The organism is Pseudomonas sp. P8_229, assembly GCF_034008635.1.
GTDB lineage: Bacteria > Pseudomonadota > Gammaproteobacteria > Pseudomonadales > Pseudomonadaceae > Aquipseudomonas.
The window spans coordinates 2,120,453-2,233,288 of sequence record NZ_CP125378.1 but is presented as its reverse complement, the minus strand read 5'-3'; the positions used below and the strand labels follow the sequence as shown (position 1 = coordinate 2,233,288).

Sequence of the window (112,836 nt, the reverse complement as noted above, 5' to 3'; positions counted from 1 at the left end):
TGCTCGAATGCCGTCTGGACAACGTTGTATACCGTATGGGCTTTGGTTCGACTCGTGCCGAATCCCGTCAGCTGGTATCGCACAAGTCGATCAGCGTTAACGGTCAGACCGTAAACGTTCCGTCGTATCAGGTTCGTGCTGGTGACGTGGTTGCAGTTCGCGAGAAAGCAAAAAACCAACTTCGCATTGTCCAAGCTCTCGATCTGTGTGCCCAACGTGGCCGCGTAGAATGGGTAGAAGTAGACACTGAGAAGAAGTCGGGCGTTTTCAAGAACGTTCCTGCTCGCAGTGATCTGTCCGCCGACATCAACGAAAGCCTGATTGTCGAGCTCTACTCCAAGTAAGGGCTAGAAAATAGGTGCATCCATGCAGATTTCGGTAAATGAGTTCCTGACACCCCGCCATATTGATGTGCAGGTTGTCAGTCCAACCCGCGCCAAGATCACTCTCGAGCCTCTCGAGCGTGGTTTTGGCCACACCCTGGGCAACGCGCTGCGCCGCATCCTGTTGTCCTCAATGCCCGGCTGCGCAGTAGTCGAGGCCGAGATTGACGGTGTGCTCCACGAGTACAGCGCCATCGAAGGTGTACAGGAAGACGTAATTGAAATCCTGTTGAACCTTAAAGGTCTGGCCATCAAGCTGCACGGTCGTGACGAAGTTACGCTGACCTTGTCGAAGAAGGGTTCGGGGGTGGTTACCGCTGCCGATATTCAGCTGGATCATGATGTCGAGATCGTTAATCCCGATCACGTAATCGCTAACCTGGCGTCTAACGGCGCCCTGAACATGAAGCTCACCGTAGCTCGTGGTCGTGGTTATGAACCAGCCGACTCGCGTCAGAGCGATGAAGACGAAAGCCGCAGCATTGGTCGCTTGCAGCTCGACTCTTCGTTCAGCCCGGTTCGCCGTATCGCATACGTGGTGGAAAACGCCCGTGTCGAGCAGCGCACCAACCTGGACAAGCTGGTTATTGATCTGGAAACCAACGGTACCCTGGATCCTGAAGAGGCTATCCGCCGCGCTGCAACCATCCTGCAACAGCAGTTGGCTGCGTTCGTCGACCTCAAAGGTGACAGTGAGCCAGTGGTTGTCGAGCAGGAAGACGAGATCGATCCGATCCTGCTTCGCCCGGTTGACGATCTGGAACTGACTGTACGTTCGGCTAACTGCCTTAAGGCGGAAAACATCTACTACATCGGTGACCTGATTCAGCGTACCGAAGTAGAGCTGTTGAAGACTCCGAACCTGGGCAAGAAATCCTTGACTGAAATCAAGGACGTTCTGGCCTCCCGCGGTCTGTCCCTCGGCATGCGCCTCGACAACTGGCCGCCTGCAAGTCTTAAGAAGGACGACAAGGCGACTGCCTGATCGTCGTAATCACCGAACGTAGTGTTTGGTAAGGAATGAACCATGCGTCATCGTAAAAGTGGGCGTCACCTGAGCCGCACCAGCTCGCACCGCAAGGCCATGTTCCAGAACATGGCGGTGTCGCTGTTCGAGCACGAGCTGATCAAGACTACTCTGCCAAAAGCCAAAGAACTGCGCCGCGTTGCCGAGCCGCTGATCACTCTGGCCAAGACAGACAGCCTGGCTAACCGCCGTCTGGCTTTCGACCGTACTCGTTCGAAAGCTATCGTTGGTAAGCTCTTCAACGACCTGGGCAAGCGTTACGCTACCCGTGAGGGTGGCTACCTGCGCATCCTCAAGTGCGGTTTCCGCGCTGGCGACAACGCGCCTATGGCGTACGTCGAGTTGGTTGATCGTGCTACTGCTGGCGAAGCTGTATCCGCCGAGTAAGACGTCAGTCTGAAACGAAAAACCGGGCCTAGTGCCCGGTTTTTTGTGCCCGTAAGAAAACGCGCTGTTCGTACAAGCTTCTGACATTGTTCTGTTGTCACTATGTGCCGGGAAACATAATTAGTAATTATCTATCGATGACTACAAGTTAATGAATTTGTAGGTGTCACATTGATGATCAATACTTCTCAGCAAGCCGATTAGCCGGCAGTTTCAAGACTGACAGAGGAAGAAGACCGTATGAGCCAGATCAAAACGCTTACGACCGCCAGTGGCGCACCTGTCGCGGATAACCAGAATTCTCGCTCCGCCGGCCCTCGTGGCCCGCTGCTGCTCGACGATTTTCATCTGATCGAGAAGCTTGCCCACTTCAACCGTGAAAACATTCCTGAGCGTCGTGTGCACGCCAAGGGTTCGGGTGCTTACGGTACGTTCACCGTGACTCGCGACATCACCGAGTACACCAGCGCCAAATTGTTCGAGTCTGTCGGCAAGCAAACCCCGACGTTCCTGCGGTTCTCCACCGTTGGTGGCGAGCGTGGTTCGGCCGACACCGAGCGCGATCCGCGCGGCTTCGCCCTGAAGTTCTACACCGAGGAAGGCAACTGGGACATCGTTGGTAACAACACCCCAGTGTTCTTCATTCGTGATCCACTGAAGTTTCCCGACTTTATCCACACCCAGAAACGTCTGCCGCAGAGCAACCTGAAAAGCGCCCAGATGATGTGGGACTTCTGGTCGCATTCGCCGGAAGCGCTGCACCAGGTGACCATTCTGTTTTCCGATCGCGGCATTCCCGACGGCTACCGTCACATGCACGGCTTCGGCAGCCACACCTATAGCCTGATCAATGCCAAAGGTGAGCGCCACTGGGTGAAGTGGCACTACAAAACCAAACAGGGCATCAAGAACCTGGCGCCGGCCGATGCTGCGCGTCTGGCGGGCACCGATCCGGATTACGCCCAGCGTGACCTGTTCGAGGCCATCGAGCGTGGTGACTTCCCGAAATGGCGTGTGTGCATTCAGATCATGACCGAGGCACAGGCTGCAGCTCACTACGAGAACCCGTTCGACGTGACCAAGACCTGGTCGCAGAAAGAGTTCCCGTTGATCGAAGTCGGTGAGTTGGAGTTGAACCGCAACCCGATGAATTACTTCGCTGAAGTTGAGCAGGCTGCATTTGGCCCGAGCAACATGGTGCCGGGTGTTGGTCTGTCGCCGGATCGCATGCTGCAAGGCCGCGTCTTCGCCTATGCGGATGCGCACCGCTACCGTGTCGGCACCAACCACCAGCAATTGCCGGTGAATGCCCCACGTAGCGCGGTGAACACCTATCAGCGTGATGGCTCGATGGCTTTCGGCAGCAATGGTGGCGCTGCACCAAACTACGAGCCGAACAGCTACATCGAATCGCCAAAGCAAGCGCCGCACTACGCTGAGCCTGCATTGGCCTTGAGCGGTGCTGCTGACCGTTACGATCATCGCGAAGACACCGATTACTACAGTCACGCTGGTGCTCTGTTCCGTCTGATGAGCGATGAGCAGAAAGCCTTGCTGGTCAGCAATATTGCCGGCGCCATGAGCGGTGTTTCGCCGGATGTGGTTGACCGTCAGTTGCAGCATTTCTACAAAGCCGATCCGGCGTATGGAGAAGCAATCGCAAAGCTGCTCAACGTACAGCTTAACGAAGTCTAAACGAGAAGCAGAACCGCCCTCATTAGGGCGGTTTTTGCGTTATTTAGGCCGCTTTTCTCAGAATATCTTCGATTTTATTGCGCAAAACGGGGTGACCTTCGGGTCAGCTTGGTTCAAACTACAGACTTTCAAGCAGGGAGATGTAGGGCGATGCAGGGCCACCCAGACATTATCGATTACCTCAACACGTTGCTGACCGGCGAACTGGCCGCGCGTGACCAATATTTTGTGCACTCGCGGATGTATGAGGACTGGGGTTTCACCAAGCTCTACGAACGAATCAACCACGAGATGGAAGAAGAGGCCGGCCACGCCGATGCGCTGATGCGTCGGATCCTGATGCTCGAAGGCACGCCGCGCATGCGTCCGGACGATCTGGACGTCGGCACCACCGTACCGGAGATGCTCGAAGCCGATCTGCGTCTCGAGTACAAAGTCCGCGCCGCACTGTGCAAAGGCATTGAGCTGTGCGAGCAGCACAAGGATTATGTCAGTCGCGAGATCCTGCGCATTCAACTCAACGACACCGAAGAAGATCACACCTACTGGCTGGAAAAGCAGTTGGGCCTGATCAAACTCATCGGTCTCGAGAATTACCTGCAATCCCACACCTGATTGCCAGATACAAAAAAGCCCCTGTCACGGTTGAAGTGACAGGGGCTTTTTCATGCCCGGCGATCAGGCTCGATCGCGAATCAACAGCGGCTTGAGGTAATGGCCGGTGTGAGACTGCTTCATCTCGGCCACTTCCTCCGGGGTGCCGGTGGCGATGATCTGCCCACCCTTGGAGCCGCCCTCCGGCCCCAGGTCGACCAGCCAGTCGGCAGTCTTGATCACGTCCAGGTTGTGTTCGATCACTACCACGGTGTTGCCGTGGTCGCGCAAGCGGTGCAGCACATCGAGCAATTGCTGGATATCCGCGAAGTGCAGGCCAGTGGTCGGCTCATCGAGGATGTACAGGGTCTTGCCGGTGTCACGCTTGGACAGCTCGCGCGACAGCTTGACCCGCTGCGCCTCGCCGCCAGACAGCGTGGTCGCCGATTGCCCGAGCTTGATGTACGACAGGCCTACGTCCATCAACGTCTGCAGCTTGCGCGCCAGCGCCGGCACCGCGTCGAAGAACTCCCGGGCTTCCTCGATGGTCATCTCGAGGGTTTCGTGGATGCTCTTGCCCTTGTATTTGATCTCAAGGGTTTCGCGGTTGTAGCGCTTGCTCTTGCACACGTCGCACGGCACGTAGATGTCCGGCAGGAAGTGCATTTCGACTTTGATCAAACCGTCGCCCTGACACGCCTCGCAGCGACCGCCCTTGACGTTGAACGAGAAGCGTCCCGGGCCGTAACCACGGGAGCGCGACTCAGGCACGCCAGCGAACAGTTCGCGGATCGGGGTGAACAGCCCGGTGTAAGTCGCCGGGTTGGAGCGCGGAGTACGGCCGATAGGGCTCTGGTCGATATCGACGACTTTGTCGAGATGCTCCAGGCCCTTGATGCTGTCGTGCGCGGCCGCTTCCAGCGTGGTCGCTCCATTGAGGGCGGTAGCGCTCAACGGGAATAGCGTGTTGTTGATCAGCGTCGATTTGCCCGAGCCGGAAACGCCGGTCACGCAGGTCAGCAGACCGATCGGAATTTCCAGATCGACATTGCGCAAGTTGTTGCCGCGTGCGCCCTTGAGCGACAGCGTCAGCTTTTTGTTGCGCGGTGTGCGTTTGGCCGGCACTTCGATCTTGACCCGGCCCGACAGGTATTTGCCGGTCAGGGAATCCGGGTGCGCCATGACTTCTGCAGGCGTGCCTTCGGCAACGATCTGCCCGCCATGCACACCGGCCCCTGGGCCGATATCGACCACATAGTCAGCCAGACGAATCGCGTCTTCGTCGTGTTCGACCACGATCACGGTGTTGCCGATATCGCGCAGGTGCTTGAGGGTGCCGAGCAGCCGGTCGTTATCGCGCTGGTGCAGACCGATGGACGGTTCGTCGAGGATGTACAGTACCCCGACCAGACCGGCGCCGATCTGGCTGGCCAGACGAATCCGCTGCGCCTCACCGCCGGACAGAGTGTCAGCGCTGCGATCGAGCGACAGATAGTCGAGGCCGACGTTGACCAGGAACTGCAGGCGTTCGCGGATTTCCTTGAGGATCTTGTCGGCGATCTCGCCACGTCGCCCGGTCATCTTCAGCTCGCCGAAGTACTCGCAGGCATCGCCGATCGGCAGGTTGGTCACCGCCGGCAGGGTTTTCTCGCCTACCCACACGTGCCGCGCTTCACGACGCAGGCGGGTGCCACGGCAGTCCGGGCAGGCCTGGGTGCTGAGGAACTTGGCCAGCTCTTCACGCACGCTGGCCGATTCGGTTTCGCGGTAGCGGCGTTCCAGATTCGGCACGATGCCTTCGAACGGGTGCGAACGTTTGACGATGTCGCCACGGTCGTTCAGATACTTGAAGTCGACGTTCTGCGAGCCGCTGCCGTGAAGGATGTATTTCTGTTGATCGGCCGGCAGTTCGTTGAACGGCTTCTCCAGGCTGAAGCCGTAGTGCGCGGCCAGTGAGCCGAGCATCTGGAAGTAATAGACGTTGCGCCTGTCCCAGCCGCGAATCGCGCCTTCGGCCAAGGTCAGTTCACCGTTGACCAGGCGCTTGATGTCGAAAAACTGCTTCACGCCCAGGCCATCGCAGGTCGGGCAGGCGCCGGCCGGGTTATTGAAGGAGAACAGCTTGGGTTCCAGCTCGCTGATGGCGTGGCCGCAGATCGGGCAGGCGAAGCGCGCGGAGAAGATCATCTCCTCGCCCGGCTCATCGTCCATCGGCGCGACCAGGGCGATGCCGTCCGCCAGTTTCAGTGCGGTCTCGAACGACTCGGCCAGGCGCTGCTGCAGGTCGGCGCGGACCTTGAAGCGGTCGACGATCACATCGATCGAGTGCTTCTTCTGCTTGTCCAGTTTCGGCAGTTCGTCGAGCTCGCAAATGCGACCGTTGACCCGCGCACGGACGAAACCCTGGGCGCGCAGCTCTTCGAACACTGACAAGTGTTCGCCTTTACGCTCGCGGATCACCGGCGCCAGCAGCATCAGTTTGCTGCCCTCCGGCTGAGCCAGCACCAGGTCGACCATCTGGCTGACGGTTTGCGCTTCCAGCGGAATATCGTGATCCGGGCAGCGCGGCGTACCCACGCGTGCATAAAGCAGGCGCAGGTAGTCGTAGATTTCGGTGATGGTGCCAACCGTGGATCGCGGGTTGTGCGAGGTCGATTTCTGTTCGATGGAGATCGCCGGCGACAAACCTTCGATGGTGTCGACGTCGGGTTTTTCCATCATCGACAGGAACTGTCGGGCATAGGCCGACAGCGATTCGACATAGCGGCGTTGACCTTCGGCGTACAGTGTGTCGAAGGCCAGGGACGATTTGCCGGATCCGGAGAGGCCGGTGATGACGATCAGTTTGTCCCGTGGCAGGGTCAGGTCGATGTTCTTCAGGTTGTGGGTACGGGCCCCACGTATCAGGATCTTGTCCAAAGTGGCCTCGCTCGGCGGGCGTCGAAAACGTAGGAGTATACGGCCAAATACTGGATGGATGCACACTATCAAACGAAGGGTTTTTTACCTTGGATGAAGAGAGTTTCATCTATACGCGTCATAGCGTCGCGATATACCCCGTCTTTCGATGGGACTGGTAGAATCGCCGCCGGTTCACACGAGGTTTTTCCATGCACGATCCCCACAGCGAACGCATGAGTGGCAGCGAGACCCGCGCGGCAAGCGGTCTGGCCCTGGTGTTCGCCTTCCGTATGCTTGGCATGTTCATGGTGTTGCCGGTACTGGCGACCTACGGCATGGATCTGGCGGGAGCGACTCCGGCCCTGATCGGCCTGGCCATCGGTGCCTATGGCCTGACCCAGGCGATTTTTCAGATTCCGTTCGGGATCATTTCCGACCGCATCGGCCGTCGTCCGGTGATTTATATCGGCTTGATCGTGTTTGCCCTCGGCAGTGTGCTGGCCTCTCAGGCCGATTCGATCTGGGGCGTGATCGCCGGTCGTATCCTGCAGGGCGCCGGGGCGATTTCCGCCGCGGTCATGGCGTTGCTCTCCGACCTGACCCGCGAACAGCATCGCACCAAGGCCATGGCCATGATCGGCATGACCATCGGGCTGTCGTTCGCCGTGGCGATGGTCGTCGGTCCGCTGTTGACCCGCGCATTCGGTTTGTCCGGACTGTTTCTTGCCACAGGCGGCATGGCGCTGGTAGGCATCCTGATCATCATGTTCATGGTGCCGAAGTCCACCGGACCGTTGCAGCATCGTGAGTCCGGCGTGGCGCGTCAGGCCTTGATGCCGACGCTCAAGCATCCGGATCTGCTGCGCCTGGACTTGGGCATCTTTGTGTTACATGCCATGTTGATGTCGAGCTTCGTTGCCTTGCCGCTGGCTCTGGTGGAAAAAGCCGGGCTGCCCAAGGAGCAACACTGGTGGGTCTACCTGACGGCGCTGCTGATTTCCTTCTTCGCCATGATCCCGTTCATTATCTACGGCGAGAAGAAACGCAAAATGAAACGAATTTTGCTCGGCGCCGTCCTGACGTTGATGCTCACTGAGCTATTCTTCTGGCAGTTCGGTGACAGCTTGCGGGCGCTGGTGATCGGCACGGTGGTGTTTTTCACCGCGTTCAATCTGCTGGAAGCTTCGTTGCCGTCGTTGATCAGCAAGGTTTCACCGGCAGGCGGGAAGGGCACGGCGATGGGCGTGTATTCCACCAGCCAGTTCCTCGGTTCGGCACTCGGCGGGATACTCGGCGGCTGGCTGTTTCAGCATGGCGGTCTGTCGGTTGTGTTCCTCGGATGTGCCGGTCTGGCTGCCATCTGGCTGGCCTTTGCTGTTACCATGCGCGAACCTCCCTACGTGACGAGCCTGCGCTTGCCGTTGTCGCCCGAGGCGATCCGCGAAGCGGGTCTGGTCGAGCGCCTCAAGGCCCTCGTAGGGGTAACAGATGCAGTGATAGTCGCTGATGAAGCGGCTGTTTACATCAAACTGGACAAAGAATTAGTGGATCGCGACACCCTCGAACGCCTGGTGAACAACCCGGCCGAGGCTGCTTGCGAAGCCTAGGAGAACGTTATGGCCCGTGGGGTTAACAAAGTCATATTGGTCGGCACTTGCGGCCAGGATCCCGAAGTTCGCTACCTGCCTAACGGTAACGCCGTGACCAACCTGAGTCTGGCAACCAGCGAACAGTGGACCGACAAGCAAACCGGTCAGAAGGTCGAGAAGACCGAATGGCACCGTGTTTCGATGTTCGGCAAGGTTGCCGAAATCGCCGGCGAATACCTGCGTAAAGGTTCGCAGGTGTACATCGAAGGCAAGCTGCAGACCCGCGAGTGGGAAAAAGACGGTATCAAGCGTTACACCACCGAAATCGTGGTCGACATGCAAGGCACCATGCAACTGCTCGGCGGCCGTCCACAACAGGGCGACCAACAAGGCGGTGGCAACAACTACCAGCAGCAGGCTCCACGTCAGCAGGCTCCACGCCCGCAGCAGTCGGCTCCGCAACAGCGCCCGGCCCCGGCTCCACAGCAAGCCGCGCCGCAACCGGCTCCGGATTTCGACAGCTTCGATGACGATATTCCGTTCTGATTCGCTGCTGCATCCGCGCTGAATAAAAAAGGCCCGTCGCTGAACACGACGGGCCTTTTTTGTGGACGCTGGTTTTTCAATCAAGGATCAGGTGCGGCAGAAACCGGCTCGAATCCTTGGTGATCAGACTGTTGTCCTCCCGCACGCCAATCCCCGCCGCCTGATCGCCGATCACCCATGAGCCGATCAGCGTGTAGCTGTCGTCGAATTTCGGTAATGGTGCAAATTCCTGCAGGATGAATGGCGCATCGGTGTAGGGCCCGTCCTCTTTGACGATCAGACCTTGCGCCGTTTGCAGCTCGATGTTGGCGCCTTCGCGGGAGAAGTACGGTTTGCGTACCCAGCCCTTGGGCACGGCACTGCCCGGATTCGGATCAAGGTGCGCCGCGAGCAGGTTCGGGTGTCCCTTGTGCAGCTCCCACAGCAGCGGCAGTGCGCCTTTGTTCGACAGGATCGACTTCCACGCCGGTTCAAAAAACTGCGTATCGCACTCGGCAATCGCCGCGCCGAACGGTTCGTGGAAGATGAACTCCCAGGCATGCAGCTTGAACAAATGCGGGATCCAGCGATCCTCGAGGTCGACGAAGCGACCCTCGGCGGTCAGGCCGATGTCTTCGATGTCGATGTGCCGGGATTCGATGCCGACTTTTTCCGCGATCAGCCGCAGGTAATCAGTGGTGCCCTTGTCTTCGACCGAGTCTTTCATCGAGGCAAAGTAGAACGGCCGCTTGAGCTGCAATTCGGCAAACGCCTGATGCAGCTTGGTATCGATGCTGTTGAACTGGTCGGCATGGCGCGGCAGCATGCCGCGCTCGATGCATTGTTCCAGCCAGCCCCACTGAAACGCGGAGGCCTCATAGAGACTGGTCGGCGTGTCGTAGTTGAGCTCCAGCAGTTTGGCCGGGCCGTTGCCGTTGTAGGAAAAGTCCATGCGCCCGTACAGATGCGGATGACCTTCCATCCAGGACGTTCGGATCATGTCGTAGTACGGCGAGGGGATGCTCAGGCGATCGAGCAGTTCCTCGCTGTGCACCACGCGATCGACCAGGTCCATGCACATCTCGTGCAGTTCCGTGGTCGGATCCTCCAGATCATTTTCGATCTGCGCGAGCGTGAACTGGTAGTAGGCGCTTTCGTCCCAGTACGGCTCGTCGTCGATGGTGTGGAACAGAAAGCCGAGGCCTTCGGCAGTCTGTTTCCAGTCGGGGCGCTCGGCGCAATGGATCTTCTTCATGGTCAGCTGCTTGAACTGCCCCAGCCGCCCCAACCGCTGCGAGCGGAAGACTGGCTGCCGAAACCGCCACGGGACGTCGACGAAGCAACGTTGACCGGTTTGCTTCGAGAGCTATCGTAGCTGCTGTCGGTGCGGGTAGACGGCGCCGATTCGATTTTGCGGTACTGCGTCGAGGTGTTGTAGGTCTGACGCGTATCACGGTCGCGGTAAACCGTGCGGTTGTCGTTGTTGCTCATCGCATTGCCGATCAGCCAGCCCGAGAGCCAACCGTTGCCTCCGCCGCCGCCACCGGAGGAATGGGAAGTACTTTGCACGTTCTGCGTGGCGGCGGTTTCACCGGCAGGCATCTGCGCGTTGGCGAGCGCATTCAGATCCTGTGGCGCCTCGCCGTTCTGCGGCACTTTGAAACCGCCGAGTTTCGGCACGAAGCGGCCGTCGGAGTTTTTCTGGCACCAGTCGGCAGCAAAGTCTGCGTCGCACTTGGCCTTGTCGTCGTAGGCCGGCGCAATGCGTCGGTGCTCGGTCAATGCCGCGACGTAGGCGTTGGAACAGACATCGGCGGACACTTCGGCGCCGACGCACTGCTCGACCGTTTGAAAACGTTGCTGATCCTGCGCGGCAACCTCGCCGGAAATCGCCAGCGCCACCGACGCGGCGAGGGACAGTTGAACGTACTTGCTGCGTTTCATTGAAGGCTTCCTGCCGATCAGTTGGACGGGGTCATGCACGCGGCGTTGAGCATGCCGACGCTGATGGCCACTGCGGCCACGTAGATACCCGAGGCGATTTCACCGTTGGCGATGCGTCTGGATGTGCCCTTGAGTACCAGGCCGGTGGCGAGGAACGCCAGCAGTTGCACGACGGCGGCGATCACCGCCCACAGCACGAAATCGAGGACATTGACCGAAAACGCGATCACATTGCTGGCCGGAATCGCAAAGCCGATGATCGCGCCGGACAGGGCGATGGCGGCGGCGATGTTGCCGGAACGGATCAGCTCGAACTCTTTGTGTGGCGTGATGCGGGTGTAGACGAACTGAAACAGCATGAACAGCAGCACGGCGCCGATCAGGTAGACGACGAAACCGACCAGCGCGGTCTTGTTCAGGGAAACGGCCAGCACTTCCAGCATGGAAAACTTCCTTTTTAAATGGTGCTCAGATCAGTCGTGTACAGCGAAATGCCCAGCGAGGTGCTCAGGCTGACGGTGCCTTCCTCGTCCTGTTCGACGGAGAACAGCAGCAATTCGCGGCGATCGGTCAGGCCGGTCTCGCGCGCGTAAAGCATGGAGTGGTGTTCGATGGTGTAGCTCTCGTCCGGGTTGACCACATGCTCGGTCAGCGGCACCAGTTCGGTCTGGCCCAGCTCGGTGCCCCATTCGCGGCTGTACTGGACGCCGTCGTGGCTGTAGGTCGGCAGGCCGATCAGGCTGTCAGGGCCGGCCAGGCGCTGCAGTTCGGCGTCACTGTTGACGGTCACGTAGCTGAGGTAGTTGAACAGAGTGACCGACTCGATCTGGTCGTCACCGGTGACGTGGATCTGCAGCCAGAAGTCCTCGTTGTTGAGGTAGTAGCGATGCAGTTTGTTGGATTGGCCGAGGTCGATCCAGCCGGCGCTCCAGATCGCCTCTGCCGCTGGAACCTGCACCGAGGTGCTGCCATCGAGCAGTAATGCCAGGGTCGAATCGAACCGCACGCCTTTGCCTTGCGCCATCCCGAGTGGGCCACTGGCAACGGTCGGCGTTGGCGCAGCGGTCTGCCAGTTGCTGGTGCCCAGCAAGTCTTTAAACCATCCCATGGGTACGTTCCTTGAGGCGGGTGGAGGTGTTCGTCATAAAATGCGCCGCTAGTGTACCGGGCCGGGCGACGAACTAGCAGAGTCATTTGCACAGCACAAACCATGTGGGAGCGGGCTTGCTCGCGAATACGGTGTGTCAGTGGGCAAATTATTCGCTGACACACCGTATTCGCGAGCAAGCCCGCTCCCACAGGTTTTTTATCGTGCTGTTACTGAGCGGACTTTTGCTTCAGACGCTCAAGAATCGCATTGGCGCTGCCTGTGTTCGGCGTGATGCCGGCGTCACGCAGTTTGCGCTCCAGGTCGTTGCCGGTCGAAGCGTCAGCCAGCTCATCGGCGGCGCTCAGTTCGGCGGCGCGTTGCTGCTGCTTGGCCTGCAGACGGTTCAGGGTACCGACGGCCGTTTCCAGTTTGCCGTTGGCGCCGCCGCTGGCGATGGACGCGCTGACCTGCGCCTTCTGCACGCTGTCACGGGCCTTGGCCATGTCCACCTGCTGGCGCAGGCTCTTGATCCGCGACTCGGCCTTGCTGATGTCTTTGCGCATGTTTTCGGCGTAGGTGCCGAACTCGTCGCTCTGGGCCTTTTCAGCGGTCAGGTCGTTGGTCAGGGTCGAAATCGCTTCCGCCACTTCCATTGCCAGGTCTTCGCGGCCGGCGTTCAGTGCGGAAACAGCCTTGGCTTCCAGGTCTTTGATCTTGGCGTCGTACTCGCTCACGCGGTCGGCGGCCAGCTTGTGCTTGGCCATGATGGTGACCAGTTCGCGCCGGGCGTTGGACAGCGCGGTGTCGGCATCGCGGATTTCCTGGTCGAGGATGCGCAGGGCCTGTTGGTCGACGATCGCTTCGCCGACTTCATTGGCGCCGCCGCGCAGTGCGGTGAACAACTTGCTCCAGATGGACTGAGTCATTGGATATTCCCTGTTGATTACTTGAAGAAGTGTTCGAAGGCTTCACTCGCGCGCTGTACGTTGTCGACCAGGGTTTTCACCTCGGTGACGACGTTGGTCAGGCTCGAGTCGGCGCTGAGGGCGCCAAACATGTTGTAAACGGTCTGGCCGTTGGGCATCGACTCGATACCGATCGACGACAGCGGGAACATTTCCCGGCTACGCAGCACGGCGTCATTGAAGGCGCGCACGTCAGTGATCGAATCGATGTCCACCAGCACGGTGTCGACGATGATCTGTGCACCGGCCAGGGCGATGTGAATCGGCAGACCGCCAAATTCGTTCATTTCCAGCTTGATGCTGGGTTCGGAGCTCTGGATCAGAGACAGTGTAATCTCGTGCGAAGCCACCTCATCCAGTGCCTTGAGGGCGTTGAAGAGGCTATCGATGTTCCAGTTGTTGCCTGCGCTCATGTAATTCTCCGACATGAATGAGCCAGCCAGAATCGGTTGGCGTAGCTGTTGCTCCATTTGCTTGAGCAAGCTTCGGTTTTCCGGAAGCACCCAAGTTTCGTGTTTCACATAACCGGCGGCAGCCAGGCCCGCACGCATCTGCTTCATGTAGAAGCTCGACGGCTTTTTCGCGGACGGTTTCGAGCGCTCTCCCTTTGGGCTCTCTGACGCGACTGTGGGGGAGCGGCTTTTCATGGCAATGACTCCGTTATGAATATCTCACGCGTGAGCCACACTACAACCAATTCAAAGTGCCATCAATGGCTCACGCGTGAGATTTTCATGACGGGCGAAAAAACGCCCGCGATGGGGCGGGCGCATGTTTTGCCAAGTGTGTCGTGATGGATCAGTGCCCTAGAAACTCCTCGGCCGAGACCACGCTGGCATAGGCGAAACCCAGCGCCGACATGAACGCGGCGTGAACCTGGGCGGCCGGTACGGTGACGCCGTTGAACTCGAGATCGCGGCTGGCGCAGGCGTCGTGAATCACCGTGACGCCGTAGCCCAGATCCGCTGCGGCGCGGGTGATGCCGTCGATGCACATGTGGCTCATGCTGCCGACGATCACCAGGTCCTTGATGCCTTGTTCGTCGAGGATCGATTGCAACTCGGTCTCACGGAACGAATTGACGAAATGCTTGAGCACCACCGCCTCGTCCGGGCGATTGAGTACTTTGGAGTGCAATTTTGCGCCGTCCGAGCCCGGGGTGAAAAACGGTGCATCCGCCGAGGTGAATTCGTGGCGAATGTGCACCACCGGATCGCCTGCCTCGCGGAACGCGGCAAGCAGCCGCGTGGCTTTGTCGGCGGCGGCTTCAGCCCCCACCAGCGGCCACTTGCCTTGAGGGAAGTAGTCGTTCTGGATATCGACTACGATGAGCGCTTGTCTGGTCATGGGTGTGTCCTCGATGCATGGGCTGGAAGTGGATTCAGTATTGGCGCTGGCCGGCGTTTCGAGGATTGGCCGTACCGACAATAAGCAGGGGAAAACTGACATGGGCGTTGAAAGAGCCGCCACGGTGGAACTGGGCGTACTGATTTACCCGGGCGCGCAGCTGGCAGCGGTGCATGGTCTGACCGATCTGTTTGCGGTCGCCAACCGGATAGCTGCCGAGCATCAGGCGGCGCAGTTGCCCGTGCTGCGCGTGAGCCACTGGCAAGCCGACGCCGAGCTGGCGCCGCAGCGGATCCACGATAGTCATCCGGGCAGCGACTGTGGTTTACAGGCGGTGCTGATTCCACCGTCCCTCGGCGGCTTTTCTGCGGCCAGCGTTTCAGCAGCGCTGCTGCAATGGCTGCGGGATCAGCATGCCCGTGGCGCAACCCTCGGCGGTGTCTGTGTGGGGTCATTGCTGCTGGCCGAAAGCGGTTTGCTCGATGGTCGCAGCGCCACCACGCACTGGACCTCGACCAAGGCGTTTGCCGAGCGTTATCCGAACATCCGGCTCAAGGCGGATACGCCGATTGTCGATGACGGCGACCTGATCACCACGGCCGGGCTGATGGCTTGGTCGGAGCTGGGTTTGCGTCTGGTCGATCGCCTGCTCGGGCCGAGCATCGCCAGCGGTACCGCGCGGTTTCTGGTGATGGAACACAGCGACAGCGCCAGTGCCTGCGGCAGCAATTTTGCGCCGATCCTGGGTCATGGCGATGCGCCGATTCTCAAGGTTCAGCATTGGCTGCAAAGCACCGGCGCGACCGACGTTTCGCTGACTTCGATGGCCGAGCGGGCGGGGCTGGAAGAACGCACGTTTCTGCGTCGCTTCCGTGCTGCGACCGGGTTGAAGCCGACCGAATACTGCCAACATCTGCGGGTCGGCAAGGCGCGAGAGTTGCTGGAATACACCAACGGCACCATCGACCACATTGCCTGGACAGTGGGCTATCAGGACCCGGGAGCGTTTCGCGCGATCTTCAAGAAAATCACCGGGCTGGCGCCGAGTGATTATCGGGCGCGGTTTGGTGTCACGGGATAGTCCCGACACGACATACCCTGTGGGAGCGGGCTTGCTCGCGATGAGGCAGGGGCCGTCAACATTGATGTCGACTGATACACCGCCTTCGGGAGCAGGCCCCTCCCACATTGGATTGTTGTGCTGCGGAAATCGTGCAAATTACCGGGGGGAGACGCCCGGTCGTGCAGATTGAAACAGGCCTGATGCCAGCACGTTTTCGCCAAGTTTTTGATTAGTCGAATATTTCGCTAGCGCCACCGTTGGCCTGATCTCTGCACCGTTCATCACTACATCCACCGAACCGCTGCAAGGGGGACGCATGACCCCGACACCGAGCAGCAAAATGGTCGTCGCGTACTCGGTGCGCGCTGGCGCGCCGCAACATGAGGTGCAGACCAACAAGGCGCTGGCCCGCTGGCTGGCGCACATTCTCGGGCTCAATTTTGGGGGCAGCTACGACCCGGAAAAACACCGCGGTCGTGACCTTTACTGGCTGCCGACGCAAACCCTTGTCGGTGCCAGACAGGCACAGGCCTTGGGCATCAAAAGCGCGGACGACTTGTGGGGTGGATTCGTCGAACACGATTTCATCTGCACCAAAGCCATCAGCCATGGCTTGCGCAGCCATCTGGCCTACGCGCCTCAAGGCTGGGCGCCGCTGTTCTCCGAACGTGTGCGCGACGTGGTGCTCGATGGCCTGACCGTGTTCGCCCTGGAAGACGCGCGGCCTGCTGCCGAGCATTTGCTGTACAGCGGGCCGATCCGTCTGAAGCCGATTCACGCCTGTGCCGGTCGCGGCCAGGAAGTTATCAACAGCCTCGACGCGTTCGATGAAGTGCTCGCCCGTACGGAGGCAGCCCGGTTGTTTCGCGACGGTGTAGTGCTGGAGCAGGACTTGAGCAAGGTCTTCACCCACAGCGTCGGCCAGTCATTCATCGGCGGCAAGGTGTTGAGCTACTGCGGTGATCAATACTTGACCAAGGACGCTCACGGCGAAGACGTCTACGGCGGCTCGAATCTGCTGGTGGTGCAGGGCGGTTACGCAGAGCTGCTGGCGCTGGAGTTGCCGGACGAAGTCCGTCTGGCCATCGAGCAGGCGCAGATTTTCGACCGGGCGGCAGATGAGGCCTATCCGGATTTCTACGCCTCACGGCGCAACTACGACATTGCCCAGGGCCTGGACAGCAATGGCAAACCCCGCAGCGGTGTGCTCGAGCAATCCTGGCGCATGGGCGGTGCCAGCAGCGCGGAACTCGCGGCGCTGCAAAGCTTCGTCAACGATCCGCAGATGCCGGCGATCCGTGTGTCGACGGTGGAAACCTACAGCGATCAAAGTCTGCCGGCAGATGCCATCGAAATCTACCGCGGGCCGGCCGAGAACAGTGACTTTCTCCTCAAATACGTAACGGTCAAATCCTATGACGGCTAGAAGCGAAAGCATTCAGATCGACATTGATGACGAACAGATGAGCGGGACGTTTCTCAGTCCCAAGTCGAAAGTCCCGGGGGTGTTGTTTGTCCACGGTTGGGGCGGTAGCCAGGAGCGTGATCTTGAGCGCGCCAAGGGCATCGCCGGGCTTGGCTGCGTATGCCTGACCTTCGACCTGCGCGGCCATACCGGCGGCACCGGCATTCCGCTGACCCGGGTGACGCGCGAAGACAACCTGCGCGACCTCCTCGCGGCCTATGATCGTCTGCTCGCGCACCCGGCGCTCGATACTTCGGCGATTGCGGTGGTCGGCACCAGTTATGGCGGTTATCTCGCCTCGATCCTTACTTCATTGCGCCCGGTGCGCTGGTTGGCGCTGCGGGTGCCGGCGCTGTATCGCGACGAGCAATGGCACACGCCCAAGCGTGATCTGGACAAGGCGGATCTGCGTGATTATCGGAGCACGCTGGTGCGTGCCGATACCAATCGTGCGCTGCATGCCTGCTCACAATTCACGGGGGATGTATTGCTGGTGGAATCGGAAATCGATGATTACGTGCCTCACGCGGCGATCATGAGTTACCGCGCGGCGTGTCAGCAGACGCATTCGCTGACGCACCGGATCATCGACGGCGCCGACCATGCGTTGAGCGAGCCGGTTTCGCAGCAGGCCTACACTTCGATTCTGGTGGACTGGATAACCGAGATGGTGGTCGGTGAGCGCTTGAGCATTATTCAGTCCTCATGAACGGTGGTGTCCTCTCGGGCGCCTTCGCGAGCAAGCCCGCTCCCACAGGTTGTACGTATTCCAAATGTGGGAGCGGGCTTGCTCGCGAAGAGGCCGGCAGCCTCACAGCAAATTCAGGAAGGTTTCCTCTCGATCCGCAACGCCTTGGCCTTCGCCTCTACCAGCAGATACATCACCACCGTGATCAACAACGGCAGCAGAAAATAAATCGCCCGGTACGCCAGCAACCCCGCCACCAGACTCCCGCGTGAAACCTCGTGTTGCAGCAGCGCGACGAACACCGCTTCCAGCACCCCGAGCCCTGCGGGAATGTGCGTGATAACCCCGGCAATTGCACTGATCAACAGCACGCCAAGCACCAGCGGGTAGTCCAGCTTGCCTGGCAGCAGAGTGAATATCACCGCCGCCATCAGCGACCAGTTCAACGCGCCGAGCAGCAATTGCAGGACGGCCATGCGCAGTGACGGCAGGTTGATTTCCACCCCGCGAACCGACCATTCGCGACGCCTCGAGAACCGGCACGCGACGAGATAACCGGCACTCAACAGCAACAACAGCATGCCGATGCCCTGCAACGCATCGCTGCTGACTTTCCAGCCCGGCGGCATGCTCACCAGGCCACTGCTGAACACCGCGCCGGCAATCGTCATGTAGCCGAACCAGTTGGTCGCCAGGCTCAGGCCGAGGATTTTGGCGATGTTGCCTTTGCTCACACCCAGGCGCGAATACAGCCGATAGCGCATGGCAATACCGCCGACCCAGGCGCTGAGATTGAGGTTGAAGGCATAGCTGATGATCCCCACCGGGAGGATCTGTTTCCAGGTCAGGTCCTGGCGAATGTAGGTGCGTCCGATCAGGTCGAAACTGGCGTACACCAGAAAGCTCAGCAAGGTCAGGCTGGCGGCGATGAACAGCGTGCGCACCTTGAACTCGGTCAAGGTCTGCAGCACTTCCGCCCATTCGATGCGCGTGGCGAACAGCGTCAACAGAGCGATCAACGCGATGAAGAACAGCAAGGTCAGCGGGCGTTTCCAGCGATGCCATCGCGAGTGCGTGGCCGGCGCCGATTGCGCATGGGAATGGCTCATGGCGTGCCACCTCGAAACGGCTTGAGCCGCGGTTTATGTGCCGGCAACCAACCAGCCATCGCCGGGAAATGCCGCAGGAAGTGGAACACCAGAAACCCCACGGTCATGTGCCAGATCCGCCCGCGCGGGGACATGCCCGGGTCCATGGTTTTGCAGTGGTTCCGGCTCAGGTCTTCGAGGCGCTGGAACAAATGCTGATTGAACGCCCGATCGCGGATCAGCACGTTGGCTTCCAGGTTCAGCGACAGGCTCAGCGGGTCGAGATTGCTCGAGCCGACCGTGCTCCATTCCTCGTCCACCAGCGCGACTTTGCCGTGCAGCGGACGCTGGCAATATTCGTGAATCTGCACGCCGGCCTTGAGCAGGTAGTCGTAGGTCATGCGCGCCGCCAGTTTCGCCACCAGCATGTCCGGCTGGCCTTGCAGGATCAGCCGCACCTCGACGCCACGGCGTGCGGCATTGCGGATCTCGCGCAGCAGGCGGTAGCCGGGGAAGAAGTAGGCGTTGGCGATCACCACCCGGCGTTTGGCCCGGCGCAGTACCTGCAAGTACACATCTTCGATATCGGTGTGATGCTGATCATTGTCGCGAAACACCAGACGCACCTGACCGTCGTGGTCGCTGAAGGCCATTTCTGCGCGACGCTGGCGCCGACGCTGCCACCAGAACCGTGCGCGTCCCGGACGACCGCTTTGCAGCAGCGCGAAATGATGGATGTCAGCGACTGCCGGCCCCTGAACCTGCACCGCATAATCCTGTTTCGCCTCGGGGCCGAAATCGGCCAGGTGATCGCCGGAAAAATTGATCCCGCCAATGAATGCGATCAGTCCGTCGACCACCACGATCTTGCGGTGCAGGCGGCGGAACCAGTTGGTGCGAAAGCCCAGATGTTTGGGCGCCGGATCAAACATCTGCAGGTGTACACCGGCGTCGCTCAATGCCGCGAGATAACCGGTGCTCAACTCGCCACAACCGAAGCCGTCGAGGCTGACGGTGGTGCGCACGCCGCGTCGGGCGGCGTCGATCAGAATTTGCTGCAGTTCCTCGCCGACCTTGTCCTCGAAAACGATGAAGGTCTCCAGCAGGATTTCACTCTTCGCCGCACGCAGGGCATCGAACACCCGGGGGAAATATTCCTCGCCGTTTTCCAGCAACTCGACGCGGTTGTTACCTTGCCAGCTGTACTCGACATCGACATGGCCGGGTTCGCGTATCGGCGGGTTGATGCTGATCGGTTCCACGGTGGATTTCTCCAGCGGCGCGCTGCTCATAACTCGATCTCCACCGACAGCGGTGCATGGTCGGAAAGGTGGGACCAGGGCCGGTTTGCCAGAACTGTCGGCTGGCGGGTCTTGAGGTTGCGCACGTAAATGCGGTCCAGGCGCAGGGTTGGCAGGCGCGCCGGAAAGCTGCGCGCCGGTTTGCCGTGATGCTCGGCGAACACCTCGCGCAGACCGCAGGGTTTGAGCAACGCATCGGCGCGCTGGCGCCAGTCGTTGAAGTCACCGGCGACGATCACCGGCGCATCATCCGGCAGTTCCGCCAGACGCTGACCGAGCAACTTCAGTTGCGCATTGCGATGGCTTTCGCGCAGGCCCAGATGCACGCAGATCGCATGCACCTCGACACCATCGCCGGGCAGGCGCAACACGCAATGCAAGAGGCCGCGGTTTTCATGGCCGCTGATCGAGACGTCGAGGTTGTCGTGGCGGATGATCTGGAATTTTGACAGCAGCGCATTGCCGTGATCGCCCTCCGGGTACACCGCGTTGCGCCCGTAGGCGAATTGCGGCCAGAGGCTGTCGGCGAGGAACTCGTACTGCGGCATCGTCGGCCAGTTGCTGTAGTGCTTGGGATGGTGCTCGTGGGTGCCGTGGACTTCCTGCAGAAACACCACGTCGGCGGCCACGCTGCGCACCGCTTCGCGCAACTCCGGGAGGATGAAGCGTCGATTGAGGGCGGTGAAGCCCTTGTGCGTGTTGACCGTCAGTACGGTGAAACTGCGCACTGACGGTGCGATCACCGAGCCTTCATCGGTGAAGCCCACCGGCTCTGGAATACTCATGTCAGCACCCCTTCGCCAGCGGGTTCGCCGGGGGTGGTCGCGAGGTGTTTGTCTAGGTCGAAACGCTGCAGCAGATGGCGGGCGTCGTAAGGGGCGCGGACTTTGATGTCATTGTCGAAATAGCAGAACACTTCGCGGGATTTACGCGCCCGAGGCTTGAGGCGCGGGGCGATCAGGTGCGCATCGCCCGGCTGTCGACCGTGATGCCAGGCATCGATGCGTTCAGCCCAGTCGTTCAGCGCGGAGTCGGTGTAGCCGCTGGCATAAAGTTCTTCGGCCCCGTGCAGGCGCAGGTAGACGAAATCGCTGGTGAGGTCTTCGCGGTACGGCCACTTGCCGGCGGTGTCGGCGATCACCAGGGCGGTGTTGTAGCGTTTCAACAACCGAATGAAGTCGGGATCGATGAAGGTGTCATTGCGCACTTCCACGGCATGGCGCAGCGGCTTTTTGCGCCAGGCTTTGAGGCTGGCATGACCATGCAGGTGGGCGTCGTGCTGACGGGCGAGGGCGGCTGCGGCCTCAGTGTCGTGGGGCAACAATGACAAGAAGTGTTCGAAACGCTCGGGGTCGAATTTGAAGTTTGGCGGAAACTGCCAGAGGATCGGCCCGAGCTTTTCCTTGAGCTCCAGCACCCCGGAGGCGAAGAAATTCGCCAGCGGTTTTTCGATCTCGCGCAAGCGCCGGATGTGCGTGATGAAACGCGGCGCCTTGACGCTGAACACGAAGTCGTCGGGCGTTTCGGCGTACCACTGGGCGTAACGTTCGGGCCGTTGCAGGGCGTAGAACGATCCATTGATTTCGATGCTGTTGACCGCCCGTGAAGCGAACTGCAATTCGCGTTTCTGGGTCAGTCCTTTCGGGTAGAAATCCCCGCGCCACGGAGCGTAGCGCCAGCCGGAAATACCGATGTGAATCGTTGCCATGCCGCCCTCCCGTTGTCAGTCCTCGTGTTGCCTGTGTCTTTTGATGACTGTGGGCGGTTCGGGAAAGTTTCGATGGCGTTACGGACGGTACACATTCTGCAAAAAGCACGGATCGCAATGTGGGAGGGGGCTTGCTCCCGAAAGCGGTGGTTCAGTCGCCATCGATGCTGACTGACCCTCCGCTTTCGGGAGCAAGCCCCCTCCCACAGGGTTACTCAGTGACCCGTGAATACTCGGCCTTGAGCCGGTTCGGCATAGGTCGGGCCGAGGCGATCCAGGCGACCGCTCCAAGCAGTCAGTGCCAACGCCACCAACACCACCAGTCCACCAATCCACGCCGTATGAATCAGGCCAACGTGCTCGACGATCAGGCCGCCGCCCCACGCGCCGCCAGCAATCCCCAGGTTGAACGCCGCGATGTTCAGTCCCGATGCCACGTCCACCGCCTGCGGTGTGTGATGTTCAGCCTGACGCACCACATACACCTGCAGCCCCGGCACGTTGCCGAACGCCACTGCGCCCCACACCAGCACCGTGGCTAGCGCCAGCCATGGATTGGCGGCGGTGAAGGTCAGCACGAACAGCACAGCGGCGAGCAGGGCGAAGATGATTTTCAGGGCGCTGATCGGTCCGCGTTTGTCCGCCAGTTTGCCGCCCCAGAGGTTGCCGACCGCCACCGACACGCCGTACACCAGCAACACCAGGCTGACGGTGCCGGCGCTGAAGCCGGAGATGTCTTGAAGGATTGGCGCGAGGAAGGTGAAGGCGATGAACGAGCCGCCGTAACCGATGGCGGTCATGGCATACACCAGCAACAGGCGCGGTTGTTTCAGCACTTGCAGTTGTTGCAGCAGGGACGCCGGTTGGCTGTGGGCGATGTTGTTCGGCACATACAGCAGGCTGCCGATAAAGGCGATTACACCCAGCGCCGAGACGGCGAGGAAGGTTTCACGCCAGCCGAAATGCTGACCGATGAACGTGCCCAGCGGCACGCCAGTGACCAGGGCCACGGTGAGGCCGGTGAACATGATCGCAATCGCGCTGGCGGCTTTTTCCTTGGGCACCAGGCTGGTGGCGATGGTCGAGCCGATGGAGAAGAACACCCCATGCGCCAGGCCGGTGACGATCCGTGCCAGCACCAGCGATTCATAACTCGGCGCCATCCACGCCAGCAGGTTGCCGAGGGTGAACAACACCATCAGCGATAGCAGCAACAGTTTGCGCGGGACCTTGCCGGTGAGGGCGGTCAGCACCGGCGCGCCAATGGCAACGCCCAGCGCATACAGACTGACCAACAGCCCGGCGGACGGCAGGCTGACACCGAGATCGGCGCCGATGGTGGGTAACAGGCCAACGATGACGAACTCGGTCGTCCCGATGGCGAATGCGCTGAGCGTCAGCGCGAGCAAGGCAATGGGCATGACAGCACTCCGGTAGAGGTTTGAATGGAGCGCAGTGTCGGGGTTTGGGTTGTGCGGAAAAATACGGGGTTGGGCATTTGATATTTGCTGCTGGCGCAAATATCCAGCTACTGCCGTGAACCCTGTGGTGAGGGGATTCATCCCCGATGGGTTGCGAAGCAACCCTAAACCGGTCTCCCGATGTCCAGAGGGTGTGAAAGTCGAGCGTTTACGACTGCTGCGCAGCCGATCGGGGATGAATCCCCTCGCCACAGGGGAAGGGTTAATCAGGCAAAAACCGAACTTGTCCGCCATTCACCGATCAGTTCCTTACAGGTTCAGCCAAGAGGGATCGGAGTTTTGATCAAGTTCAGGATCGCCATTTTGCTGGGAGCGCTGCTGTTTCTCGGCGCCAGCGAACTCGAAGCCGCCACGCTGCCGGGTGTTCCGGCCGCTGCTGAAGAACCGGCCAAACCCGAGCCGATTGTGCAGGGCGGTCTGCTCGGCGCGATCAGTTCGAGCATCGACGAGGTGCAGGACAAACTCGATCTCAACGAACACCTGGTCGACGCCTGGCGTCTGCGTGCCGACCGTGCGGCGGACGAGGTCGACAAGTTGGTCAACCAGCCGTCGGACCGCTCGGGCTGGAGCATCGCCGGGGATTTCCTAATGTTGTCCGGGGTGTGGCTTGGCGCCTTTGCGCTGCTCACGGTACTCGGCAGCCTGCTGGCCAAACGCCTGCGCGAAGGTCGTTGGCTGCGCACCCGCCAGCGCAGCCAGGACCTGCTCGGCTATCTGCTGCCGTACACGCTGCCGGCGCTGATCTGTCTGCCGTTGACGCTGTACGTCAGCCACTTTCTGCAAGCCTCGGTGGGGCGGGCGCTGGCGCTGTGTCTGGCGTATGCCACCAGCAGCGGCATTTTCTCCACCTCGATGTTGTTGTGCGTGGTGGTGATGTTCAACGTCGGCCACAAACGGCCCGCCGCGCGGATCATCCGCGACTACTGCCCGAAACCGCTGTTCCTGATCGGCTTCCTCGCCGCCCTCAGTGACGCGTTGACCAGCCCGCAGATCGCCCGCCAACTGGGCGGCAACATCACCAGCAGCATCGCCGTGTTCACCGGGCTGATCGCCTCGATCATTTTCGGCCTGCTGGTGATCCGCCTGCGCCGTCCGGTGGCGCACCTGATCCGTAACCGACCGCTGACGCAGCGCCTGAAACAACCGTCGCTGCAGGAGTCGCTGCGGATTTTTTCCGGGCTCTGGTACTGGCCGATCGTGCTGATGGTGCTGATCTCGGCGGTCAATCTGATCGGTATCGGCGAGGACAATCAGAAAGCCTTGCGCTGTGCGTTGTTCACCACGGTGTTGCTGATCGGCACAGTGTTTCTCAGCACCATCCTCCAGCACGTGTTCAAGTCGCGAAAGGCCGAAGCGATCCAGCGCAGCAGCGCCTACAAGGAACGTTTTCTCAGCCTGTTGCACGCCTTGCTGCGGATCGTCATTGCGATTGCCTTCATCGATGTTCTCGGGCGGATCTGGGGCGTTTCGCTGCTCGATTTCGCCCAGAGCAGCGCGGTCGGCCGGGCGATCAGCAACGCGCTGAGCAGCATTGGCTTGATCTTCCTCGTCACGTGGCTGTTGTGGGTGGTGCTCGACACGGCGATTCAGGAAGCGCTGAAACCACCGGTCAGTAAACGCTCGTCACGTCAGCCCAGCACCCGGGTGAAAACCATCCTGCCGCTGCTGCGCAACGCGATCAAAATCATCCTGGTGGTGATCTGCGCGATCACCACCATGGCCAACCTGGGGATCAACGTCGCGCCGTTGCTGGCCGGCGCCGGGGTGGTCGGTCTGGCGATCGGTTTCGGTTCACAGCAACTGGTACAGGACGTGATCACCGGGCTGTTCATCATTATCGAAGACACCCTGTCGATCGGCGACTGGGTGGTACTCGATTCCGGGCACGCCGGCACGGTCGAGGGCCTGACCATTCGCACCCTGCGCCTGCGCGACGGCAAGGGCTTCGTGCACTCGGTGCCGTTCGGTCAGATCAAGGCGGTCACCAACCAGTCACGGCAGTTTGCCTACGCGTTTTTCTCGGTGCAGTTCACTTACGACACCGATGTCGACAAGGCCATCGAACTGATCCGCGAGACCGGCGATTCGATCCGCGAAGACCCGTTCCTCAAGTACAACCTGCAAGGGCCGCTGGACGTCTTCGGCGTGGACAGGATGGACTTGAACGGCGTGGTGCTGACGGCGCAGTTTCGTACCGTGTCGGGTGGGCAATATGCGGTGAGCCGGGCGTTCAACCAGCGTTTGAAAAAGCTTGTGGATAACAGCCCTGTGGTGCATTTCGCGCAGACTTATCCACAGCAGGTTTTGTTGCCCAAGCGGCAGGGTGAAGGGGAGCTGGTGGCGAGCGAGGTGCCGCAACGGTCGAGTACCTGACTGCTGGATTTTGTGGCGCGATTTGCCGGCCTCTTCGCGGGCAAGCCCGCTCCCACAAGGTTCTGGGTGATGCGGAAATAGGAGGCACACCAAAAATCACTGTGGGAGCGGGCTTGCCCGCGAAGAGGCCAGACCTGTGGACATCAATGCCGGATCAGCTTGCTGCGCACCTGTTCCATGGCAAGCTGATCCAGCTCTGTCCAGAAAACCTGCTTGCCGGCAATCTCCGCCGCCGCCGGCAGACCATCGCGATACACCAGCCGATTGCTCGCCAGCGCCGGCACTTTCGCCCCCGGCAACAGCGTCCCGGCCAGATTCAGCGGATCTACCCCGCACACCGCGATCAAACTGCCGTCATGCGGCTGTCGCCGTACTTCACGCAGCAGCGGAATCGCCTCCGGCAAGGCAAATTGCTCACCCGCAAGACCACTGACAAACCGTCCGCCGCGAATCTCGCCGCGGGCCTCCAGTCGATGGAATGTGCGCAGCAATTCGCGCCAGCTCGGTAGCCAGTCCGCTTCGCGTTCCAGCAGGCGCCAGAACACCACGCCGTAGCGCCGCAGCAAGGTCATGGCAACGTGCTCAAGGGTTTCCGGCGAAGGCGTCGGGCTGTTCTCCACCAGTGGCCCTCGGCGCAACAATGCCCAGCGCCCGGCATCGTCCATACCACCGACAAACGCCCCGCGCCCGCGACGACTGCTGCGTTGCTGGCGCTTGCTCGCCGGGGTGATCAGCGCGCGCAGGCCGGCGAAGCTGTCGGCGTTCACCAGACCGGCGCCCACCAGGTCCTGCAGGGCGATTTCCAGCTCGGTGCGCAGCAGGTGCGCCTCATGGATCAACTCATCGAAAAACAGCGCGCCGTGCTGACTCAGCGCCTCGTAGACCTTTTGAGTTTTCGGTGACAGTTCGCTGATGGGCGTCTGCTCGGCCAGCGCGCTCCACATCCCGACCTGACTGCGTGGCAGCAGCACAATCGGCGTACTGCGCAGGGCCGTGCCACTGACTTTCTGCCGGGCGCTGAGCCGCGTCCACACCAGTTTGCCGTTGCGGCACAGGTCATCCAGCCAGCTCGGTGAATAGTCCTTGAGTCGCGTCGGGAGAAGGTCGCTGTCCCACGCCGAGGCTGCCGCCGGGTAGCCTTCGAACTGGCTGACAATCGCTGGCAACACCGCGCTGCCCTGGCCGCGCGTGGCGCTGGACAGGTGCTGCCAGTCGAACAGAAAGCGCATGAAATCCTGCAACGCCACCGGTTCGATTTCCCGGCGCAAACGCTTGACCGTGTAACGATGGATGCGCGCGAGCAGATGCCGTTCGCACCATTCTTCAACCGCCACGCCCGGGGTGAAATGACCGCGTAGCACATAGCCTTCGCGCTCCAGCTGCGCGAGGGCTTGCGTGACTTGCGCAGTGGGCAGCGCCAGCGGTTCGGCAATCGCGGGGAGCGGCAGCGGGCCAAACGCGCCGAGCCGTGCGCGGATCACTTCGACCAGTGCGTCATCGAACGTCCATGGGTCGTTGAAACCGGGCAAGGCCTCCTGCTGCGGTTGCAGCGTGGCCTGTGGATGAAGCGCCAGCAGACAGGTCAGGCGTTCTCGCGCCAGCCACAAGCTACGTTGTGGGTCGATCATCAGGCGACAGGCGCGGCCACTGTCGGTCAGCGTGTTCAGCCATTCGCGCCACGGCTCATTGGCCTGCACTTCGGCCTCGCTGACGCACGCCAGGCTCATCAGCGCCTCGTGCATTTCATCGATGTTGGCCGGTGTCGGCCACGCCTCTTCACGCACGGCGCTGATGGCGTCGGCATCCAGCGCGCCGAGATCATCGGTGGATTGCGGATCGCTCCAGCGCCGATTGATTACCGCTTGGGTGCGACGTTCTTCCAGCGGTGCGTCGTCGAGAAAGGTGTACGGTCGCGCGCTGAGAATTTCTGCGGCCAGCGGTGACGGCGCCGGCAGATCGCGGCTGAGCAAACGCACCTCGCCACGCTCCATGCGCCGCAGCAGCGCCAGCCAGCCTTCGCTGTCCATGGCCTCGTGCAGGCAATCGTCGAGGGTTTGTTCTACCAGCGGATGGTCAGGGATTTCCCGCTCGCCGGCGAGGTTTTCCAGGCAGGCGATCTGATCCGGAAACACGCTGGCGATCAGGTCTTCGCTCTTCATCCGCTGCAACTGTGGGGCGACTTTACGACCGCCGGTAAAACGCGGCAACGCCAGCGCCACCCCGGCATTCCAGCGCCAGCGCACACCGAACAACGGTGCGTCGAGAATCGCTTGAATCAGAATGTGCTCGGCGCTGTTGCTGTGCAGGTAACGCCAGACGTCATCGAGTTCGAAACTGTGGCTGGTGGACAGCGACAGGACGATCGCGTCTTCACTGGCGGCAGCCTGCAACTCGAAATTGAAGGTGCGACAGAAACGCTTGCGCAGGGCCAGGCCCCAGGCGCGGTTGATGCGGCTGCCGAACGGCGAATGGATGATCAACTGGGTGCCGCCGGACTCGTCGAAAAACCGCTCCATCAGCAGCGTGTCCTGTGAGGGCAGGGCGCCGAGGGTCAGGCGTGCGCGGGCGAGATAGTCCACCAGTTGTTCGGCGCTGGCGCGGTTCAGGCCGAGGGTTTCGGTCAGCCAGTCTAGTGCCGGTTGCAGATTGCCGGGGCGGGCGCCGAGTAACTCGTCGAGGGTCGCTTGCAGGCGCGCCACCGCCGAGGACAATTCATCGCTGCGCCCCGGTGCTTCGCCGAGCCAGAACGGAATGGTCGGCGGCTGACCCTGGGCATCCTCGACCCGCACCTTGCCGGTTTCCACCCGCAGGATTCGGTAGGAGGTATTGCCGAGCTGGAACACATCGCCAGCGATGCTTTCCACGGCAAAGTCTTCGTTGACGCTGCCGATGTTCAGGCCTTGTGGTTCCAGCAGCACGCTGTAGTCGGCGTTGTCCGGGATGGTGCCGCCGCTGGTCACGGCGGTCAGTTGTGCGCCGCGGCGGCCACGCAGGGTGGCGCTGACGGCGTCGCGATGCAGATAGGCGCTACGGATACCCTGACGGCCGTTGTAGCCTTCGGCGAGCATCGTCAGTAGCGCCTGATAGTGTTTTTCGTCGAGGTGGCGATAGGGCGAGGCTTTGCGCAATAGCGCCAGCAGCGCGTCTTCCGCCCATTCCTGGCAACTGACTTCGGCGATGATCTGCTGCGCCAGTACATCCAGCGGCGCTTCGGGAATGTGCAGGATGTCGAGTTCGCCACGGCGCACGCAGTCGAGCAGGGCAGCACATTCGATCAGGTCGTCACGGGTGGTGGCGAACAACCGGCCTTTGGGCGTGCCGCCGACCTGGTGCCCGGAGCGCCCCACTCTTTGCAGAAACCCGGCAATCGAACGCGGCGAGGCGATCTGACAGACCAGGTCGACTTCGCCGATATCGATGCCCAGTTCCAGCGAGGCGGTGGCGATCAGCACTTGCAGCTCGCCGCGCTTGAGCCGCTGTTCAGCGTCGAGGCGGAACTCCTTGGCCAGACTGCCGTGGTGCGCCGCTACCGCGTGTTTGCCCAGACGCTCGCTGAGGTGTCGGCTCAAGCGCTCGGCCAGCCGCCGGGTGTTGACGAAAATCAGCGTGGTGCGGTGCTCGTGGGCCAACTCGGCGAGGCGGTCGTAAACCAATTCCCAAACATCGTTGGCCATCACTGCCGACAATGGCACCGGCGGCACTTCAATGCCCAGGTCCCGAGGGCGGGCATGGCCGATGTCGATGATCTCGCAGGGGCGATCATGGCCGACGAGAAATTGCGCCACGGCTTCGACCGGTTTCTGTGTGGCGGACAGGCCGATGCGAGTCAGTGGTTCGGCGCACAGCGCTTGCAGTCGCTCAAGGCTCAGGGCCAGGTGACTGCCGCGCTTGCCGGCGGCCATGGCGTGGATTTCGTCGACGATCACCGTGCGCGTGGTGCCGAGCATTTTGCGCCCGGATTCGGAGCCGAGCAGCACGTACAGCGATTCCGGGGTGGTCACCAGAATGTGTGGTGCGCTTTTGCGCATGGCGGCGCGTTCTTTTTGCGGGGTGTCGCCGGTGCGTACCGCCGTGGTGATCTGCAGTTCCGGCAGGCCCATCTGACGCAACTGATCGGTGATCCCCGCCAGCGGGTTCTGCAGATTGATGCGGATATCGTTGGACAACGCCTTGAGCGGCGAAACGTAGACCACCAGGGTTTCGTCCGGCAGCCCGTCGGGGTTTTCGAGGCCACGGTGGACGAGGTCGTCGAGCACCGCGAGAAACGCGGTGAGGGTTTTACCGGAGCCGGTGGGCGCGGCGATCAGCGTCGAGCGGCGCAGACGGATCAACGGCCATGCGCGGGCCTGAGCGGCGGTGACCGTCGGGAAGGTGCTGCTGAACCAGGCGCTGACGGCGGGGTGAAAGCCTGCCAGGGCCGCGTCCGTGGGGATGGGCAGATTCATGCTTAAGTTATGCGGGTGGGGGCGGGAAGATGCAAGTACCGCTGGGGATCTCCAGTGGTTGGCAGGGCTTCATCGCGAGCAGGCTCACGCCTACAGCTGATCGCATTTCCCTGTAGGAGTGAGCCTGCTCGTGGTGGGGACAGTTGATTCAGCACAATTCCCGGCGATCTACACTTTACGGGTGACGGTTGCGCACTAAACCCGCAAAATGCAACGATTCCGGCAATTATCGACGACGCTGTCACAAACACCGTCGTTAAAGCCATCGTTCCAATCAGACTGGGCCTGCTGACTCTATGCGAATGCGCCTTATGTTACTGGGCGGCGGAAATGCCCTTGGGCAGGCGCTGATTCGCCTCGGTGCGGAGGAAGACATCGGTTTCCTCGCCCCCCGCCCGCCAGAAGACGGCTGGGATGCCGCGAGCCTGACGCAACTGCTCGACGACACCCGTCCGGATGCGTTGATCAACCTCGCCTACTATTTCGACTGGTTTCAGGCCGAAACCGTCAGCGAAAGCCGTCTGGCCGGCCAGGAACGCGCGATCGAGCGGTTGGCCGAACTGTGCCAGCACCACAACATCATCCTCGTGCAGCCGTCCAGTTACCGGGTGTTCGACGGTTCGCGGGCGACCGCCTACAGCGAAAAAGACGAGCCGGTGCCCTTGGGCCTGCGCGGTCAGGCGTTGTGGCGCATCGAACAAAGCGTTCGTGCTACTTGCCCGCAACACGTACTGTTGCGCTTCGGCTGGCTGCTCGATGACAGCCCTGAGGGCACCCTCGGGCGCTTCCTCGCCCGCGCCGAACAACCGGATGAATTGCTGATGGCCGATGATCGCCGCGGTAATCCGACCCCGGTGGATGACGCGGCACGGGTGATCATTTCGGTGCTCAAGCAACTCGATTGCGCGGCGCCGCTGTGGGGCACTTACCATTACGCCGGCCATGAGGCGACCACACCGCTGGCGTTGGGGCAGGCGATTCTGACCGAAGCTCGCAATTTGCATCAGCTGGCGATCGAAGCCCCGACCGCCCAGGCACATGCCGCGCGGCCGGACGCCGCTGAGGAGCCGCAACACGCGGTGCTTGCCTGTAAAAAAATTCTGCACACTTTCGGGATCAAGCCTCGCGCCTGGCGCGCGGCGCTCCCGGCTTTACTGGATAGGTTTTATCGTCATGGCTGAAGGCCCTGTTTTAATCACCGGCGGCGCCGGTTTCATCGGCTCGCACCTGACGGATGCGTTGCTCGCCGCGGGCCATTCGGTGCGGATTCTCGATGATCTGTCGACCGGCAAACGTACCAACCTGCCACTGGCGAACCCGAAGGTAGAGCTGATCGTCGGTGACGTCGCCGATGCCGCGCTGGTCGCGCAGGCCATGCAAGGTTGCAGCGCGGTGGCGCATCTGGCGGCGGTGGCCTCGGTCCAGGCTTCGGTGGACGACCCGGTGAAGACTCACCAGAGCAATTTCATCGGCACCCTGAATGTCTGCGAAGCCATGCGCCAGGCCGGGGTGAAGCGTGTGCTGTTCGCTTCCAGCGCTGCCGTTTACGGCAACAACGGTGAAGGCGAGTCGATCGACGAGGACACGCCGAAAGCCCCGCTGACCCCGTATGCCTCGGACAAACTGGCCGGCGAACATTACTTCGATTTCTACCGCCGCCAGCACGCTCTGGAGCCGGTGATCTTCCGCTTCTTCAACATCTTCGGCCCACGCCAGGATCCGTCCTCGCCGTATTCCGGGGTCATCAGCATTTTCAGTGAGCGGGCGCAGAAAGGCTTGCCGATCACAGTGTTCGGCGATGGTGAGCAGACACGTGATTTTCTCTACGTCGAGGATCTGGTGGACCTGCTGGTGCAGGCCATCGACAAGCCTGAGGTGGAAGTCGGCGCGGTGAACGTGGGCTGGAATCAGGCGACCAATCTCAAGCAGATGCTGGCCGAACTGGAAAAGGTCGTCGGCGAACTTCCGCCGATCAGCTACGGCCCGGCACGTTCCGGCGACATCCGCCATTCTCGGGCGAACAACCGCCGTTTGCTCGAACGCTTCGAGCTGCCGGCGCAGACACCGATGAGCGTCGGACTGGCGCGGTTGCTGGGCAAATAGGTTTATTGCAGACATGAAAAAGGCGCCTTTTTACAGGCGCCTTTTTCACGGCCGGAATATGTCGTTATCCCTGTGGCGAGGGGATTTATCCCCGATCGATCACATGATCGTCGTCAGTTCTAAGCCTGCTCACCCAAAGCCTCATTCACCACCACGTGAACGTTCTTTGTCGATCTGCCTTAGAACTTGTAGCCCAGACCCACCATGTACACAAATGGATCGACATCAACATTGACCTTGGCACGCGTGCCCGGCGCTACGGCGTTGTTCTCGACGGTGGCGCGGGTGTCGATGTCGATGTAGCGCACCTGGGCGTTGAGCATGATGTTGTCGGTCAGCATGTAGTCGGCGCCGACCTGCCAGGCCAGACCCCAGGAGTTTTTCGCCTTGAAGTTGCTGAAGCCGTTGGACTGGGCTTCGCTGCCGACGTGCTCGTCGTAGATCCAGGTGTAGTTGATGCCGCCGCCGATGTACGGCTGGAACGGCGACTTCGCATCCAGCGGGTAGTACACGACGCTGAGGGTTGGCGGCAGGTGTTTCAGGGTGCCGAGTTTGCCGTTGGCGGCTGGCAGCGCGGTGCCTTTGAGTTTGACGTCATGCTCGAATGGCGAGGCAGCCAGCAACTCGATACCGATGTTGTTGGTCAGCATGTACGCGAAGTTCAGACCCAGTTGGGTGTCGCTGCTCATGGTCGCTTTGCCGCCCAGGTTTGCACCGCTCAACGGACCCTGATCGACCTTGACGCTGGAGCTGTCGGCCTTCGGGTTGACGGTGATCGCACCCGCGCGAACGATGATGTCGCCGGCTTCGTGGGCGTGGGCGAGCGGGGCTGCGAGCGCGAATGCAAACAGCGAAGCGCTGAGCAAGGACTTGTTCATGGGAGCTCCAAAAGGACGTTTAAAATGTCTGATGTCCTATGGTACGAAGCCAACTGATACGGTCTTTTGACTCAGCTCAATGAAACAGTGATGCCCCGTTTTTTTGTGGAACCTTTGTGGGCCTCATCGCGAGCAGGCTCACTCCTGCATTTGGAATGCGTTCCCCTGTAGGAGTGAGCCTGCTCGCGATAGCCATTGATCCGGCAACTCAAAACCTCCGGGTATTACTCCGGCAGCTCATACACATAAATCTTGTCTGCCGCCATCTGATACCCGGCATCGGCCAGCTCGCTGGTGGACGCCTTGACCTGCAGCGGTCCCTCGACCCAGTACGGCTGATACAGCTCGTCGAGCTTTACGCCGACTTCGCTTTTCACGTGAACGATCTGGTTCGACGGCGGTGGCGGCACGTGGATGCAGGCGCCGAAGTACGGCACCAGCAGGAAGTCCGTGGTGCGCCCCTCTTCGTTGACCTCCAGCGGCACGATGTAGCCCGGCAGGCGGATGTTCTGCCCGTCGAGGCTCTGCACCACTGGCGCATTGGGCAGATCCTGCTTGGCCGCTGGCGCGGATTCGGCCGAGAGCACGTCACTCATCTTCGACATGTCGTGCAGAGGCGTCATGTTCGGCACTTCCGGCGCGGCGTCGGGCGGGATCATTTCCGACCAGGTCAGGTCTTTCGGCGCCGCTGCCCACACGGGCAGGGCAACCAGCAACAGCAGCGCAAGTACAGCGCGGGGCATGGTGAACATCCTCATAAACGGATCGACAGGCCATCAGCCAGGGATTGGCGATATGCACGCCAGGCCGGCACGCTGCCCATCAGCAGCGCGGCTGCCAGAATGCCACCGAGCAGCGTCCATTCATACTCGCTCGGCCACGCCAGCGGCAGATACAGCCCGTAATTGGCCTGCACGTAACCCTGCGCAGCGGCGATGCTGATGTACAGCAGCGCCACTCCGGCGATGACCCCGGTCAGCGCCAGGGCGAAGGCTTCCAGCACCAGCAGGCTTGCGATGTGCCACGGCCGCGCACCGACCGAACGCAGAATCGCCATCTCGCGGCGACGCTCGTTGAGGCTGGTGAGAATCGCCGTGAGCATGCCGATCAACCCGGTCAGCACCACGAACAGCGAGACCACGAACAGTGCTTTTTCAGCGGTGCTCATCAGGCTCCACAACTCCTGCAAAGCCACGCCCGGCAGGATCGCCAGCATCGGCTCACCTCGGTATTCATTGATCTCGCGTTGCAGGGCGAACGTGGAAATCTTGCTGTTGAGGCCGAGCATGAACGCGGTGATTGCCTGTGGCGTCAGGTCCATGTTGCGCGCCTGATCGGCACTGATCCGCCCGTTGCCCCGGGCCGGCACGCCGTTGTGCCAGTCGATGTGGATCGCCTCCATGCCGCCGAGGCTGATGTGCAGCGTGCGGTCCACCGGGGTGCCGGTGCGTTTGAGAATGCCGACCACGGTGAATGGTTTGTCGTCATGTTTGACCAGACTGATCGCCGCCACACCGTGGGCCAGCACCAGTTGGTCGCCGAGCTTGTAATGCAGCGCCTCGGCCACTTCGGCGCCGAGCACCACTTCGAACGGGTCGGTGGCAAACGCCCGGCCATCAGCCAGCTCCAGATGCTGCTGGCGGCCGTACTGGTAATGCTCGAAATACGCCTCGGTGGTGCCCATCACCCGGTAGCCACGATGTGAGTCGCCGAGGGACATCGGGATCGCCCACTTCACTTTCGGGTTGCTGGCGAAGTGTTCGAAGCTGTCCCAACGAATGTTGTTGGTCGCGTTGCCGATGCGGAACACCGAGTACAGCAGCAGGTTCACCGAGCCGGAGCGGGCGCCGACGATCAGGTCGGTGCCGCTGATGGTGCTGGCGAAACTGGCTTTGGCTTCGGTGCGCACGCGCTCGACGGCGAGCAGCAGACACACCGACAAGGCAATGGCGAACGCGGTGAGCAGGGCGGTGAAACGGCGGTTGGCCAGGCTGGCCATGGCCAGACGAAACAGATACATCTCAGACCTCGGCAGATGTGGCGGCGCGATTGAGCTCGGCCAGGGACAGGTGACGATCGAACAGCGGCGCCAGACTTTGATCGTGGCTGACGAACAACAGGCTGGAACCGGCCTCGCGACATTCGGCGAACAACAAACGGATGAAGTTTTCCCGGGCGTCGTAATCGAGGGCCGAGGTCGGTTCGTCGGCGATCACCAGTTCCGGTTGGCCGATCAAGGCGCGCGCGGCGGCGACCCGTTGCTGCTGACCGATCGACAGCGAGTCGGCGCGTCGACCGAGGATGCTTTCATCCTTCAGACCCAAGTGGGCGAGCAGGGTGGCCGCCGCCTGATCAACACTGCCGTGGCGTTGTTTCGCCCGTTCGGCACGCAGTTTCGAGAAGTGGCAGGGCAGCTCGACGTTCTCGCGCACCGAGAGAAACGGCAGCAGGTTGAACTGCTGGAAGATGTAGCCAGTGTGATCGACACGAAAGCGGTCGCGGGCGCCGGCACCGAGTTCGGTCAGCTCCTGGCCGAGCAGGCGAATGCTGCCGCGCCCGGGTTTCTGCACCCCGCCGAGGAGGCCGAGCAGGGTGGTCTTGCCACTGCCGCTGGGGCCTTTGAGGAACAGGGTTTCGCCCGGCTCCAGGCGGAACGCCGGGATGTCCAGCAGCGGCGGGTGACCGGGCCAGTTGAAGCCCAGGTCGGACAGTTCGATGAGTGCTTGGGTCATTTGAAACCGGTCGGATAGTTGAGTGGCCCTTGTGTAGGAGTGAGCCTGCTCGCGATGGCGGTGGGGCAGTCAGGATTTATTCGACTGACAGTCCGCTATCGCGAGCAGGCTCACTCCTACAGGGGATTTCCATAGGATTCAGAATTTCAGGGCAGCCGCCTTGGCCGTCACTTCCGTCCCTTGCTGGCCGCTCGGGCCGATCAGTTGTACCTGAATTTTCTGGGTCGCCGGGAAGGTATTGAAGATGTTCGCCAGATCCAGCGACTTCAGAGCACCCGGGGTCGCGCAGCTGAATTGATAGTGCGCGTGGATTTCGCTGTGATCGTGGTGATGCGCTTCACCGCCCTTGGCAGCTTCGTCGTGGTCATCATCGTCATGGTCGTCGGCATCCGGCTTGTCGCCGAACAGCGGGCTTTGCAGTTCCTGGCTGGTGACTTTGCAACCGGCGGCGGCTGGCAGGTTGAACAATGCCAGCGGGTTTTCCAGTTTGCTGCGGGCGGCAGCGACCTTGGCCTTGTCGGCGTCGGTGGTGGCGGCGTGTTCGAAGCCGACCAGGTTCATCGCCGGGCTTTCCAGTTCCAGCTCCAGGGTCTGGCCGTCGAGCGCAGCGTTCAGCCGGCCGACGCCATGTTCATGGGCGCCGAGGCTGCCGTGCTCGTGGTCATGATCGTGCTCATCGGCGGCGTGGGCGATGGCCAGCGGCAACAGGGCAAACGGCAAAGCGAGCAGCAGACGGCGCATGGCGATCTCCGGAAAGTAAAGTGAAGAGTTTGTTATGTAATCTTATAACGAAAGTGCGCAGAGTTTGCCCGTGCGCTCCGTTTTGCGCAAGGCATGACTGAGCACCGCCCGGGACAGATTCCGGGGCGGTGCGTCGATTGGAGGTCACGCTTTTAGAGTCAGAAGCCTGCGCCGGGATAGTCGAACCAGTAGCGTCCCGAGAGCACATGATTGATCAGATTTGCATCGAGTACGCTCGGGGCATCGCGAGTGAAACGCTGGCGCCAGGCCGGCAGCCACCAGTAATTGATGGCCGTCCCGCGCGGCAGAACCACCAGCTTCATCACCTCCCGATCAATGCTGTCCTTTGCGTAGAGTTGATGGCTGCGATCCATAAAACCCATGTACTGACTGATCGGCAACTGGAACATCAACGCCGTGGTGAAGATTTTCTCACTCTGACTGAACGCCGGACTTTGCAGGATCTGCAATGCTTCGCAAACATACGCCTGTGGTCGGCCGGCAATTTTCTGGCCTTCGGGAGTGGAGAGAACGTCGAAACGATCATCCATGTCCCGCCAGTCGGTGCGAGCGTTGCGATCGAAGTAGTCACGAATGAATACGCTGAGCGGCCCTTGTGCAGCGGCATTGTTCGCGCAGGATGAAAGGTCTACAGGCAAGCAGAGACGCCATGCCACGATCAGCAGAAGTGGGATTGCAAAAAGTATCCATAAAAGTCGTTTCATCGTGGCGTGCTGTGCTTGTACCGTCGGAAAATGGTGAAGTCATGGTCATCGGGTACCGCATTGCCCGAGGCATTTCGAAAACCGGCGTCATTGACTTCGATTTTGTCCCAGCCTGCGGAAATACAGACGCCATTAGTGAGTACGAAGCCGACGTGACCGCTGGCGTTAGAGTAGGTGACAGCATACGCACCGATATCGCCGGGTAAAGGTGAACTCTCCACTTTCCAGCTGGCGAGAAGGCGTTCGTTGTCCGCCCATTCACCTGCCAGTGGTGGGCTGACTTTTATCATCCAGGGCAGGAATTTTGCCTTGCCGTGTTCAATCCACGCGACATTGATACCTATCGAGGTCAGTACGTCATAGACGAACAGGTTGCATTTGTTCGTTTCGGCGGGGAATTCCACCGTTTCCTTGAGGGTCGGGTGTGGCAACGATTTTTTGCTGATGCCACCGGCCCATACGGTGGAACCCCGGTGTGAAAGCGCCTCCATCAGTATCCGGCGCGGCATATCCTGGATAACCACCTTAACGGTGCGCGTCTGGTTTCTGCGCTTGACCCCGTATTCCACCTCGTAAAAAGTGTCATTGGAAACAGCGCCGCTGGTGGACAAGGGCACTTTCACCCAGGGTGAGACGGCGACGATCGACAGCGATTTACCTTCGGTCAATGTGGTCGTGTGCATCGCCTTTGTCGCCCCGGATGCACCGACGATTTGAACAGTAACATCATGGCTGTCGCGGGTTTTTACCGACGGTAATTTCTTTGTGCCCGAGAGAGTGATTTCGGTCTGCCCCTTGGCAGATATGAGTGAGTAAATTCGGGGTTTGTCATCGTTCTGGATGATGTTGTCGTCAATGACCAGTCCATCCACCAGCAACTGAAACTTGACGCCCTTGGGTGGCGTTTTCGTTCCCCTCAAGAACCACGCCGCCCGTTGAGGTCTGGCCTCCCTTTGACACCAGTTTTCGTCCTGAAGACATGGGCATCCTTCCCATGGAAAAAGAGAATGTAGTGGATACTCCGGGTTCTGCCAGTCACCGACACTTGGCGTTGCACAAGTCCCGTGGGAGCATGCAGGTCAGAAATGTGCAGGAGCGAAGCAGATGTTGCGGATACGCGGAACCGTCGGCGCGATGCCGGTGGATTTGACGGTAGAGCTGGATGACAGCGATTGGGCGAAGCTGGGCGCAGCGCTTGGGGCGCACACACAGAGCGAGCAGCCGCAGGCGGCAGAGCTGACCCCGGCAGCGAAACCGCTGAACCAGGACGATGCGTTGTGGCAAGTCGCGCAGGACCTGTTGCGCAAGGCCGGTCAACTCAATGGGCCGGACCTGCTGGATCAGCTTGAGGGCCTGACCGGCAGCGCGGCGGCGGGCAAACGACTGCTGGTGCGCTTGCGCCACAGTGCTGGGGTGAAGGTGGCGAGCGGCGGGGATACGCCGCTCTACAGCTGGATCGAGTGAGCGCTTAGTACAGCGCGGCAAACATCTTGCGCCGGTAAGCGGTCACCAGCGGGTGATCGTTGCCCAGCAGTTCGAACACTTGCAGCAGGGTCTTGTGCGGCAACCCTTCGCCGTAGCTGCGGTTGCGGATGAACAACTTGAGCAAGGCTTCCAGCGCCGCCTCGTATTGCTGGCGCGCCAGTTGCTGGATCGCCAGTTGATACACCGCTTCGTCGTCCTGCGGATTCTGCGCAAGACGCGCCTTGAGGTCAGCGGCATCCGGCAGGTCGCGAGCCAGGCCGAGGAACTTGATCTGCGCCTTGGCCCCGGCCAGTGCAGCCTTGTGCTCATCACTCTTGACCGCGTCGAGCACGGTTTGCGCTTCGCCCAGTTCGCCGCGTTCGGTCAGGCAGCGGGCGTAGAGGATCAGCGCCTTGGCGTTGCTGTTGTCTTCGGTGAGCATCACCACCAGTGCCGCTTCGGCATCGGCGTAACGCCCTTCATCGAACAGCGCCTGAGCCTGCTCGAACGGATCGGCAGCGGTTGGCGCCGGCATCTGCACATGCGGTTCGAGCAGGGCGCGCACCGCGGATTCCGGTTGCGCACCGGCAAAACCGTCCACCGGTTGGCCGTCCTTGAACAGCACCACGGTCGGCAGGCTGCGGATACCGAAGCGGGCGACGATGTCCTGCTCGATGTCGCAGTTGACCTTGGCCAGCAGCAGTTCGCCCTGATAGCTCTCGGCGATACCTTGCAGCATCGGCATCAGCGCCTTGCACGGCGCACACCATTCGGCCCAGAAATCCACCAGCACCGGTTTGTTGAAGGAAGCTTCGATCACCGACTGGTCGAAATCGGCAGTCGTGGCGTCGAAGATGTACGGCGTTTGCTGACTCATGGGGGATCTCGTAAAAGCGTGGATGGGGCAACTATACGGCTTGGCGGGGTGTGGCCGGAAGCGGGGCGGGTTTTAGAGGTGTGTTGCATGGGCGGATGCCTTCGCGAGCAAGCTCGCTCCCACATTGGATCTCCCACATTGGATCTGTGTCGTTCACAAAACCCCTGTGGGAGCCAGCCTGCTGGCGATGCTTTTAGCTAGCGCCGCGCATGGTAAAGGCTTACATGTCTGAATTCTTCAGGCTCGGCCAGATCCGGCAGGGTCATGGCTTCGAGCATTTCGATGCGCTCATACAGCGGATGGTGAAAATCCCGAACCCGCGAATCCGCCACCAGCGCCTCACGCCCACGGCTGAGAAACGCATCGAGCAGCGGCAGGTTTTCGCGGTCGTACAACACGTCCGCCACCAGAATCAGATCGAAGCGATCGGCCTCGGCGAAGAAGTCCGTCGAGTAACTCATCTGCACATCGTTGAGTGCGGCATTCGCCCGGCATGCAGCAATCGCCAGCGGATCGAGGTCACAGGCCACCACTTCCAGCGCGCCGGCCTTCACGGCGGCAATCCCGGCAATCCCGGAACCAGCGCCGAAATCCAGTACCCGCTTGCCGCGTACCCACTCGGGAAACGCCGCCAGATAACGCGCCACCGCCAGACCACTGGCCCAGCAGAAGCTCCAATACGGTGGCTCGTGGAGGATACGGCGGGTTTCGTCGGGGCTGAATTCGCGGTGCATGTTGTCGCCGTCGATCAGCCATAGCTGCAAGTCAGTGCCCGGCAATGCACAGGCCTCGAGCCTGGCATCGCCGAGCAATTCACCTAACGCCTGTTGCAGGTCGAGCGGTGCCGTCATGGTGCTTTGACAAATTGCAGTTGGCCCAGCGCCTGAGTGGTCGGCTGGGTGATGGTTTGCGACGGCAGATGCAGGATCAACTGGCCGGACTGCGTGGCCCGACCGCGCAGTTCAACCCGTGCGCCTGCCGGAAAAGCTTCCGGATTGAAGCGCAGGCGGAACGGCAGGATCTGGTTGTTGCCAATCAGGCTGGAACTGGCGAGCAGTTGCTGCGGGCGCGACTTCTCGTCGATCACCAGTAACGCCAGTTCGACTTCGGCACCGGCCGGCACGCCTTGCAAAGTGCCGCTCAGCTCACGTTGATAGGCCGGCAGCGGACCGAGGTCGGCGGCCTCTTTGGCTTTTTTCTGCGCCTGTTGCGGCGCCGGGCCGGGTGTTGGCGGCTGCGGCTTGGGCTTATCGCTGCCGCAGGCCACCAGCAGGGCGAAAAGACTGAGCAAAACGAGCGGTCGTAGCGGCATTGGCAGCTCCAGAAAATGAAATCCGTGGATCAAACGATCATGGCAGTCTGTATACCGCAAACCCTATGGCTTGTCTTGCCACCGGGATGCGCTACCATGGCCCTCCCTTTTTTTGTTGCCAGCCACCATGCACTGTCCCTTCTGCGGTGCCAACGACACCAAGGTCATCGACTCGCGTCTGGTCGCCGAGGGCGAACAGGTGCGCCGCCGGCGTGAATGCCTGGCCTGCGGCGAACGTTTCACGACGTTCGAGACGGCCGAACTGGTGTTGCCGCGCCTGATCAAAACCGACGGCAGCCGCCAACCGTTCGACGAAGAAAAACTCCGCGCCGGCATGCAACGCGCGCTGGAGAAACGTCCGGTGAGCGTCGAGCGCCTCGAATCCTCTCTGGTCCACATCAAGCACAAGCTGCGCGCCACCGGCGAACGCGAGGTCAAATCTCTCGTGGTCGGCGAACTGGTGATGGCCGAGCTGCAAAAGCTTGATGAAGTGGCCTACATCCGTTTCGCTTCGGTGTACAAGCGCTTCCAGGACCTCAACGAGTTCCGCGAAGAGATCGACCGCCTCGCCCGCGAACCGGTGAAGGAATGACCAGCGCCGCCGAGCAGGCCATCCTCGACGCTCACTTCATGGCGCGCGCGCTGGAACTGGCGCGCAAGGGCCACTACACCACGCACCCCAATCCCCGGGTTGGCTGCGTGATCGTGCGCGACGGGCAAATTGTCGGCGAAGGCTTCCACGAGCGTGCCGGTGAACCCCACGCCGAAGTCCACGCCCTGCGCGCCGCCGGTGAACTGGCCCGGGGCGCGACGGCGTACGTCACCCTTGAGCCGTGCAGCCATCATGGGCGCACGCCGCCGTGCGCCGATGCGCTGGTGAATGCTGGAGTTGGCCGGGTGGTCGCGGCCATGCGCGATCCGAACCCGCAGGTCGCCGGGCGCGGCTTGCAGCGTCTGGCCGATGCCGGCATCGCCACGCAAAGCGGCGTGCTGGAAGCCGAGGCACGCAAACTCAATCAAGGTTTCCTGAAACGCATGGAACACGGCTTGCCGTTCGTGCGGGTCAAGTTGGCGATGAGTCTGGATGGTCGTACGGCGATGGATAGCGGCGAGAGCCAGTGGATCACCGGGCCGGCCGCGCGTTCCGCCGTGCAGCGTTTGCGCGCACAGGCAGCCGTGGTGCTGACCGGCGCCGACACCGTGCTGACTGACGGTGCTCGCCTGACCGTGCGCGCCGAAGAATTGGGACTGGATGCCGAACAAACCGCTCTGGTCATGAGCCGTCCGCCGCTGCGGGTGCTGATCGACGGGCGTCTGCGGGTGCCGCTGGATGCGCCGTTCTTCAAGGCTGGCCCGGCATTGGTCGCCACCTGCATGGCGGTCGAAGAACAATACGCCAACGGCCCGGAATGCCTGATCGTGCCGGGTGATGACGGTCAGGTCGATCTGCATCAGCTGCTTGTCGAACTGGCCAACCGTGGCGTCAACGAAGTGCTGGTCGAGGCCGGCCCGCGACTGGCAGGGGCGTTTGCCCAGCTCGGGCTGGTCGACGAATTCGTGATCTTCATCGCTGGCAAGTTCCTCGGCTCCACGGCGCGTCCGCTGCTGGACTGGCCGCTGGCCTATATGAAAGACGCTCCCGAGCTGAAAATCACTGAAATTCGCGCGGTTGGCGATGACTGGCGAGTCACCGCGACGCCGGTCCTTTCGGCGAGCGTATAATTCCCGGCCATCGCCTTAGCGCTGGCTTCGTTCTCAAGGAGAACCCCATGTTTACCGGCATCATCGAATCCATCGGCAGTATCCGTGCACTGACCCCCAAGGGCGGTGATGTGCGGGTGCACGTCGCAACCGGCAAGCTCGACCTGAGTGACGTCAAACTCGGCGACAGCATCGCGGTCAACGGCGTGTGCCTGACGGCGGTTGAACTGCCGGGCGACGGCTTTGCCGCCGACGTCAGTCGTGAAACCCTCGACTGCACCGCCATGAACGACCTGAAAAGCGGCAGTCCGGTCAATCTGGAAAAAGCCCTGACCCCGACCACCCGACTCGGCGGGCACCTGGTCAGCGGTCACGTCGACGGTGTCGGCGAAATCGTCTCGCGCAGCGACAATGCCCGCGCCGTGGAATTTCGTATCCGCGCGCCGAAAGAACTGGCCAAGTACATTGCCCACAAAGGCTCGATCACCGTCGACGGCACCAGCCTCACCGTGAACGCGGTCGATGGCGCCGAATTCATGCTGACGATCATTCCGCACACCCTGAGCGAAACCATCATGGCGTCCTACACGCCAGGTCGCCGGGTCAATCTGGAAGTCGACTTGCTGGCGCGTTATCTGGAGCGTTTGCTCCTCGGCGACAAGGCTGCAGAGTCGGCATCCGGCGGCACCATCACCGAAAGCTTTCTGGCCCAAAACGGCTACCTCAAATCCTGAAGCTCTAAATTCGAAAGAAGGGGGGTGCCTTGTGGCGCTCAATAGCATCGAAGAACTGGTTGAAGACATCCGCCAAGGCAAGATGGTCATCCTCATGGATGACGAAGACCGCGAGAACGAAGGCGACCTGATCATGGCCGCCGAATGCTGCAAGGCCGAGCACATCAACTTCATGGCCAAGCACGCCCGTGGCCTGATCTGCATGCCGATGAGCCGCGAGCGCTGCGAACTGTTGAAGCTGCCGCTGATGGCCCCGCGCAACGGTTCCGGTTTCGGCACCAAGTTCACCGTGTCGATCGAAGCGGCCGAAGGCGTGACCACCGGGATCTCCGCCGCCGACCGTGCGCGCACCGTGCAAGCGGCTGCCGCCAAAGACGCCAAGGCTGAAGACATCGTCAGCCCGGGCCACATCTTCCCGCTGATGGCTCAGGCCGGCGGTACCCTCGCTCGCGCCGGCCATACCGAGGCGGCTTGCGACCTGGCGCGCATGGCCGGTTTCGAGCCGAGCGGCGTGATCTGCGAAGTGATGAACGACGACGGCACCATGTCCCGTCGCGCCGAGCTGGAAGCGTTCGCGGCCGAACACAACATCAAGATCGGCACCATCGCCGACCTGATTCACTACCGGATGATCCACGAACGTACCGTTCAGCGGATTGCCGAGCAGCCGCTGGACAGCGAACTGGGCCAATTCAACCTGGTGACCTATCGTGATTCGGTGGAAGGCGACGTGCACATGGCCCTGACGCTGGGCACCGTTTGCGCCGAAGAACCGACGCTGGTTCGCGTGCACAACATGGACCCGCTGCGCGATCTGCTGATGGTCAAGCAACCGGGCCGCTGGAGCCTGCGCGCTGCGATGGCCGCGGTCGCCGAGGCGGGTAGCGGTGTGGTGCTGTTGCTCGGTCACCCGCTCGATGGCGACGTGCTGCTGGCGCATATCCGTGAGACCGGTGATCAGGCAGCGGTGAAAAAACCGACCACCTACAGCATCGTCGGTGCCGGTTCGCAGATCCTTCGCGACCTCGGTGTACGCAAAATGCGCCTGATGTCGGCACCGATGAAATTTAATGCGATATCCGGTTTCGATCTGGAAGTTGTAGAATACGTGCCCTCCGAATAATGACCCGGTGAATCGTATTGCTGGTGTGTACCCTTGTGGTGAGGGGATTTATCCCCGACGGGCTGCGTAGCGGCCCTGTTTTTGGGACTGCTGCGCAGTCCATCGGGGATAAATCCCCTCGCCACAGGGGGGGATCAGGCAGCAATGCGGTTTTTTCCGGCCATGAAATCGTGGCTAATATCACTGAGGGATGCGTACGAGACGCGTCCCGGCTCTTTAAGAGATCTGACGAATGACCCTGAAGACCATCGAAGGTACCTTCATCGCCCCTAAAGGCCGCTACGCTCTGGTAGTGGGCCGCTTCAACAGCTTCGTGGTTGAAAGCCTGGTCAGCGGTGCAGTTGATGCCCTGGTTCGCCACGGCGTGAGCGAAAGCGACATCACCATCATCCGCGCACCTGGCGCCTTCGAAATCCCGCTGGTTGCGCAGAAAGTCGCCCAGAAAGGCGAGTTCGCTGCAATCATTGCGCTGGGCGCGGTCATTCGTGGCGGCACCCCGCACTTCGAATACGTGGCAGGCGAGTGCACCAAGGGCCTGGCCCAGGTGTCCATGGAGTTCGGCGTGCCGGTCGCGTTCGGCGTCCTGACCGTTGATTCCATCGAGCAAGCCATCGAACGTTCCGGCACCAAGGCCGGCAACAAAGGTGCTGAAGCTGCCCTGTCCGCTCTGGAAATGGTCAGCCTGCTGGCGCAGTTGGAGGCCAAGTGATTAGCGACGAAAGCGATCGTTTCAACCCGCGCGATCCAAAACCTGCGGCCGCCGGCAAGCCATCCAAGAGCGTCAAGCGCCGCGAAGCCCGTCAGCTCGCGACGCAGGCCCTGTATCAATGGCACATGGCCAAGCAATCGCTGAACGAGATCGAAGCGCAGTTCCGGGTCGATAACGATTTCACCGATGTCGATGGCGCTTACTTCCGCGAGATCCTGCACGGGGTTCCGCAGTTCAAGAGCGAAATCGACACCGCGCTCAAGCCTTGCCTGGACATTGAAATCGAAGAGCTGGACCCGGTTGAACTGGCGGTTCTGCGCCTGTCCACCTGGGAACTGCTCAAGCGCGTCGACGTGCCGTACCGTGTGGTGATCAACGAAGGTATCGAGTTGGCGAAAGTCTTCGGTTCGACCGACGGCCACAAGTTCGTCAACGGCGTACTCGACAAGCTGGCTCCGCGCCTGCGTGAAGCTGAAGTCAAGGCGTTCAAGCGCTGATCAGCGCTTGATATCGCAATGGGCGAGTTTGAGCTGATCCGCAATTTCTTCGCCGCCGCGCCTTGTGCGCAGGGCGGCGAGGGCGTTGCACTGGGGATCGGCGACGACTGCGCCTTGCTGGCGGTTCCCCCCGGGGAACAGCTGGCGATTTCCACCGATACGCTGGTGGCCGGCGTGCATTTCGCCGATCCCTGCGATCCGTTTCTGCTCGGTCAGCGCTCGCTGGCCGTCGCGGTCAGCGATCTGGCCGCCATGGGCGCCACGCCCGTTGCCTTTACCCTTGCCCTGACTGTGCCGACGGTGACTGCCGATTGGCTGCAAGCCTATGCCCACGGTTTGAACCGCATGGCGCAGAGCTGCGGCGTGGCACTGATCGGCGGTGATACCACGCGTGGGCCGTTGAGTCTGACGGTCACGGTGTTCGGTCGCGTTCCGGCCGGCCAGGCCTTGACCCGCAGCGGTGCGCAGCCGGGCGATCTGTTGTGTGTCGGCGGTGAGCTGGGCAATGCCGCCGGTGCCTTGCCGCTGGTGCTCGGCCAGCGTGAGGCGGATGCTGAGATAGCCGAACCGCTGCTCAGTCATTACTGGTCGCCGCAGCCGCAACTGGCCCTCGGTCAGGCGTTGCGCGGCAAGGCCACCTCGGCACTGGATATCTCCGACGGCTTGCTCGCCGACTGCGGGCATATCGCCCTGGCCTCGCAAGTGCGGCTTGAGGTTGAACGTGAGCGCGTACCGTTGTCGAACGCTTTGGTGGCGTTTCTCGGCCAGCGCGGCGCGGAACGGGCGGCGTTGAGCGGCGGCGACGACTACGTGCTGGCCTTCACCCTGCCGTCCGTCGAGTTGCCGGCTTTGCTGGCCGATGGCTGGCCGATCCATGTGATCGGGCGGGTGGTGCAGGGCCAGGGTGTGGTGCTGCTGGATCGCGAAGGACACGACATCACCCCGCAAATCCGGGGTTATCAACATTTTCAGGAGACACCGTGACAGATCACCCGAAACAGGTTCCGGCCGAATTCGTTCCGCCGTCGGTCTGGCGCAATCCCTGGCATTTCCTCGCGTTCGGCTTCGGTTCCGGCACCTTGCCGAAAGCGCCGGGCACGTGGGGTTCGTTAGTTGCGCTACCCTTTATCCCGTTGTGGCAGATGCTGCCCGACTGGGGTTACTGGCTGATGCTCGGGATCACTATGCTGTTCGGCTTCTGGCTGTGCGGCAAGGTTGCCGACGATCTGCGGGTACACGATCACGAAGGCATCGTCTGGGACGAGATGGTCGGGATGTGGATCACCCTGTGGTTGGTACCGGAAGGCTGGTACTGGTTGCTGGCCGGTTTCCTGATGTTCCGTTTCTTCGACATTCTCAAGCCATGGCCGATCCGCTGGATCGACCGGCATGTCCACGGTGGCGTCGGCATCATGCTCGACGACGTGCTGGCCGGCGTGTTCGCCTGGCTGGCGATGCAGGGGCTGGTGTGGATTTTCGCCTGATCCGCAGGGTCCGGGTTCAGTGAGGAGACTAGGGATGGCGCGACGTTGGCTGGCGCTGGTGTTTCTGACCTTGCTGGGCACTGTCGCCAGTGCGCAGGAGGCTGCGCATGCGCCGTCGGTCATCCATCTCGCCAGCGAAGAATGGGAAGACTACACCGCCGCCGACGGCCATGGTCTGGGCTGGGACGTGCTGCGCAAGGTGTTCGAACCGGCCGGGGTGAAGCTCGACATTCGCAGCGAACCGTACACCCGCGCGGTCGGGCTGGCAGAGCGCGGCGAAATCGACGCCTGCGTCGGCTCCTATCATGACGAGGACAGTGATCTGCTGTATCCGCGCTGGAATTTCGACACCGACCACATCTACGCCCTGGGCCTTGCGAGCAATCCGCCGCCGAGCCCGGACACCCTCGGCAACTATCGACTGGCCTGGGTTCGCGGTTACGACTATCAGAAGTACCTGCCCAATGTGCGCAACTACAATGAAGTGATACGGCGTACCGGGATCCTGTCGATGCTCACCCACAACCGCGCTGACTATTACATCGATGCGCAGACCGAAATCGATTATGTGGTCGGCCGGGCCAAGGATCCGACGCAGTTTCGCAAGACCCACATCGCCGAATTGCCGCTGTACCTGTGCTTCGCCGACACCCCGCAAGCGCGCACGTTGATGGCGGTGTTCGACAAGCGCATGGAGCAGTTGGTGAAGAGCGGCGAGCTGAAGCCGCTGTTCGAGAAGTGGAAGCAGCCGTATCCGTTCGAGGCGAACTAAGGATCTGCACAGGTCCCCCTGCAGGCGTGAGCCTGCTCGCGATAGCGGTCTCATTCAAACGTTGCTGTAGCTGACACGCCATCATCGCGAGCAGGCTCACTCCTACAAAGGGGCGGTGTTATCAAACTTTTTGATCGTTATGCCCGATAATTCAGCCTAAGCGTCTGCAGGAACCTGCTGTTACAATGCCGGCCTGCGAATCTTCAGACTTTTTAGATCAGGAGCACACCGGTGCCTGTCGTTTTTGTCGCCGCTTCCAAGCTGCCAACGCCTTTTGCGCAATTCACCATGCACGGTTTTCTCGATGAAGCCACCGGCCGCGAGCACGTTGTGCTGAGCCTCGGTGAAATTGACGACGGTGCCCCGGTCCTCGGCCGGTTGCACTCCGAGTGCCTGACCGGTGACGCCCTGTTCAGCCAGCGCTGCGACTGCGGCTCGCAGCTCGAAGCGGCGCTCAAGGCCATCGCCCGTGAAGGCCGTGGCGTGCTGCTGTACCTGCGCCAGGAAGGGCGCGGCATCGGTCTGCTGAACAAGATCCGCGCCTACGAGTTGCAGGACGGCGGTGCCGACACCGTTGAAGCCAACGAGCGCCTGGGCTTCGCCGCCGACCAGCGCGACTACGCCATGTGCCTGCCGATGCTTGAGCATCTGGGCGTGAAGTCCCTGCGCCTGATGACCAACAACCCGCGCAAGGTCAAAGCCCTGACCGACATGAACATTGTTGTCGCCGAGCGCGTGCCGCTGCACACCGGCCACAACCCGCACAACAAACTGTACCTGGCGACCAAGGCCAGCAAGCTCGACCACATGATGGGCAACGAGCATCAGGGCGAGGCAGACCGCGCGTGACCCGCGGTCAGGTGCGCCGCCGTCTGGCGATCGACTGGTGGAAATACCTGGCGCTGGCGCTGGTGCCGTTGTTCGTGCTCAACGCACTGTTCGGCCAATATGAGGCGTTGCTGCCGGTGCTGACGATGCCGATGTTCATCGCCGGTGTTGCCTCGATGTTTGTCAGTCTGAAGTTTTTCGGTGGCTACAAACATGCTTTGATCGCCACCCAGAAAGCCCTCGATACGCCTGGCGAACCGGCGGCCTGGATCGCTCTTGCGGCCCGGCGTCGTATTGCATTCCTTGCAGCAGCATTACCGGCGTGGATTGGTGCGCTGGCAGTGTTCGTCGGCCTCGAGGCGGTGCCGTTGATGCTGCTGGCGTTGTCCACAGCCGTGCTGTTCTACCTCTATCGCATCCCGCGTCAACTCGGCTGATGCGTCGTCTGTGGCTGGCGGTTCTGCTGCTGGCCTGCGCCGGCCCGGTGCTGGCGAGCCTGCGGGTGGTCAGCCTCGCGCCTTCTCTTTCTGAAATCGTTGTTGAACTGGATTCGGCTGATTTGCTGATCGGCGTGCTCGATGCTGGTGAGCGTCCTGTTGCGCTCAAGGATGTGCCGTCAGTGGGGCGCTACGGTCAGTTGGACATGGAGCGCCTGCTCAGCCTCAAACCTGATTTATTGCTGCTGTGGCCCGGCAGTGTCGGCCCGGCGCAACGCGATCAACTCAAGCGCCTGAACATTGCGACTTACGTTGCCGAACCGCATGATCTCGAACAGCTGTCTGCGCAGATTGAAGCGATTGCCGCTCAACTGGGTCGACCTCAGCGTGGGGTGAAACTGGCGGCGGAGCTGCGCCAGAAACTCGTTGACCTGCGCCAACGCTATCGCCGGGACACGCCGCTGAAAGTGTTCTATCAAGTCTGGGACAAGCCGCTGTACACCATCGGTGGTGGGCAGATCATTAGCGATGCGCTTGAGGTATGCGGCGCGCGCAACGTGTTCGCCGATCTGAACTTGCCGGCGCCGCAGGTCAGTATCGAGGCGGTGTTGCAGCGCAATCCCGAGGTGATTCTGGCCGGTGATCAGGCCCAGCTTGATGCCTGGAAAGCCTGGACGCAGGTCGATGCGGTGAGGAGGGGGGAGTTGCTGTTGGTCACGGATAAAGGCCTGGAGCGGCCGAGTGGGCAGATGATCGAGGCCACCGCCAAGCTCTGCCATTCGATCGCGCCAGACCGCTGAGACCGAGGTGAATTTTTCCCGAGCAAGCCCGCTCCCACATGGGATCTGTGTGTTGCCAGCGTTTCAGGGCAGGCCCCGATCTACTGTGGGAGCGGGCTTGCTCGCGAAGAGGCCAGTCAAAGCAGCGTGAATTGTGGATCAGAGCTCCGGTGTCCAGGTCACCCCAAACATCCACGCCCGACCTTCCTCGCGATAGCCATACTGGCTGCCGTCATAGCTGTACAGCGCGCGGCTGTAACCCTTGTCCAGCAGGTTATCCAGCTTCAGATCCAGTTTGATCTCGCGGTTCAGCGCCCAGCTGCTGCGCAATCCGAGCGTGCCGTAGCCCCCCAGCGGCTGGGTATTGTTCAGGTCGTCGTAACTGCCGCTGACCAATTGCCAACTGGCGCCCAACCCTAACCGGTCGAACTGGCGATCCAGATCCCAACTCGCTGTACGCCGCGCACGACGTGCCAGTGTGTGTCCGGTAGCGCGATCGCGCGGGTCGATAATCGCCACGCCGAGGTTGCTCTGCCAGCCGAACAGTTCCTGTTTCAGCGCCGCTTCTAAGCCATTGATCCGCGCTGAGGCAACGTTCTCCGGACGTGAGTTGCTGCCGAAGATGATCGCGTCTTCCAGGTCCGTGCGGTAAATCGATGCTTCGAGGCGGCTGGAGTCGCTCAACTGGCTGCGCCATTGCAGCTCGTAGCTTTTCGAGGTTTCCGGTTTCAGGTCCGGGTTGCTGAAGTCCGGGTAGTACAGGTCGTTGAAGGTCGGCGCGCGGAAGCCTTCGCTGTAGCTCAGCAGCAGATCGTTGTCCGGATTCAGCGGCAGGGTAAAGGTGCCGCTCCAGGTGTTCTGGCTGCCGAACTGCTGGTTGTCGTCGTGACGCAGACCCAGTTCAGTCGAGAAACTGTCGGCCTGATAGCGATGCTGGATGAAGGCGGCGCGGTTCCAGCGGCTGTCCTCGTTGTACGCGGTGCTGCTGTTGATCCGGTCTTCGTACCAGTCGCCGCCGAGGATCAGGCTGTTGCGTGCATCCAGAGTCAGGTCGTTCTGCCAGGTCAGCGAGTCGCGGTAGGTGTTGAACACCGGGCGCTCGTCGCTGAGCTTGTCGAGGGTCTTCTCGCGGTTCTCGGCGTGGCCGAACTCGACACGGGTTTTCCAGTTTTCGTTGACCCGGGCATCGAAGTAGCTGCTGACACTGCTGACGTTGAAATCGCTGTAGGGCTGCTGCTGCACCGACTCGAAGGTGGTCGTGTCGAAGCGGCCGAACGGATTGTCGAACTCGCTCTTGCCGCGGTTATCCAGCAGATTGGCGCCGACCTCGATGTCATCGGTCAGCGCATGGCTGAGGCTCAGGCTGATGGATTTGTTGCGGTAGGCATCGTGATCGCTGTCGCTGGGGTAGGACTCGTGAGTGCGGTCGAGGCCGGCGGTGTCATCGAGACTGGCACCCAGATTGAAGCGGGTTTTGTCATCGCCCCCCGACAAGCCAAGGCTACGCTCCCAGGTCTGGTGGCTGCCGAAACCGACGTGCAAGCGCGGCTGCAGGCCTTGCTCGTTGCCGCGTCGGGTGAAGATCTGAATCACCCCGCCAATCGCATCGCTGCCGTAAATCACCGATCGTGAACCGCGCAGCACCTCGACGCGCTCGATCTGGTCGATGTTCAGGTGCTGCAGGTTGCTGTCGCCGGAGGTCGAGCTGCCGATGCGCTGCCCATCGACCAGCACCAGGCTTTGCGCCGACTGCGTGCCGCGAATGTAGATCCCCGGCAGGCTGCCGCGTCCACCGGTCTGCGCCACCTGCACGCCCGGCACCCGCTGCAGCAGGTCGGTGACGCTGCTCGGTTGCAGGCGATCAATGTCTTCGCGGGTGAACACGGTGTTGGCCGCGCTGCTGTCATTACGCGCTTCGACCTGGCGGTTCGCGCTGATCAGCGTGTCCGGCAGCTTCAGGGCTGCATCGCGCTCGAAGGTGTCGGCGAGGGCGCTGGCGGCTGGCAGCAGAAGAAAGGGCAGGGCGAGGCGCGAGAGGTTCATCGGTGATCCATTGGGTAATTCTGACGTACACAAATCAAATGTGGGAGCGGGCTTGCTCGCGAAGGCGGTGTGTCAGTCAACTCATCATCGACTGATCCGACGCCTTCGCGAGCAAGCCCGCTCCCACATGGGTGTTGCGTGTTACTTGTTGAGCAGTTCCAGGCGCTCGCGAATCGACGCCTCGATCCCGGCCTCATCCAGCCCACACTCAGCCAGCATCTGCGCCGGTTTCGCGTGCTCGACGTAGATGTCCGGTAAGCCCAGATGCAGCATCGACCTGAGAATGTTCTCGCGCGCCAGGAACTCGCTGACCGCGCCACCGGCGCCGCCCATGATCGCGTTTTCTTCGATAGTCACCAGCAGCTCGTGGCTACCGGCGATCTCGCGCACCCGTTGTTCATCCAGCGGTTTGACGAAACGCATGTCGACCACAGTCGCGTCGAGCTTCTCGGCGACTTTCAGCGCTTCAGCCAGTTGCACACCGAATACCAGCAGGGCGACGTTGCTGCCCTGACGACGGACGATGCCCTTGCCGATTTCGATTGGCTCGAGGTCTTTGTCGATGCTCGCGTTCGGGCCGGTGCCGCGCGGGTAACGCACCGCCGCCGGACCGTTGTACTGGTGGCCAGTGGTGAGCATCTTGCGCAGTTCGTTTTCATCGCTCGGGGTCATGATGACCATGCCCGGGATACAGCGCAGGTATGACAGGTCGAAACTGCCGGCGTGGGTCGGGCCGTCTTCGCCCACCAGACCGGCGCGGTCGATGGCGAACAGCACGTCGAGGTTCTGCACCGCGACGTCGTGCACCAGTTGGTCGTAGCCGCGTTGCAGGAACGTCGAGTAGATCGCCACCACCGGTTTCGCGCCTTCGCAGGCCATGCCGGCAGCGAACGTCACCGCGTGCTGCTCGGCAATCGCCACGTCGAAGTAGCGCTGCGGGAAGCGTTCGCTGAACGCCACCAGGTCCGAGCCTTCCTTCATCGCCGGGGTGATCCCGACGAGGCGCGGATCAGCCGCAGCCATGTCGCACAGCCATTCGCCAAACACTGCCGAATACTTCGGCCCACCGGCCTTTTTCGGCGCAGCGGCCGGGGCGTCGACCGGTTCGAGTTTGGTGATCGCGTGGTAACCGATCGGGTCGACTTCCGCCGGGGCGAAACCTTTGCCTTTCTTGGTGACGATGTGCAGGAACTGCGGGCCTTTCAGATCGCGCATGTTGCGCAGGGTGGCGATCAGGGTCGGCAGGTCGTGGCCATCGATCGGGCCGATGTAGTTCCAGCCCAGCTCTTCGAACAGGGTGCCGGGTACCAGCATGCCCTTGGCGTATTCTTCGGTGCGACGGGCGATTTCCCAGGCGCCGGGCAGGCGCGACAGGACTTTCTTGCTGCCCTCACGCATGCTCGCGTAGGTGCGGCTGGAAAGGATCTTCGCCAGGTAATTCGACAGACCGCCGACGTTGCGCGAGATCGACATGTCGTTGTCGTTGAGGATTACCAGCATGTTGGCGTTGACTTCCGGCGCGTGGTTCAGCGCCTCGAAGGCCATGCCGGCAGTCAGCGCGCCGTCACCGATCACGGCAATCGCCTTGCGATCGCTGTTTTGCAGGCGGGCGGCAATCGCCATGCCCAGCGCTGCACTGATTGAGGTACTGGAGTGGCCGACGCCAAAGGTGTCGTATTCGCTCTCGGCGCGACGCGGGAAGGCAGCGATGCCGTCCTTCTGACGCAGGGTTTCCATGCGCTGGCGACGACCGGTGAGGATCTTGTGCGGGTACGCCTGATGACCGACGTCCCACACCAGCCGGTCATCCGGGGTGTCGAAGACGTAATGCAACGCGATGGTCAGCTCGATGACGCCCAGGCCGGCACCGAAATGCCCACCGGTCTGACCGACCGTGTAGAGCAATTCCAGGCGCAACTCATCGGCCAGGGTTTCCAGCTCGGCTTCGCCTAACCGGCGCAGGCCGTCCGGCGTGTTCGCGCGGTCGAGCAGGGGCGTGGTCGGGCGCTTGCGGGGAATCTCATGAAACGTCGTGGGCATCAGGCGAATCGTTATAGGTATAAAAGATGCGGCAGTTTACCTGATGCATCGCCCCCTGCCCACGCGTTGGTCTTTTTTGGCAGGTGGGCGTTCAGTTACGCCGGTCGACGATATACCGGGCCAGGTCGCGCAAAGGCTCTGCTGCCGCGTCAAACGGTCGCAGCGCGTGCAGCGCCTGATCGCGCAGTTCCAGGGCGTAGGCCTTGGCCGCGTCCAGACCCAGCAGGGCCGGGTAGGTCGGTTTGTCGCGGGCGATGTCGGCACCCTGGCGTTTACCGAGGGTTTCGGTATCGCTTTCGACGTCGAGAATGTCGTCCTGGACCTGGAATGCCAGGCCAATGGCCTGTGCATAAGTCTGCAGGGCCTTGAGTTCGTCCTTCTCGGCACGGCCGCTGGCCAGGGCGCCAAGCTTGACGCTGACTTCGATCAGCGCGCCGGTCTTGTGCCGGTGCATCTGCTCCAGCGCTTTCTGATCCAGCTTCAGGCCGACCGAACCGAGGTCGATGGCCTGACCACCGACCATACCCGCCGGGCCCGCCGCGTGCGCCAGCGCCGTGACCTGTTGCAGACGGATGTCGGCGTCGAGGCTGCTCAGGCGCGGGTCAAGCAGGGCGCTGAAGGCCAGGCTCTGCAAGCCGTCACCGGCCAGGATTGCGCAGGCTTCGTCGAATTTCTTGTGGGTGGTTGGCTGGCCGCGACGCAGATCGTCATCGTCCATCGCCGGCAAATCGTCGTGCACCAGTGAGTAGGCGTGGATCAACTCCACCGCGCAGGCCGCGCCGTTGGCTTGCTCGGCCTTGCCGCCGAGCGCTTCGCACGCCGCGTAGGCCAGCAGCGGACGCACGCGTTTGCCACCGATCATCACGCTGTAGTGCATTGCCTCATACAGGCGCGACAGCTCTGGCAGCGGCGCCTTGAAGAGGATTTCCAGTGCCGCATTGACCCGCGCCTGGCTGGTCGCCGAATACGCAGCAATCATTCTGGCTGTTCCGCGTCGAAGGGTTCCTCGGCGAGTTCGCCATCGCGCTCCAGCAGCACTTGCACCTTCTGCTCGGCCTGGGCCAGCGCTGCCTGGCAGTCACGGGTCAGACCGATGCCCTGCTCGAAAGCGGTCAGCGAGTCTTCCAGCGACAATTCACCGTTCTCCAGACGCTCGACCAGTGTTTGCAGGTCGGCGAGGGACTGTTCGAAATCCAGTGCAGCTTTTTTGCGGGCCATGGCGGCGATTTCCGGTTGACGTTAAACCGGCGCGACACTAGCAGATAGGGGGTTTATGGGCAAATGAGCGGGGTGGCTCTCAAGGGTAAAAATGACACTGTGGTGAGTGAGATTAATGTCTGGCTCTGTCGGGATAGTTGATCTGGTAGCGCGTACTACGACCGCCCCCCGGCAAGCGTTGCAGGCAACCTTTCTCCAGCAACTCCGCGAGGTGTCGGGTCGCCGTGGCCTTCGACACTTTCGCCACCGCTTGGTATTGACCGGCGCTGATGCCGTGCTCAAAGCCCCGTTCGCCGCCATCGAGCAGGCGGTTAAGCACTTTGACCTGTTCTGCCGATAGTTCGGACTCGCGGTGGGCCTGCCAGAAACGCGTCTTGCCCAGCACGCTTTCAATGCGGGTGATGGCTTGTTGCAGACTGCGTAGCAAGGTTTGCAGGAACCAAGTGAGCCACTCGGTGATATCCAGCGTGGCTTTCTGGCTCGACTCCAGAATCCGATAGTAGCCGGAACGATCATCCAGAATGCTCGCCGACATGGCGTAGAAACGGATGGCTTGCGCTTCGCCCTGTGCCAGCGCCAGATCAGTGATGGTGCGGGTGAGGCGACCGTTGCCATCGTCAAATGGATGCAAAGTGACAAACCAGAAATGGGCGATGCCCGCGCGTAGCATAGGGTCCAGTGCTGTCTGATGCTGGCTGGCCTCGAACCATTGGAGAAATTGCTCGAGCTGCTGCTCAATACCTTTGCGAGGTGGCGCCTCGAAATGAACCGTTGGACGATCAATGCGACCCGATACCACCTGCATTGGCTCGTCACCGCGTAGAGCACCCACGTGCATTGAGCGCGCAGTAAGGTCTGCCTCTTGATCGGGAAACAGCCACTGGTGCCATTCCAGCAAGCGTTCCAGCGTCAACGGTTCGGCAAATCGACGGGTGGCATCAAACATGAGCTGCGCCAGACCTTCACTGCGTTGGCTGACTTTATCGCCGTCGATCAACTCCAGGCCCAATCGTCGCGCCAGCGACGACCGTACGGAGCCAACATTCAGTTGCTCACCTTCGATGGCCGAAGACGTCACGATATTCTGCAGAAGGGCATCCAGTTCGGTCTGAGCCCCCAAGGAGTCTCCTACTGAACCGGCCATACCCATCAACTGACCTTGTGCCTGTACACACTCGCGCAACAACGGTGCCAGGCGTTCTGCCTGCCAGTTGAAGTCGGGCCAGTCGGGCTGTTGCCAGATCCAGTGAGCTGCCATTCGTTGCCTGCCTTGAGTCCGTGAGCCGAATAGAAATGCTATTCGGCTCATTTAGTGAGCCGAATATGACGGCTATTCGGCTCACCGTCCACCGCGTTGGCTTGATTCCTACAGCAAAAGCACATGTATCCGATTGTTAAAAAACTGCCAAATGGCTAATCTTCGCGCCTTCTACGACCCCATAGTCACGGGTCTTTCAGACGAAACGCAGTTTTCACCGCTGTGAAGTACCGAGGATCGGGTGCAAGGTTTCGTTCAGGCATGGCAGGAGGCATTACATGCGTTCATTTCTTTGGCTGCTGATCGGCTTGGCTTGCGCCCCTGCGCTGCTGGCGGCGCCGAGCGCTGAACTGTCGGAGCCGTCCGGCGGCTGGCGTTATCACGGCCTGCTTGATCGCAGTGAAAACCCGCAAGTCGCTTACCCTACGCCGCCGATCGATCGCGGTATCCAGCGCAATCGCACGATGATCCAGGGCCAGCTCAAGGCCATCGGCAATGAGCGCGGGCCGCACACGCTGGCGGTCAACGGCAATCCATTGAATCTGTACACCGACGACGATGGGCATTTCGCCCGGCCGTATGCGTTCGGCGCCGGCTCCAACAGTGTCGAAGTACGCAGCGCCGAGGGCCAGTCGCTCAAGCGTGTGCAGTTCTATGAAGCGAATAACCTGCGCACCCCGGTGAAGATCCGCGTGGTGCTTGGCTGGGACGATCCCAAGGCCGAACTCGACCTGCACATCATTACTCCCGACGGCCAGCATGCGTTCTTCGCCCACACAGCGCTGACCAACGGCGGCGGTCTGGACCCGGATGGCGTCGATGGCCCCGGCCCGGAAATGTTCACCATGACCGCGCCGCTGCATGGCACCTATCTGGTTTACGTCAACTATTGGGGCAACTTCGGCGACGGCGGCTATAACTTCGAGGAGGCCAGCAATCAGAACGAGGTCATCACCTCGCAAATAACGCTGGTGCTCAACGAAAACACGGTCGACGAAAAACGCGAAACATTCATCGTGCCCCTGCGGGCGATCGGTGATCTGCTGCTGGTCAAGACTTTCAACTATTAAGCATCCCGCACCACGGATGAACTTCGGGTTTTGTGAACATGAGTGATAACGCTGCTTCTCCGGCCGTCCCTACACCTGCCGGCCAACCTTCCCGGCGCTGGCCGGCGCTGCTGATCGGCCTGGTCCTGGTGGCCGGCGTGGCCGGTGGTCTCGGCTGGCTGCTGCACAAGCCCAAGGTGCCGGCGGCTATACTTGCCAGCGACAAGCTCGGCCTGAGCCGCCCGGACGCGCTGCTGGAAACCCGCTCTCTGAGCCAGTTGCCCAAGGATCTGTTGACGGTGCCGTTCCTCAAGGCCACGCTCACCGAAGATTTCGTCTTCTATTACGAAACCCACGCTGACCGCCTGGGACTGATCGGCAGTCTGCGGCGGATCATCTACGAGCACGACCTGAAGCTGCAGGACAGCCTGATCGAGCAGCTTTTCGATCAGCCGGCCGATGTCGCGCTGTGGCGCGGTGCCGATGGCCGGCTCAAGGATTTCCTGCTGGTGATGGATCGCGGCGGGTTGGCCAAGCTGCTCGAGCCCCTGGCGAAAGTGGCGCTGGACGATTCGCAGTTCAGCGTTTTCGGCAGCCTCAAGGTCGGCAGCGACGAAGTGCCGCTGTACCAACTCAGCTACAACGCCAGCAAATCGCTGCTGTTCGCTTCGCGCGGCGACAAACTGGTAGTGCTGTCCAATCCGAACAAGTATTACGACCCGGCCAACGGCGAGTCCGAAGAGTCGGGGCATGTTTCGCCGCAAGCGCTGGCGGCCTTGCTCAACGGTGACAAACTGTTCCCCGAGGCCTTCGGACTGCCGGCCAAGGCGCCGGACATCAAACAGCGTCTGTCGGTTAATTCCAGCGTCCTCGCGATGGGCTATCAGCGCTTCATCCCGAACTTCGCCGGGCTGCGTTTCGACATGGACGACAAGGGCTGGCACAGCTTCCTCGCCATGGACGAGCTGGATAACCAGCCGGACTTCGATTTCAAACCGGTGTGGCAAGCCATGCCGCTGGGCGCCAGTGCCTGCGTGACCTTACCGGTGGCGGCCGAACCGCAGAAACCGCTGCTGGTGAAACTCGGCGCCGACGAAGCGGTGGCGCAGAAGCTCACTGAGCACGTCGCCGGCGCGGCGGGTCTGTGCTGGTACGCCGATTCGCGGTTGTACACGCCATTGCTGGTCGCCAGCCTGAAGGATGAGGACAGCAGCAAGCTCGACGGTGACCTGGGTACGCTGTTCGGTTCGATGGTTGGCGCTTATGAGTCGAATGTCGATGAACACGCGTTCCCGGTGGTCGAGAAACAGCAAGGCCAGAGCCATGTCTGGCAGCGTCAGGTCAGCTCTAACTTCGGTCCGTACGCCGCCAAGACGGCCGAGAACCCGGACGCCATCAGCGGCCGCGCTTTCATGAAAGTCAGTCTCGCCCGTCACGGTTCGACGCTGCTGTTTTCCCTTGACGACAAACTGGTCGACAAGGCCCTCGGCACCCTCGACAAACGCTTCCCGCCGATGGCCGACGTGTTGCCCAAAGACGTGCTGATGCCGATCTATTTCGGCCCGAATTCGATGGCGCAACTGATGCAGCAGGAAACCCTCGACAGCCTGCCGCAGGACATGGAGCCGGTGTTCTACAACGCCGCGCAAACCTACCTGATCCCGAAACTGCGCACCCTCGGCGGCTACGGCAAATACGCCCTGACCTTGCCCGAAGGCAGCGAGCCTGACGGCCACTGGCAATGGCTGCCGCTGGAATGGAAAGCCCTGTGACGGCACTGATCCGCAGCCTCGGCCTGCTTGCGCTGCTGCTCAGCGCGGAGGCCCGAGCGGTCGAAACGCCTGCGCTGGATCCGGCGCAGTCCCAGGTGTTCCGCGCCTGGTTCGTGCGCATTGCTCAGGAGCAACTGAGCCAGGGCCCGAGCCCGCGCTGGTATCAGCAGGACTGCGCCGGGCTGGTGCGTTTTGCCGCCAACGAAGCGCTGAAAGTCCACGACGACAAGTGGCTGCGCAGCAACGGCCTGTCCAATCGCTACCTGCCGCCGGAGCTGTCGCTCAGCGATGAGCAGCGCAAGCTCGCCCAGCAGTGGCAGCAGGGCGGCGGCAAGGTCGGACCGTACGTCAACGCGATCAAACTGATTCAGTTCAACAGCCATCTGGTCAGCCGCGACGTGTCCCAGGCACGCCCCGGCGACCTGATGTTTTTCGATCAGGGCGACGACCAGCACCTGATGATCTGGATGGGCCGCTACATCGCCTATCACACCGGCACGACCACCCCCACTGACAACGGCATGCGTTCGGCAAGCCTGCAGCAACTCATGACATGGAAGGACACCCGATGGATACCCGACGCAGCCAACCCCAACTTCATCGGCGTCTATCGACTGAACTTTCTCTCCCAATGACCGGTGCCCGCATGCTGCGACTCTGCGCTCGAATTCCCCTGCTGCTGGCGCTGTTGCTGCCATTGGCGACCGTCAACGCTGAAGATTCGGTGGAGCCGAGCGGCTACACGCCGGTCGCCGGTGAAAGCTTCTTCCTGCTCGCCGACAGCAGTTTTGCTGCCGACGAACAGGCGATGGTGCGCCTCGAAGCACCGGGCCGCGACTATCGCCGCTTCCGCATGGAACCCTATGGCGGCGCCGACATTCGCGTGTACCGCATCGACAAGCCGCTGGATTTCCTCAAGCGCCAGAAGAACCTGCACCGTGTGGTCAGCGACGGCCAGTTCAAGGGCGAGGGGCTGTCCAACACCCTCGCGTACCTGTGGGACAACTGGTACCGCAAATCCCGTCGGGTGATGCAGCGCGCGTTCTCCTACGAGTCGCGCAAGCAGGTCACCGAGGAAGTGCCGGAGCTGAAGATGGGCAACGCCATTGCCGCGCCGACTCCGTATGACGCGCAGCCGCAGTTTGCGCTGATCCCGGGTCTGCCGGTGGTCAGCCAGTTCCGCTATCCGCTGTGGCAGGCCAAACCGATCCAGCCGCCAGCCGGGGTCAATCTGGCCGGGTCTTCCAGCGAGTTTGTCAGCGTTGCGCCGGGTAACGTCTATATCCCGTTGGGCAACCTGAAACCGGGTCTGTATCTGGTCGAAGCGCTGATCGGCAAGTACCGCGCGACCACCATGGTCTTCGTCTCCAACACGGTGGCGGTGAGCAAGATTGCTGGCGATGAATTGCTGGTGTGGGCGGCGCGCAAACACGAAGGCAGTTCGGTGCCGAAGGTCAATGTGCTGTGGACCGACGGCCTCGGCGTGATGAGCAGCGGTGCCACCGATGCCGATGGCTTGCTGCGCCTGAAACACGTCAGCCCCGAGCGTTCGTTCGTGATCGGTGAGGACGAAGAGGGCGGGGTGTTTGTCTCCGAAAACTTCTATTACGACAGCGAAATCTACGACACCAAACTCTACGCGTTCACCGACCGGCCGCTGTATCGCCCGGGGGACTGGGTGTCGCTGAAGATCGTTGGTCGCGAGTTCAAGAATGCGCGGGATTCGGTATTGCCAGGCGCGGCGGATGTCACGGTCAGCGTGCTCGACGCCACCGGCACCGAGCTGCAGCACCTCGACCTGAAACTCGATTCGAAGGCCGGTACTCAGGGCCGCTTCCAGTTGCCGGACAACGCCGTGGCCGGTGGTTACGAGATCCGTTTCAACTACAAGGATCAGGCCTACAGCAGTGCCTTCCGCGTGGCCGAGTACATCAAGCCGCACTTCGAGATTTCACTGAATCTGGCCAAGCAGGATTACCGCACCGGTGAACCAGTGAAGGGCAGTCTGGTGCTGCTGTACCCGGACGGCAAACCGGTGGCCAACGCCAAGTTGACCCTGAGCCTGCGCGCCCAGCAACTGTCGATGGTCGACAACGAGCTGCAATACCTCGGGCAATTTCCGGTGGAGCTGACCAGCACCGAACTGACCACCGACAGCAAAGGCAACGCGACCCTCGACCTGCCGGCCGCCGACAAACCGAGCCGCTACATGCTCACCGTGTTTGCCAGCGATGGTGCGGCGTATCGGGTCAAGACCACCAAGGAAATCCTCATCGACCGTGGCGCCGCGAGCTTGCGCTTGAGCGCGCCGCAACGCTTCAGCGCGGTCAAAGACAAAGTCGCGTTCAGTTACGCCAACGAGGGCGGCAGCGAGCAGAGCAAAGCGGTCACTCCGAGCAGCTACAGCTGGGTGCGTCTGGAGGATCAGAGCACCGGCGAAGGCAAACTTGCGGCGACTGACAAGGGCTTCAGCATTGCCTTCGAACGTCCGGGCACTTACAACCTGACGCTGAAAGATCAGCACGGTCGCGTCCTTGGCGCTACCGGTCATTCGGTGACGGGCGAGGGCGTCAAAGCGGTGCCGGGCACCGTGGAAATCGTCCTCGACAAACCCGAGTACAAGGCCGGCGATGAAGCGCTGGCGCTGATCACGTTCCCTGAGCCGGTCAGCGATGCACTGCTGTCGCTGGAGCGCGACAAGGTCGAAGCCACCGCGCTGCTGGGCAAGGGCGGCGACTGGCTGAAGCTGGAAAAACTCAGTGATACCCAATACCGCGCGCGCATTCAGGTGAAGGACAACTTCGCGCCGAACCTGACCTTCTCGGTGCTGTACACCAAGGGTGGTCAGTACAGCTTCCAGAACGCCGGGATCAAGGTGGTCGCGCCGCAAATCGACGTGGCGATCAGCACCGACAAAGCGGTGTATCAACCGGGCGATACCGTTACCGTCGACCTGACCACGCAGTTCGCCGGCAAGGCGGTGCCGGCGCACCTGACCGTCAGCGTCGTCGATGAAATGGTCTACGCGCTGCAACCGGAAGTCGCGCCGAGCATCGACCAGTTCTTCTACCACCCGCGCCGCAACAACGTGCGCACCAGCGCCAGTCTGGCGTTCATCAGTTACGACGTGGCACTGCCGGGCAGCCCCGGTGCGCCGGGCAAGGCCAACCGCAGCGAGCGCGGGGTGAAAGTGCTGGAGCGTCCGCGTCGTGAAGACGTCGACACCGCTGCATGGCAGCCGGAATTGCTCACAGGTGCTGACGGCAAAACCCGTTTCACCTTCAAGATGCCGGACTCGCTGACGCGCTGGCGCATCACCGCCCGCGCCATCGCCGATGACGGTCAGGTCGGGCAGAAGAAGCAGTTCGTGCGTTCGGAAAAACCGCTGTACCTGAAGTGGAGCGGTCCGAGCAAATTCCGCAAGGGCGATCAGCCGCAACTCGGCGTGTTCGCCTTCAGCCAGGCCGAGAAACCGGTCAAGATTGAACTGGTTACTCATTACGCCGGCACCGAACAGCGCCTGCCGGTGACCCTGAACAACGGCATCAACTACGTGCCACTGCCAGCGTTCGTCCTGGCGTCGGGTGCGTGGACTGCAGAACTGGTGCAGGACGGCAAAATCGCTGACTCCCTCGCCGTACACCTGAGCGCGACCGGTGACGGCTGGCAAGTCACGCAAGCCCAGAGTCTTGATGTGGCTAGCGGCGATACCCCGTTGAGCCTGCCGGCCTACGCCACCGACATTCGCCTGCGCCTGGATGACAGTCCGCAAGCGCTGTTCCGTTCGGCCCTCGATGATCTGCTGAGCTACCCGTACGGTGGCGTCGAGCAGACCGCCAGCCGTTTGCTGCCGTTGAGCATCGCTTATCCATCGCTGGCGTCGAGCCCGCAGATCCGTGATCACCTGCGCCTGATCATGCAGAACAGTCGTTTGCGTCTGGTGCAAATGGCCGGCCCGTCGGCGAGCTTCACCTGGTGGGGTTATGACGGTGAGCCGGACGCGTTCCTCACCGCCTACGCCTACTACGCCGACTGGAACGCCAGTCAGGTATTGGAACTGACCCTGCCGCCGGAGCACTGGCAGCGGGTGCTGGAGGTCTACGCCAAGCAAGCGCCGAACACGCCGCTGCTGCAACGGGCGCTGATCCTGTCGTTCGCCAAGCAGATGCACCTGCCGGTGAACACCTTGCTCAGCGGTTTGATGGACGATCTGGCGAAGGCCGGTGAGGGCAACGCCGAAACCCTGATGGACGACGGCGAAGACAGTCTGGTGATGAGCGACCCGGATTCGGCACTCGGTCTGGCGGCAGCGCGGGCCTTGACCGCATCGTTGGCGACCCAGTCGAAAGTGGCGTTGCCGGATGCTTTCAATCGTCAGGTCGGCGCTGCGCAACAGCGTCTGGCGGTGAGTTCGCAGCCGTTTGCCGAGGCGCTGAACCTGTCGCTGCAAGCCTTCGATCAGGCGCGGGCGACGGCGTTATTGCAACGCCTGCTGCCACAGCAATCGACCCTCGAACGCGCACTGGCGCTGAGCTGGCTGCAACGCAGCATCGCTCAGGCCTCGCCGACCATCGCGCTGATGCCGGGTGAAGGCTGGAAGAAAAACTATGGCGCAACCGGCGAGATGTTCTGGACGTGGCAGGGCGCGACACCGGTGCCGAGTGTGTTGTCGGTGTCCGGCACTCAGGAGCGTCCACTGCGTGCGGCGCTGAGCTTCCAGACCCAGCAACCGGCGGTCGATCCAATGGCCGTGACCATCACCCGTCGCCTGTCGCGACTGGTGCCGGGCGATGAAGCGTTCACCTTCAAACTGGAGCCGGTCGGCACCAAGCCGCTGTCTAGCGACAGCCTGTACCTGGACGAAGTGATCCTCACCAGCAAGGCACCGAAACCGCTGCGCTACGGCATGCTTGAAGTGCCGCTGCCACCGGGTGCCGATGTCGAGCGCACCACCTGGGGCATCAAGTTGCAGGGCAAGGACGGCACCGAGCCGACGGCGCTGGAGAAGGCGCGTTTCGAGCCGGGGCAACTGGCCTACGCGGTGCCGGTGGATGCACTGAGCGGCGAATTGCGTCTGCGCCATCTGGTGCGTTTCTCGCAGAAGGGCCAGTTCAACCTGCCGCCGGTGCGTTTCACGCAGGTGTACGCGCCGCAGCATCAGGCCCAGGAAGCGAAAGCCGCCCTCGGTCAGGTCACGGTCAACTGACATGAACCGGCCGCTGCTGTGGCTGCTGATGTGTGTGATTCCTGCGCTGGCGACGGCGCAGGATGAGCCGCTGCGGCTGGCGTACAAGGGCGAGTTGTTGTCGTTGAATCACACGCAACTCGTGTCTCGCGAGCCATTGCCATCGACGCTGGATACACCGCTGGGCAGCCTGTGGAAATTGTTCGTGTACGCATGGCTGGTGGATACCGGTGCTCGCGAGCCGGCGTATGAATGTCGTGGGCAGTCCAAGGACGAAGTTTATTGCTGCTCGGCGGGCGGCAAGATCGAGCGCGATCAGGCGTTGGTGAAATCCTGCGGGTTGTACTTTGAACCGGCGCGGCTGGGCATTGCTTCTGCCGATTGGCGCACGTATTGGCAGGCGCGGCAGGCGCCGTCGTGGTTGCTGGATTTGCCAACTGTGCAACCGGCAACAAGAGTCTCGGTCGCTGAGTTATTGGGCGTTCTGGCTTTGCTGCCGGCGCAGGATCAGATGCGCCGCGTGTTGCTCGACGTCGTGCTGAACGCGCCGGACGGCAACGTCGTCGGTGAACTGGGCGGGCGCTTGCGGGTGAAAACCTGGAGCTGGCTCGGCGATCAGGATCCGCAATCGCGCCAGGGTGGCTTCGCCGGTTGGACGGCGGACGGTTCGCCGGTCTGGGCTGGCGGGCGCGGTACCAGTCAGATGGTCTTGCGCCATTACGGGCAGGCGATGTCGACGGTATTGCCAGCGGCATGGCCGGCCGAGGCGGGGCGTTGTGTCGAAGTCGGCCTGTTCACGCGCTATCCGCTGACGCGGGTGTTGGCGGGCGAGCGGGTGGTGACGTCCGGCCCGCTGCTGGGCGACTACCGCGTCGAATTCGCCAACGGCAACGCGCTGGATATCCACAGCGCCGGCGAACTGTTTCTGCTCAACGACAAACTGGTCGCCAGACTTGATCGCGAAGAATACGTTGCCCGCGTCCTTGAGCGCGAAGCCAAGCCGGAACCTGCCGAAGCGGCCAAGGCACTGGCCGTGGCCATCCGCACCTATCTGCTGCAAAACGCCACGCGCAACGGCGATTGCCTGAGCATCGACGACAGCAGCAACCGTCAGCGCGTCGCCCCACGCCCGGCTTCCGCCGAGTCGCGCAACATCGCGGCGTGGACGGCGGATCTGGTGTTGGCCGGTAGCACCGTCACCTATCACTCCGATCAACCCGGCCCGGACAAACTCGCCTGGCAACAAGCCGTCGAGCAAGCCAACGCCGGACAGCGTTACGACGCGATTCTGCTGCACGCCTATCCGCGCGCCAGCCTCAGCCGCTGGGACAACCCGGTCGCCTCCTGCGAAGCACTGCCCGCCGCCCAGGATTGGCTGCAAAAGCAGCGTCGCGGCTGGCGTCCGAGGCTGGAAAGCGAAACCGGCTACAACGAAGTCAGCACCTTCGCCGTGTGCAAACTGGCTTTCGGTCGCCCGTTTGTCGACCGCGAACGCCAGCGCATCTACGTGCGCGGGGTGTTGACCCTGCAGGATCGCCTCGACTTGACTCACGAATATCTGCACCTGGCCTTTGAAGCACATCCCAATGGTCAGGATGAAACCTACATCGAAGGGCTCGCCCGTCACCTCTTGCTGGAATAGACCATGACACTCCGTTATCCACAGGTCTTGCTGTTGCTCTGCGCGTTCAATGCGTTGCCCCTGGCAATGGCCGCCGACAGCGTCAAACTCGACACCCCGGTCGGCGGCTGGCGCACCGGCGCGTCCGAAGGCGAAGGCGAAAACTTCCGCCAGACCGTCAACTACCCGGCCTCCTCGGTCAACACCCCGGTCGGCCAGGCCAACACCGCGCGCATCAGCGGCGAAATCAAAGCCACACCCAAGAGCGAGGAACCTGGCCGACTGATCGTCAACGGCGTCAGCATGCCGCTGAAAATCGACGACAGCGGCCGCTTCGACCGTCCGTTCTCCTTCCCCAACGGCAGCAACAGCGTCGAAGTGCGCAGCCCCGACGGCCAGCAACGCCACCGCACTCAGTTCCTCAACGCCAGCGGCGGCGCCACCCCGGCCAAGCTGCGCGTGCTGCTGTCGTGGGACAGCGACGGCACCGACCTCGACCTGCACCTGATCACCCCCGACGGCGCCCACATCTGGTACGGCGACCGCGTCGCCCCCAACGGCGCAGCACTCGACGTCGACGTCACCACCGGCTACGGCCCGGAAATCTTCGCCATGCCGGCGCCGATCAAGGGCCAGTATCTGGTGTATGTGAACTACTTCGGCGGCGGGTATCGCGGGGATGACGAGGGCGGCGAAGAGGCGGTGCAGCCGCTGACCACGGCGCAGGTGACGGTGATTACCGAGGAAGGCACGCCGAGCGAGAAGATGGAGACGTTTGTGGTGCCGATGCGGGCGGTGGGCGAGTTGACGTTGGTGAAGTCGTTCAGTTATCCGTGAGGCTGAGGTACAGCGAGCGCAGCGTCTGCACACGATTGCGCCCCTGATCCTTGGCGCCGTATAGCGCCTGATCCGCTTCCGAGAGCAGGCGCGACAAGTCATAGCCGGACTCGCGAGTGGTCACCACGCCGATGCTGACGCTGAGCAGGCCCGGCTCAAGAATCGACAGTTGGGAGAATGAGCGGCGGATCCGCTCGGCAATCTCCAATGCAGTCTGCTCATCGCAATCGTTGAGCAAGCAAGCAAACTCCTCACCACCGATCCGCCCGCAAACATCTTCCTTGCGCAGGCTCTCGACCACGATCCGGCCGAACGCAATCAACGCCTGATCCCCAACGGGATGACCATAGGTGTCATTCAGACGCTTGAAGTTATCCAGATCGCAAAGCAGCAACGCCGCTGGTTCCGTGTGCTGCTTGCTGTCGGATAGCAATCGCCCCGCGTGCAACATGAACGCCCGGCGGTTGCCGATGCCGGTCAGCGGATCGCTGAATGCTGCCGCCTTGAGCTTGAGTTCGGCGCGTTCCTTGACCATCGCCAGCGTCACGTAAGCGATGCCGATCACGTACAGCATCGACTCGAACAGCATGAACGAGAAAAACGGGACGCCTTCACCACTGCCCAGCAGGTCCTTGGTCAACGGCAGACCTTCATCGGTGGCGCTGCGTACGGCGTAGAACACTGTGTGCAAAACCGTCAGCACCAGTGCCGGCATGAACGCGACGTCCAGACTGTTGCGACTGCGCCACAGCTCCAGCGTCGTCAGCACGCCATAGGCGAATGCCAGCAGCGAGTAGACCAGCACCCGGTTCGACATCGAATCGTAGAAGGCTGGAATCAGACACAGCGTCAGCCAGACAAGCGAGCCGGCCAGAATCCCCGCCATTGAAGGCGCACGGCCCACCAGCGTGCGCATGGCCATCCAGTTCATCGCCGCACTGAGCAGCAACACCACGTTGCCAAATACGATGGGGATGAAATCCACCCCACGATCACGCCAACTGACCAGCACCACGCCCAAAGCGCCCAGCAGCATCATGCTGCCGAGATAAGCCAACGGCCGCTCGCGGGATTCGCGATACCAGGCATGCAGGGTCAGCAACCCCATCAGAAAAAAAACGAAGACCGAAACGACCAGCAGGGTCGGGATATGCAGGGCCATTCCATGGATTCCCGTGAGGCTCAATACCGGAATCCGGCCGGTGGCGGGAATGCGGGTAAAAACAGAGGGGTGGGTGTTGGGCGGGATTTAGCACTGTGGGGGTTGGGGTTGGCAAGTGTTGGGTTGCCGAGGCAAGACAAAAGTGAAGGGGGTAATCAAATTGTGCAGTGGCTTGCTGCACAATTTCAGTGTGCCCGACAGTGCGGGGAGCTCAGGATTGAGACTCCAATCGATCTTGAGCATCCTTGTAGGCGGCCTCTCGCTCTCGCTTCCCGATAGCGACTACGAACACCACGATCTCTTGATCAAGCACCTGATAGATCAAGCGATAGCCAGCGCTTTTCAGCTTCACTTTGTAGCAATCTGGCAAATCACGAAGTCGATTGGCTTCTATTCGAGGATTCTCTAATACCACCGCGAGCTTCTTTTTGAACTGCTGGCGAATCGTATCGCCCAGTTTGCTCCACTCTTTTAACGCACGACGATCAAATTCAAGGTCATAGGTCATCCAGACTAACCTTGACTCGCTGAGGAGCGGCGAGGCGCTCGGTGACTACGGCGATTAGCGCCTCATCTTCTTCGCTGATGAGTGCGGTCTTGAAGGGCAGTTTGCCCCGCTCGGCAACGTATTGAAGTGTTTGGCGCAAAAGCTCCGAAGGTGTGACACCAAGCTTTTCCAGCTCGGCAAAGGAGCGTTGTTTCAACTCATCATCAATGCGGATGTTGATGGAGGCCATGATGTTATACCTGTAATGACGATTGTCGTTACGGTAACAAGGGGAGCCGTACGCGACAAGCTGGAATTCAGGTTTCAGATGGTAGGCTTGGCTTTCTGTCAGGCATTAAAAAGCCGGCTTGTGGCCGGCTTCTCGGGGACTGGCTTGGTTTATTTTTGGTAAACCGCGTCAGCCTTCAAAACGTACACCCGGATCTGCGTCCGGCTGTGGGACTTGGTCAGACGTTGGTCTGCCGCGTCAGGCGTCATCTGAGCCGCGGGAGCGGGTCGATGCGCAAATGTGGGGCGCAGGATACTGAGTTTTGTTGGGGATTCCCAGCCTGAAGTGCGGTTTAGAGCGACCGCAGTCGAACAAAATCGGGATTTGTACCGATTATCAGGGCCTCATCGCGAGCGGGCTGACTCCTACAGGGGAGGATGTGGCACGGGAGAGGTCAGAGAAACGGCACCACCGGCCGGCGTTTGCCCAGGGTCGACCACCAGAACACCCAGCCAAGAATGTGTATCCGCTGCTCGTCGATCTGCGCCGCGCGGAAGATTTCGTCCGGGTGTTCGGCACTGTTGTGGCTGCGCAGGCGCAGGGCGTTGCCGGGCATGCGGTGCAGGTATTTGATGCGCAGCATGCCGTCGTGTTCGATGGCGTAGATTTCGCCGTCGACCACTTGGGTCAGGCCACGGTCGATGCCGACGATGGAGCCGTCTTCGATGCGCTCGGCCATGCTGTTGCCGATCATGTGCGCGCAGATGGCGTCGGTGTGGCGGATTTCCAGTTGATCGAGGTGGGCGCGGGGCAGGCGGATGGTTTGTTCGGGGTCGAGGATGACGTGGGTCTTGCCGGCACCGGTCGTGAGCGGCGTTTCCTTGAAAAACGGCAATTCGATGTCTTTGGGATCGATGACCGTGTAGACGCCACGGATGGCCTGGGCGTCGAAGGTGTCGCCGTTGCTGGCAGGGGTCTGCAGGTGGGGCGACTCCTTGCTGCCTTCGCCGGTTTTCAGCCAGTCGCTGTTGACCGACAGCAGGCGCGAGACTTCCTCCATGCGATACGCCGGGACTCCCCGGGTGTACCAGTTATGAATGTTTTGGGCTTCCGTGCCCCAGAACTTTGCGAATCCCGTGGTGGTGATGTTCGCTGCTTCCAGGAGTGCCTTGAATCTTGGACCGCTAGTGTTCTTTCTCATAAACACCGAGTCTACGGCCGTGCCAGAGCGGTTTGAATAAACCGAGTGTTCAAAAAATGGCTGTATTTTGCGACTGGATGTAAGACGTCCTTGTGGGAAATCACTCACTTCGAAACTTTTCTGTAGTCCGTCATAAACGTACTGTTTAAAGCGGCTTCTTTCAGGCACAAAAAACCCCGGATCAACCGGGGTTTTCTTCAGGCTTCACGCAGCAAGCAGTGCTTAGCCCTTGTAGGCAGCAACCGACTTGGTGATCGCGTCGCGAGCGGCATCAGCGCCAGCCCAGCCTTCGATCTTGACCCACTTGCCTTTTTCGAGATCTTTGTAGTTCGCGAAGAAGTGCTCGATCTGCTGGATCAGCAGTGGTGGCAGGTCGGTGTATTCCTTCACGTCGACGTACAGCTGGGACAGCTTGTCGTGTGGGACTGCGATGACTTTGGCATCGCCGCCGCCGTCGTCGGTCATGTTCAGGATGCCGACCGGACGCGCGCGGATCACCGAGCCTGGAGCAACCGGGTAAGGGGTCACAACCAGCACGTCGAGGGGATCACCGTCGTCAGCCAGGGTGTTCGGGATGTAACCGTAGTTGGCCGGGTAGAACATTGGGGTGGCCATGAAACGGTCAACGAACAGGCAATCGCTGTCTTTGTCGATTTCGTATTTGATCGGCGCGTGGTTGGCCGGGATCTCGATCGCGACGTAGATGTCGTTCGGCAGGTCTTTGCCAGCCGGAATCTTGCTGTAGCTCATTGGGCGTTGCCCCCGTAGTTGACCAAAAACACTTGGCCGGATTGACCAAAAAGTGGCGGCGATTATAGGCACATTCCTACGCCGACGCCACGTACCAGAAGTCGTGCAGAGCTTAGTCGTGCGCCTGATAGACCGGGTCTGTGGCCTGAAGTTGCCGCAGCCTGCCCAACGGATCCTGCCGGTAGAAAAGCTTCAGTTGCAAGTAGACCTGTGGATAAGTTTCGTGCAGCAGATCCGGGGCGCTGAAGAAGTATTCGCTGGTGACCGCAAAGAACTCGCCAGGGTTCTCGGCGGCATACGGGTCGATGGCGGTTTCGGCATCGGGATTGCGGTCGAGCTGGCGGTTGAGGTCGTCGTAGGCGTGTTGCATGACCTCGGCCCAATCGCTGACGCGCATGTCGGCGTGCAGTGGCGGCAGGCCGTTGGCGTCGCCGTTGAGCATGTCGAGCTTGTGCGCCAGTTCGTGTATCACCAGGTTGTAGCCTTCCCAGCCACCGCTGGACATCACCCCGGGCCAGGCGAGGATGATCGGTCCCTGTTGCCAGGCTTCGCCGCTGTGTTCGCCATCCCATTCGTGCTCGATCCCGCTGGCATCGCGATGCCGTTGCGGACTGAGGAAGTCGTCGGGGTAGAGGATGATTTCGTGAAAGCCCTGATACCAGTTCAAATCGCCCAGATTGAGCAGCGGCAACTGGGCCTGGGCGGCGAGCAGCAGGCGTTGCTCCTGATGCAGTTCGACGCCGGGCAGGGCGGTCAGGTGTTTGTCTTCGAGAAACAGCACACAGGCTTCACGCAGCCACTGATCCTCGGTGGCGCTGATGCCATCGAGGAAACTCAGGTGGTGGCGCACCCGTTGCCACAGGTCGTCGGCAATCGGGTGTCTGGCCAGAATGCGCCGGCGACGCCAGGCGCTCAGTGACCACATCGGATCAGTGGGTTTCGGCTTTGGCGCCGCCGAAACGGCTGCGCACCACACCGATGATCATCGGCACCAGCGACAGCAGGATGATGCCGACGACCAGCAGCGACAGGTTCTTCTTGATGAATGGCACGTTGCCGAAGAAGTAACCCAAGGTCACCAGGCCGCCGACCCAGAGGATGGTGCCGAACACGCTGAACGCGAAGAAACGCGGGTAGGGCATTTTCCCGACGCCGGCGACAAACGGTGCAAACGTACGGATGATCGGCAGGAAACGTGCGAGGGTCACGGTTTTGCCGCCGTGCTTGTCGTAGAAATCGTGGGTTTTTTGCAGGTAGTCGCGACGGAAGATTTTCGAGTTCGGGTTACTGAAGAGTTTTTCCCCGGCTGTTCGTCCGATCACGTAGTTGGTGCTGTCGCCGAGGATGGCCGCCAGCATCAACAGACCGCCCAACAGTACCGGGTCCATGCCGCCGCCCGCCGCCACGGCACCGGCGATGAACAACAGCGAATCACCCGGCAGGAACGGCATCACCACCAGGCCGGTTTCACAGAAGATGACAGCGAACAGAATCGCGTAGATCCACGGCCCGTAGTTGGTTACCAGCAAGTCGAGGTACACGTCGAGATGCAGGATAAGGTCGAGCGGGTTGAAATCCATGGGGGCACCTGTGGTGGCGGCCCGACTCGGCAGGCCTGTGCGGATGATTCGGGTGTAAGCCTACAGCGGGGTGTAGTTTTTCTTACAAGCCGGAAAGCTCGGGATTATACGGTCTGAGAGGTGAAAAGCGCGTTGGTTTTGTAGCGGGGAATGTCGGGGTGTGAATTTTTGTCAGGCAGGGATTAATGGTGATGAGGGAGCTCACTCCCTCATCACTGAGGCTTGGGCGATTTACAGCTCGTCGCTGATCGGCAACACGTAGTTCTTGAACTCGGTGTCTTCCTTGAAGCCAATGGATTCGTAGGTCTTTTGCGCCACTTCGTTGTCGGCACTGGTGGAGACGCGCATACGCACGGCCTGGGTCTCCTTGGCCATTTTCTTCGCGGTGCGGATCAGGTTGTCAGCCACCAGTTGGCGGCGGGCGTCTTCGGCGACATAGATGTCGTTGAGGATCCACACGCGCTTGAGCGACAGCGAGGAAAAGCTTGGATACAACTGGCAGAAGCCCATCAGCTTCTTGTCGTCATCGTCGGCCAAGGCCAGATAAATCACCGATTCCTTGCGCCGCAGGCGTTTTTCGAGAAACGCGCGGGAGGAATCCGGGTAAGGCAGGGAACCGTAGAACTCGCGATATTTGACGAACAACGGGGTCAGCAAATCCAGGTGTTCGAGGGTCGCTTGAATAATCCGCATGATAGGTCTCGTCTTCAAGTGGCTGTCTTCAACTGCTCTGACGGCGATGGGAAACCCTGGCGGCCGTGCATCGATCCTGCCTGAAAGTAGCGCAGAAACGCAATGCGGAAACGGTTCAGGTTGTCGACGGGCCCAGTAGGAAGTTTCCCTTCATGTCCGCGCCTGCGTCCGAATCCAGCGTCTGAACCTGTGCTTCGTCCTTCAGATTGACCCCTGACAACTGCCGCCGGCAGGCTTCGCGCATCAGGTACAGCAAGCGATGCGCCGCCATGCCGTAACTCAAGCCCTCAAGCCGCACGTTGGAGATGCAATTGCGGTAGGCATCGGTCAGCCCGATCTTTGGATTGTAGGTGAAATATAACCCCAGGCTGTCTGGCGAGCTGAGGCCCGGACGCTCTCCGATCAGCATCACGACCATTTTTGCGCCGAGCAACTGGCCGATTTCATCACCGACGGCGACCCGCCCCTGTTCCACCAGCACCACGGGGGCAATCGACCAGCCGTCGGCGCTCATCTGCTCCTCCAGGCGGGTCAGAAACGGCAGGGTATGCCGATGCACGGCCAGCGCTGACAGTCCGTCCGCCACCACAATCGCCAGATCGACGCCCCCGGGATGCGCCGAAGCGTAATCACGCAGGCTCTGCGCCGAGTCTTCGCTGAGCTTGCGTCCAAGATCCGGGCGTTGCAGGTAGCTATTGCGATCGGTCGCGGCGCTGTGCAGCAACAGGCTGTCGCGCCCGCGCTCGTTCAGTTGCGCGCTGAGCCCGACATGATCGAACGGCAAATGCACCGCATCCCGCGCCTGGGCGTGGGCGAACTGGAAATCCAGTTGGGCGCTGGTCGGCAGGCTGGTGCCGGTACGGCCGAGGGCGATGCGCGCCGGGGTCAGGCGACGCAGCTCCAGCCACGGGTTTTGCGGGTCCACAGGCGGTTTTTCCATAACACTCATCCCAGTTGCGCCAGCGCCTGGCGGAAGGCCGGCGGCAGGTTGTTGCCAAAGCGAACCTTGCCGTCCGCCTGGGTGAAGATGCCCATGTTCGCCAGCCATTGCTCGAACTCCGGCGCAGGTTTCAGGCCCAGGGTCTGGCGCGCGTAGAGCGCGTCGTGGAACGAGGTGGTCTGGTAGTTGAGCATGATGTCGTCGGAGCCGGGGATGCCCATGATGAAGTTGATCCCGGCGACACCCAAGAGGGTCAGCAGGGTGTCCATGTCATCCTGATCGGCTTCGGCATGGTTGGTGTAGCAGATGTCGCAGCCCATCGGCACGCCGAGCAACTTGCCGCAAAAATGGTCTTCGAGGCCGGCGCGGATGATCTGTTTGCCGTTATAGAGGTATTCCGGGCCGATGAAGCCGACCACGGTGTTTACCAGAAACGGCTTGAAATGCCGCGCCACGGCGTAGGCCCGGGTCTCGCAGGTCTGCTGGTCGACACCGTGGTGGGCGTTGGCTGACAGCGCGCTGCCCTGGCCGGTCTCGAAATACATCAGGTTCTGCCCGAGAGTGCCGCGCTTCAGGCTCAGCCCCGCGTCATAGCCTTCCTGCAATACATTCAGGTTGATGCCGAAACTGGCGTTGGCCGCTTCGGTGCCGGCAATCGACTGGAACACCAGATCCAGCGGCACACCACGGTTGATCGCTTCGATCGAGGTGGTGACGTGGGTCAGCACGCAGGCCTGGGTCGGGATGTCGTAGCGCTGGATGATCGCGTCGAGCATCTCCAGCATCGCGCAGATCGAGGCGATGCTGTCGGTGGCCGGGTTGATGCCGATCATCGCGTCGCCGTTACCGTACAACAGGCCGTCGAGAATGCTCGCGGCGATGCCGGACGGCTCGTCGGTCGGGTGATTGGGTTGCAGGCGGGTCGACAGGCGCCCGCGCAGGCCGAGGGTGCCGCGAAACTTCGTCACCACGCGGATCTTCTGCGCCACCAGCACCAGATCCTGCACGCGCATGATCTTCGACACGGCGGCAACCATTTCCGGGGTCAGGCCGGGGGCGAGCGCGCGCAGACTGGTTTCGTCGGCCGCGTCGCTGAGCAGCCAGTCGCGAAATCCACCGACGGTGAGGTGGCTGACCACGGCAAAGGCTTGTTTGTCGTGGGTGTCGATGATCAATCGGGTGACTTCATCGGCTTCGTACGGAATCAGCGCTTCCTGCAGAAAATGCGTGAGCGGGATGTCGGCCAGCGCCATTTGCGCGGCCACGCGCTCGCCGTCATTGAGCGCGGCGACGCCTGCCAGGAAGTCCCCGGAGCGCGCCGGGCTGGCCTTGGCCATGACGTCCTTGAGGCTGTCGAAGCGGTAGGTCTGGGCGCCGACGGAATGGGCAAATGCGGCCATGGGGCGGGGTCCTCCAGTAATTACTGCAATCTGCTTTTGTGTAGGAGTGAGCCTGCTCGCGATGCAGGCAACTCGGAACAACAGTCATACCGCGTCGATGCGATCGCGAGCAGGCTCACTCCTACAGGTATTGTGTGCACTTCTATATGGCGGGCACCGGGCGTCAGGCCCGGTGCCGGTGCAACTAGATACCTTCGAGCATAGCGTCTGCCGGGGCTTCGGCGCGTTGCTTGGCGGTCAGCTGGAAGTACAGGTAACCAGCGGCCATGAAGCCCAGGAACACACAACCGATCAGCGTGTTGAACCACGCCATCGCCACCAGGCACACCACCGCCAGGAACAGCGCAATCGCCGGCACCACCGGGTAGCCCGGGGCGCGGAAGGTACGTTCCAGATTCGGTTCGGTTTTGCGCAGTTTGAACAGGCTGAGCATGCTGATGATGTACATCACGATCGCGCCGAACACCGACATGGTGATCATCGCGGCGGTCAGGGTCATGCCCTGTAGATTGACCAGTCCATCGCTGTAGATCGCCGCGATGCCGATCACGCCGCCGGCCAGAATGGCGCGGTGTGGGGTCTGGAAACGTGACAGCTTGGCCAGGCTTTTCGGCAGATAACCCGCGCGAGCAAGGGCGAAGAACTGTCGCGAGTAGCCGAGGATGATCCCGTGGAAACTCGCCACCAGGCCGAACAGGCCGATCCACACCAGCATGTGCATCCACGAAGAGTTGTTGCCGACTACGGCTTTCATCGCCTGTGGCAACGGATCGTTGATGTTCGACAACTGGCGCCAGTCGCCGACACCGCCGGCCATCACCATCACGCCGATGGCGAGGAACACCAGGGTCAGGATGCCGCTGACGTACGCCTTGGGAATCGTGCGTTTCGGGTCCTTGGCTTCTTCGGCCGCCATGGCGGCGCCTTCGATGGCGAGGAAGAACCAGATCGCAAACGGGATCGCCGCGAAGATCCCGGGGATCGAACCCATGGTGAACTCATTGGAACCCGACCAGCCGTTGAGCACGAAGTTGCTGAAGCTGAAGCCCGGTGCGACCACGCCCATGAACACCAGCAATTCGGCGACTGCCAGCACGGTGACCACCAGTTCGAAGGTCGCGGCGATGCTCACGCCGAGAATGTTCAGGGTCATGAACACGAAGTAGGCGCCGACCGCCGCAACCTTCGGATCAAGCTCCGGGTACTGCACGTTGAGGTAGGCGCCGATCGCCATGGCAATCGCCGGTGGTGCAAAAACGAACTCGATCAGGGTGGCGATGCCGGCGATCAATCCGCCTTTCTCGCCGAAGGCCCGACGGCTGTAGGCAAACGGCCCGCCCGCGTGGGGAATCGCGGTGGTCAGTTCGGTAAAGCTGAAGATGAAGCAGGTGTACATGGTCGCGACCATCAGCGCCGTGACCAGAAAACCGAGGGTGCCCGCAGTGCCCCAGCCGTAACTCCAGCCGAAGTATTCGCCGGAAATCACCAGGCCGACGGCAATGCCCCAGAGGTGCAGGGTGCCGAGTGTGGGTTTGAGCTGTGTGGTGGAAGTCATAAGTCCTCTCTGTTTTTTATTGTTCGATCTGTTGGACTTTCGGGTGCAGAGGTTGGGTGGATGGATGCTGTTCACGCAGCGGCAGTTTTCGGCAAAAACCTGAATGACGGGTACGCAAGGGCCGTGCCAGAGCGGCCAAGCCTTGTGTGTTGTGTCATTAAGGACACCTTCGCGAGCAAGCCCGCTCCCACATTGGATTTGTGCCCAATCCAACAGTGTGGGTCGACGCAAGTCCCCTGTGGGAGCGGGCTTGCTCGCGAAGGCGATTGAACAGGCAACACAGAATCATCTGTGTTGCCCAGGATTTTAGAAGAAGCCCAACGGATTGATGTCGTAGCTCACCAGCAGGTTTTTGGTCTGCTGATAGTGATCGAGCATCATCTTGTGGGTTTCACGGCCGACGCCGGACTTCTTGTACCCGCCGAACGCGGCGTGCGCCGGGTACAGGTGGTAGCAGTTGGTCCACACGCGACCGGCCTTGATCGCGCGGCCCATGCGGTAGGCGCGGTTGATGTCGCGGGTCCACAGGCCGGCACCGAGGCCGAACTCGGTGTCGTTGGCAATCGCCAGGGCTTCGGCTTCGTCCTTGAAGGTAGTGATGCTCACCACCGGGCCGAAGATTTCTTCCTGGAACACGCGCATTTTATTGGTGCCCTTGAGCAGGGTCGGCTGGATGTAATACCCGGTCGCCAGATTGCCCTCGAGTTTTTCCACCTTGCCGCCGGTCAGCAGCTCGGCACCTTCGCCCTTGGCGATTTCCAGGTACGACAGGATCTTGTCGAACTGCTGCTCGGACGCCTGTGCGCCGACCATGGTGTCGGTGTCCAGCGGGTCGCCGCGTTTGATCTGCAGGACTTTTTTCATGACGACGGCCATGAACTCGTCGTAGATCGATTCCTGTACCAGCGCACGGGACGGGCAGGTGCAGACTTCGCCCTGGTTGAAGAACGCCAGCACCAGACCTTCGGCTGCCTTCTCGATGAACGTCGGTTCGGCCTGCATGATGTCTTCGAAGAAGATGTTCGGTGACTTGCCACCCAGTTCCACGGTGGACGGAATGATGTTCTCGGCCGCGCATTTCATGATGTGCGAGCCGACCGGGGTCGAGCCGGTGAACGCGATCTTGGCGATGCGTTTGCTGGTGGCCAGCGCTTCACCGGCTTCTTTGCCGAAACCTTGCACCACGTTGAGCACGCCCGGTGGCAGCAGATCACCGATCAGCTCCATCAGTACGCAGATGCCCAGCGGAGTCTGCTCGGCAGGCTTGAGCACCACGCAGTTGCCGGCGGCCAGCGCCGGGGCGAGTTTCCACGCGGCCATCAGCAGCGGGAAGTTCCAGGGGATGATCTGGCCGACCACGCCCAGCGGTTCATGGATGTGATAGGCCACGGTGTTGCCGTCGATTTCGGCAGCGCTGCCTTCCTGAGCGCGCAGGCAGCCAGCGAAGTAGCGGAAATGGTCGGCCGCCAGCGGGATGTCGGCGTTGAGGGTTTCGCGGATGGCTTTGCCGTTGTCCCAGGTTTCGGTGATCGCCAGCAGTTCGAGGTTCTGTTCGATGCGGTCGGCGATTTTCAGCAGGATCAGCGAGCGCGCCTGCACCGAGGTCGAACCCCATGTATCGGCAGCAGCGTGGGCGGCGTCCAGTGCCTTGTCGATGTCTTCGGCAGTGGAACGGGGGAATTCGGCAATCGGCTGGCCATTCACTGGCGAGGTATTGGTGAAGTACTGACCTTTGACAGGCGCGACGAACTCGCCGCCGATGTAGTTACCGTACTTGCTCTTGAACGAGACTTTGGCGCCTTCAGTACCGGGGTGAGCGTAACGCATGATGATGTTCTCCTTGGCTTTGTACTTATTAGAGAAACGCGCAAGTGCGCTTGATATAAGCGTAGAGCAAAGCTCGGGCCATTGCCGTGCAAGTCAGGCAAATCAAGGCCTTGCGTATTTTTTGTCGGACAGGCGGACGGCGCCTGTGACGGTTTCGGTACAGCCTGGGTGACAGTTTGTACCGCTTTTGGCACAGCCTGTGACCGAGCGGTCTCGCCAGCATTGCAATGCGCCGACGGCTGGAGGATGCTGGCTGCAAATCGCCCAGATGTACCCCTTGTGGCGAGGGGATTTAGCGAAACGTCGCACCGCCCCGATCGGCTGCGCAGCAGTCGTAAATCCGGTGTACGCGGTGAATCTAAGAAGCCACGTTGGTTTGATTGGGGGTGCTTCGCAACCCATCGGGGATAAATCCCCTCACCACAAGGTATGTGCCAGCCAACCAAGAGGCGGCACTGATCTCGGGGAGAATAATAAGAAATGCACGACAACCATTTGAGTCGCCATGCCCAACAGGTGCTCACCGTGACCCAGGGCAAGCCGCACTTGCACGGGCCCGGTGCCGATCCGTCGATTGCCCGTTCGTGGCTGCGCTGTCTTGAGGACTATCACCTCGACCCGGCCTTGGCCATGGCGCCCACCGTGCTCGAACACGGGCGCGTCCTCGAAAGCCGCGAGCGGCTGCAACAGGTGTTGCAGATTGCCGGCAATGAAATGAGCAGCCTGCATCAACAACTGTCCGGGGCCGGCCACGCGGTGCTGCTGACCGACGCGCGCGGGGTGATCCTCAACTGTGTCACCGCACCCGCCGAGCGCAAGATTTTCGAACGTGCCGGGCTCTGGCTCGGCGCCGACTGGAGCGAAGCCTGCGAAGGCACCAACGGCATCGGCACCTGCCTGGTCGAGCGCCAGGCGCTGACCATTCACCAGGACGAACACTTTCGCGGCCGCCACACCGGGCTGACCTGCTCGGCGAGCCCGGTGTTCGACCCGCACGGCGAATTGCTCGCGGTGCTCGACGTGTCCTCGGCGCGCCACGATGTTTCACGCCAGAGCCAGTTCCACACCATGGCGCTGGTCAATCTGTCGGCGAAGATGATCGAGAGCTGCTATTTCCTGCGTTGCTTCGATAACCAGTGGTTGCTGCGATTTCATCTGCAGGCCGAGTCCGTCGGCTTGTTCAGCGAAGGGCTGCTGGCGTTTGACGGGGAAGGGCGGATCAGCGCGGTCAACCAGAGTGCGCTGAACCTGCTGGGGCATATTCGCGGTGGCTTGCTCGGCAAACCGGTGGAAGCGTTTTTCGATTGCTCGCTGGACGAACTGCTTGGCCGCGCCAGTGCCAATGCCAGCGCCAGTTGGCCGTTGCGCACCCGTGACGGGCGGCCTCTGTTTGCCTTGCTGCGCGGCGAATCACGCAAGCCGCTGCCGATCATGCCGGCGCCGGTGGTGGTCAAGGCTCAACCACTGGCGGGCATTTGCCTCGGTGACGCGGCGCTGCAGGCCGATTTCCGCAAGGCGCTGCGCGTGTTCGAGCGTGATGTGCCGCTGCTGGTCAACGGCGAAACCGGCTCCGGCAAGGAGGCTTTCGCCAAGGCCGTGCATCATGCCAGTCAACGCGCCAACAAAGCTTTCGTCGCCCTTAACTGCGCGGCGATTCCCGAGAGTCTGATCGAGAGCGAGTTGTTCGGTTATCGCGGCGGCAGTTTCACCGGCGCGCGCAAGGACGGCATGCGCGGCAAGTTGCAGCAGGCCGATGGCGGCACGCTGTTTCTCGATGAAATCGGCGACATGCCGCTGGCGTTGCAGACCCGTTTGTTGCGGGTGCTGGAAGACCGCCAAGTGGTGCCGATCGGCGGCGAACCGGAGGCGGTCAACGTGCGGATCATCAGCGCCACCCACCGCAATCTGCTGGAGCGGGTCGAAGACGGCAGTTTCCGTGAAGACCTGTATTACCGGCTCAACGGCCTCGAAGTCGCGCTACCGGCGTTGCGCGAACGCAGCGACAAGTCGCAATTGCTGGATTTCCTGCTGGCCGAGGAGGCGGGTGGGGAAATTATCGTGATCGACGAACCGGCGCGCCAGGCGTTGCTGGCCTTCAACTGGCCGGGCAACGTGCGGCAGTTGCGCAATGTTCTGCGTACGCTGGCGGCGTTGTGCGATGACGGTCGGATCGGGCTGGAGGATCTGCCGGCGATGATTCGTCAGGTGCGGCCGCCACTGGAGCTGAAGACGGTTGAGTCCGAGCATCCGCTGGAGGGCGCCGAGCGTTTGGCGTTGCTCAATGTGCTGGAGCAGACCCGCTGGCACATGACCCAGACCGCGCAACAACTCGGGGTCAGCCGCAACACCCTTTATAGAAAGCTGCGTAAACACGCGATTAGCCGCTGAACCGAGTCGCGCCATTCGCGAGCAAGCCCGTCCCCCCACAGGGTCAGCGCTGATTTTGTGGGAGCGGGCTTGCTCGCGAAGGCGTCGGCAAAGGCGAAACACAAGGTGCGATTTTCCCCACCCTACGCTAACCTGCGGCCATGTTTTACGAGGTCGACTATGCACATTCATATTCTGGGTATCTGCGGGACTTTCATGGGCTCGATGGCGGTTCTGGCCAAAGAGCTGGGCCATCACGTGACTGGCTCCGACGCCAACGTCTATCCGCCGATGAGCACGCAGCTTGAGGCTCAGGGCATTCAACTGACCCAAGGCTACGACCCGGCTCAGCTCGATCCGGCGCCGGATCTGGTGGTGATCGGCAACGCCATGTCCCGCGGCAACCCGGCGGTGGAATATGTGCTGAACAAAGGCCTGCCTTACGTCTCCGGCCCGCAGTGGCTGGCCGATCACGTGCTGCAGGGTCGCTGGGTGCTGGCGGTCGCCGGTACGCACGGCAAGACCACCACCAGCAGTATGCTCGCCTGGGTACTGGAACACGCCGGCATGAGCCCGGGGTTCCTGATCGGCGGTGTGCCGCAGAACTTCTCGGTGTCCGCGCGTCTGGGCGGCACGCCGTTCTTCGTGATCGAGGCGGACGAATACGACAGCGCGTTCTTCGACAAGCGTTCGAAGTTCGTCCACTATCGCCCGCGCACCGCGATCCTCAACAACCTTGAGTTCGATCACGCTGATATCTTCCCCGATCTGCCGGCGATCGAGCGGCAGTTCCACCATTTGGTGCGGACCATCCCGAGCGAAGGTCTGGTGATTCACCCGACGACCGAGCCTGCCTTGCAGCGCGTGATCGAAATGGGCTGCTGGACCCCGGTGCAAACCACCGGTGCCGGCGGTCAGTGGCAGGTCAAGTTGCTGAAAGGCGATGGTTCGGCGTTCGAAGTGATGTTCGAAGGCGTGTCTCAAGGCACCGTCGAATGGGAACTGACCGGTCAGCACAACGTCGCCAACGCCCTGGCTGCCCTGGCGGCTGCGCGGCATGTTGGTGTGGTGCCATCGATGGGCATCGCCGGATTGAGCGCATTCAAGAACGTCAAACGCCGGATGGAGAAAGTCGCCGAAGTACGCGGCATCACCATCTACGACGACTTCGCCCACCACCCGACCGCGATCGCCACCACCCTCGATGGCTTGCGCAAACGTATCGGTGACGCACCGCTGATCGCGATCATCGAGCCGCGCTCCAACTCGATGAAGCTCGGCGCGCACCGTGACGGTCTGCCGGACAGCGTGGTCGATGCCGACCAGGTGATCTGGTACGCCCCGGCCAACCTCGGCTGGGATCTGGCCGGTACCGCCGCACTGTGCACCGTGCCGTCGATTGTCAGCGATTCGCTTGAAGGCATCATCGAACGCGTGAAGAGCCAGGCTCAGCGTGGCACTCACGTGGTGATCATGAGCAACGGCGGCTTCGGCGGCCTGCACGGCAAACTCGCCGAGGCGCTGCAATGAACACTCTTTCCCAGGACGGCGGCCCGGAACGCATCACGCTGGCGATGACCGGCGCGTCCGGCGCGCAGTACGGATTGCGCCTGCTCGATTGCCTGGTGCGTGAAGATCGCGAAGTACACTTCCTGATCTCCAAGGCGGCGCAACTGGTGATGGCCACCGAGACCGATGTCACGTTGCCGCCCAAGCCGCAGATGATGCAGGCGTTCCTCACCGAGTACACCGGGGCAGCGGCCGGGCAGATCCGCGTGTACGGCAAGGAAGACTGGATGTCGCCGGTGGCCTCGGGCTCCGGCGCGCCAGCGGCGATGGTCGTGGTGCCGTGTTCCACCGGCACCTTGTCGGCGATTGCCACCGGCGCCTGCAACAACCTGATCGAGCGGGCTGCGGACGTGACGCTGAAGGAACGTCGCCAGTTGATTCTGGTGCCGCGCGAAGCGCCGTATTCGAGCATTCATCTGGAGCACATGCTCAAGCTGTCGAACATGGGCGTGACCATCCTGCCGGCCTCGCCGGGTTTCTATCACCAGCCACAGACCATCGATGACCTGATCGATTTCGTCGTGGCGCGGATTCTCAATCTGCTGGGCATTCCTCAGGACATGCTGCCGCGTTGGGGCGAGCATCATCTGAGCAGCGATGAATAAGCTGCTGACGATGGTGCTGGCGCTGCAACTGGCCGGCTGCGCCACGGCGCGGACGCTGGATGCCGCCAAGCCGGGTGCGCCAGTGGTGTACTCCGGGACGCGGCTGGATTTGTACGCGATGAATGGCGGGTGCTGTGCGATGGATCGGTTCGGGGCTGAAGCGCCGAGCTATCCGGGGGTGGACCTGCCGGCGAGTGCATTGCTCGATACGCTGCTGTTGCCGTTGTCATTGCTGACGGTTATCGGCGTGGGGTTTCAGGCAACGGGCGGATTGTAGTTAGACAGATCGTTCCCACGCTCTGCGTGGTAACGCCTCCGGTGACGCTCTGCGTCACGCTTTGGGACGCAGAGCGTCCATGGCTGCATTCCCACGCAGAGCGTGGGAACGATCATGCGGCGGAAGATTATTTGCCTAGCTTGCGCAGTTCATCCGACTCGATCACCCGCACCCCATCCTGCTCTTCCAGCGCCAATCGCCACATCGCCCGCGCCAATTGGCAGGCCTCGATGCCTCGGTATTTTCCCGGAATCAGCTTCGACAACGGCCCGGCCAGCTGTTCGGCCAAGCGTGGCTCCGTGCGTTCGCCCAACAACAGCGAAGGCCGGCAAATGGTCAGTTGCGGCCAGTCCTGGGCGCGCAGCGCTTGTTCCATTTCGCCTTTGACCCGATTGTAGAAGACCGACGATTTCGGATCGGCGCCAATCGCGCTGATTACAATCAGGTGCCGCGCGCCCATCTCCCGCGCGCGTTTGGCGAACGCCACGACCATGTCCAGATCCACCGCACGAAACGCCGCTTCTGAACCGGCCTGCTTGATCGTGGTGCCGAGGCAGCAATAGGCGATATCGACCCGGCCACTTAGTTGAGGCAGAAACGCCTGTGGATCACCGACCGGGTTTTCCAGATGTGGATGTTCCGCCAAGGGTCGACGCGAAGGGGCGAGCACGCGAGAAATCGTCGGCTCGTTGAGCAAGCGGTCGAGCAGGTGTTCACCGGTCAATCCGGTGGCTCCGGCAAGCAATACGTGCTGAGGCGTCAAGTACATTGTGTCTCTCCCTTGATACTGTTCAGCTTAGTTGCTGTTTGTCGCTCCGTCGTTCAATGCAGCGCTTTGCAAAGCTTTTCTTGCTTGCTGTTTGCGTAGCAGTTGCCAATGCGACAGCACGGTCTTGGGCGCCCAGATCTGCGGTTCCGAGGCTTCGAAACTGTCAGCCAGCTCACGCTCGGCAACCGTGGCCTTGGCCAGTTTGAAGGCTTGTTCGAGGTCGTCGGTCTGGTTCAGCGCCTGGGCGAACAAGGCATCGCCGAAGTAGGTGAAGTTGGCTTCTTCCGAGCAGCCGAACGACACCCGATCGGCACGTGAGGCGGTCATGATCAGAGTGCGCTCGTCTTTCAGCGCGGGGATGAAACCGCCGGAGTAGCACGATGAAATCACGATCACCTTGTCGCGATTTTTCAGCGGCGCGAGCACGGCGGCGAGCTCATCGGCGGGCAGATCGGCCAGCTCCATGCGCGGCTGGTCGAGCACCAGTTCGTGTTCGGCGGTGCCGTGGCTGGTCAGGTAAATGAACACCAGGTCTTCCGGGCCGCTGCGTTCGGCCAGGGTTTGCGCTGCGCGGCGCAGGTTTTCGCGGGTGGCCATCGGCCGATCGGCGAGATGGTCGCGGTGGTTGACCAGGCGAATCTGGCCATAGGCACCGAAGCGTGTGGTGAGCATATTGGCGACGTAGTCGGACTCGCGCAGGAACACGCTTTGCTTGCCGTCGCCACCGAGGGTCAGAGTGTACAGCTCAACGGCCGGTGTCGAGGCGGGCACGGCGGCCAGCGCCTCATCGAGCAGGCGGCCCTGAGCTAGCAGGCCGAGTTCGAGGGTGTCGGGCAGGAGCTTGCCGTCGGCGTCACGCACGCGTTGGCCGTTGATCCAGGTGCCGCTGAGCACGGTGCCATCGGTCAGCACCAGGGTGCCGCGCCCGGCGTAGCTGTCGCTGTCGAACTCGCCGATGTAGAAGCTGCCGTCAGACAGGTTCAAGCGGCCCTGACCACTGAAGCGCCAGTCATTGAAGTAGCCGATGTAATGGCTGCCGTCAGCGCCAATCAATTCGCCTTTTCCGGTCAGCGCGCCTTCCTTGAACTGGCCGAGCCAGACGTCGCCATCGGCGTTTTCATAGCGGCCCTTGCCGTGCAGCTGACTGTTCTTGAAGCCGCCGACATAGATGTCGCCATCGGCACTGTTGAACGTGCCGTTGCCTTCGAGCTGGCCGTTGACGAAATGACCGCTGAACGTATTGCCGCTGGCGTCGCCGCGCTGGCCTTCGCCATTGGGTTTGCCGTGGGTGAACTGGCCCTGATAGGAGCTGCCGTCGTCCATTTCCAGACGGCCCAGCCCGGAATACTGGTCAGCCTTGAACTCGCCACGGTAGGTCATGGCGTTTTCCTTGAGGGTGCCTTCGCCGTCGCGCCGGCCCTGCTTGAAGCCGCCGGTGTAACTGCTGGCGTTGGTGGTCAGGCTGCCCTGGCCATCGAACAGGCCCTGCTGGAACTGGCCGCGATAGACCTCGCCGTTGCTGCCGTGCCACTCACCCTGACCGTGCCATTGGCCCTTGTCGAACTGCCCGGCGTACCAGCTGCCGTTGGGGTAGTCGACGCGACCCTGGCCTTGCAGCAAGCCGTTGACCAGCTCGCCGCGATAGCGTCCGCCGTCCGGCAGGCGCGCATCCGGAGGCAGCAGCGATTCGCCGTCGCCGCACGCAGTGAGCATCAGGGTCAGGGCAAGGGGGGCAAGGGAAGCGAGTGGGCGCATAGCGGGATCCGGGCAATTAGGCGACCGAGTATGCCGCAGCTATGTGACCTTATACAGCCGGTAAAAACAGCGCTGATGCGAAACAGCGTGCGCTGTTTCGCATCCAGTGACTTAAACGAAGCAGAGCGACAGCGGTTCGGCGATATAGGCCGGTTTGTCCGAGCCCTCTATCTCAAGCGTGGCGGTGGCCTTGAGCAGCCATTGCCCGGGTTTCTTCTCGGTCACTTCGGCCAGATCGACCTTCAGCCGAACTTTTGAATTGACCTTCACCGGCTGGATGAAACGCACGCTGTCCAGCCCGTAGTTGACCACCATCTTCAGGCCTTGCGGCAGCACGAGGATGTCTTCCATCAATTTGGGGATCAGCGACAGCGACAGGAAACCGTGGGCAATGGTGCTGCCAAATGGCGTTTGCGCGGCTTTGACCGGGTCGACATGGATGAACTGATAATCCCCGGTGGCTTCGGCGAACAGGTTGATACGCTCCTGATCGATGGTGAGCCATTCGGAACGTCCGAGTTCCTTGCCGACATAATCTTTGAGCTCTGCAACGGGAACATAGGGCATTGAGACTCTCCTTGGGTTCATCGGTTTTATAGTTTTTCAGGTGGGGGATTTGACCGCCCTGCGAACCACTGTAGATCAACATGACGATTTGCTCCGGTCAACCTGCCATGCTTTTGGCGAATGCCGATCCATAGCGCTGCCGTGCTTATAATGCCGATGACTTGCGGGGGGAGATGTCTGATGTTGTTACGTGGCCTGACCATGCTGGTGCTGTTCCAACTGCTCGGCACGGCACTCAACCATTTGCTGTTGCCGGTGCTGCCGGGGCCGATCATCGGCCTGCTGCTGTTGCTGGTGTTCCTGATCATTTGCGGTGAAGTCGGCGAGCCGCTGAACCTTGCGGCCGGCAGTCTGCTGCGTTATCTGCCGTTGCTGCTGGTGCCGCCGGCGGTGGGTGTGATGGTCTATGCGAGTGATATTGCCGCCGATTTCTGGGCGATTGTCGGCGCGCTCGTCCTGTCGTTGATCCTGTCGATGGCCTTCGCCGGGGTGCTGATGCAGCGCATGGTCAAGCGACACGCGCACCGGTCGGAGGAGTCCTGATGCTCTTCGACTGGCAAGGGGCATGGGCCTCGGTAATCCATCATCCGCTGTTTGGCATCGGCATCACCCTGGGTGCCTATCAACTGGTGCTGGCGGCGTTCGAGAAAACCCGCTGGATCTTTCTGCAACCGGTGCTGGTCTCCATGCTGTTGGTGATCGGCGTGCTGGTCGGCTGTGGCCTGACTTACGCCGAGTACCGCAAGAGCACCGAGATCCTCAGCATTCTGCTGGGCCCGGCGACAGTTGCGCTGGCGGTGCCGCTGTATCTCAACCTCAAGCGTATCCGCCAATTGTTCTGGCCGATTTTTACTACGCTGGTGATAGGCGGGGTGGTCGCGACGGGCATGGGCGTGTTACTGGGCTGGTGGTTTGGTGCCGAGCACATGATTCTGATGACCATGGCGCCGAAGTCGGTGACCTCGCCGATTGCCATGCTGGTGGCCGAGCAGATCGGTGGTGTCGCGGCGCTGGCGGCGGTGTTCGTGTTGATCACCGGGGTGATCGGCGCGATCTTCGGCCCGGCGTTGCTGACCCGCCTCGGCGTGCACAGCCCCGAGGCGCGTGGCATGGCGCTGGGCATGACCGCGCACGCCGTCGGCACTTCGGTGGCACTGCAGGAAAGTGATGAGTGCGGCGCCTTCGCGGCGCTGGCGATGAGTCTGATGGGCGTGGCCACGGCAGTGTTCCTGCCGTTGGCGGTGTCGATGGTGGTCTAAGGAAATGTCTATGAGTCTGCCGCTTTTCCCGCTGAACACAGTGCTGTTTCCCGGCTGCAATCTCGACTTGCAGATCTTCGAGGCGCGCTACCTGGACATGATCGGCCGCTGCATGAAACAGGGCGGCGGTTTCGGCGTGGTGTGCATCCTTGAGGGGCACGAAGTCGGCGTCGCACCAGAGGGCTTTGCCCAGGTCGGCTGCGAAGCGCGGATCACCGATTTCCAGCAGCAGGACAATGGCCTGCTGGGGATTCGCGTGCAGGGCGGGCGGCGCTTTCAGGTGCTGCGCACCGAGGTGCAGCGCGATCAGTTGATTCTCGCCGACGTCGAGTGGCTGGACGATGAACCGGAGCAACCGTTGCAGGATGAAGACGCCGATCTGGTGGCGCTGCTCAAGGCCTTGGCCGAGCACCCGATGGTCGAGGCGTTGAACATGGGCAACGAAGCGCTGGGGCAGCAGTCGCTGGCCAATCAGTTGGCGTATCTGCTGCCATTCGCCGAAGAGGACAAGATCGACCTGCTGCAACTCGACGATCCGCAGCAAAGGCTGGATGCGATCCAGGCGCTGCTCGATGAGTTGCAGGGCGAGTTGTTCGCCTGAACGTCAGTAGGCGTAACGCAGCATCGTTTGCGGCAGATGCCGGAAGACGAACAGGCTGAACAGCACCAGCAGCGCCGGCAGAATCAGCCACCAGACCTTGACCGGCATCGGCTTGAGCGGCGCCTGGCGCTGACTCAACCACAAACCTGCCGCACACACGCATGCGGCGAGCATTGCGCCAGCCAGAATATCGGTCGGCCAGTGCGCACCCAGATACACCCGTGACAAGGCAATCGACAGCGCCGGAATACAGCCGAGCAGCAGCCAGGTCAGACGCATGCGCGGTGGCTGGCCACGACCGGCGAGAACGGCGAGCACCAGAAACAGCGCGAACGAACCCGAAGCGTGGCCGCTGGGCATGCTGTAACTGGTCAGTGGATCGGTCAGCACCTCCGGGCGCACCCGGGCGAAAAACTGTTTGGTGACGGTGTTCAGCAGCGCGGTGCACAGCAGCGTGCCGCCGGCAAAGATTGCCTGGCGCCATTGCCGGCAGAGCAGCAACAGACCGGTGAGCAGGGCGCTGAACATCAGCATGTTGCGGAATTCACCGATCAGGGTGAACGTCACCGCGATTTCATCCAGCAGCGGCTGACGATGTTCCTGCACCAAGGTCATCACGCCCTGATCGAGGGCGCTCAGGTACGGATAGCCCACGAACAGGCCGAGCAGAATCAACAGGCTCATGCTGCTGATCCAGATCGTCGCCCGGCGGTGCTGACGCAAGCTGCTGTTGACGCTCAGGCCGAGCATCACTGCGATACTGGCGGCGACGATGCCGGCCTGCAGCCAGAAACCTTCCGGCAGCGGCAAGCGGATCGCCGCGCCTGTGGCCCAGCCCGGCAGCAGGTAGGCGACACTCCAGCCGGCGGCGGCCAGCAGGCTGACCGCGGCAAAGCGCGGGAAGGGCATGTCGCACATCCCGGCGACCATCGGCAGCATCGGCCGTAACGGGCCGATGAAGCGCCCGACCAGCAGGCTGGCGATGCCGTAGCGCTGGAAGTAGGTTTCGGCGCCGGCCATCCACTCCGGATGGTGACGCAGCCCCGGCAAACGGCGGATGTTCTGGTGGAAATGGCGGCCGAGGAAGTACGAAATCACATCGCCCAGAATCCCGCCGAGAAAGCCCAGCAGCAGGGTTTCGCTCAACGACAGCGCGCCGCTGCCGGCCAATACGGCGACGGCAAACAGCAGCACCGTGCCCGGCACGATGAGCCCGGCAATCGCCAGACACTCCACGCAGGCAACGATAAACACCGCAGCCGCCAGCCACTGCGGATTGGCGGCCAGCCAACCGGTCACGCTATCGAGCCATGGGCCCATAAAACCACTCCATCAAATCTTCAATTGATCCTTGTAGGAGTGAGCCTGCTCGCGATGGCGCTTGGTCAGTCGACTTCTTCGTTGACTGATACACCGCTATCGCGAGCAGGCTCACTCCTACAGTGAATTCCTTTTACTTCAGACCTGCCTCTAACCTCGGCAACAGGAAATAATCGCGACCTTCGACCTGACCCCGGCGCAGCGGGTTCCGTGTGCACCATTGCGCGTAAGTGGCGTCGACAAACCGGTACATCAGATGTTCGTCACGGCCATGAGGGATGCCCAGGCGGGTGGTCTGAATGATTTGCGCTGGCGCCGCCCCGGTGTCTTCCACCAGCAGCAGTTCATGGTCGAAACGCTTGGCGTCCCATACCGGCACCTTCAACCCCAGTGCCTTGCACAGCAAGGTCTGGCCGGCGCACAGCTTTTGCGAAGAACGTGGTCGGCCCTGAGCATCGGGGTTGTTCAGCAGCATCTGCGCCAGACTCGCCGGCCCGCTGAGCTCATCGATCCATGGGTAGGCGGATTTGATCAACACGGCGTTGCCCGGCCCTTGAGCGCTGAAGTTCAGCGAGTCGCCGCCGCGGGCGTAATACATATAGATGTGCCCGCCATCCAGAAACAAAGCCTTACGCTTTTCCGTGTAGCCGAGGGACGCATGACTGCCTTTTTCCGCGCAGTAATAGGCCTCGGTTTCAATGATCCGGGCACTCAGCCACAGATCGCCGACCCGGTGGCGGATGACTTTGCCGAGCAGGTCGCGGGCCAGCATTTGCGCGTCACGGTCGAAAAAAGCGTCCGGAAGGCCCAGTGGCAGGCGCTCTGCGGTCGCTCGAACGGTCAGGTTGGACATGGCAAACGGTGTTTATCCAGGCGAAGGAGGTCGTGATGATAACAATCCGAGGCTTAATTACGGCTGAACATCGGCAAATTGCAGTCCATTTCGACCATCCGCCTGTCACCGCTGTTAGTCCCGGGACGCGACAGCTATAATCTGCCGCTTTCCTCTTTGCCAAGACCCCAGCAGACCATGACTGAGTCCGTTCTTGACTACATGACCCGATTGGGTCGCGCCGCCCGCGAAGCTTCCCGGGTCATCGGCCGTGCCAGCACCGCGCAGAAAAACCGCGCCCTGCAGGCTGCTGCCAATGCCTTGGACGCCGCGCGCGCCGAGCTGGCCGCCGCCAATGAACTGGATCTGGCTGCCGGCCGCACCAATGGTCTGGAGCCGGCCCTGCTGGAACGTCTGGAACTGACTCCGGCGCGCATCGACGGCATGATCGTCGGCTTGCGTCAGGTCGCCGCACTGCCGGATCCGGTCGGCGCGATCCGCGACATGAGCTTTCGCCCGTCCGGGATTCAGGTCGGCAAGATGCGCGTGCCATTGGGTGTGATCGGGATCATCTACGAATCCCGTCCCAATGTGACCATCGATGCCGCCAGCCTCTGCCTGAAGTCGGGCAACGCGACCATCCTGCGCGGTGGCTCCGAAGCGATTCATTCCAACCGGGCGATTGCCGTGTGCATCCAGCGCGGTCTGGCCGAGGCCGAATTGCCGGCAGCCGTGGTGCAAGTGGTCGAAACCACCGACCGTGCCGCCGTTGGCGCAATGATTACCATGCCCGAGTACGTCGACGTGATTGTGCCGCGCGGCGGCCGAGGCCTGATCGAACGCATCAGCCGCGATGCCCGCGTGCCGGTGATCAAGCACCTGGACGGTATCTGCCACGTTTATGTCAGTGCTCACGCCGACCTGGCGAAAGCCCAGCGCATCGCCTTCAATGCCAAGACCTACCGTTATGGCATCTGTGGAGCGATGGAGACCTTGCTCGTCGATCAGAGTGTTGCGAAGGATTTCCTGCCTCCGATGGCTGCCCAGTTCCGCGAAAAAGGCGTCGAGCTGCGTGGTTGCGAGCGTACCCGGGCGATCATTGGCGCCGTGGCGGCCAGCGAAGACGACTGGAGCACCGAGTATCTGGCGCCAATCCTGTCGATTCGGGTGGTCGACGATCTGGATCAGGCCATCGAACACATCAACCATTACAGCTCGCACCATACCGACTCGATCGTCAGCGAAAACCTCGCCGACACCCGTCGTTTCGTGGCCGAAGTCGACTCGGCGTCGGTGATGATCAACACCCCGACCTGCTTCGCCGATGGATTCGAATACGGATTGGGTGCCGAGATCGGCATTTCTACTGATAAGCTGCACGCCCGTGGCCCGGTGGGCCTCGAAGGACTGACCTGCGAGAAGTACATCGTGGTCGGTGATGGCCAGTTGCGCGGCCAGGCGACGGTCTGACTTGACCGACCTCGACCTGACAGCGCCGCTGCCTGACAGCGAACTCCGACCCCGGCGCATCGGCGTACTGGGCGGCACGTTCGATCCGGTGCACATCGGTCATTTGCGCGGTGCGCTGGAAGTGGCCGAAGCGCTGCTGCTCGACGAACTGCGCATGATGCCCAGCGCCCGGCCGCCGCACCGCGATACACCGCAGGTGTCGGCGCAGGATCGACTGGCGATGGTCGAGTGTGCGGTGGCCGGAGTGCCGCCGCTGGTGGTGGACGCCCGCGAGCTACAGCGGGACAAACCGTCCTACACCATTGATACCCTGGAGTTGATGCGTGCCGAAATGGCCGCTGAAACCCAGGTTTTTCTGCTTTTGGGCTGGGACGCATTTTGCGGCCTGCCCACTTGGCACCGCTGGGAGGAGTTGCTCCAGCATTGCCACATCCTGGTGCTACAGCGCCCGGACGCCGACAGCGAACCGCCGGATGCCTTGCGCAACCTGCTGGCAGCGCGTTCGGTGAGCGACCCGCTGGCCCTGAAAGGGCCGAGCGGACAGATTGCATTCGTCTGGCAGACACCGCTCGCGGTTTCCGCCACCCAGATCCGTCAACTGCTGGCCAGCGGTAAGTCGGTACGTTTCCTGGTGCCCGACGCGGTCCTGGCCTACATCGATGCGCACGGTCTGTACCGTGCGTCGAACTGAACAAGGCGTGCTTCACTGATACGAATCCACGTATCGCCAAGCCGCCGAATATACGAGCAAAACGAGTTTTATATGACTGACAAAGACGTAAGCAAAGTTAAGCGCAAAGGCACGTTCAAGAGCGCGCCGCTGCCGGAAGTCGCCAACACCAACGAGCCGCTCAAGGGCGACGAGCTGGTCAAGGTTGCCGTGGCAGCCCTGGAAGACGTCAAGGCACAAGACATCCAGATCATCGATGTTCGCGACAAGCAGAGCATCACTGACTACATGATCATCGCCACCGGTACGTCCAATCGCCAGATCAACGCGATGCTGGACAAGGTCCGCGAAGAAGTCAAAAAACAGGGCGCCAAGCCGCTGGGCGAAGAAGGCAAGGGCGACAGCGACTGGGTACTGCTGGACCTGGATCTGGTGATCGTGCACATGATGACCGCCTCGGCACGTCAGTTCTACGACCTGGAGCGCCTGTGGGCCGGTGCCGAGCAGAGCCGTGCGGCAGACGCCAAGCACCACAGTCCGGAAAACACCCACGAGCATTTCACCAAGCTCAACAAAGACCAGTTGTAAGGGATTGCTGTGCGACTGCGACTGATCGCCGTCGGTTCACGCATGCCCAAGTGGGTGGAAGAAGGCTGGCATGAATATGCCAAGCGTCTTCCGTCCGAGCTGGCGCTGGAACTGGTGGAAATTCCGCTCAATACCCGTGGCAAGAACGCCGACGTGGCCCGTTTCATCCGCCAGGAAGGCGAAGCCATGCTGGCCAAGGTCGGGCCGAACGAGCGGATCGTCACGCTGGAAGTCCATGGAAAACCCTGGAGCACCGAGCAACTGGCGGTCGAACTCGACCGTTGGCGGCTGGATTCGCGCACGGTCAACTTCATGGTCGGCGGCCCCGAAGGGCTGGCGCCGGAAGTCTGCGCCCGCGCCGATCAGCGCTGGTCGTTGTCGCCGCTGACCTTGCCGCACCCGTTGGTGCGGATCCTGATCGGCGAACAGCTGTACCGTGCCTGGACCGTGCTGTCCGGTCACCCTTACCACAAGTAGTCCTGCCCTCATGTCTCAGCCGATCCGCATCAAGGACCACGAAAAGGACGCCCGCCTGGTGCGTAGCCGCGTCGTGTTCGGGGCCATTGCGGTCATGCTGTTGATCTGCGTACTGATTGCACGGCTGTACTACTTGCAGGTGATCCAGTACGAGTACCACTCGACGCTCTCGGAAAACAACCGCGTCCATGTGCAGCCGATTCCGCCGACCCGCGGGCTGATCTTCGACCGCAACGGCGTGGTGGTGGCGGACAACCGCCCCAGCTTCAGCCTGAGCATGACCCGCGAGCGCTCCGGCGACTGGCAGCAGGTGCTCGATGCGATCGTCGAAGTGCTGCAACTGACACCCGAGGACCGGGTGATCTTCGAGAAACGCATGCGTCAGGGGCGCCGGCCGTTCGAGCCGGTGCCGATCCTGTTCGAGCTGACCGAAGAGCAGATCGCCCGGATTGCGGTGAACCAGTTCCGCCTGCCAGGGGTGGAAGTGGTCGCGCAACTGGTCCGCCACTACCCGCAGGGTGCGCATTTTGCGCATTCGGTGGGTTACATGGGGCGGATCAACGAGAAAGAGCTCAAGACCCTCGACCCGGTCAACTACAGCGGCACCCATCACATCGGCAAGACTGGCATCGAGCGTTTCTACGAGCCGGAACTGCACGGGCAGGTGGGTTACGAGGAAGTCGAGACCAACGCCCGGGGCCGCGTATTGCGCGTACTCAAGCGTACCGATCCGATTCCCGGCAAGGACATCGTCCTGAGTCTGGATATCAAGTTGCAGGAAGCGGCCGAAGCCGCACTGGGCGGGCGTCGCGGCGCGGTGGTGGCGCTCGATCCGAAGACTGGCGAAGTGCTGGCGATGGTCAGCCAGCCAAGCTTCGACCCGAACCTGTTCGTCACTGGTATCAGCTTCAAGGCGTACGCCGAGTTGCGCGACTCCATCGACCGGCCGCTGTTCAACCGGGTGCTGCGTGGTCTGTACCCGCCGGGCTCGACGATCAAGCCGGCGGTGGCGATTGCCGGTCTCGATTCGGGCGTGGTGACAGCGTCGAGCCGGGTGTTCGACCCCGGTTACTACATGCTGCCCAACTACGATCACAAATACCGCAACTGGAACCGCACGGGTGACGGCTTCGTCGACCTCGACACGGCGATCATGCGTTCCAACGACACCTATTTCTATGACCTGGCACACAAGCTGGGCATCGATCGGCTGTCGGCCTATATGAACAAGTTCGGCATCGGCCAGAAGGTCTCGCTGGACATGTTCGAAGAATCTCCCGGCCTGATGCCGTCCCGCGAGTGGAAACGCGCGACCCGCAAGCAGGCGTGGTTCCCGGGCGAAACCCTGATTCTGGGGATCGGCCAGGGCTACATGCAGTCCACGCCGCTGCAACTGGCGCAGGCCACGGCTCTGGTGGCCAACAAAGGCATCTGGAACCGCCCGCACCTGGCCAAGACCATCGAAGGCGCCAAGCCGCTGGACGAGAACCCGATGCCGGACATCGTCCTGCGCGATCCGTCGGACTGGACCAAGGTCAACCACGGCATGCAGCAGGTGATGCACGGCGCCCGGGGTACCGCGCGCAAGGCGGCGATCGGTGCGCAATACCGGATCGCCGGCAAGTCGGGTACGGCCCAGGTGGTGGCGATCAAACAGGGTGAGAAATACGACCGCTCCAAGGTTCAGGAACGCCACCGCGACCACGCCTTGTTCGTCGGTTTTGCCCCGGCCGACAACCCGAAAATTGTTGTTTCGGTGATGGTCGAGAACGGTGAGTCCGGCTCCGGTGTGGCCGCGCCAGTCGTGCGTCAGGTCATGGATGCCTGGCTTCTGGACCAGGATGGTCGGTTGAAGGCTGAATACGCCGGTCCTATCAGTGCGGAGGCTACGGCCCGTGAAGAATAATTTCGATCGCATGCTCTCCAGCGAGGATGTGATGCGTCGCCGTGCGACGCTGCTGCAACGTCTGCATATCGATGGTCCTTTGTTGATCCTGCTGCTGATCCTCGCCGCAGGCAGTCTGTTCGTCCTGTATTCGGCCAGCGGCAAGAGCTGGGACCTGCTGGGCAAACAAGCCACTTCGTTCGGCATCGGCCTGGTGTCGATGATCGTCATCGCCCAGTTCGAGCCGCGTTTCATGGCCCGCTGGGTGCCGCTCGGTTACGTGGTCGGCGTGGTGTTGCTGATGGTGGTGGACATCATGGGCCACAACGCCATGGGCGCCACGCGCTGGATCAACATCCCCGGGGTGATCCGCTTTCAGCCCTCGGAGTTCATGAAGATCCTGATGCCGGCGACGATTGCCTGGTATCTGTCCAAGCGCACGCTGCCGCCGCAGCTCAAGCACGTTGGTATCAGCCTGATGCTGATCGGCGTGCCGTTCATTCTCATCGTGCGTCAGCCCGACCTCGGTACGTCGCTGCTGATTCTGGCCGGCGGCGCGTTCGTGCTGTTCATGGGCGGACTGCGCTGGCGCTGGATCCTCAGCGTGCTGGCCGCTGCGGTACCCGTGGCGATCGCCATGTGGTTCTTCATCATGCACGACTACCAGAAGCAACGGATCCTGACCTTTCTCGACCCGGAAAGCGATCCATTGGGCACTGGCTGGAACATCATTCAGTCGAAAGCCGCCATCGGTTCCGGCGGTGTGTTCGGCAAGGGCTGGCTGCTGGGCACCCAGTCGCACCTGGACTTTTTGCCGGAAAGCCACACCGACTTCATCATCGCTGTATTGGGCGAAGAGTTCGGTCTGGTGGGCATCTGCGCACTGCTGCTGATCTATTTGCTGTTGATCGGTCGTGGCCTGGTGATTACCGCCCAGGCGCAGACGCTGTTCGGCAAATTGCTCGCCGGTGCGTTGACCATGACGTTTTTTGTTTACGTTTTCGTCAACATCGGTATGGTCAGTGGCCTGTTGCCGGTGGTGGGGGTGCCGTTGCCCTTCATTAGCTACGGAGGAACTTCGCTGGTGACACTGCTGTCAGCGTTTGGGGTTTTGATGTCGATCCATACCCATCGCAAGTGGATCGCACAGGTTTGAATAAGGTGAAGAGTTCAATGCAAGTCATGCGCAGCTGGGCGACTCGTTACGCGCCGTGGGTCGGCCTGGTCGGCATCCTTGGCAGCGCGCAGGAAGCGCTGGCCGGCGATTACGAAGGCTCGCCGCAGGTGGCCGAATTCGTCGGTGAAATGACCCGCGACTACGGTTTTGCCGGTGAGCAACTGATGGCGGTGTTCCGCGAGGCCCAGCGCAAGCAGGCGATTCTCGACGCTATCTCCAAACCTGCCGAGCGGGTCAAGCAGTGGAAAGAATATCGCCCGATGTTCCTGACCGACGCACGCATTGCCCGCGGTGTGGACTTCTGGCGTCAGCACGAGGCCGTACTCACCCGTGCCGAGCAGGAATACGGCGTGCCGGCACAAGTCATCGTGTCGATCATCGGCGTCGAGACCTTTTTCGGACGTAATACCGGTAATTATCGGGTGATCGATGCCTTGTCCACGCTCGGTTTCGACTATCCTCCCCGTGCCGAATTTTTCCGCAAGGAACTGCGTGAATTCCTGCTGCTGGCCCGCGAAGAACAGGTCGATCCGTTGACCCTCAAAGGCTCGTACGCCGGGGCAATGGGCTTGCCGCAGTTCATGCCGAGCAGCTTTCGCGCCTATGCGGTGGACTTCGACGGTGACGGCCACATCAACATCTGGACCAATCCGGATGATGCGATCGGCAGCGTTGCCAGCTACTTCAAGCGTCACGGCTGGGTAGCCGGCGAACCGGTGGTCAGCCGCGCGGATGTGCGTGGCGAGCAGGTCGATGAGGGCCTGACCACCGGGATCGAGCCGAAAAAGACGGTTGGAGAGTTGCGGGCGCTGGGCTGGTCAAGTCATGATGCGCTGCGCGATGATATGCCGGTTACTGCATTTCGCCTCGAAGGCGACAGCGGCCCTGAATACTGGATGGGCCTGAAGAATTTCTACGCGATCACGCGTTATAACCGCAGCGTGATGTACGCCATGGCCGTATATCAACTGTCTGAAGAGCTGGTAAAAGCACGGGGCGTCAAGTAATGCGGGCATTGCCTATCAATAAACCCCTGAAGCTGGTGGCTTTCGCTGCGTTGGCGGTGCTGGTCGCCAGTTGTTCGACCAGTCGCGCGCCAAGTCAGAAAACATCCTCTACCGCGGTGCGTGCGCAGCCGGGGCTGGACATCAACCGCGCGCATAAAGATGGCGCGCCGTGGTGGGATGTGGATGTTTCACGAATCCCCGATGCCACGCCGACCCTGCACACCGGCCCGTACAAGGCCAACCCGTACACCGTGCTGGGCAAGACCTATTTCCCGTTGCAGGAATCCAAGACTTACGTCGCTTCGGGCACGGCGTCCTGGTACGGCACCAAGTTTCATGGCCAGAACACCGCCAATGGCGAGGTGTATGACCTGTACGGCATGAGTGCCGCTCACAAGACTCTGCCACTGCCAAGTTACGTCCGGGTGACCAACCTGGACAACAACAAGAGCGTGATCCTGCGGGTCAATGATCGCGGGCCGTTCTACTCGGACCGGATCATCGACCTGTCTTACGCCGCTGCCAAGAAACTCGGTTATGCCGAAATCGGCACCGCGCGGGTCAAGGTCGAAGGTATCGATCCGCAGCAATGGTGGGCCGCGAAGGGCCGTCCGGCGCCCTTGATGCTCAACGAGCCGCAAGTCGCGCAGAATAGCGCCCCGGTGATCACGGCGTCGGCCGGCACTGTCGAGCAATGGACTCCGCCACCGCAGCAGCACGCCTCGGACACGGTTCCCGTACCGATCAGTGCAAAAAAAAACGCTTCTGCACCAGCGTCTGGCCAGTATCTGCAGGTGGGCGCGTTCGCCAACCCGGACGCTGCAGAACTCCTGAGGTCGAAGCTCAGCGGGATGGTGAGCGCTCCGGTGTTCATCAGCTCGATCGTGCGTAATCAGCAGACCCTGCACCGGGTACGCCTGGGGCCGATCGGTTCGCCGGGTGAAATCGCCCAGGTGCAGAACAGCGTGCGCCTGGCCAACCTCGGCTCGCCGAGCGTGGTCACAGAGTAAGAAACGTAGCACTTGATTGACGGTTCACTTGCGGTTTTGGGGGGTGGACCAGGTTGTTGGCTCGTCGAAGAACAAAAGCCCGGCAAGGGTGACTTGAGTGAGCAACTGAACACGCGATGGCCCGTTAGAAGGCTGTCTGAATAGTTTTGCCCTTGGGCAAGTTTCCATTAGCGATTTCGAGAGACGGATGAACATCACCACCTTTGCCAAACGCCTGTGTCTGCTAGTCCCGCTGCTCCTCTCGCCAGCCGCCTTCGCGGCCGAGATGATGCCGTCGCCACCTCAACTGGCTGCCAAAGCCTACGTGCTCATGGACGCCAGCAGCGGCAACGTGCTGGTGGAGAACAACGGTGATCAGCGTCTGCCGCCAGCCAGCCTGACCAAACTGATGACCGCGTACATCGCTACGCTGGAAATCCGTCGCGGCCAGATCGGTGAGAATGACCCGGTGACCGTCAGCGAAAACGCCTGGCGCACCGGCGGTTCGCGGATGTTCATCAAAGTCGGCTCGCAGGTAACTGTCAGCGACTTGCTGCACGGCATCATCATTCAGTCCGGCAACGACGCCAGCGTTGCGCTGTCCGAGCACATCGCCGGCAGCGAAGACGCGTTCGCCGACCTGATGAACAAGACCGTGGCTGATCTGGGCATGACCAATTCCCACTTCATGAACCCGACCGGTCTGCCAAACCCTGAGCACTACTCGTCGGCTCATGACATGGCGATCCTGGCGCGTGCGATCATCCACGAAGACCCGGCTCACTATGCGATCTACTCGCAGAAAGAGTTCTTCTGGAACGGCATCAAGCAGCCTAACCGCAACCTGCTGCTGTGGCGCGACAAGACCGTTGACGGTCTGAAAACCGGTCACACCGATGAAGCCGGCTACTGCATGGTGTCCTCGGCTGTCCGTGACGGCCAGCGTCTGATCGCCGTGGTGTTCGGCACCAACAGCGAAGTGGCTCGCGCCTCCGAAACCCAGAAGCTGCTGACCTACGGCTTCCGCTTCTTCGAAACCCAGACCTTCTATCAGAAGGGCACCGAACTGGCTCAGGCCCCGGTATGGAAAGGCACCACCAGTCAAGTCAAGGCCGGCCTGGCTGAAGACCTGACCATGACTCTGCCAAAAGGCCAGCTGAAAAAGCTCGCTGCCAGCATGACCATGAACCCGCAACTGACCGCGCCAATCGCCAAGGGCGACGTGATCGGTAAAGTCGAAGTGAAACTGGACGACAAAGTGGTGCACAGCGCCGACCTGATCGCTCTGGACGCTGTCGAGGAGGGTGGTATCTTCCGCCGCATGTGGGATAGCATCCGTCTATTCTTCTACGGCTTGTTCAACTGATTGAGTGTTGACCTGCATGGCCCCGTTCCTGTCCGGTTCGGGGCCATGTGCGTTACCACGGCTTACGCTTACGAGGCCGTTACGCCATGACCGATACCGAAGTAAAGGCGCCAAAGATCGAATTTCCTCAGGTTGATTATCCGGTTAAGGTAATCAGCGATACGGGTGTGGGTCACAAGGACAAGATCATCGAGATCGTGAAGAAATTCGCGACCATCAACGATGAGCGTGTCGACGAGCGCCAAAGCACCAACGGCAAGTACACGACTATCCAGTTGCACATCGTCGCGACCGACCAGGATCAGCTGTACAACATCAACAGCGAACTGCGGGCGACCGGTTTCGTACACATGGTGTTGTGATGCCGGGCACGCTGGGCTTTCGCGAACTTGGCCAGATGGCTTACGAGCCGGTCTGGCATGCCATGCAACGCTTCACCAACGAACGCGGCAGCAATGCCGCCGACGAAATCTGGCTGGTCGAGCACCCTGCGGTGTTCACCCAGGGCCAGGCCGGCAAGGCCGAACACCTGCTGCTGCCGGGTGATATCCCGGTGGTACAGGTCGATCGCGGCGGGCAGGTGACCTATCATGGCCCCGGCCAACTGGTGGCCTATCTGTTGCTGGACGTACGCAAGCTGGGTTTCGGCGTACGAGATCTGGTCACGCGCATGGAACAGTGCCTGATCGAACTTTTGGCCAGCTACGGCGTGACCGCTGCAGCCAAACCAGATGCTCCCGGCGTCTACGTCGATGGAGCGAAAATCGCTTCTCTGGGTTTGCGGATTCGCCACGGTTGTTCCTTTCATGGCCTGGCCCTGAACGTGGATATGAACCTGGAACCGTTTCGACGAATTAATCCCTGCGGCTATGCCGGGCTGGCGATGACCCAGCTGAGCGATCACGCAGGATCGATTGAATTTGCCGAGGTAAGTGCCCGGCTGCGTGCGCAGCTCGTCAAACACCTCGACTATGCTGAGCAGACGACCCTGACGGGCGGAATCGACTGATATGACTACTGATGCAGTGCAAACCATGATCCCGACGCTCGACGTGACCGAGCGCCCGGCCCCGCGTCCCAAGGTTGAAGCCGGCGTCAAGCTGCGCGGCGCCGAGAAGGTTGCACGCATCCCGGTAAAGATCATTCCGACCACCGAACTGCCGAAGAAGCCTGACTGGATTCGCGTACGCATCCCGGTTTCACCGGAAGTCGACCGGATCAAGAGCCTGCTGCGCAAGCACAAACTGCACAGCGTCTGCGAAGAAGCGTCCTGCCCGAACCTGGGTGAGTGCTTCTCCGGTGGCACCGCGACCTTCATGATCATGGGCGACATCTGTACCCGTCGCTGCCCGTTCTGCGACGTCGGCCACGGCCGTCCGAAGCCACTGGACGTCAACGAGCCGGAAAGTCTGGCGATCGCCATCGCCGACCTGAAGCTCAAGTACGTGGTGATCACCTCGGTTGACCGCGATGACCTGCGCGACGGCGGTGCCCAGCACTTTGCCGACTGCATCCGCGAAATCCGCAAGCTGTCGCCGAACGTGCAGTTGGAAACCCTGGTCCCGGACTACCGTGGCCGCATGGACATCGCCCTGGAAATCACCGCCGCCGAGCCGCCGGATGTGTTCAACCACAACCTGGAAACCGTGCCACGCCTGTACAAGGCTGCGCGTCCGGGTTCGGACTACCAGTGGTCGCTGACCCTGCTGCAACGCTTCAAGCAGATGATGCCGCACATTCCGACCAAATCCGGCCTGATGCTGGGCCTGGGCGAGACTGACGAGGAAGTCATCGAAGTCATGAAGCGCATGCGCGAGCACGACATCGACATGCTGACCCTCGGCCAGTACCTGCAACCGTCCCGCAGCCACTTGCCGGTGCAGCGTTTCGTACACCCGGACACCTTCGCCTGGTTCGCCGAGGAAGGTTACAAGATGGGCTTCAAGAACGTCGCTTCCGGCCCGCTGGTACGTTCGTCGTACCACGCCGACGAGCAAGCGAAACTGGTCAAAGCCGAGCTGCTGGGTTCCTGATCCCGCGCTGAATGAAAGAATGCCCGCCGAGATTTCAATGTCTGGCGGGCATTTTTTTGCCTGTCCTACGGCAGGTGCTTATTTTTCCCGCAACCAGCGGGGGCATGTAGCCTCTTCTGTTTGTCGCCGTTCCTGACTACTGTGTGAGCAAGATTTTACGCACGGAGATCCAAGGATGACTGTTCGACCGACCCACACACTTTGTCCGCACAGAGCGGTGCCCGCGTTGCGCTCGGAAGGGCTGATTGGCGTCATCGCGCCTGCCGGCCCCGGCGCTCTGGACACCGATGAGGCGATGCGATGGATGCGCGCCCGTGGTTATGGGCTGAAGGTGTTTCCCGGTGTCTACGAGAAGGACGGCTACCTGGCCGGCAGTGACGAAGTTCGACTGCGCGATCTGCACGCGGCGTTCGCTGATCCTGAAGTCGACGCCATCATTTGCCTGCGTGGCGGCTACGGCACGCCGCGCTTGCTCGACCGGATCGACTACGACCTGCTGAGCCGCAACGCCAAGCCATTCGTTGGCTACAGCGATATCACCGCGCTGCACCTGGCTATCAGTCGTTATGCCGGATTCGTGACCTTTCACGGGCCGCTGCTCAACGCCGACCTGCTGGGCGACAAGGAGCCGCCGACCGTCAGCTCATTCTTCGCCATGCTGCGCGGGCAATTGAAAGCGGGGAGTGTGCTGAGCCATCCAGTGGCTTATCCGTTGACCACGGTCGAGCCCGGTATCGCCCACGGGCGCTTGCTCGGCGGTAATCTGGCGATGATCGCCGCTACCTTGGGCACGCCTTATGAAATTGATGTTGAAGGGGTGATTTTGCTCATCGAGGACATCAACGAGCCGCTGTATCGCATTGACCGCTTGCTGACGCAGATGCGTCTGGCTGGCAAGTTGGCCAAATTGCGTGGCGTGTTGGTGGGGGACATGGCAGGCGTGGATGTCGTGGCATTGAACCGCTTGCTCAAACAGACTTTCGAACCGTTGCGGATTCCGGTGTTGTCGGGATGGCGTAGCGGGCACTGTGATCCGAACCTGACGCTACCGCTGGGGGCGCTGGTGCGGCTGGATGCCGGGAAGCAGGAATTGATGCTGGAGCAGGATGTGGTGATCAAGGCTTAAAGGTTTATTGCCTGATAGTCAGTCTTCGGGAGCAAGCCCCCTCCCACATTCGACCCTGTTCTTATGCTGGAACTCGGTCAACTGTGGGAGCGGGCTTGCTCGCGAAGGCGTCATCAGCCATACAGCCTGCCCATTATTGGGTCCGCAGGCTTTCCAGCAACTTATGCGTCGGATACCCGTCCGCCGGCCAGCCAAGCGACTGCTGTGCACTGCGAATCGCCTTGCGCGTATTCGCGCCGATAATCCCGTCCGCCGTACCCGCATCGTAATTGCGGGCGCTGAGCAGCGACTGCAACTCGATACGCTCGGTACGGCTCAGCGGCAGGTCATCTTTCGGCCAGTTGCCATCGATCAAGCCGCCGCCATTGAACCGCTCCGACAACAAGCTCACCGCCAGTGCATAGGACGAGGAGTTGTTGTACTTGAGGATCGCCCGGAAGTTGTCGAGGATCAGGAACGCCGGGCCACGATAACCGGCCGGCAGCAGCAGGGCTGCGGACAGCTGTTCCGAACCGGCCGGGGCCTGATTGCCATTGGGCAGGATCACCCCCAGTTGGCGCCATTCGGCTACGGTCTTGCGCATCGCGCCATCGGCCAGGGTGTAGTTGAAGCCGCTCGGCAGTTGGACTTCAAAGCCCCACGGCTGACCACGCTGCCAGCCGGAGCTTTGCAGGTAATGCGCGGTGGAAGCCAGGGCATCCGCCGGGCTGCCCCAGATGTCGCGGCGACCGTCACCGTCGAAATCCACGGCGTGGGTGTTGTAGGTGGTCGGAATGAATTGGGTCTGGCCCATCGCACCGGCCCACGAGCCCAACATCTTCTCTGGGGTGATATCACCCTGTTGCAGGATCTGCAGCGCCGCGATCAATTGCGCGTGGGCAAAGCCCGGGCGACGGCCTTCGTAGGCCAGCGTCGCCAGCGAGTTGATCACTGACTTGGTGCCCTGGAACTGGCCGAAATTGCTTTCCATGCCCCACACCGACACCAGTGCCTGGCGGTCCACACCATAACGCTGCTCGATGCTTTGCAGGATGTCGGCGTACTGACTGATCAGCGCCTGGCCCTTGCGCACGCGCAGCGGCGACAGGGCGCCGTCGAGGTATTCCCACACCGGACGAGAGAATTCCGGCTGGCTGCGGTCGGCGCGAATCACGCTGTCGTCGAAGCTGACATTGGCGAAGGCACGGTCGAACACATCTGCACGAATCCCGGCGGCCAGGGCGTCCTTGCGGAAACCTGCCTGCCACTCGGCAAAGGTCTGGGTCGGCTGGATATCAAGATTGTCACCGGACGGCACTACCGGCGGGATGATCGCTGGGGCCGTGACTGCGGGGACGCTCTGTAACGGTTGCGCATCGGCGGCGGTCGGTTTTTCCGCACAGGCGACAAGCAGAATGAAGCTGGAGGCAGCGATCAGTTGGCGAACGGGCCAACGACGGGAAAGACTAAAGGGCATGCACAGTTCCAGGGAATACTATTCAGGTACAGACCTTAACATGCCGGCCCTGAAAATCGGGATTCGGTACGGGTATTTGATCAGCGATAGACCCGTATGCGGGTCACCTTATTCCTTTCCTTGCATGCTGTTCAACTGTCATATCTGACAGTTGTCGAGGGACCATTATCGGAGGTTCACTCGCATCTCGTGGCTGATTGCTTCGGCTGACACCCACCGAGGGTATCGAGATGAAAAAGCTGCTGTTGCCCATTTTCAGGCAGCCAGAAAGCAAGAAGCCTCCCAGCTATTAGACTGGAAGGCTTCGCGGCGGTAGCTGCCTTTGCCCTTGGTTGGTCGTTCCTGGCGGCTGCGGAACAGGGGTTGGGCGATGATGGATTTGGCTTTGTTGGATCGTTTTTTAGCCATAGCGGCTCTCCTGTGAGAAGCGAGCGAGTATACGCCTCTTCTTTCTCACTGCAATCCGCGTGGCAACACTTGAATTTGGATATGAATGCGTGGCTGGCATGAGGGCAGTTTCCAGGTATCGCGACAGGCAGTTGTGTAGAGAAATCAACGCAGTTGATTGTTTTATTACGAAGCAATACTGGAGAACATCATGAAAAAAATGATTCTGGCCTTAGCACTTTCTTTGTTGTTTGCCTGTACTTCTCGGCACGAAGAGGTAGCAACTCCGCTCCCGGCAAATGATGAGCCACTCAGTACGTTGTCGGTGGCTGCCAATAATGGTGCAGCCGTGGCTGCAGCGCTGAATACCCGTTATGCACAAACATCGCGTAACTGCTTTAACAGTGAGACGGCACCTTCATTTTTATGTTCGGGCATCATAATCCGGGGAACCACCTACGGTGATGGGTTTAACGTCTGGGATCCCAGTCCGAGCAGTGTCAGCAAAGGGTTTGTCGCGTTTTCGTACATGCGCACGGATGCAAGGTTCCCCGCACTTTATAGTCACTCGAATAATGGCTACATCGTCCGTCCTGTCTCTGATGCGCTCCCAGGCCAGATAAAGCTTCAATACACGTGCTTCTTTCCAATCGACGGTGCCACGGAGTGGCGAGCAGACAAAGGATGCGGGCAACACAGTCTTCATGGACCCATCAGCCGGTCTTGTTCTCAGCAGGGCATTACGACGGCCAATCAGTTTGTCGCTCATTACATTGCAAACACGCCTGTGAGAGAGCAGAAACAGTGCAGCTTCGATGTCCGTGACTCATCGCCCTACCAGACTGCTGCGTTGTTTCGAGAAGCGCTAGCGGCTATGCCCCGTATACCAAAGAATGGAGTGAACGATGAGAACGAACTGGTCGCGACTGTATGGGCCAGGCAGCCGGCCGTGAATATGCCTATCGAAGCGTTCTTTTATACAAATGCCAATGGCTTGGCACAGGCGAAGAAAAACCAGAGTTCATACTTTGATAAGGCTGCGGGGAAAATCGTACCGATCGTCAAACTTACGATAGGTGCAGGGCAGGCTGCTTCCTTCAGCTTTGCCCTTGCTGATCAGGTGAAGCAGTGAACTGCTGCGGCAAAAATGCGCCTCTCAGCGCCTGACATCACTCAGCGGGTAATGTCAGGCGCTGACCGGCCATCAACAACGCCAACCGACTCAGGCTCATCCACGGGGAACCGGCAGCCTGTCCCTTGATCTGCGCATCGATGCGCTGGGCTTCGAGCAACAACTGCGCCCAGCGTGGCGCCGAGTAGCGTTGCAGGGCTTTGCTCATCAGCGGTTTGCGCTTGTCCCAGACCGGTGGCTTCGCCTGGCTGAAGCACTTGTCCAGCGGCGTGCCCTGGCTGTACTGCAACGAGATATTGGCTAACAGGCGCAACTCCCGCGCCAGCGCCCAGAGAATCACCGGTGGCTCGACGCCTTCACCGCGTAGCCCTTCGAGCATGCGCAGTGCATGGGCCGGTTCGCCGTTGAGTACGGCATCGGTCAGTCCGAACACGTCGAATCGGGCACTGTCGGCCACGGCGGCCTGCACGGTTTCGACGGTGATCTGTCCACCTTCAGCCATCAGCTTGAGCTTTTCGATTTCCTGCGCGGCGGCGAGCAGGTTGCCTTCGACGCGTGCGGCAATCAATTCGACCGCGTCCTGACTGGCCGATAATCCGGCCTGTGACAGACGCTGACGAATCCAGCTCGGCAACTGATTGGCGTCCACCGGCCAGATCTGGATGAACTGGGTCTGCTGACCTTCGACCAGCGCCTTGCCCCATTTGGTCTTCTGCGCACTGCCATCGAGCTTGGGCAGGCTGATCAGCAGCACGGTGTCCTCGGCGGGGCGCGAGCAGTATTCGATCAGCGCGGCAGCGCCTTTGTCACCGGGTTTGCCTGAAGGCAAGCGCAGTTCCAGCAGGCGTTTTTCGGCGAACAACGACATGCTGGCGCCGGCCTGTAGCAACGTGCCCCAATCGAAATTGGCGTCGGCGGCGAACACCTGGCGTTCGTCGAAGCCTTGCTGGCGTACAGCACCGCGGATGGCGTCGGCGGCTTCCTGGCATAACAGCGGGTCATCGCCGCTGATGATATAGACAGGCGCTAGCGCACCTTGCAGGTGTTTGCCGAGTTGAGCGGGAGCGAGCTTCATAAGAAAGGGCGAACGGGGCGCCTGAGCGCCCCGTACGTCTTACTGCTGCGGCAGTTCGAGTGGCGACTGACGCGGGGTTTCCGCTTCAGCCTTCTGTGCCGCCTTCAGCGCGTCGGCTTCTGCTCTGGCCCGGTCGTTGGCCGCTTGCTGCAATTGCTGCAGTTGACCCGGAGTCAGCTGTTGCAGGCGCAGAATCATGCGTTGAACCAGCTCGCGACGGGTTTCATTGCGGGCGTCGTTAGCTTCCTGGTCGGAGCCGACAAGGTTGTTGCCGTCGTGGATGAACACCTTCTGCACTTCAAGCTTGTCGCTCAGCAGGTTCAGATTGTGTTCGCCAACGATGTCGTAGTTCAGCACGGTGCTGACCTGGTACTCGCCAGTACGGCCAGCGCCGGCGTAGCTGAGGATGCGCTGGTTTTCCTGCTCGTCAGACAGGTACAGCTTGAACGGCGCACCGTTGTAGACCTTGACGCCGCTGGACTCCAGTACCTGACGCAGCTGAGTGACGGTCGGACCGTAGGCGTTGCGGGCGCTCAGGTCGAGTTCCTTGATCGCCAGTTCGGTGGTGCCAGTGCCACGCAGCTGGAAACCGCAGGCGCTCAGCAGAACGGCGAGGCCCATCACCAGCAGATTGCGTTTGATCATTGTGTTGCTCCCCTTGAAACCATGTGGGCCGACCCTGCGGCCCGAAAGGTTTTACAGAGCGCCAGGCAGACCTGGCGCTCAATCCAATTTAGCTGGCGACGATGTTGACCAGTTTGCCTGGCACGACGATCACTTTGCGAATGGTCAGGCCGTCGACGAAACGCAGCACGTTTTCGTTGATGCGGGCTGCCGCTTCCACTTCTTCGCGGGTCGCGCTGGCCGGCATTTCGATCTGGCCACGCAGCTTGCCGTTGACCTGGATAACCAGCGTCAGGCTGTCCTGCACCAGAGCACTTTCGTCCACTGCCGGCCAGCTGGCGTCGATGACCGCGTCAGCGTGGCCCAACTGGTTCCACAGCTCGTGGCTGATGTGTGGTGTGATTGGCGCCAGTAGCAAGGTCACGGCTTCGAGGCCTTCGTGAATCAGCGCACGATCCTGTTCGGTGCCTTGCGCAGCTTTCTCCAGCACGTTCATCAGTGTCATCACCTGAGCGATGGCAGTGTTGAATTTGTGGTTCTGGCCGACGTCGTGGCTGGCCTGCTTGATGGCCAGGTGGATGGCGCGGCGAACGGCCTTCTGCTCGTCGTTCAGGCCGGCGACGTCCAGTTTGCCCGGCAGGCCCTGGGTGACGTGGGCCTGAGCCAGACGCCAGACGCGCTTGAGGAAGCGGTGCGAGCCTTCAACGCCTGAGTCGGACCATTCGGCGCTCATGTCAGGCGGCGAGGCGAACATCATGAACAGGCGGCAGGTGTCGGCCCCGAACTGGTCGATCATCGACTGTGGGTCGACGCCGTTGTTCTTCGACTTGGCCATTTTTTCGGTGCCACCGATTTCCACCGGCAAGCCGTCGGATTTCAGTTTGGCGCTGATGACCTTGGCCTTGCTGTCACGCTCCAGTTCCACGTCCGCCGGGTTGAACCAGGTGTAGGCACCGTTGGCTTCGCGACGATAGTAGGTCTCGGCGATCACCATGCCCTGGGTCAGCAGGTTCTTGAACGGCTCGTTGGAGCTTACCAGGCCTTCGTCGCGCATCAGCTTGTGGAAGAAGCGCGCATACAGCAGGTGGAGGATGGCGTGTTCGATACCGCCGATGTACTGATCCACCGGCAGCCAGTGGTCAGCCGCGGATTTTTCCACCAGACCGCCTTCGAAGTGTGGCGAGGCGTAACGGGCGTAGTACCACGAGGACTCGACGAAGGTGTCCATGGTGTCGGTTTCACGTTTGGCAGGCTGGCCGCATTTCGGGCAGCTGCACTCGTAGAATTCCGGCATGCGCGCCAGCGGCGAACCGGCGCCGTCCGGCACCACGTCTTCCGGCAGCACCACCGGCAACTGGTCTTCCGGCACCGGCACGTCACCGCAAGTGTTGCAGTGGATGATCGGGATCGGGCAGCCCCAGTAGCGTTGACGGCTGATGCCCCAGTCGCGCAGGCGGAACTGGGTGCGCGAGGCACCGAGGTTTTTCTTGATCAGGGCGACTTCCATGGCGTCGAACGCGCCGGTGAAGTCCAGGCCGTCGAACTCGCCGGAGTTGATCAGCGCGCCGTGCTCGCCGTAGGCGTCCTGCCACGGGGCCGGGTTGGTGTCACCGGAGCTGGTGCGCACCACCGATTTGACCGGCAGGTTGTACTTGTGAGCGAACTCGAAGTCGCGCTCGTCGTGGGCCGGCACGGCCATCACGGCGCCGTCGCCGTAATGCATCAGCACGTAGTTGGCGACCCACACCGGCAGTTTTTCACCGGTCAGCGGGTGCTCGACGAACAGGCCGGTCGGCAGGCCTTTCTTCTCTTGAGTGGCGACGTCGGCTTCGGCAACGCTGCCGCCCTTGCATTCAGCGATGAACGCTTGCAGCTCAGGGTTGTTCTTGGCGGCCAGCGAGGCCAAGTGGTGCTCGGCGGCCACGGCGACGTAGGTCGCGCCCATCAGGGTGTCCGGACGGGTGGTGAAGACCTTGAGCGTGCCTTCTTCGCCGATCGAGTCGACGTTGTACGGGAACTGCACTTCCATGCCGCGGGATTTGCCGATCCAGTTGCGCTGCATGGTCTTGACCTGTTCAGGCCAGCCAGTCAGTTCGTCGAGGCTCTCCAGCAGCTCATCCGCGTAAGCGGTGATCTTGAAGTAGTACATCGGGATTTCGCGCTTTTCGATCAGCGCGCCGGAACGCCAGCCGCGACCGTCGATCACCTGTTCATTGGCCAGAACGGTCTGGTCGATCGGGTCCCAGTTCACGGTGCCGTTTTTACGGTAGATCACGCCTTTTTCGAACAGGCGAGTGAACAGCCATTGTTCCCAGCGATAGTAATCAGGCTTGCAGGTGGTCACTTCACGGGACCAGTCCACCGCCAGGCCCAGGCTGCGCAGCTGGGACTTCATGTAGGCGATGTTTTCGTAGGTCCACTTGGCAGGTGCCACGTTGTTCTTCATCGCGGCGTTTTCCGCCGGCATGCCGAACGCGTCCCAACCCATTGGTTGCAGAACATTTTTGCCTTGCATGCGCTGGTAGCGGGAGATCACGTCGCCGATGGTGTAGTTGCGCACGTGCCCCATGTGTAGCTTGCCGCTGGGGTAAGGGAACATCGACAGGCAATAGTAGGTCTCCTTGCCTGGCTGTTCACTGACTTCAAAGGACTTTTGCTCGTCCCAGAACGACTGGGCGGCGGCTTCGATTTCACGGGGCTGATATTGTTCGTGCATGGCTACTTTTGTACTGGATAGGGGTGGCCTAATCCTCTTCAACGCGCCATCCGGGGATGCTCCGGACAAGCTGGAAGTGGAATTACAGGAAGCGCCGTAGCATACATGACCGCGCTTGGCCTAGGGAAACCCTGATTACAGCTGTTTGGAGGGTTAAAAACGTGGCGAGGGCCGTTGGTCGCGGCGTGCAGCCGGTTTGTGCAGCGAAGCTAAGCTCTAATTGGGGAGTGAGTCTTATCTTCAATGAGGTGAGGGATGGTGGAGCAACGGCAAAAAAACGTGACGAAACCCGAGTTGTACGAACGGTTGATGGATCGTCTGGGCATGGCTCTGGACGCTGCCAAAACCGCTGGCCGGCTGCGCGATGAGCGCCCCCTGGAACTGGAATTGCGTGGCTTGAGCCCCGCCGAGTTCAAACTGGTCAAGGCCTATCTGGATCGCAGTGAACGTGAATCGCATGGATACCTGTCGCAGGCAGTGAAGCAACTCGATGCAGCACATTCGGCCAAGGTCATCTGGCTCAAGGACAAGGCGCCCGGCAGAGACCCCGTCAAGGTTCGTTCTGTACAGGCCAAGTAAGCGCATGGCAGGTCAGAAAACGGATCTTTTTCACAGGGATCCTACCTATCGGTTGTAACGCTTTATTAACACTCTTAGGCTTCGGGCATCTCTGGAGATGCCCCGATGCCTTTTCGTTACTTCATCAAACAACTTCTATTGCCGCCCGGCATTCTTTTGCTGCTGTTGCTGGTCGCCTGGTGGCTGCGCCGCTCCCGGCCGCGGCTGGCCGGCCTGTGTTTTGCCATTGGCCTGGGTGGTTTCTGGCTGATGAGCCTGCCGGTGGTCGTGCAGTGGGGCGCCAAAGCGCTTGAACGTGAGCCGCCGCTGCCCCGCGATGCGTGGACGGCGCTGGCACAAAGGGCCGATGCCATCGTGGTCCTGGGTTCAGGGCGTGAGCGCGGCGATCTGGCCTGGGGCGAGGATCAGCCGACCGGTGTGGGCCTGGAGCGTCAGCGCTATGCCGCGCGGCTGGCCAAGGCCTCCGGATTGCCGATCCTGACCAGCGGTGGCTTGCATTACGGCACGCCGCCGACCGAGGCGAAGCTGATGGCCGATTCGCTGCGCGATGATTTCGGCGTGACAACGCGCTGGCAGGAAGGTGAAAGCCGCACCACCTGGGAGAACGCCAGACTCAGCGCCGATATCCTGTTGCCCCAAGGCATCAAGCGCGTCGTGGTGGTGACGCAGGCCTGGCATATGCCGCGCGCCGTGTGGTGTTTTCAGCAGGCTGGGTTTGAAGTGGTGCCGGCCCCCGTAGGGTTTCTGGGGACCGATAATGCGCGACCGTTTGGTGGCTGGCTGCCGGAGTTCAAGTCGATCTGGCAGAGTGGGCAGTTGCTGAATGAGGCGGTAGGGCAGGTGGGGTATTCGTTGTTCTACCGCGGTGATTGATCGTTCCCACGCGGAGCGTGGGAACGATCATTGTCGGGGGGCTTTAAAGGGTTTTCGACATCCGGCTCGCCATCAGCGCCCAGCCAAACAGCAGCACACACACAATGATCAGCGGCCATGAGCGCCATTGCAGGTACGGCGTCAGGTTGTGCATCGGCACCACCTCACCGTACAAAATACCCTGCTCGAACTGCGGAATCTGCTCGGTGATCTGCCCGAACGGGTTGATCAGCCCGGTCACGCCGTTGTTGGTGGCGCGGATCATCCAGCGGCCCGCTTCAAGTGCACGCATCTGCGCCATCTGCAGGTGTTGCAGCGGGCCGATCGAGGTGCCGAACCAGGTGTCGTTGCTGATCGTCAGCAGCAGATCACTGCGCGCCGACAGGCCCGCGGCGAATTCCGGGTACACCACTTCGTAGCAGATGAACGGCGCAATCTGATAACCCTTGGCTTGCAGCAACGGCTGGTCGGCCGGACCGCGAG

Annotated in this window: 107 protein-coding genes (2 of these 107 only partly in view); 55 read left to right on the top strand and 52 right to left on the bottom strand. The window is 61.3% G+C overall.

Going from position 1 to position 112,836, the window contains the following annotated elements:
- The 5 genes from rpsD to bfr all read left to right on the top strand — a co-directional run.
- Window positions 1-344: the 3' portion of a 30S ribosomal protein S4 gene (gene rpsD, locus QMK55_RS10100; RefSeq protein WP_003176404.1), read on the top strand. The gene continues 277 nt to the left of window position 1, outside the view; 344 of the gene's 621 nt are visible here — the last part of the coding sequence; the start codon falls outside the window, past its left edge; the stop codon is at window positions 342-344.
- A gap of 22 nt (window positions 345-366) precedes the next feature.
- A complete protein-coding gene (locus QMK55_RS10095) occupies window positions 367-1,368 on the top strand; it encodes a DNA-directed RNA polymerase subunit alpha (RefSeq protein ID WP_003186012.1) in 1,002 nt (333 codons plus the stop codon).
- Between the two features lie 42 nt (window positions 1,369-1,410).
- Window positions 1,411-1,797: a 50S ribosomal protein L17 gene (gene rplQ, locus QMK55_RS10090; protein WP_003176402.1), complete on the top strand. Its 387-nt coding sequence runs from the start codon at window positions 1,411-1,413 to the stop codon at window positions 1,795-1,797.
- Between the two features lie 240 nt (window positions 1,798-2,037).
- A complete protein-coding gene (locus tag QMK55_RS10085) occupies window positions 2,038-3,492 on the top strand; it encodes a catalase (protein WP_102354611.1) in 1,455 nt (484 codons plus the stop codon).
- 150 nt (window positions 3,493-3,642) lie between these two features.
- The gene (gene bfr / locus QMK55_RS10080; RefSeq protein ID WP_320329122.1) at window positions 3,643-4,107 is read left to right on the top strand and encodes a bacterioferritin; all 465 of its coding nucleotides are present in this window, start codon (window positions 3,643-3,645) and stop codon (window positions 4,105-4,107) included.
- Between the two features lie 63 nt (window positions 4,108-4,170).
- Here bfr and uvrA read toward each other — a convergent pair whose 3' ends face one another.
- Window positions 4,171-7,005: an excinuclease ABC subunit UvrA gene (uvrA, locus tag QMK55_RS10075; RefSeq protein WP_025109505.1), complete on the bottom strand. Its 2,835-nt coding sequence runs from the start codon at window positions 7,003-7,005 to the stop codon at window positions 4,171-4,173.
- 191 nt (window positions 7,006-7,196) lie between these two features.
- Between uvrA and QMK55_RS10070 the strand changes: the two genes are divergently transcribed.
- Together QMK55_RS10070 and QMK55_RS10065 are read left to right on the top strand one after the other, a co-directional pair.
- A complete protein-coding gene (locus tag QMK55_RS10070) occupies window positions 7,197-8,594 on the top strand; it encodes an MFS transporter (RefSeq protein WP_025109506.1) in 1,398 nt (465 codons plus the stop codon).
- Between the two features lie 9 nt (window positions 8,595-8,603).
- Window positions 8,604-9,122, top strand: coding sequence for a single-stranded DNA-binding protein (locus tag QMK55_RS10065; protein ID WP_007966163.1), 519 nt, complete (start codon window positions 8,604-8,606; stop codon window positions 9,120-9,122).
- Window positions 9,123-9,198: 76 nt separating this feature from the next.
- Here the strand turns inward: QMK55_RS10065 and QMK55_RS10060 are convergent, their stop codons facing one another.
- The 7 genes from QMK55_RS10060 to QMK55_RS10030 all read right to left on the bottom strand — a co-directional run bounded on the left by QMK55_RS10060 (window position 9,199) and on the right by QMK55_RS10030 (window position 14,447).
- Window positions 9,199-10,356 carry a glutathionylspermidine synthase family protein gene (locus tag QMK55_RS10060; protein ID WP_102354610.1) on the bottom strand — a complete coding sequence of 386 codons (1,158 nt, stop codon included), beginning with the start codon at window positions 10,354-10,356 and terminating at the stop codon, window positions 9,199-9,201.
- A 2-nt stretch (window positions 10,357-10,358) separates the two neighbouring features.
- Window positions 10,359-11,045, bottom strand: a complete 687-nt coding sequence (locus QMK55_RS10055; RefSeq protein WP_102354609.1) for a DUF1190 domain-containing protein — start codon at window positions 11,043-11,045, stop codon at window positions 10,359-10,361.
- A 17-nt stretch (window positions 11,046-11,062) separates the two neighbouring features.
- On the bottom strand, window positions 11,063-11,488 hold the full coding sequence (locus QMK55_RS10050) for a DUF350 domain-containing protein (RefSeq protein WP_025109509.1): 426 nt from the start codon (window positions 11,486-11,488) through the stop codon (window positions 11,063-11,065).
- 14 nt (window positions 11,489-11,502) lie between these two features.
- On the bottom strand, window positions 11,503-12,153 hold the full coding sequence (locus tag QMK55_RS10045; RefSeq protein WP_102354608.1) for a DUF2491 family protein: 651 nt from the start codon (window positions 12,151-12,153) through the stop codon (window positions 11,503-11,505).
- Window positions 12,154-12,362: 209 nt separating this feature from the next.
- Window positions 12,363-13,061, bottom strand: coding sequence for a PspA/IM30 family protein (locus tag QMK55_RS10040; protein WP_102354607.1), 699 nt, complete (start codon window positions 13,059-13,061; stop codon window positions 12,363-12,365).
- Window positions 13,062-13,078: 17 nt separating this feature from the next.
- Window positions 13,079-13,747 carry a YjfI family protein gene (locus tag QMK55_RS10035; RefSeq protein WP_102354606.1) on the bottom strand — a complete coding sequence of 223 codons (669 nt, stop codon included), beginning with the start codon at window positions 13,745-13,747 and terminating at the stop codon, window positions 13,079-13,081.
- 151 nt (window positions 13,748-13,898) lie between these two features.
- A complete protein-coding gene (locus tag QMK55_RS10030; protein ID WP_320329121.1) occupies window positions 13,899-14,447 on the bottom strand; it encodes a cysteine hydrolase family protein in 549 nt (182 codons plus the stop codon).
- A 100-nt stretch (window positions 14,448-14,547) separates the two neighbouring features.
- Between QMK55_RS10030 and QMK55_RS10025 the strand changes: the two genes are divergently transcribed.
- The 3 genes from QMK55_RS10025 to QMK55_RS10015 all read left to right on the top strand — a co-directional run bounded on the left by QMK55_RS10025 (window position 14,548) and on the right by QMK55_RS10015 (window position 17,684).
- The gene (locus QMK55_RS10025; RefSeq protein WP_102354617.1) at window positions 14,548-15,528 is read left to right on the top strand and encodes a GlxA family transcriptional regulator; all 981 of its coding nucleotides are present in this window, start codon (window positions 14,548-14,550) and stop codon (window positions 15,526-15,528) included.
- Between the two features lie 298 nt (window positions 15,529-15,826).
- Window positions 15,827-16,936, top strand: coding sequence for a DUF3182 family protein (locus QMK55_RS10020; RefSeq protein ID WP_102354604.1), 1,110 nt, complete (start codon window positions 15,827-15,829; stop codon window positions 16,934-16,936).
- The gene (locus tag QMK55_RS10015) at window positions 16,926-17,684 is read left to right on the top strand and encodes an alpha/beta hydrolase family protein (protein ID WP_102354603.1); all 759 of its coding nucleotides are present in this window, start codon (window positions 16,926-16,928) and stop codon (window positions 17,682-17,684) included. The genes QMK55_RS10020 and QMK55_RS10015 overlap by 11 nt, the downstream gene beginning before the upstream one ends.
- 113 nt (window positions 17,685-17,797) lie before the next feature.
- Here QMK55_RS10015 and QMK55_RS10010 read toward each other — a convergent pair whose 3' ends face one another.
- The 5 genes from QMK55_RS10010 to QMK55_RS09990 form a co-directional block, all read right to left on the bottom strand.
- Window positions 17,798-18,772: a lysylphosphatidylglycerol synthase domain-containing protein gene (locus QMK55_RS10010; protein WP_320329120.1), complete on the bottom strand. Its 975-nt coding sequence runs from the start codon at window positions 18,770-18,772 to the stop codon at window positions 17,798-17,800.
- Entirely contained in the window at window positions 18,769-20,043 is a 1,275-nt protein-coding gene (gene clsB, locus QMK55_RS10005; protein WP_320329119.1) for a cardiolipin synthase ClsB, read from the bottom strand. Before clsB ends, QMK55_RS10010 begins: the two co-directional genes overlap by 4 nt.
- The gene (locus tag QMK55_RS10000) at window positions 20,040-20,837 is read right to left on the bottom strand and encodes an endonuclease/exonuclease/phosphatase family protein (protein ID WP_102354599.1); all 798 of its coding nucleotides are present in this window, start codon (window positions 20,835-20,837) and stop codon (window positions 20,040-20,042) included. Before QMK55_RS10000 ends, clsB begins: the two co-directional genes overlap by 4 nt.
- Window positions 20,834-21,760, bottom strand: coding sequence for a DUF72 domain-containing protein (locus QMK55_RS09995; RefSeq protein ID WP_102354598.1), 927 nt, complete (start codon window positions 21,758-21,760; stop codon window positions 20,834-20,836). The genes QMK55_RS10000 and QMK55_RS09995 overlap by 4 nt, the downstream gene beginning before the upstream one ends.
- Before the next feature lie 215 nt (window positions 21,761-21,975).
- On the bottom strand, window positions 21,976-23,181 hold the full coding sequence (locus QMK55_RS09990) for an MFS transporter (RefSeq protein WP_320329118.1): 1,206 nt from the start codon (window positions 23,179-23,181) through the stop codon (window positions 21,976-21,978).
- Between the two features lie 339 nt (window positions 23,182-23,520).
- Between QMK55_RS09990 and QMK55_RS09985 the strand changes: the two genes are divergently transcribed.
- Window positions 23,521-25,614: a mechanosensitive ion channel family protein gene (locus tag QMK55_RS09985; protein ID WP_320329117.1), complete on the top strand. Its 2,094-nt coding sequence runs from the start codon at window positions 23,521-23,523 to the stop codon at window positions 25,612-25,614.
- A gap of 143 nt (window positions 25,615-25,757) precedes the next feature.
- Here QMK55_RS09985 and QMK55_RS09980 read toward each other — a convergent pair whose 3' ends face one another.
- Window positions 25,758-30,059, bottom strand: coding sequence for a DEAD/DEAH box helicase (locus QMK55_RS09980; RefSeq protein WP_320329116.1), 4,302 nt, complete (start codon window positions 30,057-30,059; stop codon window positions 25,758-25,760).
- 296 nt (window positions 30,060-30,355) lie between these two features.
- Here QMK55_RS09980 and QMK55_RS09975 point away from each other — a divergent pair, with 296 nt between their 5' ends.
- Together QMK55_RS09975 and QMK55_RS09970 are read left to right on the top strand one after the other, a co-directional pair.
- Window positions 30,356-31,240, top strand: coding sequence for a sugar nucleotide-binding protein (locus tag QMK55_RS09975; RefSeq protein ID WP_025109524.1), 885 nt, complete (start codon window positions 30,356-30,358; stop codon window positions 31,238-31,240).
- The gene (locus tag QMK55_RS09970) at window positions 31,233-32,162 is read left to right on the top strand and encodes an NAD-dependent epimerase/dehydratase family protein (RefSeq protein ID WP_102354594.1); all 930 of its coding nucleotides are present in this window, start codon (window positions 31,233-31,235) and stop codon (window positions 32,160-32,162) included. Before QMK55_RS09975 ends, QMK55_RS09970 begins: the two co-directional genes overlap by 8 nt.
- A 179-nt stretch (window positions 32,163-32,341) precedes the next feature.
- On the opposite strand, the gene QMK55_RS09965 is transcribed toward QMK55_RS09970, so the two are convergent.
- The 7 genes from QMK55_RS09965 to QMK55_RS09935 all read right to left on the bottom strand — a co-directional run bounded on the left by QMK55_RS09965 (window position 32,342) and on the right by QMK55_RS09935 (window position 38,158).
- Window positions 32,342-33,040: an OmpW/AlkL family protein gene (locus QMK55_RS09965; RefSeq protein WP_102354593.1), complete on the bottom strand. Its 699-nt coding sequence runs from the start codon at window positions 33,038-33,040 to the stop codon at window positions 32,342-32,344.
- 224 nt (window positions 33,041-33,264) lie between these two features.
- Entirely contained in the window at window positions 33,265-33,783 is a 519-nt protein-coding gene (locus tag QMK55_RS09960; RefSeq protein WP_320329115.1) for a DUF3299 domain-containing protein, read from the bottom strand.
- Between the two features lie 11 nt (window positions 33,784-33,794).
- Window positions 33,795-35,060, bottom strand: a complete 1,266-nt coding sequence (locus QMK55_RS09955) for an ABC transporter permease (RefSeq protein ID WP_102354592.1) — start codon at window positions 35,058-35,060, stop codon at window positions 33,795-33,797.
- Window position 35,061: 1 nt separating this feature from the next.
- Window positions 35,062-35,772 carry an ABC transporter ATP-binding protein gene (locus QMK55_RS09950; RefSeq protein ID WP_007966120.1) on the bottom strand — a complete coding sequence of 237 codons (711 nt, stop codon included), beginning with the start codon at window positions 35,770-35,772 and terminating at the stop codon, window positions 35,062-35,064.
- Between the two features lie 138 nt (window positions 35,773-35,910).
- Complete coding sequence (locus QMK55_RS09945; RefSeq protein ID WP_102354590.1) at window positions 35,911-36,513, bottom strand: DUF2796 domain-containing protein; 603 nt, start codon at window positions 36,511-36,513, stop codon at window positions 35,911-35,913.
- 158 nt (window positions 36,514-36,671) lie between these two features.
- Entirely contained in the window at window positions 36,672-37,238 is a 567-nt protein-coding gene (locus tag QMK55_RS09940) for a hypothetical protein (protein ID WP_102354589.1), read from the bottom strand.
- Entirely contained in the window at window positions 37,235-38,158 is a 924-nt protein-coding gene (locus QMK55_RS09935) for a CHAP domain-containing protein (RefSeq protein WP_320329114.1), read from the bottom strand. Before QMK55_RS09935 ends, QMK55_RS09940 begins: the two co-directional genes overlap by 4 nt.
- A 184-nt stretch (window positions 38,159-38,342) precedes the next feature.
- Here QMK55_RS09935 and QMK55_RS09930 point away from each other — a divergent pair, with 184 nt between their 5' ends.
- Window positions 38,343-38,702, top strand: coding sequence for a hypothetical protein (locus QMK55_RS09930; protein WP_102354587.1), 360 nt, complete (start codon window positions 38,343-38,345; stop codon window positions 38,700-38,702).
- A 4-nt stretch (window positions 38,703-38,706) separates the two neighbouring features.
- On the opposite strand, the gene trxA is transcribed toward QMK55_RS09930, so the two are convergent.
- The 3 genes from trxA to QMK55_RS09915 all read right to left on the bottom strand — a co-directional run bounded on the left by trxA (window position 38,707) and on the right by QMK55_RS09915 (window position 40,891).
- The gene (gene trxA, locus QMK55_RS09925; RefSeq protein ID WP_102354586.1) at window positions 38,707-39,579 is read right to left on the bottom strand and encodes a thioredoxin; all 873 of its coding nucleotides are present in this window, start codon (window positions 39,577-39,579) and stop codon (window positions 38,707-38,709) included.
- 197 nt (window positions 39,580-39,776) lie between these two features.
- Window positions 39,777-40,430 carry a class I SAM-dependent methyltransferase gene (locus QMK55_RS09920; RefSeq protein ID WP_320329113.1) on the bottom strand — a complete coding sequence of 218 codons (654 nt, stop codon included), beginning with the start codon at window positions 40,428-40,430 and terminating at the stop codon, window positions 39,777-39,779.
- Window positions 40,427-40,891 (bottom strand): YbaY family lipoprotein, encoded by a 465-nt coding sequence (locus QMK55_RS09915; protein WP_025109533.1) that lies wholly within the window; start codon window positions 40,889-40,891, stop codon window positions 40,427-40,429. The genes QMK55_RS09920 and QMK55_RS09915 overlap by 4 nt, the downstream gene beginning before the upstream one ends.
- 127 nt (window positions 40,892-41,018) lie before the next feature.
- On the opposite strand from QMK55_RS09915, the gene nrdR reads away from it, so the two are divergent.
- The 12 genes from nrdR (at window position 41,019) to QMK55_RS09855 (ending at window position 49,976) form a co-directional block, all read left to right on the top strand.
- Window positions 41,019-41,483: a transcriptional regulator NrdR gene (gene nrdR / locus QMK55_RS09910; RefSeq protein WP_007910946.1), complete on the top strand. Its 465-nt coding sequence runs from the start codon at window positions 41,019-41,021 to the stop codon at window positions 41,481-41,483.
- On the top strand, window positions 41,480-42,613 hold the full coding sequence (ribD, locus tag QMK55_RS09905) for a bifunctional diaminohydroxyphosphoribosylaminopyrimidine deaminase/5-amino-6-(5-phosphoribosylamino)uracil reductase RibD (RefSeq protein ID WP_102354583.1): 1,134 nt from the start codon (window positions 41,480-41,482) through the stop codon (window positions 42,611-42,613). Before nrdR ends, ribD begins: the two co-directional genes overlap by 4 nt.
- A 47-nt stretch (window positions 42,614-42,660) precedes the next feature.
- The gene (locus tag QMK55_RS09900; RefSeq protein WP_102354582.1) at window positions 42,661-43,326 is read left to right on the top strand and encodes a riboflavin synthase; all 666 of its coding nucleotides are present in this window, start codon (window positions 42,661-42,663) and stop codon (window positions 43,324-43,326) included.
- Between the two features lie 31 nt (window positions 43,327-43,357).
- Window positions 43,358-44,449, top strand: a complete 1,092-nt coding sequence (gene ribBA, locus QMK55_RS09895; protein ID WP_025109536.1) for a bifunctional 3,4-dihydroxy-2-butanone-4-phosphate synthase/GTP cyclohydrolase II — start codon at window positions 43,358-43,360, stop codon at window positions 44,447-44,449.
- A 232-nt stretch (window positions 44,450-44,681) separates the two neighbouring features.
- Window positions 44,682-45,158, top strand: coding sequence for a 6,7-dimethyl-8-ribityllumazine synthase (gene ribE, locus QMK55_RS09890; RefSeq protein WP_003228649.1), 477 nt, complete (start codon window positions 44,682-44,684; stop codon window positions 45,156-45,158).
- Entirely contained in the window at window positions 45,155-45,655 is a 501-nt protein-coding gene (nusB, locus tag QMK55_RS09885; RefSeq protein WP_102354581.1) for a transcription antitermination factor NusB, read from the top strand. Before ribE ends, nusB begins: the two co-directional genes overlap by 4 nt.
- Window positions 45,656-45,673: 18 nt before the next feature.
- Window positions 45,674-46,639 carry a thiamine-phosphate kinase gene (thiL, locus tag QMK55_RS09880; RefSeq protein WP_102354580.1) on the top strand — a complete coding sequence of 322 codons (966 nt, stop codon included), beginning with the start codon at window positions 45,674-45,676 and terminating at the stop codon, window positions 46,637-46,639.
- Window positions 46,636-47,139 (top strand): phosphatidylglycerophosphatase A, encoded by a 504-nt coding sequence (locus QMK55_RS09875; RefSeq protein WP_003228639.1) that lies wholly within the window; start codon window positions 46,636-46,638, stop codon window positions 47,137-47,139. Before thiL ends, QMK55_RS09875 begins: the two co-directional genes overlap by 4 nt.
- Before the next feature lie 34 nt (window positions 47,140-47,173).
- On the top strand, window positions 47,174-47,911 hold the full coding sequence (locus QMK55_RS09870) for a substrate-binding periplasmic protein (RefSeq protein ID WP_102354579.1): 738 nt from the start codon (window positions 47,174-47,176) through the stop codon (window positions 47,909-47,911).
- A 231-nt stretch (window positions 47,912-48,142) separates the two neighbouring features.
- On the top strand, window positions 48,143-48,760 hold the full coding sequence (ribA, locus tag QMK55_RS09865) for a GTP cyclohydrolase II (RefSeq protein WP_102354578.1): 618 nt from the start codon (window positions 48,143-48,145) through the stop codon (window positions 48,758-48,760).
- The gene (locus QMK55_RS09860; RefSeq protein WP_320329112.1) at window positions 48,757-49,176 is read left to right on the top strand and encodes an MFS transporter; all 420 of its coding nucleotides are present in this window, start codon (window positions 48,757-48,759) and stop codon (window positions 49,174-49,176) included. The genes ribA and QMK55_RS09860 overlap by 4 nt, the downstream gene beginning before the upstream one ends.
- Complete coding sequence (locus tag QMK55_RS09855; protein WP_102354576.1) at window positions 49,176-49,976, top strand: cobalamin-binding protein; 801 nt, start codon at window positions 49,176-49,178, stop codon at window positions 49,974-49,976. Before QMK55_RS09860 ends, QMK55_RS09855 begins: the two co-directional genes overlap by 1 nt.
- 138 nt (window positions 49,977-50,114) lie before the next feature.
- On the opposite strand, the gene QMK55_RS09850 is transcribed toward QMK55_RS09855, so the two are convergent.
- From QMK55_RS09850 to QMK55_RS09830, 5 genes are all read right to left on the bottom strand, one after another.
- On the bottom strand, window positions 50,115-51,998 hold the full coding sequence (locus tag QMK55_RS09850; RefSeq protein WP_320329111.1) for a TonB-dependent receptor domain-containing protein: 1,884 nt from the start codon (window positions 51,996-51,998) through the stop codon (window positions 50,115-50,117).
- A 141-nt stretch (window positions 51,999-52,139) separates the two neighbouring features.
- Entirely contained in the window at window positions 52,140-54,038 is a 1,899-nt protein-coding gene (gene dxs / locus QMK55_RS09845) for a 1-deoxy-D-xylulose-5-phosphate synthase (RefSeq protein ID WP_320329110.1), read from the bottom strand.
- Window positions 54,039-54,129: 91 nt separating this feature from the next.
- Window positions 54,130-55,017, bottom strand: coding sequence for a (2E,6E)-farnesyl diphosphate synthase (ispA, locus tag QMK55_RS09840; protein ID WP_102354573.1), 888 nt, complete (start codon window positions 55,015-55,017; stop codon window positions 54,130-54,132).
- Window positions 55,014-55,256 (bottom strand): exodeoxyribonuclease VII small subunit, encoded by a 243-nt coding sequence (locus QMK55_RS09835; protein ID WP_003228627.1) that lies wholly within the window; start codon window positions 55,254-55,256, stop codon window positions 55,014-55,016. Before QMK55_RS09835 ends, ispA begins: the two co-directional genes overlap by 4 nt.
- A gap of 112 nt (window positions 55,257-55,368) precedes the next feature.
- Window positions 55,369-56,514 carry a Fic family protein gene (locus tag QMK55_RS09830; RefSeq protein WP_320329109.1) on the bottom strand — a complete coding sequence of 382 codons (1,146 nt, stop codon included), beginning with the start codon at window positions 56,512-56,514 and terminating at the stop codon, window positions 55,369-55,371.
- 278 nt (window positions 56,515-56,792) lie between these two features.
- Here QMK55_RS09830 and QMK55_RS09825 point away from each other — a divergent pair, with 278 nt between their 5' ends.
- From QMK55_RS09825 to QMK55_RS09800, 6 genes are read left to right on the top strand one after another with little or no spacing between them, the layout of a single operon-like run.
- On the top strand, window positions 56,793-57,584 hold the full coding sequence (locus tag QMK55_RS09825; RefSeq protein WP_102354571.1) for a YfaP family protein: 792 nt from the start codon (window positions 56,793-56,795) through the stop codon (window positions 57,582-57,584).
- A gap of 38 nt (window positions 57,585-57,622) precedes the next feature.
- On the top strand, window positions 57,623-59,335 hold the full coding sequence (locus QMK55_RS09820) for a DUF2138 domain-containing protein (RefSeq protein WP_102354570.1): 1,713 nt from the start codon (window positions 57,623-57,625) through the stop codon (window positions 59,333-59,335).
- A complete protein-coding gene (locus tag QMK55_RS09815; RefSeq protein ID WP_320329108.1) occupies window positions 59,320-59,970 on the top strand; it encodes a DUF1175 domain-containing protein in 651 nt (216 codons plus the stop codon). The genes QMK55_RS09820 and QMK55_RS09815 overlap by 16 nt, the downstream gene beginning before the upstream one ends.
- The gene (locus QMK55_RS09810) at window positions 59,967-64,541 is read left to right on the top strand and encodes an alpha-2-macroglobulin (RefSeq protein ID WP_320329107.1); all 4,575 of its coding nucleotides are present in this window, start codon (window positions 59,967-59,969) and stop codon (window positions 64,539-64,541) included. Before QMK55_RS09815 ends, QMK55_RS09810 begins: the two co-directional genes overlap by 4 nt.
- Window position 64,542: 1 nt before the next feature.
- Window positions 64,543-66,162: a DUF2300 domain-containing protein gene (locus QMK55_RS09805; protein ID WP_320329106.1), complete on the top strand. Its 1,620-nt coding sequence runs from the start codon at window positions 64,543-64,545 to the stop codon at window positions 66,160-66,162.
- A 3-nt stretch (window positions 66,163-66,165) separates the two neighbouring features.
- A complete protein-coding gene (locus QMK55_RS09800) occupies window positions 66,166-66,978 on the top strand; it encodes a YfaP family protein (protein WP_102354566.1) in 813 nt (270 codons plus the stop codon).
- Here QMK55_RS09800 and QMK55_RS09795 read toward each other — a convergent pair.
- From QMK55_RS09795 to QMK55_RS09740, 12 genes are all read right to left on the bottom strand, one after another.
- Window positions 66,965-68,140 (bottom strand): sensor domain-containing diguanylate cyclase, encoded by a 1,176-nt coding sequence (locus QMK55_RS09795; protein WP_102354565.1) that lies wholly within the window; start codon window positions 68,138-68,140, stop codon window positions 66,965-66,967. The two genes, QMK55_RS09800 and QMK55_RS09795, sit on opposite strands and share 14 nt — an antisense overlap.
- A 211-nt stretch (window positions 68,141-68,351) precedes the next feature.
- Window positions 68,352-68,648, bottom strand: a complete 297-nt coding sequence (locus tag QMK55_RS09790; RefSeq protein ID WP_102354564.1) for a type II toxin-antitoxin system RelE family toxin — start codon at window positions 68,646-68,648, stop codon at window positions 68,352-68,354.
- Window positions 68,638-68,877, bottom strand: a complete 240-nt coding sequence (locus tag QMK55_RS09785) for a type II toxin-antitoxin system RelB/DinJ family antitoxin (RefSeq protein WP_102354563.1) — start codon at window positions 68,875-68,877, stop codon at window positions 68,638-68,640. The genes QMK55_RS09790 and QMK55_RS09785 overlap by 11 nt, the downstream gene beginning before the upstream one ends.
- 433 nt (window positions 68,878-69,310) lie before the next feature.
- Window positions 69,311-70,057 (bottom strand): helix-turn-helix transcriptional regulator, encoded by a 747-nt coding sequence (locus tag QMK55_RS09780; RefSeq protein WP_102354562.1) that lies wholly within the window; start codon window positions 70,055-70,057, stop codon window positions 69,311-69,313.
- Between the two features lie 222 nt (window positions 70,058-70,279).
- Complete coding sequence (ppa, locus tag QMK55_RS09775; RefSeq protein ID WP_008052339.1) at window positions 70,280-70,807, bottom strand: inorganic diphosphatase; 528 nt, start codon at window positions 70,805-70,807, stop codon at window positions 70,280-70,282.
- 112 nt (window positions 70,808-70,919) lie between these two features.
- Window positions 70,920-71,732, bottom strand: coding sequence for a zinc-dependent peptidase (locus QMK55_RS09770; RefSeq protein ID WP_102354561.1), 813 nt, complete (start codon window positions 71,730-71,732; stop codon window positions 70,920-70,922).
- A 4-nt stretch (window positions 71,733-71,736) separates the two neighbouring features.
- Window positions 71,737-72,387: a DedA family protein gene (locus QMK55_RS09765; RefSeq protein WP_003228594.1), complete on the bottom strand. Its 651-nt coding sequence runs from the start codon at window positions 72,385-72,387 to the stop codon at window positions 71,737-71,739.
- A gap of 231 nt (window positions 72,388-72,618) precedes the next feature.
- Window positions 72,619-73,080 (bottom strand): GNAT family N-acetyltransferase, encoded by a 462-nt coding sequence (locus QMK55_RS09760; protein ID WP_007958617.1) that lies wholly within the window; start codon window positions 73,078-73,080, stop codon window positions 72,619-72,621.
- A gap of 115 nt (window positions 73,081-73,195) precedes the next feature.
- The gene (eutC, locus tag QMK55_RS09755; protein WP_320329105.1) at window positions 73,196-74,020 is read right to left on the bottom strand and encodes an ethanolamine ammonia-lyase subunit EutC; all 825 of its coding nucleotides are present in this window, start codon (window positions 74,018-74,020) and stop codon (window positions 73,196-73,198) included.
- A 5-nt stretch (window positions 74,021-74,025) separates the two neighbouring features.
- Entirely contained in the window at window positions 74,026-75,420 is a 1,395-nt protein-coding gene (locus QMK55_RS09750) for an ethanolamine ammonia-lyase subunit EutB (protein ID WP_096796313.1), read from the bottom strand.
- Between the two features lie 184 nt (window positions 75,421-75,604).
- Complete coding sequence (gene eat / locus QMK55_RS09745) at window positions 75,605-76,975, bottom strand: ethanolamine permease (RefSeq protein WP_025108674.1); 1,371 nt, start codon at window positions 76,973-76,975, stop codon at window positions 75,605-75,607.
- 306 nt (window positions 76,976-77,281) lie between these two features.
- Entirely contained in the window at window positions 77,282-78,802 is a 1,521-nt protein-coding gene (locus QMK55_RS09740; RefSeq protein WP_320329104.1) for an aldehyde dehydrogenase family protein, read from the bottom strand.
- A gap of 480 nt (window positions 78,803-79,282) precedes the next feature.
- Between QMK55_RS09740 and QMK55_RS09735 the strand changes: the two genes are divergently transcribed.
- The 4 genes from QMK55_RS09735 (at window position 79,283) to QMK55_RS09720 (ending at window position 83,620) form a co-directional block, all read left to right on the top strand.
- Complete coding sequence (locus tag QMK55_RS09735; protein ID WP_102354556.1) at window positions 79,283-81,190, top strand: sigma-54-dependent Fis family transcriptional regulator; 1,908 nt, start codon at window positions 79,283-79,285, stop codon at window positions 81,188-81,190.
- A 159-nt stretch (window positions 81,191-81,349) separates the two neighbouring features.
- Window positions 81,350-82,699: a UDP-N-acetylmuramate:L-alanyl-gamma-D-glutamyl-meso-diaminopimelate ligase gene (gene mpl / locus QMK55_RS09730; protein WP_320329103.1), complete on the top strand. Its 1,350-nt coding sequence runs from the start codon at window positions 81,350-81,352 to the stop codon at window positions 82,697-82,699.
- Window positions 82,696-83,343 carry a flavin prenyltransferase UbiX gene (ubiX, locus tag QMK55_RS09725; protein WP_102354554.1) on the top strand — a complete coding sequence of 216 codons (648 nt, stop codon included), beginning with the start codon at window positions 82,696-82,698 and terminating at the stop codon, window positions 83,341-83,343. The genes mpl and ubiX overlap by 4 nt, the downstream gene beginning before the upstream one ends.
- The gene (locus QMK55_RS09720; RefSeq protein WP_102354553.1) at window positions 83,336-83,620 is read left to right on the top strand and encodes a YceK/YidQ family lipoprotein; all 285 of its coding nucleotides are present in this window, start codon (window positions 83,336-83,338) and stop codon (window positions 83,618-83,620) included. Before ubiX ends, QMK55_RS09720 begins: the two co-directional genes overlap by 8 nt.
- Before the next feature lie 127 nt (window positions 83,621-83,747).
- Here QMK55_RS09720 and QMK55_RS09715 read toward each other — a convergent pair whose 3' ends face one another.
- The 3 genes from QMK55_RS09715 to QMK55_RS09705 all read right to left on the bottom strand — a co-directional run bounded on the left by QMK55_RS09715 (window position 83,748) and on the right by QMK55_RS09705 (window position 86,711).
- Window positions 83,748-84,389: an oxidoreductase gene (locus QMK55_RS09715; RefSeq protein WP_034153753.1), complete on the bottom strand. Its 642-nt coding sequence runs from the start codon at window positions 84,387-84,389 to the stop codon at window positions 83,748-83,750.
- A 27-nt stretch (window positions 84,390-84,416) separates the two neighbouring features.
- On the bottom strand, window positions 84,417-86,144 hold the full coding sequence (locus QMK55_RS09710; RefSeq protein ID WP_102354552.1) for a C13 family peptidase: 1,728 nt from the start codon (window positions 86,142-86,144) through the stop codon (window positions 84,417-84,419).
- Window positions 86,145-86,255: 111 nt separating this feature from the next.
- Entirely contained in the window at window positions 86,256-86,711 is a 456-nt protein-coding gene (locus QMK55_RS09705) for a MaoC family dehydratase (RefSeq protein ID WP_003228575.1), read from the bottom strand.
- Between the two features lie 180 nt (window positions 86,712-86,891).
- Between QMK55_RS09705 and QMK55_RS09700 the strand changes: the two genes are divergently transcribed.
- From QMK55_RS09700 to QMK55_RS09690, 3 genes are read left to right on the top strand one after another with little or no spacing between them, the layout of a single operon-like run.
- Window positions 86,892-87,254, top strand: a complete 363-nt coding sequence (locus QMK55_RS09700; RefSeq protein WP_102354551.1) for a CidA/LrgA family protein — start codon at window positions 86,892-86,894, stop codon at window positions 87,252-87,254.
- On the top strand, window positions 87,254-87,970 hold the full coding sequence (locus tag QMK55_RS09695; RefSeq protein ID WP_007960614.1) for an LrgB family protein: 717 nt from the start codon (window positions 87,254-87,256) through the stop codon (window positions 87,968-87,970). The genes QMK55_RS09700 and QMK55_RS09695 overlap by 1 nt, the downstream gene beginning before the upstream one ends.
- Window positions 87,971-87,980: 10 nt before the next feature.
- A complete protein-coding gene (locus QMK55_RS09690) occupies window positions 87,981-88,571 on the top strand; it encodes an LON peptidase substrate-binding domain-containing protein (protein ID WP_102354550.1) in 591 nt (196 codons plus the stop codon).
- A gap of 3 nt (window positions 88,572-88,574) precedes the next feature.
- Here the strand turns inward: QMK55_RS09690 and QMK55_RS09685 are convergent, their stop codons facing one another.
- Together QMK55_RS09685 and QMK55_RS09680 are read right to left on the bottom strand one after the other, a co-directional pair.
- Complete coding sequence (locus QMK55_RS09685; protein WP_102354549.1) at window positions 88,575-89,891, bottom strand: bifunctional DedA family/phosphatase PAP2 family protein; 1,317 nt, start codon at window positions 89,889-89,891, stop codon at window positions 88,575-88,577.
- Window positions 89,892-90,024: 133 nt separating this feature from the next.
- The gene (locus tag QMK55_RS09680; protein WP_102354548.1) at window positions 90,025-90,744 is read right to left on the bottom strand and encodes a DNA-3-methyladenine glycosylase; all 720 of its coding nucleotides are present in this window, start codon (window positions 90,742-90,744) and stop codon (window positions 90,025-90,027) included.
- 177 nt (window positions 90,745-90,921) lie between these two features.
- On the opposite strand from QMK55_RS09680, the gene QMK55_RS09675 reads away from it, so the two are divergent.
- From QMK55_RS09675 to QMK55_RS09615, 13 genes are all read left to right on the top strand, one after another.
- Window positions 90,922-92,193, top strand: a complete 1,272-nt coding sequence (locus QMK55_RS09675) for a glutamate-5-semialdehyde dehydrogenase (protein WP_320329102.1) — start codon at window positions 90,922-90,924, stop codon at window positions 92,191-92,193.
- Window positions 92,162-92,884, top strand: coding sequence for a nicotinate-nucleotide adenylyltransferase (gene nadD, locus QMK55_RS09670; protein ID WP_102354546.1), 723 nt, complete (start codon window positions 92,162-92,164; stop codon window positions 92,882-92,884). Before QMK55_RS09675 ends, nadD begins: the two co-directional genes overlap by 32 nt.
- A 72-nt stretch (window positions 92,885-92,956) precedes the next feature.
- A complete protein-coding gene (rsfS, locus tag QMK55_RS09665; RefSeq protein WP_007960601.1) occupies window positions 92,957-93,451 on the top strand; it encodes a ribosome silencing factor in 495 nt (164 codons plus the stop codon).
- A gap of 9 nt (window positions 93,452-93,460) precedes the next feature.
- Entirely contained in the window at window positions 93,461-93,928 is a 468-nt protein-coding gene (rlmH, locus tag QMK55_RS09660; protein WP_003185785.1) for a 23S rRNA (pseudouridine(1915)-N(3))-methyltransferase RlmH, read from the top strand.
- Window positions 93,929-93,938: 10 nt separating this feature from the next.
- Window positions 93,939-95,834 (top strand): penicillin-binding protein 2, encoded by a 1,896-nt coding sequence (gene mrdA, locus QMK55_RS09655; RefSeq protein WP_102354545.1) that lies wholly within the window; start codon window positions 93,939-93,941, stop codon window positions 95,832-95,834.
- 31 nt (window positions 95,835-95,865) lie between these two features.
- Entirely contained in the window at window positions 95,866-96,969 is a 1,104-nt protein-coding gene (gene rodA, locus QMK55_RS09650; RefSeq protein ID WP_047296919.1) for a rod shape-determining protein RodA, read from the top strand.
- Between the two features lie 17 nt (window positions 96,970-96,986).
- Window positions 96,987-97,997 carry a lytic murein transglycosylase B gene (gene mltB / locus QMK55_RS09645; protein ID WP_320329101.1) on the top strand — a complete coding sequence of 337 codons (1,011 nt, stop codon included), beginning with the start codon at window positions 96,987-96,989 and terminating at the stop codon, window positions 97,995-97,997.
- Window positions 97,997-99,007: a septal ring lytic transglycosylase RlpA family protein gene (locus tag QMK55_RS09640; protein WP_025108692.1), complete on the top strand. Its 1,011-nt coding sequence runs from the start codon at window positions 97,997-97,999 to the stop codon at window positions 99,005-99,007. Before mltB ends, QMK55_RS09640 begins: the two co-directional genes overlap by 1 nt.
- Window positions 99,008-99,194: 187 nt before the next feature.
- Window positions 99,195-100,352 (top strand): D-alanyl-D-alanine carboxypeptidase family protein, encoded by a 1,158-nt coding sequence (locus QMK55_RS09635; RefSeq protein WP_102354542.1) that lies wholly within the window; start codon window positions 99,195-99,197, stop codon window positions 100,350-100,352.
- Between the two features lie 86 nt (window positions 100,353-100,438).
- Complete coding sequence (locus tag QMK55_RS09630; RefSeq protein ID WP_025108694.1) at window positions 100,439-100,714, top strand: DUF493 domain-containing protein; 276 nt, start codon at window positions 100,439-100,441, stop codon at window positions 100,712-100,714.
- The gene (lipB, locus tag QMK55_RS09625; RefSeq protein ID WP_102354541.1) at window positions 100,714-101,361 is read left to right on the top strand and encodes a lipoyl(octanoyl) transferase LipB; all 648 of its coding nucleotides are present in this window, start codon (window positions 100,714-100,716) and stop codon (window positions 101,359-101,361) included. The genes QMK55_RS09630 and lipB overlap by 1 nt, the downstream gene beginning before the upstream one ends.
- Before the next feature lie 25 nt (window positions 101,362-101,386).
- Window positions 101,387-102,385, top strand: a complete 999-nt coding sequence (gene lipA / locus QMK55_RS09620) for a lipoyl synthase (RefSeq protein WP_160768663.1) — start codon at window positions 101,387-101,389, stop codon at window positions 102,383-102,385.
- Window positions 102,386-102,560: 175 nt separating this feature from the next.
- On the top strand, window positions 102,561-103,511 hold the full coding sequence (locus QMK55_RS09615) for a S66 peptidase family protein (protein ID WP_102354540.1): 951 nt from the start codon (window positions 102,561-102,563) through the stop codon (window positions 103,509-103,511).
- Between the two features lie 133 nt (window positions 103,512-103,644).
- Here QMK55_RS09615 and QMK55_RS09610 read toward each other — a convergent pair whose 3' ends face one another.
- Entirely contained in the window at window positions 103,645-104,967 is a 1,323-nt protein-coding gene (locus QMK55_RS09610; RefSeq protein ID WP_102354539.1) for a lytic murein transglycosylase, read from the bottom strand.
- 255 nt (window positions 104,968-105,222) lie between these two features.
- Window positions 105,223-105,375 (bottom strand): alternative ribosome rescue factor ArfA, encoded by a 153-nt coding sequence (arfA, locus tag QMK55_RS09605; RefSeq protein WP_320329100.1) that lies wholly within the window; start codon window positions 105,373-105,375, stop codon window positions 105,223-105,225.
- Window positions 105,376-105,565: 190 nt separating this feature from the next.
- Between arfA and QMK55_RS09600 the strand changes: the two genes are divergently transcribed.
- Complete coding sequence (locus QMK55_RS09600) at window positions 105,566-106,486, top strand: hypothetical protein (RefSeq protein ID WP_320329099.1); 921 nt, start codon at window positions 105,566-105,568, stop codon at window positions 106,484-106,486.
- A gap of 37 nt (window positions 106,487-106,523) precedes the next feature.
- On the opposite strand, the gene holA is transcribed toward QMK55_RS09600, so the two are convergent.
- The 3 genes from holA to leuS all read right to left on the bottom strand — a co-directional run bounded on the left by holA (window position 106,524) and on the right by leuS (window position 110,901).
- Complete coding sequence (gene holA / locus QMK55_RS09595) at window positions 106,524-107,561, bottom strand: DNA polymerase III subunit delta (RefSeq protein ID WP_320329098.1); 1,038 nt, start codon at window positions 107,559-107,561, stop codon at window positions 106,524-106,526.
- A gap of 39 nt (window positions 107,562-107,600) precedes the next feature.
- The gene (lptE, locus tag QMK55_RS09590; protein WP_102354535.1) at window positions 107,601-108,206 is read right to left on the bottom strand and encodes an LPS assembly lipoprotein LptE; all 606 of its coding nucleotides are present in this window, start codon (window positions 108,204-108,206) and stop codon (window positions 107,601-107,603) included.
- A gap of 88 nt (window positions 108,207-108,294) precedes the next feature.
- Window positions 108,295-110,901 carry a leucine--tRNA ligase gene (leuS, locus tag QMK55_RS09585; RefSeq protein WP_320329097.1) on the bottom strand — a complete coding sequence of 869 codons (2,607 nt, stop codon included), beginning with the start codon at window positions 110,899-110,901 and terminating at the stop codon, window positions 108,295-108,297.
- Window positions 110,902-111,156: 255 nt separating this feature from the next.
- Here leuS and QMK55_RS09580 point away from each other — a divergent pair, with 255 nt between their 5' ends.
- Window positions 111,157-111,480, top strand: a complete 324-nt coding sequence (locus QMK55_RS09580; protein ID WP_102354533.1) for a hypothetical protein — start codon at window positions 111,157-111,159, stop codon at window positions 111,478-111,480.
- 105 nt (window positions 111,481-111,585) lie between these two features.
- A complete protein-coding gene (locus QMK55_RS09575; protein WP_102354532.1) occupies window positions 111,586-112,353 on the top strand; it encodes a YdcF family protein in 768 nt (255 codons plus the stop codon).
- 43 nt (window positions 112,354-112,396) lie between these two features.
- On the opposite strand, the gene lnt is transcribed toward QMK55_RS09575, so the two are convergent.
- Window positions 112,397-112,836, bottom strand: partial view of an apolipoprotein N-acyltransferase gene (gene lnt, locus QMK55_RS09570; protein ID WP_102354531.1) — the 3' portion only. Its footprint extends 1,084 nt past the window's final position; only the last 440 of its 1,524 coding nucleotides appear in the window; its start codon lies off the right edge, out of view — the gene reads right to left on this strand; the stop codon is at window positions 112,397-112,399.

What these genes read in the sequence shown, in the direction of transcription:
- QMK55_RS10025 (WP_102354617.1), top strand. Translation starts at nt 14,548, where the DNA reads ATGGGCGTTGAAAGAGCCGCCACGGTGGAACTGGGCGTACTGATTTAC.
- ispA (WP_102354573.1), bottom strand. Translation starts at nt 55,017, where the DNA reads ATGATTGCTGCGTATTCGGCGACCAGCCAGGCGCGGGTCAATGCGGCA.
- QMK55_RS09915 (WP_025109533.1), bottom strand. Translation starts at nt 40,891, where the DNA reads ATGCCGCTACGACCGCTCGTTTTGCTCAGTCTTTTCGCCCTGCTGGTG.
- nrdR (WP_007910946.1), top strand. Translation starts at nt 41,019, where the DNA reads ATGCACTGTCCCTTCTGCGGTGCCAACGACACCAAGGTCATCGACTCG.
- QMK55_RS09740 (WP_320329104.1), bottom strand. Translation starts at nt 78,802, where the DNA reads ATGCGTTACGCTCACCCCGGTACTGAAGGCGCCAAAGTCTCGTTCAAG.
- QMK55_RS09580 (WP_102354533.1), top strand. Translation starts at nt 111,157, where the DNA reads ATGGTGGAGCAACGGCAAAAAAACGTGACGAAACCCGAGTTGTACGAA.
- QMK55_RS10010 (WP_320329120.1), bottom strand. Translation starts at nt 18,772, where the DNA reads ATGAGCCATTCCCATGCGCAATCGGCGCCGGCCACGCACTCGCGATGG.
- QMK55_RS09800 (WP_102354566.1), top strand. Translation starts at nt 66,166, where the DNA reads ATGACACTCCGTTATCCACAGGTCTTGCTGTTGCTCTGCGCGTTCAAT.
- QMK55_RS09940 (WP_102354589.1), bottom strand. Translation starts at nt 37,238, where the DNA reads ATGAAACGACTTTTATGGATACTTTTTGCAATCCCACTTCTGCTGATC.
- QMK55_RS09685 (WP_102354549.1), bottom strand. Translation starts at nt 89,891, where the DNA reads ATGGGCCCATGGCTCGATAGCGTGACCGGTTGGCTGGCCGCCAATCCG.
- QMK55_RS09995 (WP_102354598.1), bottom strand. Translation starts at nt 21,760, where the DNA reads ATGGCAACGATTCACATCGGTATTTCCGGCTGGCGCTACGCTCCGTGG.
- trxA (WP_102354586.1), bottom strand. Translation starts at nt 39,579, where the DNA reads ATGAGTCAGCAAACGCCGTACATCTTCGACGCCACGACTGCCGATTTC.
- QMK55_RS09750 (WP_096796313.1), bottom strand. Translation starts at nt 75,420, where the DNA reads ATGGCCGCATTTGCCCATTCCGTCGGCGCCCAGACCTACCGCTTCGAC.
- QMK55_RS09810 (WP_320329107.1), top strand. Translation starts at nt 59,967, where the DNA reads ATGACCGGTGCCCGCATGCTGCGACTCTGCGCTCGAATTCCCCTGCTG.
- QMK55_RS09615 (WP_102354540.1), top strand. Translation starts at nt 102,561, where the DNA reads ATGACTGTTCGACCGACCCACACACTTTGTCCGCACAGAGCGGTGCCC.
- QMK55_RS09950 (WP_007966120.1), bottom strand. Translation starts at nt 35,772, where the DNA reads ATGACCCAAGCACTCATCGAACTGTCCGACCTGGGCTTCAACTGGCCC.
- QMK55_RS09720 (WP_102354553.1), top strand. Translation starts at nt 83,336, where the DNA reads ATGAATAAGCTGCTGACGATGGTGCTGGCGCTGCAACTGGCCGGCTGC.
- QMK55_RS10045 (WP_102354608.1), bottom strand. Translation starts at nt 12,153, where the DNA reads ATGGGATGGTTTAAAGACTTGCTGGGCACCAGCAACTGGCAGACCGCT.
- QMK55_RS09760 (WP_007958617.1), bottom strand. Translation starts at nt 73,080, where the DNA reads ATGCGGATTATTCAAGCGACCCTCGAACACCTGGATTTGCTGACCCCG.
- QMK55_RS09765 (WP_003228594.1), bottom strand. Translation starts at nt 72,387, where the DNA reads ATGGATTTCAACCCGCTCGACCTTATCCTGCATCTCGACGTGTACCTC.
- QMK55_RS09945 (WP_102354590.1), bottom strand. Translation starts at nt 36,513, where the DNA reads ATGCGCCGTCTGCTGCTCGCTTTGCCGTTTGCCCTGTTGCCGCTGGCC.
- holA (WP_320329098.1), bottom strand. Translation starts at nt 107,561, where the DNA reads ATGAAGCTCGCTCCCGCTCAACTCGGCAAACACCTGCAAGGTGCGCTA.
- arfA (WP_320329100.1), bottom strand. Translation starts at nt 105,375, where the DNA reads ATGGCTAAAAAACGATCCAACAAAGCCAAATCCATCATCGCCCAACCC.
- QMK55_RS09695 (WP_007960614.1), top strand. Translation starts at nt 87,254, where the DNA reads ATGCTCTTCGACTGGCAAGGGGCATGGGCCTCGGTAATCCATCATCCG.
- rsfS (WP_007960601.1), top strand. Translation starts at nt 92,957, where the DNA reads ATGACTGACAAAGACGTAAGCAAAGTTAAGCGCAAAGGCACGTTCAAG.
- QMK55_RS09640 (WP_025108692.1), top strand. Translation starts at nt 97,997, where the DNA reads ATGCGGGCATTGCCTATCAATAAACCCCTGAAGCTGGTGGCTTTCGCT.
- QMK55_RS09805 (WP_320329106.1), top strand. Translation starts at nt 64,543, where the DNA reads ATGAACCGGCCGCTGCTGTGGCTGCTGATGTGTGTGATTCCTGCGCTG.
- QMK55_RS09815 (WP_320329108.1), top strand. Translation starts at nt 59,320, where the DNA reads ATGGAAAGCCCTGTGACGGCACTGATCCGCAGCCTCGGCCTGCTTGCG.
- ubiX (WP_102354554.1), top strand. Translation starts at nt 82,696, where the DNA reads ATGAACACTCTTTCCCAGGACGGCGGCCCGGAACGCATCACGCTGGCG.
- lipB (WP_102354541.1), top strand. Translation starts at nt 100,714, where the DNA reads ATGCCGGGCACGCTGGGCTTTCGCGAACTTGGCCAGATGGCTTACGAG.
- QMK55_RS09870 (WP_102354579.1), top strand. Translation starts at nt 47,174, where the DNA reads ATGGCGCGACGTTGGCTGGCGCTGGTGTTTCTGACCTTGCTGGGCACT.
- lptE (WP_102354535.1), bottom strand. Translation starts at nt 108,206, where the DNA reads ATGATCAAACGCAATCTGCTGGTGATGGGCCTCGCCGTTCTGCTGAGC.
- mrdA (WP_102354545.1), top strand. Translation starts at nt 93,939, where the DNA reads ATGTCTCAGCCGATCCGCATCAAGGACCACGAAAAGGACGCCCGCCTG.
- QMK55_RS09955 (WP_102354592.1), bottom strand. Translation starts at nt 35,060, where the DNA reads ATGTATCTGTTTCGTCTGGCCATGGCCAGCCTGGCCAACCGCCGTTTC.
- QMK55_RS09830 (WP_320329109.1), bottom strand. Translation starts at nt 56,514, where the DNA reads ATGGCAGCTCACTGGATCTGGCAACAGCCCGACTGGCCCGACTTCAAC.
- ppa (WP_008052339.1), bottom strand. Translation starts at nt 70,807, where the DNA reads ATGAGCTACAGCAAGATTCCGGCTGGCAAAGACCTGCCGAACGACATC.
- QMK55_RS10040 (WP_102354607.1), bottom strand. Translation starts at nt 13,061, where the DNA reads ATGACTCAGTCCATCTGGAGCAAGTTGTTCACCGCACTGCGCGGCGGC.
- QMK55_RS09855 (WP_102354576.1), top strand. Translation starts at nt 49,176, where the DNA reads ATGCGTCGTCTGTGGCTGGCGGTTCTGCTGCTGGCCTGCGCCGGCCCG.
- QMK55_RS09965 (WP_102354593.1), bottom strand. Translation starts at nt 33,040, where the DNA reads ATGAACAAGTCCTTGCTCAGCGCTTCGCTGTTTGCATTCGCGCTCGCA.
- QMK55_RS09610 (WP_102354539.1), bottom strand. Translation starts at nt 104,967, where the DNA reads ATGCCCTTTAGTCTTTCCCGTCGTTGGCCCGTTCGCCAACTGATCGCT.
- QMK55_RS10060 (WP_102354610.1), bottom strand. Translation starts at nt 10,356, where the DNA reads ATGAAGAAGATCCATTGCGCCGAGCGCCCCGACTGGAAACAGACTGCC.
- dxs (WP_320329110.1), bottom strand. Translation starts at nt 54,038, where the DNA reads ATGCCCACGACGTTTCATGAGATTCCCCGCAAGCGCCCGACCACGCCC.
- QMK55_RS09920 (WP_320329113.1), bottom strand. Translation starts at nt 40,430, where the DNA reads ATGACGGCACCGCTCGACCTGCAACAGGCGTTAGGTGAATTGCTCGGC.
- QMK55_RS09710 (WP_102354552.1), bottom strand. Translation starts at nt 86,144, where the DNA reads ATGCGCCCACTCGCTTCCCTTGCCCCCCTTGCCCTGACCCTGATGCTC.
- QMK55_RS09635 (WP_102354542.1), top strand. Translation starts at nt 99,195, where the DNA reads ATGAACATCACCACCTTTGCCAAACGCCTGTGTCTGCTAGTCCCGCTG.
- QMK55_RS10050 (WP_025109509.1), bottom strand. Translation starts at nt 11,488, where the DNA reads ATGCTGGAAGTGCTGGCCGTTTCCCTGAACAAGACCGCGCTGGTCGGT.
- rplQ (WP_003176402.1), top strand. Translation starts at nt 1,411, where the DNA reads ATGCGTCATCGTAAAAGTGGGCGTCACCTGAGCCGCACCAGCTCGCAC.
- QMK55_RS10095 (WP_003186012.1), top strand. Translation starts at nt 367, where the DNA reads ATGCAGATTTCGGTAAATGAGTTCCTGACACCCCGCCATATTGATGTG.
- QMK55_RS10020 (WP_102354604.1), top strand. Translation starts at nt 15,827, where the DNA reads ATGACCCCGACACCGAGCAGCAAAATGGTCGTCGCGTACTCGGTGCGC.
- QMK55_RS09780 (WP_102354562.1), bottom strand. Translation starts at nt 70,057, where the DNA reads ATGAGAAAGAACACTAGCGGTCCAAGATTCAAGGCACTCCTGGAAGCA.
- QMK55_RS10035 (WP_102354606.1), bottom strand. Translation starts at nt 13,747, where the DNA reads ATGAAAAGCCGCTCCCCCACAGTCGCGTCAGAGAGCCCAAAGGGAGAG.
- QMK55_RS09825 (WP_102354571.1), top strand. Translation starts at nt 56,793, where the DNA reads ATGCGTTCATTTCTTTGGCTGCTGATCGGCTTGGCTTGCGCCCCTGCG.
- QMK55_RS10015 (WP_102354603.1), top strand. Translation starts at nt 16,926, where the DNA reads ATGACGGCTAGAAGCGAAAGCATTCAGATCGACATTGATGACGAACAG.
- QMK55_RS10055 (WP_102354609.1), bottom strand. Translation starts at nt 11,045, where the DNA reads ATGAAACGCAGCAAGTACGTTCAACTGTCCCTCGCCGCGTCGGTGGCG.
- ribD (WP_102354583.1), top strand. Translation starts at nt 41,480, where the DNA reads ATGACCAGCGCCGCCGAGCAGGCCATCCTCGACGCTCACTTCATGGCG.
- QMK55_RS10065 (WP_007966163.1), top strand. Translation starts at nt 8,604, where the DNA reads ATGGCCCGTGGGGTTAACAAAGTCATATTGGTCGGCACTTGCGGCCAG.
- QMK55_RS10000 (WP_102354599.1), bottom strand. Translation starts at nt 20,837, where the DNA reads ATGAGTATTCCAGAGCCGGTGGGCTTCACCGATGAAGGCTCGGTGATC.
- QMK55_RS09795 (WP_102354565.1), bottom strand. Translation starts at nt 68,140, where the DNA reads ATGGCCCTGCATATCCCGACCCTGCTGGTCGTTTCGGTCTTCGTTTTT.
- QMK55_RS09600 (WP_320329099.1), top strand. Translation starts at nt 105,566, where the DNA reads ATGAAAAAAATGATTCTGGCCTTAGCACTTTCTTTGTTGTTTGCCTGT.
- mltB (WP_320329101.1), top strand. Translation starts at nt 96,987, where the DNA reads ATGCAAGTCATGCGCAGCTGGGCGACTCGTTACGCGCCGTGGGTCGGC.
- rodA (WP_047296919.1), top strand. Translation starts at nt 95,866, where the DNA reads ATGCGTCGCCGTGCGACGCTGCTGCAACGTCTGCATATCGATGGTCCT.
- QMK55_RS09820 (WP_102354570.1), top strand. Translation starts at nt 57,623, where the DNA reads ATGAGTGATAACGCTGCTTCTCCGGCCGTCCCTACACCTGCCGGCCAA.
- leuS (WP_320329097.1), bottom strand. Translation starts at nt 110,901, where the DNA reads ATGCACGAACAATATCAGCCCCGTGAAATCGAAGCCGCCGCCCAGTCG.
- QMK55_RS09690 (WP_102354550.1), top strand. Translation starts at nt 87,981, where the DNA reads ATGAGTCTGCCGCTTTTCCCGCTGAACACAGTGCTGTTTCCCGGCTGC.
- QMK55_RS10070 (WP_025109506.1), top strand. Translation starts at nt 7,197, where the DNA reads ATGCACGATCCCCACAGCGAACGCATGAGTGGCAGCGAGACCCGCGCG.
- QMK55_RS09835 (WP_003228627.1), bottom strand. Translation starts at nt 55,256, where the DNA reads ATGGCCCGCAAAAAAGCTGCACTGGATTTCGAACAGTCCCTCGCCGAC.
- QMK55_RS09970 (WP_102354594.1), top strand. Translation starts at nt 31,233, where the DNA reads ATGGCTGAAGGCCCTGTTTTAATCACCGGCGGCGCCGGTTTCATCGGC.
- QMK55_RS09850 (WP_320329111.1), bottom strand. Translation starts at nt 51,998, where the DNA reads ATGAACCTCTCGCGCCTCGCCCTGCCCTTTCTTCTGCTGCCAGCCGCC.
- ribE (WP_003228649.1), top strand. Translation starts at nt 44,682, where the DNA reads ATGACCCTGAAGACCATCGAAGGTACCTTCATCGCCCCTAAAGGCCGC.
- lipA (WP_160768663.1), top strand. Translation starts at nt 101,387, where the DNA reads ATGATCCCGACGCTCGACGTGACCGAGCGCCCGGCCCCGCGTCCCAAG.
- QMK55_RS10030 (WP_320329121.1), bottom strand. Translation starts at nt 14,447, where the DNA reads ATGACCAGACAAGCGCTCATCGTAGTCGATATCCAGAACGACTACTTC.
- QMK55_RS09575 (WP_102354532.1), top strand. Translation starts at nt 111,586, where the DNA reads ATGCCTTTTCGTTACTTCATCAAACAACTTCTATTGCCGCCCGGCATT.
- QMK55_RS10085 (WP_102354611.1), top strand. Translation starts at nt 2,038, where the DNA reads ATGAGCCAGATCAAAACGCTTACGACCGCCAGTGGCGCACCTGTCGCG.
- QMK55_RS09735 (WP_102354556.1), top strand. Translation starts at nt 79,283, where the DNA reads ATGCACGACAACCATTTGAGTCGCCATGCCCAACAGGTGCTCACCGTG.
- eutC (WP_320329105.1), bottom strand. Translation starts at nt 74,020, where the DNA reads ATGGAAAAACCGCCTGTGGACCCGCAAAACCCGTGGCTGGAGCTGCGT.
- QMK55_RS09675 (WP_320329102.1), top strand. Translation starts at nt 90,922, where the DNA reads ATGACTGAGTCCGTTCTTGACTACATGACCCGATTGGGTCGCGCCGCC.
- QMK55_RS09770 (WP_102354561.1), bottom strand. Translation starts at nt 71,732, where the DNA reads ATGTGGTCACTGAGCGCCTGGCGTCGCCGGCGCATTCTGGCCAGACAC.
- QMK55_RS09790 (WP_102354564.1), bottom strand. Translation starts at nt 68,648, where the DNA reads ATGACCTATGACCTTGAATTTGATCGTCGTGCGTTAAAAGAGTGGAGC.
- QMK55_RS09785 (WP_102354563.1), bottom strand. Translation starts at nt 68,877, where the DNA reads ATGGCCTCCATCAACATCCGCATTGATGATGAGTTGAAACAACGCTCC.
- QMK55_RS09900 (WP_102354582.1), top strand. Translation starts at nt 42,661, where the DNA reads ATGTTTACCGGCATCATCGAATCCATCGGCAGTATCCGTGCACTGACC.
- bfr (WP_320329122.1), top strand. Translation starts at nt 3,643, where the DNA reads ATGCAGGGCCACCCAGACATTATCGATTACCTCAACACGTTGCTGACC.
- QMK55_RS09930 (WP_102354587.1), top strand. Translation starts at nt 38,343, where the DNA reads ATGTTGCGGATACGCGGAACCGTCGGCGCGATGCCGGTGGATTTGACG.
- QMK55_RS09975 (WP_025109524.1), top strand. Translation starts at nt 30,356, where the DNA reads ATGCGAATGCGCCTTATGTTACTGGGCGGCGGAAATGCCCTTGGGCAG.
- QMK55_RS09960 (WP_320329115.1), bottom strand. Translation starts at nt 33,783, where the DNA reads ATGCCCCGCGCTGTACTTGCGCTGCTGTTGCTGGTTGCCCTGCCCGTG.
- mpl (WP_320329103.1), top strand. Translation starts at nt 81,350, where the DNA reads ATGCACATTCATATTCTGGGTATCTGCGGGACTTTCATGGGCTCGATG.
- nadD (WP_102354546.1), top strand. Translation starts at nt 92,162, where the DNA reads ATGGCCAGTTGCGCGGCCAGGCGACGGTCTGACTTGACCGACCTCGAC.
- QMK55_RS09715 (WP_034153753.1), bottom strand. Translation starts at nt 84,389, where the DNA reads ATGTACTTGACGCCTCAGCACGTATTGCTTGCCGGAGCCACCGGATTG.
- thiL (WP_102354580.1), top strand. Translation starts at nt 45,674, where the DNA reads ATGGGCGAGTTTGAGCTGATCCGCAATTTCTTCGCCGCCGCGCCTTGT.
- clsB (WP_320329119.1), bottom strand. Translation starts at nt 20,043, where the DNA reads ATGAGCAGCGCGCCGCTGGAGAAATCCACCGTGGAACCGATCAGCATC.
- QMK55_RS09680 (WP_102354548.1), bottom strand. Translation starts at nt 90,744, where the DNA reads ATGTCCAACCTGACCGTTCGAGCGACCGCAGAGCGCCTGCCACTGGGC.
- eat (WP_025108674.1), bottom strand. Translation starts at nt 76,975, where the DNA reads ATGACTTCCACCACACAGCTCAAACCCACACTCGGCACCCTGCACCTC.
- QMK55_RS09980 (WP_320329116.1), bottom strand. Translation starts at nt 30,059, where the DNA reads ATGAATCTGCCCATCCCCACGGACGCGGCCCTGGCAGGCTTTCACCCC.
- QMK55_RS09990 (WP_320329118.1), bottom strand. Translation starts at nt 23,181, where the DNA reads ATGCCCATTGCCTTGCTCGCGCTGACGCTCAGCGCATTCGCCATCGGG.
- QMK55_RS09705 (WP_003228575.1), bottom strand. Translation starts at nt 86,711, where the DNA reads ATGCCCTATGTTCCCGTTGCAGAGCTCAAAGATTATGTCGGCAAGGAA.
- QMK55_RS09630 (WP_025108694.1), top strand. Translation starts at nt 100,439, where the DNA reads ATGACCGATACCGAAGTAAAGGCGCCAAAGATCGAATTTCCTCAGGTT.
- QMK55_RS09700 (WP_102354551.1), top strand. Translation starts at nt 86,892, where the DNA reads ATGTTGTTACGTGGCCTGACCATGCTGGTGCTGTTCCAACTGCTCGGC.